The sequence below is a fragment of the Candidatus Pantoea persica genome (assembly GCF_013753875.1).
Taxonomy (GTDB): domain Bacteria; phylum Pseudomonadota; class Gammaproteobacteria; order Enterobacterales; family Enterobacteriaceae; genus Pantoea; species Pantoea persica.
This window is the reverse complement of the sequence record NZ_SMDS01000019.1, coordinates 1-115,343: the sequence shown is the minus strand read 5'-3', so window position 1 is coordinate 115,343 and position 115,343 is coordinate 1. Positions and strand designations below refer to the sequence as shown.

General features: G+C 59.4%; 66 protein-coding genes, 1 tRNA gene and 55 pseudogenes (1 of these 122 running past the window's edge). 47 read left to right on the top strand and 75 right to left on the bottom strand.

Going from position 1 to position 115,343, the window contains the following annotated elements:
• Positions 1-55, bottom strand: partial view of a 23S rRNA pseudouridine(955/2504/2580) synthase RluC gene (gene rluC, locus EIO60_RS11235; protein ID WP_258576842.1) — the beginning only. The gene continues 902 nt to the left of window position 1, outside the view; the window shows 55 of its 957 coding nt (coding positions 1-55); it begins with the start codon at positions 53-55; its stop codon lies off the left edge, out of view.
• A 574-nt stretch (positions 56-629) separates the two neighbouring features.
• On the opposite strand from rluC, the gene rne reads away from it, so the two are divergent.
• A complete protein-coding gene (gene rne, locus EIO60_RS11230; RefSeq protein ID WP_258576841.1) occupies positions 630-3,788 on the top strand; it encodes a ribonuclease E in 3,159 nt (1,052 codons plus the stop codon).
• Between the two features lie 99 nt (positions 3,789-3,887).
• The gene (locus EIO60_RS11225; protein ID WP_374058176.1) at positions 3,888-4,307 is read left to right on the top strand and encodes a GNAT family protein; all 420 of its coding nucleotides are present in this window, start codon (positions 3,888-3,890) and stop codon (positions 4,305-4,307) included.
• A gap of 150 nt (positions 4,308-4,457) precedes the next feature.
• On the opposite strand, the pseudogene flgL reads toward EIO60_RS11225, so the two are convergent.
• From flgL to flgB, 9 genes and pseudogenes are all read right to left on the bottom strand, one after another.
• A pseudogene (gene flgL / locus EIO60_RS11220) lies at positions 4,458-5,405 on the bottom strand (flagellar hook-associated protein FlgL).
• A gap of 16 nt (positions 5,406-5,421) precedes the next feature.
• Positions 5,422-5,955, bottom strand: a pseudogene (locus tag EIO60_RS11215) (FlgK family flagellar hook-associated protein); the annotation flags it as partial.
• 122 nt (positions 5,956-6,077) lie between these two features.
• Positions 6,078-7,007 carry a flagellar assembly peptidoglycan hydrolase FlgJ gene (gene flgJ / locus EIO60_RS11210; protein WP_445082598.1) on the bottom strand — a complete coding sequence of 310 codons (930 nt, stop codon included), beginning with the start codon at positions 7,005-7,007 and terminating at the stop codon, positions 6,078-6,080.
• Between the two features lie 2 nt (positions 7,008-7,009).
• A pseudogene (locus EIO60_RS11205) lies at positions 7,010-8,040 on the bottom strand (flagellar basal body P-ring protein FlgI).
• Positions 8,041-8,114: 74 nt separating this feature from the next.
• A pseudogene (locus tag EIO60_RS11200) lies at positions 8,115-8,823 on the bottom strand (flagellar basal body L-ring protein FlgH).
• Positions 8,824-8,885: 62 nt separating this feature from the next.
• Positions 8,886-9,654, bottom strand: a pseudogene (gene flgG / locus EIO60_RS11195) (flagellar basal-body rod protein FlgG).
• 15 nt (positions 9,655-9,669) lie between these two features.
• Positions 9,670-10,436 (bottom strand): annotated as a pseudogene (locus EIO60_RS11190) (flagellar basal body rod protein FlgF).
• 20 nt (positions 10,437-10,456) lie between these two features.
• Positions 10,457-11,369, bottom strand: a pseudogene (locus tag EIO60_RS11185) (flagellar hook protein FlgE); the annotation flags it as partial.
• 2 nt (positions 11,370-11,371) lie between these two features.
• Positions 11,372-11,587 (bottom strand): annotated as a pseudogene (gene flgB / locus EIO60_RS11180) (flagellar basal body rod protein FlgB); the annotation flags it as partial.
• A 153-nt stretch (positions 11,588-11,740) separates the two neighbouring features.
• Between flgB and flgA the strand changes: the two are divergent.
• Both flgA and EIO60_RS11170 read left to right on the top strand, forming a co-directional pair.
• Positions 11,741-12,373, top strand: a pseudogene (gene flgA, locus EIO60_RS11175) (flagellar basal body P-ring formation chaperone FlgA).
• Between the two features lie 156 nt (positions 12,374-12,529).
• Positions 12,530-12,637 (top strand): annotated as a pseudogene (locus EIO60_RS11170) (flagellar biosynthesis protein FlgN); the annotation flags it as partial.
• A gap of 43 nt (positions 12,638-12,680) precedes the next feature.
• On the opposite strand, the gene murJ reads toward EIO60_RS11170, so the two are convergent.
• The 4 genes and pseudogenes from murJ to rimJ all read right to left on the bottom strand — a co-directional run bounded on the left by murJ (position 12,681) and on the right by rimJ (position 15,920).
• Positions 12,681-14,219 (bottom strand): murein biosynthesis integral membrane protein MurJ, encoded by a 1,539-nt coding sequence (gene murJ / locus EIO60_RS11165; RefSeq protein ID WP_258576840.1) that lies wholly within the window; start codon positions 14,217-14,219, stop codon positions 12,681-12,683.
• 110 nt (positions 14,220-14,329) lie between these two features.
• Positions 14,330-14,737 carry a Gfo/Idh/MocA family oxidoreductase gene (locus tag EIO60_RS11160; RefSeq protein WP_258576839.1) on the bottom strand — a complete coding sequence of 136 codons (408 nt, stop codon included), beginning with the start codon at positions 14,735-14,737 and terminating at the stop codon, positions 14,330-14,332.
• A gap of 26 nt (positions 14,738-14,763) precedes the next feature.
• On the bottom strand, positions 14,764-15,369 hold the full coding sequence (locus tag EIO60_RS11155; protein ID WP_258576838.1) for a YceH family protein: 606 nt from the start codon (positions 15,367-15,369) through the stop codon (positions 14,764-14,766).
• A 13-nt stretch (positions 15,370-15,382) separates the two neighbouring features.
• Positions 15,383-15,920, bottom strand: a pseudogene (gene rimJ / locus EIO60_RS11150) (ribosomal protein S5-alanine N-acetyltransferase).
• Positions 15,921-16,156: 236 nt separating this feature from the next.
• Between rimJ and grxB the strand changes: the two are divergent.
• From grxB to EIO60_RS11115, 7 genes and pseudogenes are all read left to right on the top strand, one after another.
• Positions 16,157-16,752, top strand: a pseudogene (gene grxB, locus EIO60_RS11145) (glutaredoxin 2).
• A gap of 108 nt (positions 16,753-16,860) precedes the next feature.
• Positions 16,861-17,424 carry a lipoprotein gene (locus EIO60_RS11140; RefSeq protein WP_258576837.1) on the top strand — a complete coding sequence of 188 codons (564 nt, stop codon included), beginning with the start codon at positions 16,861-16,863 and terminating at the stop codon, positions 17,422-17,424.
• Between the two features lie 154 nt (positions 17,425-17,578).
• The gene (pyrC, locus tag EIO60_RS11135) at positions 17,579-18,625 is read left to right on the top strand and encodes a dihydroorotase (protein ID WP_258576836.1); all 1,047 of its coding nucleotides are present in this window, start codon (positions 17,579-17,581) and stop codon (positions 18,623-18,625) included.
• A 75-nt stretch (positions 18,626-18,700) separates the two neighbouring features.
• Complete coding sequence (locus tag EIO60_RS11130) at positions 18,701-18,913, top strand: DinI-like family protein (protein WP_258576835.1); 213 nt, start codon at positions 18,701-18,703, stop codon at positions 18,911-18,913.
• 178 nt (positions 18,914-19,091) lie between these two features.
• Complete coding sequence (locus EIO60_RS11125) at positions 19,092-19,361, top strand: hypothetical protein (RefSeq protein ID WP_258576834.1); 270 nt, start codon at positions 19,092-19,094, stop codon at positions 19,359-19,361.
• A 235-nt stretch (positions 19,362-19,596) separates the two neighbouring features.
• A pseudogene (bssS, locus tag EIO60_RS11120) lies at positions 19,597-19,850 on the top strand (biofilm formation regulator BssS).
• 97 nt (positions 19,851-19,947) lie between these two features.
• A pseudogene (locus tag EIO60_RS11115) lies at positions 19,948-20,443 on the top strand (FAD-dependent oxidoreductase); the annotation flags it as partial.
• 92 nt (positions 20,444-20,535) lie between these two features.
• Here the strand turns inward: EIO60_RS11115 and EIO60_RS11110 are convergent.
• The 4 genes and pseudogenes from EIO60_RS11110 to EIO60_RS11090 form a co-directional block, all read right to left on the bottom strand.
• Positions 20,536-20,709: pseudogene (locus EIO60_RS11110) on the bottom strand (helix-turn-helix domain-containing protein); the annotation flags it as partial.
• A 48-nt stretch (positions 20,710-20,757) separates the two neighbouring features.
• Entirely contained in the window at positions 20,758-21,081 is a 324-nt protein-coding gene (locus tag EIO60_RS11105; protein ID WP_258576833.1) for a phage tail assembly protein, read from the bottom strand.
• Positions 21,082-21,107: 26 nt separating this feature from the next.
• Positions 21,108-21,588, bottom strand: a pseudogene (locus tag EIO60_RS16790) (phage major tail tube protein).
• Between the two features lie 43 nt (positions 21,589-21,631).
• A pseudogene (locus EIO60_RS11090) lies at positions 21,632-23,041 on the bottom strand (phage tail sheath subtilisin-like domain-containing protein).
• A 44-nt stretch (positions 23,042-23,085) separates the two neighbouring features.
• Between EIO60_RS11090 and EIO60_RS11085 the strand changes: the two are divergent.
• The 7 genes and pseudogenes from EIO60_RS11085 (at position 23,086) to EIO60_RS11055 (ending at position 30,155) form a co-directional block, all read left to right on the top strand.
• Positions 23,086-23,232, top strand: a complete 147-nt coding sequence (locus EIO60_RS11085; RefSeq protein WP_258576971.1) for a hypothetical protein — start codon at positions 23,086-23,088, stop codon at positions 23,230-23,232.
• Between the two features lie 545 nt (positions 23,233-23,777).
• Complete coding sequence (gene mepS / locus EIO60_RS11080; RefSeq protein ID WP_258576830.1) at positions 23,778-24,347, top strand: bifunctional murein DD-endopeptidase/murein LD-carboxypeptidase; 570 nt, start codon at positions 23,778-23,780, stop codon at positions 24,345-24,347.
• Positions 24,348-24,573: 226 nt separating this feature from the next.
• Complete coding sequence (locus tag EIO60_RS11075) at positions 24,574-25,674, top strand: EAL domain-containing protein (protein WP_309484709.1); 1,101 nt, start codon at positions 24,574-24,576, stop codon at positions 25,672-25,674.
• A 108-nt stretch (positions 25,675-25,782) separates the two neighbouring features.
• Positions 25,783-27,127: pseudogene (locus EIO60_RS11070) on the top strand (extracellular solute-binding protein).
• Positions 27,128-27,137: 10 nt separating this feature from the next.
• A pseudogene (gene yejB / locus EIO60_RS11065) lies at positions 27,138-28,225 on the top strand (microcin C ABC transporter permease YejB).
• Positions 28,225-29,163: pseudogene (locus tag EIO60_RS11060) on the top strand (ABC transporter permease); the annotation flags it as partial. The pseudogenes yejB and EIO60_RS11060, both read left to right, overlap by 1 nt.
• Before the next feature lie 18 nt (positions 29,164-29,181).
• Positions 29,182-30,155, top strand: a pseudogene (locus tag EIO60_RS11055) (ATP-binding cassette domain-containing protein).
• Here EIO60_RS11055 and EIO60_RS11050 read toward each other — a convergent pair.
• Both EIO60_RS11050 and rsuA read right to left on the bottom strand, forming a co-directional pair.
• A pseudogene (locus EIO60_RS11050) lies at positions 30,116-30,340 on the bottom strand (YejG family protein); the annotation flags it as partial. The pseudogenes EIO60_RS11055 and EIO60_RS11050 overlap by 40 nt on opposite strands.
• A gap of 127 nt (positions 30,341-30,467) precedes the next feature.
• A pseudogene (rsuA, locus tag EIO60_RS11045) lies at positions 30,468-31,146 on the bottom strand (16S rRNA pseudouridine(516) synthase RsuA).
• A 193-nt stretch (positions 31,147-31,339) separates the two neighbouring features.
• Here rsuA and EIO60_RS17305 point away from each other — a divergent pair.
• The 4 genes from EIO60_RS17305 (at position 31,340) to rplY (ending at position 32,629) form a co-directional block, all read left to right on the top strand.
• Positions 31,340-31,693, top strand: a complete 354-nt coding sequence (locus tag EIO60_RS17305) for a DEAD/DEAH box helicase (RefSeq protein WP_508278750.1) — start codon at positions 31,340-31,342, stop codon at positions 31,691-31,693.
• 150 nt (positions 31,694-31,843) lie between these two features.
• A complete protein-coding gene (locus tag EIO60_RS17300; protein WP_508278751.1) occupies positions 31,844-31,996 on the top strand; it encodes a hypothetical protein in 153 nt (50 codons plus the stop codon).
• Between the two features lie 86 nt (positions 31,997-32,082).
• Positions 32,083-32,214 carry a hypothetical protein gene (locus EIO60_RS11035; protein ID WP_258576970.1) on the top strand — a complete coding sequence of 44 codons (132 nt, stop codon included), beginning with the start codon at positions 32,083-32,085 and terminating at the stop codon, positions 32,212-32,214.
• A 130-nt stretch (positions 32,215-32,344) separates the two neighbouring features.
• On the top strand, positions 32,345-32,629 hold the full coding sequence (gene rplY / locus EIO60_RS11030) for a 50S ribosomal protein L25 (protein ID WP_258576829.1): 285 nt from the start codon (positions 32,345-32,347) through the stop codon (positions 32,627-32,629).
• Between the two features lie 63 nt (positions 32,630-32,692).
• Here rplY and yejK read toward each other — a convergent pair.
• Positions 32,693-33,675 (bottom strand): annotated as a pseudogene (gene yejK / locus EIO60_RS11025) (nucleoid-associated protein YejK).
• 158 nt (positions 33,676-33,833) lie between these two features.
• Here yejK and EIO60_RS11020 point away from each other — a divergent pair.
• From EIO60_RS11020 to EIO60_RS11000, 5 genes and pseudogenes are all read left to right on the top strand, one after another.
• Complete coding sequence (locus EIO60_RS11020) at positions 33,834-34,061, top strand: YejL family protein (protein ID WP_258576828.1); 228 nt, start codon at positions 33,834-33,836, stop codon at positions 34,059-34,061.
• A gap of 22 nt (positions 34,062-34,083) precedes the next feature.
• A pseudogene (gene yejM, locus EIO60_RS11015) lies at positions 34,084-35,839 on the top strand (LPS biosynthesis-modulating metalloenzyme YejM).
• A gap of 71 nt (positions 35,840-35,910) precedes the next feature.
• Positions 35,911-35,987, top strand: a tRNA-Pro gene (locus EIO60_RS11010).
• A gap of 177 nt (positions 35,988-36,164) precedes the next feature.
• Positions 36,165-36,323 carry a hypothetical protein gene (locus tag EIO60_RS11005; protein WP_258576827.1) on the top strand — a complete coding sequence of 53 codons (159 nt, stop codon included), beginning with the start codon at positions 36,165-36,167 and terminating at the stop codon, positions 36,321-36,323.
• Between the two features lie 595 nt (positions 36,324-36,918).
• Entirely contained in the window at positions 36,919-37,377 is a 459-nt protein-coding gene (locus tag EIO60_RS11000) for a hypothetical protein (RefSeq protein WP_258576826.1), read from the top strand.
• Here EIO60_RS11000 and EIO60_RS10995 read toward each other — a convergent pair.
• The 3 genes and pseudogenes from EIO60_RS10995 to apbE all read right to left on the bottom strand — a co-directional run bounded on the left by EIO60_RS10995 (position 37,324) and on the right by apbE (position 40,719).
• Positions 37,324-38,956: pseudogene (locus EIO60_RS10995) on the bottom strand (multidrug ABC transporter permease/ATP-binding protein). The gene EIO60_RS11000 and the pseudogene EIO60_RS10995 sit on opposite strands and share 54 nt — an antisense overlap.
• An 83-nt stretch (positions 38,957-39,039) precedes the next feature.
• Positions 39,040-39,662 (bottom strand): annotated as a pseudogene (alkB, locus tag EIO60_RS10990) (DNA oxidative demethylase AlkB).
• A gap of 28 nt (positions 39,663-39,690) precedes the next feature.
• Complete coding sequence (gene apbE, locus EIO60_RS10985) at positions 39,691-40,719, bottom strand: FAD:protein FMN transferase ApbE (protein WP_258576825.1); 1,029 nt, start codon at positions 40,717-40,719, stop codon at positions 39,691-39,693.
• Positions 40,720-41,096: 377 nt separating this feature from the next.
• On the opposite strand from apbE, the gene EIO60_RS10980 reads away from it, so the two are divergent.
• Positions 41,097-41,240: a hypothetical protein gene (locus EIO60_RS10980; protein WP_258576824.1), complete on the top strand. Its 144-nt coding sequence runs from the start codon at positions 41,097-41,099 to the stop codon at positions 41,238-41,240.
• Between the two features lie 3 nt (positions 41,241-41,243).
• Here EIO60_RS10980 and EIO60_RS10975 read toward each other — a convergent pair.
• Positions 41,244-41,696: pseudogene (locus EIO60_RS10975) on the bottom strand (nuclear transport factor 2 family protein).
• A gap of 106 nt (positions 41,697-41,802) precedes the next feature.
• Between EIO60_RS10975 and EIO60_RS10970 the strand changes: the two are divergent.
• Positions 41,803-42,366: a TetR/AcrR family transcriptional regulator gene (locus EIO60_RS10970; protein ID WP_258576823.1), complete on the top strand. Its 564-nt coding sequence runs from the start codon at positions 41,803-41,805 to the stop codon at positions 42,364-42,366.
• Here EIO60_RS10970 and ompC read toward each other — a convergent pair.
• Positions 42,254-43,504 (bottom strand): annotated as a pseudogene (gene ompC / locus EIO60_RS10965) (porin OmpC). The gene EIO60_RS10970 and the pseudogene ompC sit on opposite strands and share 113 nt — an antisense overlap.
• Before the next feature lie 907 nt (positions 43,505-44,411).
• Here ompC and EIO60_RS10960 point away from each other — a divergent pair.
• The 3 genes and pseudogenes from EIO60_RS10960 to rcsB all read left to right on the top strand — a co-directional run bounded on the left by EIO60_RS10960 (position 44,412) and on the right by rcsB (position 48,430).
• Positions 44,412-45,225, top strand: a pseudogene (locus tag EIO60_RS10960) (MFS transporter).
• Between the two features lie 20 nt (positions 45,226-45,245).
• Positions 45,246-47,778 (top strand): annotated as a pseudogene (rcsD, locus tag EIO60_RS10955) (phosphotransferase RcsD).
• Position 47,779: 1 nt separating this feature from the next.
• Positions 47,780-48,430 carry a response regulator transcription factor RcsB gene (rcsB, locus tag EIO60_RS10950; protein WP_258576822.1) on the top strand — a complete coding sequence of 217 codons (651 nt, stop codon included), beginning with the start codon at positions 47,780-47,782 and terminating at the stop codon, positions 48,428-48,430.
• Positions 48,431-48,649: 219 nt separating this feature from the next.
• On the opposite strand, the pseudogene rcsC reads toward rcsB, so the two are convergent.
• Both rcsC and gyrA read right to left on the bottom strand, forming a co-directional pair.
• A pseudogene (rcsC, locus tag EIO60_RS10945) lies at positions 48,650-50,396 on the bottom strand (two-component system sensor histidine kinase RcsC); the annotation flags it as partial.
• A gap of 191 nt (positions 50,397-50,587) precedes the next feature.
• Positions 50,588-53,200: a DNA topoisomerase (ATP-hydrolyzing) subunit A gene (gene gyrA / locus EIO60_RS10940; RefSeq protein WP_258576821.1), complete on the bottom strand. Its 2,613-nt coding sequence runs from the start codon at positions 53,198-53,200 to the stop codon at positions 50,588-50,590.
• Between the two features lie 177 nt (positions 53,201-53,377).
• On the opposite strand from gyrA, the gene ubiG reads away from it, so the two are divergent.
• The 3 genes and pseudogenes from ubiG to nrdB all read left to right on the top strand — a co-directional run.
• Positions 53,378-54,106 carry a bifunctional 2-polyprenyl-6-hydroxyphenol methylase/3-demethylubiquinol 3-O-methyltransferase UbiG gene (gene ubiG, locus EIO60_RS10935; RefSeq protein WP_258576820.1) on the top strand — a complete coding sequence of 243 codons (729 nt, stop codon included), beginning with the start codon at positions 53,378-53,380 and terminating at the stop codon, positions 54,104-54,106.
• Between the two features lie 413 nt (positions 54,107-54,519).
• Positions 54,520-56,495: pseudogene (gene nrdA, locus EIO60_RS10930) on the top strand (class 1a ribonucleoside-diphosphate reductase subunit alpha).
• Positions 56,494-57,422 (top strand): annotated as a pseudogene (gene nrdB, locus EIO60_RS10925) (class Ia ribonucleoside-diphosphate reductase subunit beta); the annotation flags it as partial. The pseudogenes nrdA and nrdB, both read left to right, overlap by 2 nt.
• Here the strand turns inward: nrdB and EIO60_RS10920 are convergent.
• A pseudogene (locus EIO60_RS10920) lies at positions 57,413-57,625 on the bottom strand (molybdopterin-binding protein); the annotation flags it as partial. The pseudogenes nrdB and EIO60_RS10920 sit on opposite strands and share 10 nt — an antisense overlap.
• Before the next feature lie 261 nt (positions 57,626-57,886).
• Positions 57,887-58,198 (bottom strand): stress response protein ElaB, encoded by a 312-nt coding sequence (gene elaB / locus EIO60_RS10915; RefSeq protein WP_258576819.1) that lies wholly within the window; start codon positions 58,196-58,198, stop codon positions 57,887-57,889.
• A 277-nt stretch (positions 58,199-58,475) separates the two neighbouring features.
• Between elaB and EIO60_RS10910 the strand changes: the two genes are divergently transcribed.
• Positions 58,476-60,086 carry a glucan biosynthesis protein D gene (locus tag EIO60_RS10910; protein ID WP_258576818.1) on the top strand — a complete coding sequence of 537 codons (1,611 nt, stop codon included), beginning with the start codon at positions 58,476-58,478 and terminating at the stop codon, positions 60,084-60,086.
• A 111-nt stretch (positions 60,087-60,197) separates the two neighbouring features.
• Here the strand turns inward: EIO60_RS10910 and EIO60_RS10905 are convergent.
• The 15 genes and pseudogenes from EIO60_RS10905 to lrhA all read right to left on the bottom strand — a co-directional run bounded on the left by EIO60_RS10905 (position 60,198) and on the right by lrhA (position 77,422).
• A pseudogene (locus tag EIO60_RS10905) lies at positions 60,198-60,622 on the bottom strand (GNAT family N-acetyltransferase).
• 61 nt (positions 60,623-60,683) lie between these two features.
• Entirely contained in the window at positions 60,684-62,141 is a 1,458-nt protein-coding gene (gene nuoN, locus EIO60_RS10900; RefSeq protein ID WP_258576817.1) for an NADH-quinone oxidoreductase subunit NuoN, read from the bottom strand.
• Positions 62,142-62,146: 5 nt separating this feature from the next.
• Entirely contained in the window at positions 62,147-63,667 is a 1,521-nt protein-coding gene (gene nuoM / locus EIO60_RS10895) for an NADH-quinone oxidoreductase subunit M (protein WP_258576816.1), read from the bottom strand.
• 210 nt (positions 63,668-63,877) lie between these two features.
• On the bottom strand, positions 63,878-65,713 hold the full coding sequence (gene nuoL / locus EIO60_RS10890; protein ID WP_258576815.1) for an NADH-quinone oxidoreductase subunit L: 1,836 nt from the start codon (positions 65,711-65,713) through the stop codon (positions 63,878-63,880).
• Positions 65,710-66,012: an NADH-quinone oxidoreductase subunit NuoK gene (gene nuoK, locus EIO60_RS10885; protein WP_258576814.1), complete on the bottom strand. Its 303-nt coding sequence runs from the start codon at positions 66,010-66,012 to the stop codon at positions 65,710-65,712. Before nuoK ends, nuoL begins: the two co-directional genes overlap by 4 nt.
• A complete protein-coding gene (gene nuoJ, locus EIO60_RS10880) occupies positions 66,009-66,548 on the bottom strand; it encodes an NADH-quinone oxidoreductase subunit J (protein WP_258576813.1) in 540 nt (179 codons plus the stop codon). The genes nuoK and nuoJ overlap by 4 nt, the downstream gene beginning before the upstream one ends.
• 10 nt (positions 66,549-66,558) lie before the next feature.
• The gene (nuoI, locus tag EIO60_RS10875) at positions 66,559-67,101 is read right to left on the bottom strand and encodes an NADH-quinone oxidoreductase subunit NuoI (RefSeq protein WP_258576812.1); all 543 of its coding nucleotides are present in this window, start codon (positions 67,099-67,101) and stop codon (positions 66,559-66,561) included.
• Positions 67,102-67,112: 11 nt separating this feature from the next.
• A complete protein-coding gene (gene nuoH, locus EIO60_RS10870; protein ID WP_258576811.1) occupies positions 67,113-68,090 on the bottom strand; it encodes an NADH-quinone oxidoreductase subunit NuoH in 978 nt (325 codons plus the stop codon).
• Entirely contained in the window at positions 68,087-70,810 is a 2,724-nt protein-coding gene (gene nuoG, locus EIO60_RS10865) for an NADH-quinone oxidoreductase subunit NuoG (protein WP_258576810.1), read from the bottom strand. Before nuoG ends, nuoH begins: the two co-directional genes overlap by 4 nt.
• 106 nt (positions 70,811-70,916) lie before the next feature.
• Entirely contained in the window at positions 70,917-72,257 is a 1,341-nt protein-coding gene (nuoF, locus tag EIO60_RS10860; RefSeq protein ID WP_258576954.1) for an NADH-quinone oxidoreductase subunit NuoF, read from the bottom strand.
• A gap of 2 nt (positions 72,258-72,259) precedes the next feature.
• Entirely contained in the window at positions 72,260-72,775 is a 516-nt protein-coding gene (gene nuoE, locus EIO60_RS10855; RefSeq protein WP_258576809.1) for an NADH-quinone oxidoreductase subunit NuoE, read from the bottom strand.
• Between the two features lie 2 nt (positions 72,776-72,777).
• Positions 72,778-74,577: an NADH-quinone oxidoreductase subunit C/D gene (gene nuoC / locus EIO60_RS10850; RefSeq protein WP_258576808.1), complete on the bottom strand. Its 1,800-nt coding sequence runs from the start codon at positions 74,575-74,577 to the stop codon at positions 72,778-72,780.
• Positions 74,578-74,694: 117 nt separating this feature from the next.
• Positions 74,695-75,372 (bottom strand): NuoB/complex I 20 kDa subunit family protein, encoded by a 678-nt coding sequence (locus tag EIO60_RS10845; protein ID WP_258576807.1) that lies wholly within the window; start codon positions 75,370-75,372, stop codon positions 74,695-74,697.
• Positions 75,373-75,387: 15 nt separating this feature from the next.
• Positions 75,388-75,825 carry an NADH-quinone oxidoreductase subunit A gene (locus tag EIO60_RS10840; protein WP_258576806.1) on the bottom strand — a complete coding sequence of 146 codons (438 nt, stop codon included), beginning with the start codon at positions 75,823-75,825 and terminating at the stop codon, positions 75,388-75,390.
• A 674-nt stretch (positions 75,826-76,499) separates the two neighbouring features.
• A pseudogene (gene lrhA, locus EIO60_RS10835) lies at positions 76,500-77,422 on the bottom strand (transcriptional regulator LrhA).
• Between the two features lie 942 nt (positions 77,423-78,364).
• Here lrhA and EIO60_RS10830 point away from each other — a divergent pair.
• Both EIO60_RS10830 and yfbR read left to right on the top strand, forming a co-directional pair.
• A complete protein-coding gene (locus tag EIO60_RS10830) occupies positions 78,365-79,582 on the top strand; it encodes a pyridoxal phosphate-dependent aminotransferase (protein WP_258576805.1) in 1,218 nt (405 codons plus the stop codon).
• 68 nt (positions 79,583-79,650) lie between these two features.
• Positions 79,651-80,250 carry a 5'-deoxynucleotidase gene (gene yfbR, locus EIO60_RS10825; protein WP_258576804.1) on the top strand — a complete coding sequence of 200 codons (600 nt, stop codon included), beginning with the start codon at positions 79,651-79,653 and terminating at the stop codon, positions 80,248-80,250.
• 26 nt (positions 80,251-80,276) lie between these two features.
• On the opposite strand, the pseudogene EIO60_RS10820 reads toward yfbR, so the two are convergent.
• From EIO60_RS10820 to yfbV, 3 genes and pseudogenes are all read right to left on the bottom strand, one after another.
• Positions 80,277-80,946, bottom strand: a pseudogene (locus EIO60_RS10820) (sugar phosphatase).
• A gap of 12 nt (positions 80,947-80,958) precedes the next feature.
• Positions 80,959-81,461, bottom strand: a pseudogene (locus EIO60_RS10815) (YfbU family protein).
• Between the two features lie 144 nt (positions 81,462-81,605).
• Entirely contained in the window at positions 81,606-82,058 is a 453-nt protein-coding gene (gene yfbV, locus EIO60_RS10810) for a terminus macrodomain insulation protein YfbV (RefSeq protein WP_258576803.1), read from the bottom strand.
• Between the two features lie 333 nt (positions 82,059-82,391).
• Between yfbV and ackA the strand changes: the two genes are divergently transcribed.
• Positions 82,392-83,594 carry an acetate kinase gene (gene ackA, locus EIO60_RS10805; protein WP_258576802.1) on the top strand — a complete coding sequence of 401 codons (1,203 nt, stop codon included), beginning with the start codon at positions 82,392-82,394 and terminating at the stop codon, positions 83,592-83,594.
• 63 nt (positions 83,595-83,657) lie between these two features.
• Positions 83,658-85,799: a phosphate acetyltransferase gene (gene pta, locus EIO60_RS10800; RefSeq protein WP_258576801.1), complete on the top strand. Its 2,142-nt coding sequence runs from the start codon at positions 83,658-83,660 to the stop codon at positions 85,797-85,799.
• 97 nt (positions 85,800-85,896) lie between these two features.
• Here pta and yfcD read toward each other — a convergent pair whose 3' ends face one another.
• Together yfcD and yfcF are read right to left on the bottom strand one after the other, a co-directional pair.
• On the bottom strand, positions 85,897-86,415 hold the full coding sequence (gene yfcD / locus EIO60_RS10795; protein ID WP_258576800.1) for an NUDIX hydrolase YfcD: 519 nt from the start codon (positions 86,413-86,415) through the stop codon (positions 85,897-85,899).
• Positions 86,416-86,531: 116 nt separating this feature from the next.
• Positions 86,532-87,173, bottom strand: a pseudogene (gene yfcF, locus EIO60_RS10790) (glutathione transferase).
• Positions 87,174-87,347: 174 nt separating this feature from the next.
• Between yfcF and EIO60_RS10785 the strand changes: the two are divergent.
• A pseudogene (locus EIO60_RS10785) lies at positions 87,348-88,163 on the top strand (TIGR01777 family oxidoreductase); the annotation flags it as partial.
• Here EIO60_RS10785 and EIO60_RS10780 read toward each other — a convergent pair.
• From EIO60_RS10780 to EIO60_RS10725, 12 genes and pseudogenes are all read right to left on the bottom strand, one after another.
• Positions 88,053-88,627 (bottom strand): annotated as a pseudogene (locus EIO60_RS10780) (transporter substrate-binding domain-containing protein); the annotation flags it as partial. The pseudogenes EIO60_RS10785 and EIO60_RS10780 overlap by 111 nt on opposite strands.
• Before the next feature lie 239 nt (positions 88,628-88,866).
• Entirely contained in the window at positions 88,867-89,436 is a 570-nt protein-coding gene (locus EIO60_RS10775) for a UbiX family flavin prenyltransferase (protein ID WP_258576799.1), read from the bottom strand.
• Between the two features lie 114 nt (positions 89,437-89,550).
• Complete coding sequence (gene purF, locus EIO60_RS10770; protein ID WP_258576798.1) at positions 89,551-91,068, bottom strand: amidophosphoribosyltransferase; 1,518 nt, start codon at positions 91,066-91,068, stop codon at positions 89,551-89,553.
• Between the two features lie 36 nt (positions 91,069-91,104).
• On the bottom strand, positions 91,105-91,590 hold the full coding sequence (cvpA, locus tag EIO60_RS10765; protein WP_258576953.1) for a colicin V production protein: 486 nt from the start codon (positions 91,588-91,590) through the stop codon (positions 91,105-91,107).
• A 253-nt stretch (positions 91,591-91,843) separates the two neighbouring features.
• Positions 91,844-92,572 carry a cell division protein DedD gene (gene dedD / locus EIO60_RS10760; protein WP_258576797.1) on the bottom strand — a complete coding sequence of 243 codons (729 nt, stop codon included), beginning with the start codon at positions 92,570-92,572 and terminating at the stop codon, positions 91,844-91,846.
• Complete coding sequence (folC, locus tag EIO60_RS10755) at positions 92,562-93,836, bottom strand: bifunctional tetrahydrofolate synthase/dihydrofolate synthase (RefSeq protein ID WP_258576796.1); 1,275 nt, start codon at positions 93,834-93,836, stop codon at positions 92,562-92,564. The genes dedD and folC overlap by 11 nt, the downstream gene beginning before the upstream one ends.
• 88 nt (positions 93,837-93,924) lie before the next feature.
• Complete coding sequence (accD, locus tag EIO60_RS10750; RefSeq protein ID WP_258576795.1) at positions 93,925-94,830, bottom strand: acetyl-CoA carboxylase, carboxyltransferase subunit beta; 906 nt, start codon at positions 94,828-94,830, stop codon at positions 93,925-93,927.
• Positions 94,831-94,957: 127 nt separating this feature from the next.
• Positions 94,958-95,433 (bottom strand): annotated as a pseudogene (locus EIO60_RS10745) (DedA family protein); the annotation flags it as partial.
• 43 nt (positions 95,434-95,476) lie between these two features.
• The gene (gene truA / locus EIO60_RS10740) at positions 95,477-96,283 is read right to left on the bottom strand and encodes a tRNA pseudouridine(38-40) synthase TruA (protein WP_258576794.1); all 807 of its coding nucleotides are present in this window, start codon (positions 96,281-96,283) and stop codon (positions 95,477-95,479) included.
• Positions 96,283-97,293 (bottom strand): aspartate-semialdehyde dehydrogenase, encoded by a 1,011-nt coding sequence (locus EIO60_RS10735; protein ID WP_258576793.1) that lies wholly within the window; start codon positions 97,291-97,293, stop codon positions 96,283-96,285. The genes truA and EIO60_RS10735 overlap by 1 nt, the downstream gene beginning before the upstream one ends.
• A gap of 99 nt (positions 97,294-97,392) precedes the next feature.
• Positions 97,393-98,526 carry a 4-phosphoerythronate dehydrogenase PdxB gene (gene pdxB / locus EIO60_RS10730; RefSeq protein ID WP_258576792.1) on the bottom strand — a complete coding sequence of 378 codons (1,134 nt, stop codon included), beginning with the start codon at positions 98,524-98,526 and terminating at the stop codon, positions 97,393-97,395.
• A 58-nt stretch (positions 98,527-98,584) separates the two neighbouring features.
• A pseudogene (locus EIO60_RS10725) lies at positions 98,585-99,264 on the bottom strand (AraC family transcriptional regulator).
• Positions 99,265-99,402: 138 nt separating this feature from the next.
• Between EIO60_RS10725 and EIO60_RS10720 the strand changes: the two are divergent.
• Positions 99,403-100,211, top strand: a pseudogene (locus tag EIO60_RS10720) (DMT family transporter).
• On the opposite strand, the gene EIO60_RS16785 reads toward EIO60_RS10720, so the two are convergent.
• The 3 genes and pseudogenes from EIO60_RS16785 to tctD all read right to left on the bottom strand — a co-directional run bounded on the left by EIO60_RS16785 (position 100,171) and on the right by tctD (position 101,938).
• Positions 100,171-100,740 carry an ATP-binding protein gene (locus EIO60_RS16785; RefSeq protein WP_374058188.1) on the bottom strand — a complete coding sequence of 190 codons (570 nt, stop codon included), beginning with the start codon at positions 100,738-100,740 and terminating at the stop codon, positions 100,171-100,173. The pseudogene EIO60_RS10720 and the gene EIO60_RS16785 overlap by 41 nt on opposite strands.
• 12 nt (positions 100,741-100,752) lie before the next feature.
• Positions 100,753-101,289, bottom strand: a pseudogene (locus tag EIO60_RS16780) (sensor histidine kinase N-terminal domain-containing protein); the annotation flags it as partial.
• Positions 101,286-101,938: pseudogene (tctD, locus tag EIO60_RS10710) on the bottom strand (transcriptional regulator TctD). The pseudogenes tctD and EIO60_RS16780, both read right to left, overlap by 4 nt.
• A gap of 92 nt (positions 101,939-102,030) precedes the next feature.
• On the opposite strand from tctD, the pseudogene EIO60_RS10705 reads away from it, so the two are divergent.
• Together EIO60_RS10705 and EIO60_RS10700 are read left to right on the top strand one after the other, a co-directional pair.
• Positions 102,031-102,595 (top strand): annotated as a pseudogene (locus tag EIO60_RS10705) (tripartite tricarboxylate transporter permease); the annotation flags it as partial.
• A gap of 155 nt (positions 102,596-102,750) precedes the next feature.
• Positions 102,751-103,038: pseudogene (locus tag EIO60_RS10700) on the top strand (flagella biosynthesis regulator Flk); the annotation flags it as partial.
• A 106-nt stretch (positions 103,039-103,144) separates the two neighbouring features.
• Here EIO60_RS10700 and EIO60_RS10695 read toward each other — a convergent pair.
• A pseudogene (locus EIO60_RS10695) lies at positions 103,145-103,589 on the bottom strand (rhodanese-like domain-containing protein).
• An 87-nt stretch (positions 103,590-103,676) separates the two neighbouring features.
• Here EIO60_RS10695 and pdxR point away from each other — a divergent pair.
• Positions 103,677-105,081, top strand: a pseudogene (gene pdxR / locus EIO60_RS10690) (MocR-like pyridoxine biosynthesis transcription factor PdxR).
• On the opposite strand, the pseudogene EIO60_RS10685 reads toward pdxR, so the two are convergent.
• Positions 105,053-106,204: pseudogene (locus tag EIO60_RS10685) on the bottom strand (arabinose transporter). The pseudogenes pdxR and EIO60_RS10685 overlap by 29 nt on opposite strands.
• Before the next feature lie 218 nt (positions 106,205-106,422).
• Positions 106,423-107,643 (bottom strand): beta-ketoacyl-ACP synthase I, encoded by a 1,221-nt coding sequence (fabB, locus tag EIO60_RS10680; protein WP_258576790.1) that lies wholly within the window; start codon positions 107,641-107,643, stop codon positions 106,423-106,425.
• A gap of 154 nt (positions 107,644-107,797) precedes the next feature.
• On the opposite strand from fabB, the pseudogene mnmC2 reads away from it, so the two are divergent.
• Positions 107,798-109,125 (top strand): annotated as a pseudogene (gene mnmC2, locus EIO60_RS10675) (tRNA (5-methylaminomethyl-2-thiouridine)(34)-methyltransferase MnmC2).
• Positions 109,126-109,153: 28 nt separating this feature from the next.
• On the opposite strand, the pseudogene EIO60_RS10670 reads toward mnmC2, so the two are convergent.
• The 6 genes and pseudogenes from EIO60_RS10670 to prmB form a co-directional block, all read right to left on the bottom strand.
• Positions 109,154-109,435, bottom strand: a pseudogene (locus tag EIO60_RS10670) (YfcL family protein).
• A gap of 12 nt (positions 109,436-109,447) precedes the next feature.
• Positions 109,448-110,014, bottom strand: coding sequence for an elongation factor P hydroxylase (locus EIO60_RS10665; protein WP_258576789.1), 567 nt, complete (start codon positions 110,012-110,014; stop codon positions 109,448-109,450).
• A gap of 51 nt (positions 110,015-110,065) precedes the next feature.
• Positions 110,066-110,852: pseudogene (locus EIO60_RS10660) on the bottom strand (TSUP family transporter).
• Positions 110,853-110,860: 8 nt separating this feature from the next.
• Positions 110,861-111,685: a penicillin-insensitive murein endopeptidase gene (gene mepA / locus EIO60_RS10655; RefSeq protein ID WP_258576788.1), complete on the bottom strand. Its 825-nt coding sequence runs from the start codon at positions 111,683-111,685 to the stop codon at positions 110,861-110,863.
• A gap of 4 nt (positions 111,686-111,689) precedes the next feature.
• Complete coding sequence (gene aroC, locus EIO60_RS10650; RefSeq protein WP_258576787.1) at positions 111,690-112,775, bottom strand: chorismate synthase; 1,086 nt, start codon at positions 112,773-112,775, stop codon at positions 111,690-111,692.
• 27 nt (positions 112,776-112,802) lie between these two features.
• Positions 112,803-113,735 (bottom strand): 50S ribosomal protein L3 N(5)-glutamine methyltransferase, encoded by a 933-nt coding sequence (prmB, locus tag EIO60_RS10645; protein ID WP_258576786.1) that lies wholly within the window; start codon positions 113,733-113,735, stop codon positions 112,803-112,805.
• A 161-nt stretch (positions 113,736-113,896) separates the two neighbouring features.
• Here prmB and smrB point away from each other — a divergent pair, with 161 nt between their 5' ends.
• Positions 113,897-114,448, top strand: a complete 552-nt coding sequence (gene smrB, locus EIO60_RS10640) for an endonuclease SmrB (protein ID WP_258576785.1) — start codon at positions 113,897-113,899, stop codon at positions 114,446-114,448.
• 33 nt (positions 114,449-114,481) lie between these two features.
• Here smrB and sixA read toward each other — a convergent pair whose 3' ends face one another.
• On the bottom strand, positions 114,482-114,964 hold the full coding sequence (gene sixA / locus EIO60_RS10635; protein WP_258576784.1) for a phosphohistidine phosphatase SixA: 483 nt from the start codon (positions 114,962-114,964) through the stop codon (positions 114,482-114,484).
• Positions 114,965-115,343 lie beyond the last annotated feature (379 nt).

The following is a 115,343-nucleotide window of genomic DNA, read 5'->3' as shown; positions in this document are numbered from 1 at the left end:
CGGCATTTTCAGCCGAAATGGCGACAAGTTGTACGCCGGGATTCTCAGTTTTCATGGCGACGATTCTAAATAGTGTGCTGTGATAGCGCTACCCCTTTTTCTGTGCTTAACTCTCCTCTTGTTGTCGCGCGAGAAAGCGCAGCGTGCGCTGGCTTTTTCAGCAACCCGCTTAATCGTCCGACATATTAAGATGTTAAGCGTCACTAATCTTTATCAGGCGGTAAAAGTCGCCTTGCTATATGAAGGTTAGCGATGGAATAATGCTTGAGTTTCTTGTCTGCTGAATTTCAGGCCAGAAAAAGAGCGAATTAGTCATTTTGCCGGATGAAACGCACACGCAGCAATGGCGTAAGACGTAATGTAAATTCAGGCACTTAGCGGGCTGCGGGTTACGGCCTGGACGAAATGTTGGGATGTAGGAGTTTTAAATCTCTCTCAGGCATTTCAACGCAACGGCGCTGTTTTTCCTTATGAAAAACAGGCCACCGACGTTATTTGCGCCCCTCGCGCAGTCGACAACCGGGAGGTTGACGTAAAGCACTTAGTCACGGGGCCATCGGTCAATACTCGTCCAGGGTAACTATGCCCGCAGCTTTAATCACTCATGTGAGAATAACGAGTCAGATACGATGAAAAGAATGTTAATCAATGCAACTCAGCAGGAGGAGTTGCGCGTTGCCTTGGTTGATGGACAACGTCTGTACGATCTGGATATTGAAAGTCCCGGACACGAACAGAAAAAAGCCAACATCTATAAAGGTAAAATCACCCGCATTGAACCTAGCCTTGAAGCTGCGTTTGTCGATTACGGCGCTGAGCGCCACGGTTTTCTCCCTCTTAAAGAAATCTCCCGCGAATACTTTCCCGCCAGCTATAACGCACCAGGCCGTCCCAATATTAAAGACGTGCTGCGCGAAGGTCAGGAAGTTATCGTCCAGATCGATAAAGAAGAGCGCGGCAATAAAGGCGCAGCGCTGACCACCTTTATTTCGCTGGCGGGCAGCTATCTGGTACTGATGCCGAACAATCCGCGCGCCGGCGGCATTTCGCGCCGTATCGAAGGAGACGACCGCACCGAGCTGAAAGAGGCGCTCTCTTCGCTGGAGCTGCCGGACGGCATGGGACTGATCGTGCGCACCGCCGGAGTCGGCAAATCCGCCGAGGCGCTGCAGTGGGATCTCAGCTTCCGCATGAAGCACTGGGAAGCGATCAAGAAAGCGGCGGAAAACCGCCCTGCGCCCTTCCTGATCCATCAGGAAAGCAACGTTATCGTCCGCGCCTTCCGCGACTATCTGCGCCAGGACATCGGCGAGATCCTGATCGACAACCCGAAAGTGCTGGAGCTGGCGCGCCAGCATATCGCCGCACTGGGTCGTCCGGACTTCAGCAGCAAGATCAAGCTCTACACCGGCGAAATCCCGCTGTTCAGCCACTACCAGATTGAATCGCAGATCGAGTCCGCCTTCCAGCGCGAAGTGCGCCTGCCTTCTGGCGGCTCTATCGTTATCGACAGCACCGAGGCGCTGACCGCCATCGACATCAACTCGGCGCGCGCCACGCGCGGCGGCGATATCGAAGAGACGGCGTTCAACACCAACCTCGAAGCAGCCGATGAGATCGCGCGCCAGCTGCGCCTGCGCGACCTCGGCGGTCTGATCGTTATCGACTTCATCGACATGACGCCGGTACGTCACCAGCGTGCGGTGGAAAACCGCCTGCGCGAAGCGGTGCGTCAGGATCGCGCGCGCATTCAGATAAGCCATATCTCGCGCTTCGGCCTGCTGGAGATGTCGCGTCAGCGCCTCAGCCCGTCGCTGGGCGAGTCGAGCCATCACGTTTGTCCGCGCTGCAGCGGCACCGGCACCATCCGCGACAATGAATCGCTGTCGCTGTCAATTCTGCGCCTGATTGAAGAAGAGGCGCTGAAAGACAACACCAAAGAGGTGCAGGCCATCGTGCCGGTGCAGATCGCCTCCTACCTGCTGAACGAAAAACGCGAAGCGGTGAATGCGATTGAGAAGCGCCAGGGCGGTGTCCGCGCGATTATCGTGCCGGACGATCGTATGGAAACCCCGCACTACTCCGTGCTGCGCGTGCGCAAAGGCGAAGAGACGCAGACCCTCAGCTATCACCTGCCGAAGCTGCACGAAGCAGAAATGGCGATGCCGTCGGAAGAGGAGCACGCCGAGCGTCGTCGTCCGGAGCAGCCTGCGCTGGCCGCGTTTGTCATGCCTGACGCGCTGCCGATGCCGACCGAAACGCCGGTTGAGAAACCGGTGGCCGAGCCGCAGCCGGCAGCGAAGCCTGCGGCCTCTGCCGCACCTGCTGCCGCCAGCAGCGGTGGCTTCTTCAGCCGCCTGCTGAAAAAGCTGTTCGGCAGCAGCGAGACAGCGCCAGCGAAAGCCAAAGAAGTGACGCCACAGCAGCCAACCGTGAGCAGCGAAGAGAGCGAGAGTGGCGCGAAAGAGCGCGGCGATCGTCGCAGCAATAACCGCCGCAAGCGCACGCCGCGCAACGGTGAAGACCGCGAGCCGCGCGAAGAGCGCAGCGCCGTACTGAGCGACGAAGCGCGTCAACAGCGTGAAGAGCAGCAGCAGCGTCGCGAACAGCGCGCCGAGCGTCAGCGCCGTCGTCAGGAAGAGAAGCGCGCGCAGCTGGAAGTGGCGAAAGCGGTTGAGCAGCCGGTTGAAGAGGTAGCGGAAACACCGGAAGCGCAGGAAGAAGAGCGCGTTCAGGTTATGCCGCGTCGCAAGCCGCGTCAGCTGGCGCAGAAAGTGCGCATCGGCGGCGAGAGCGCGCCGTCGGACGCGGTCGAGCCGCAGCCAGAGGCCGAAAGCCGCGATAACGGCAGTATGCCGCGTCGTTCGCGCCGTTCGCCGCGCCACCTGCGCGTCAGCGGTCAGCGTCGCCGTCGCTACCGCGACGAACGCTACCCGACCGAGTCCGCAATGCCGCTGGCGGCCGCCGCGGCGTCCCCGGAAATGGCCTCAGGCAAAGTCTGGGTGCACTATCCGGTCGCCCAGCCGGTGGAAAGTCAGACCGCACTGAACGAGACGCAGGAAAAGACGCTGCCGGAAACCGCAGGCGCTATCGCTCTGCCGGTCGCCGCTGCGGAAGCTGCACCTCAGACAGCTGAGGTCGCACACAACGTTGATGCGCACGCCGCGCCAGCCACTAACGCGCCGGCTAAAACGGTGCACGAGGTTGAACCGCAGGCGGCTGACGCCGTGCACGACGCAGAGCCGCAGGCAGAAACGCCGGTGACGCTGGTTAACGTCGACGACACGACGCCGATCGACGCGCCGGTCAACCATGAGCCCGCCGTGATCCCGGCCGCCGACGAAGCAAAAGCGGAAGCGATCGCCGCGCAGGCGGTACCCGCCGCGCCCATCGTCGACGAGACGCCAGTGGCGCTAACCGAGGAAGCCCCTGTGGCCGCCAGCATCGCCGCTGAAGCCGTGCACGACGTGACGCCGGAAGCAGAAGCGCAGGTTGAAGAGGTGCTGAAGACGCCGGTTGCAGCGGAGAGCACGCCCTTGCTGACCAGCGAGCCGCATGCGCCGGTACCGGCACGCGACGTCGCGCCGCAGGAGATGGCCGCCGTGCGCTACACCCATCACGCCTCGGCGCCGATGACCAAAGCGCCAGCGCCGATCTGGCAGCCGGAGCCGGCACGCCACAGCGACTGGGTGCGTTCGCCGTTCGCCTTTAAGGGCAAAGGTGCTGCAGGCGGCCACAGCGCCAGCCATCAGGCCACCGCCCCGGCAACCCGCCCCGACAGTGTCTAAACGCGCGACTTAAGCCAGCAAAACCCCGGCGAACCGGGGTTTTTTTATGCCTGTTGCTCAGGCATGCTGCTGCGGATACCCGTGACGAAACAGGAGAGGATGATGCAGATCAGAGAGGCTCGCGCCGAAGAGGCGGAAAGATGCTCGGCGATCAGAAATCAGGCGATCCGCTATGGCTGCCGTAGCAGCTACAGCGAGACGGTTATTGCCACCCAGACGCCGAAGCAGATGCCCGCCAGCTACCGCCAGACAATCCTGGATAATCCTTTTTTTGTCGCCGTAGACGCGCAGGATTGCCCGGTGGCCACCGGCTTTCTGGTGCCGGCGTCCGGCAACGTGGAGGCGATCTTCACCCTGCCGGCGTGGAGCGCCCGAGACGCTGGCGGCCTGATTATCGCTGCGATCGTGCGCGAGACGCGCCGGCGCGGCCTGTCGCAGCTCAACCTATCCTCCACGCCCAAACGCGCAGCGGTTTTATCAGCGCCACGGCTTCAGCATGGTGCGCTACGCCGACTATAACTCCGCGCTGGCGCAGGCCAGGCTGCGCTGTGTCGAGATGCGTCTGACGCTCTAGCCCGAACGGCAGGTAAAAAAAATCCCACGAAGCCGGTCAGGATCGTGTGACAAAATAAGCATGTCCGGTTCAGGCATGCTCGAATAACGTTTCTGTTAGCTGTTGATCTGGAACAGCGACATCTGCGACATATCGCTAAAGGTCTTATAGGCCGCCTGCAGCGCCGTCTGCTGCATGGTGTAGCTGGAAATTGCCGAGGTGTGGTCGGCGTCGACCAGGTTGCTCATTTCGGTGCTGAGGATCACGTCGCGATCGTCGCCCTACCTGTCCAGCGTGCTAAGTTCGGAGAGCTGGGTGACGATCTCCGAGCGCACGGTCAGCACGTTGTTCAGAGAGTTGCCGAGGCCGCGGTTGGTTTTATCCACAGCGTCCTAAAACGCCTGTTTGGTGGCGTCATCAGCATCCGCCTGCGGCGTCTTCAGCGCGGCGATGGCGCTGTCGAGCATATTGAACAGGTTGGTTTCGCTGGCGCTGCCGTCCGGATCCTGCGTGGCGTTGCCGGTAATCGACATAAATATGTCGTCGCCGGTATGCCCTACGGTCACAGTGCGGCTGGTGTCCACCTTCTGCGTAATGGCATCCGTACCGCCCACATAGCTGACCGCGCCGCTGCCGTTATCTACAAACGGCGCGCTGTCGGTTTTATAGCCGGCAAAGATATAGCGTCCGTTGCCGTCCTTGCTGTTCGCCAGGTTGAGCAGCTGCGAGCGGATGCCCTCCAGCTGAGTGGCGATAGAGTTGCGGTCGTCATCGCTCAGCGTGCCGGTTGAACCGTAAACGATCAGCGTTTGCGCGTCCTGGATGGAGCTGGTGACGCTGGTCAGGGTGTTCTCTTCCGACTACAGTCCCTGGGTGGTGAAGGTGCGCGCCAGCGCGTACTAGCTGCTCTGCGCCTGGCTCTGCGCCACCACCACCGAACGCGACGCGGCGATCGGATCGTCTGACGGATTGTTGACGCGGCCGCCGCTGGAGAGCTGCTCGCCGACTTTCGGCCAGGAGGTTTGCGAATCGGTGATCCCGTGCACCTGCTGGTTAAAGATCATGTTGGTACTGAGTCGCCTGCTTGTTGAGATCGGCGATCTGGCTGGTGTAAGTATTGATCTGATCGACGCTGGAGGTGATGTCGGTATTCACGCTGCTCTACATATTGGTGAGATACTGCGCCGTAGTCTGGAACTGATTTACCAGACCCTGGGCGTAGCTCAGCATCGACTGGCGCGCCGACGGATCGTCCGCGTTGCTCACCACGTTCTGCAGGTTGGTGAAAAAGCTCTGAATCGAGGTGGACAGGCTGGTTGTCGAGGTCGAGAGCAGATCGTCAATGTTGGAAATCTGCGAATACTGGGTGTTTACCGCGCTGTAGGTAGCGCTGGAGTTGCGCAGCTGCGCCGTAATGAACTCGTAATACTCGCGCTGCACGCCGGTGACGTTGACGCCGTTGCCGTAGTAACTGCTGCCCTGCAGCGTGCTATTCGCCTACGACATCAGGATCGTCTGACGCGAATAGCCCGCCACCGTGTAGTTGCTGGTGGTGCTAAGCGCCGCCTGCGCGTCGCTCAGTCCACTCATCGCTGAATTTATTATGCTGGACATCTCGGTTCCTTTCTTTCCCGTTAACCGGGCTGGCAGTCATCGGTGCAGCCGCCAAGGATAACAGGCTTCTGGCATTTGACTCTGTTATCGGCGCGCTTAAGTGAAACTTGAGGTTATAAAAATCAGAAGAGATCGTTTAAATTTTTGCTATAGGCTTTAAAGACTTTTTCATTCATGCTTTTGAATTGCTGGATCATTCCCACCAGCTTTTGTGCATATTTCGAATCGGTGGCGTAGCCTGCTGCCTGCAGCGTGTGTGCCCCCAACTCGGCTCTCTGGGCGCTGGTCACAGCGGCGTAGCACGGGTTATTGGTAAGCAGCTGGACGTAGTCGTTCAGCGCCTCGAAATAGGAGTGGTAGACGCGGAAGCTGGCGTGTACCTTCTTCGCCTCACCCTGCTCATACTCCGAGGTCATGATCTCGGTGGTTTCGCTCTTCCAGTTGCCACTCGCCTTGATGCCAAAGACGTTGTAGCTCGGCTTGCCGTCGCGCGTCAGGATCTGACGCTGGCCCCAGCCCGACTCCAGCGCCGCCTGCGCCAGAATCAGATGGTGCGAAATGCCGCTGCCGGCGCAGGCCGCCAGCGTCAGCTGGACAATAAATTCGCTGCTGTCGGTTGGCATGTTCGCTGGCAAAACCGGCAGGCGCGGCAGTGCCTTACGCACCATCTGCTCCAGCTGGCTGGAGGCCGCCGCGCTGTAGATTAAGCTCTCGTCGAGCGGCATCGGCACGGTGCCGCGCGCTCGTCGGGCGCCTGCGCCGGCTGCATCTGCTTGAGGATCAGATCGGCCATGCCGAGCCCGCGCTTGCCGATCACCTGCGCAATCGGCTGATCGTACATCGAGGTGAACATTTTGTGTCGATTCGTTGCTGAAGATGCCGTCCTGCGGCAGCGCCTCGCGCATGCTTTTCAGCATCATCTGCACGAACATCCCCTCGACTTGTTTCGCCACCTGCAGCGCCTTGCCTTTCGGATCGGTGCTCGCCTCGCGCTTCAGGTCGTTTAAGGCGCGGCTGTCATAGGCCGCGTTCATCAGCGATTGCGTATCCATCGTCAGATAATTTCCAGCCTCGCGCGCAGGCAGCCCGCGCTCTCCATCGACTGCAGAATCGACATCAGCTCAATCGGCGAGGCGCCAAGCGCATTGAGCGCGCGCACCACATTATTGAGGTTGGCGTTGGCGCTGACGCGCTGCAGCGCGCCGCCGCTCTGGCGCAGACCGATCTGCGTTTGCGGTATCACCACCGTCTGACCGCCGCCAAACGGCATATTCGGCTGGCTGACGTTCTGCGATTGGTTGACGGTCACCGACAGGTTACCCTGCGCCACCGTACAGGTGCTGAGCGTCACTTCGCGGTTCATCACCACCGAACCGGTGCGCGAGTTAATGACCACTTTGGCGTCTTAGATCGGAATGGCGACGTCGATATCCTGAATCTGTGCCAGCAGGTGCACCTGCGAGCTGTTATTGGGCGAGACGCGCACCTGTACGGTACGCGCGTCGAGCGCCGTGTCTACGCCGTAGCCGCCGCGTCCGTTGTTGGCGTCGGCGATACGCTGCGCCATCGAGAAATCGTCCCGGCTCAGCTGCAGGTTAAGAATATTCTGGCTGCCGCAATTTCTCTGCAGCTCGCGCTTCACCGTAGCGCCGCCGGTAATGCGGCCGCCGTTAAGCTGATTGACCTGCACGCTGCTGCCACCCGCCGCGCCCGCGCCGCCGACGAGAATATTGCCCTGCGCCAGCACGTAGACCTGGTTATCGACCCCTTTCATCGGCGTCATGATCAGCGTGCCACCGCGCAGGCTTTTGGCGTTGCCGGGCGAGGAGACCACCACGTCGATGGTCTGTCCCTGGCGGGCGAAGGCGGGCAGCTGCGCCGTCACCATTACCGCCGCCACGTTTTTCAGCTGCATATTGGTGCCCTGCGGCACGGTGAGCCGATCTGGGAGAGCATATTGCTGACGGTCTGCGTGGTGAACGGTGTCTGGGTGGTCTGGTCGCCGGTGCCGTCCAGTCCTACCACCAGGCCGTAGCCGATCAGCTGGTTGTCGCGCACGCCCTGCACCGTAGTCAGGTCGCAAATGCGGTCCGAGGCACAGGCCGAACGTCAGGCTCAGGCCGAGCAGTAAACTTTTAATACTCTTCATCATGACCTCATTACATCGGCGCGATGTTCAGGAAGAAACGCTGGAACCAGCCCATGGTCTGCGCTTCGTTAATATAGCCGTTACCAACATACTCGATGCGCGCATCGGCCACCGCAGTCGACAGCACCGAGTTACTGGCACTGATGGTGTGCGGATTGACGACGCCGGAGAAGCGGATAAATTCCGTGCCCTGGTTGATCTCAATCTGCTTCTCGCCGACCACGCGCAGGTTGCCGTTCGACAGCACCTGGTTGGCGGGACGGTAATGGTACCGATGAAGGTATTGTTGGCGGTGGCGCCGTCTTTGCCAGCGAAATCGTTGTTGCCGTTGGCGCCGAGGTTGGCTTTCGCGCCGTCGGTGCCTACCAGGCCGGCCAGGACGGTAGGAATGGCGTCGAGGTCGAAGCTGGCGATGCCGTCGCGCGTGGCGTTGGCGGAAGAGCTCTTGCTGGCGCTGACGTTCTCCTGCAGCATAATAGTGAGTGTATCGCCGATATTGCGCGGAAGACAATCCTCGAACAGCGGCTGATAGCCGTAGTTCAGCGGCGCGACGCCCTAAAAAATAGAGCCGTTGACCACCGGCGGCGCGGAAGGCAGCGACTGTGCCATGGTTGCGTCTTACACCAGCGGCGTGCGCGGCACTAACGCACAACATTAAGGGTCAGCAGCAGAGACGCCACTAACCAATGTCCAAGCTTTAAATTCAGTTGCTTCGCCACGGAGTCACAACCTTATACATGTGTTGACTTCAGGCCAGCCTGCGCTGGCCCTGATGACCTGATTAAATCTGGGTTAACTTCTGCAACATCTGATCGGAGGTGCTGATCGCCTTGCTGTTGATCTCATAGGCGCGCTGCGTCTGGATCATGGTGACCAGCTCTTCCGCCACGTTAACGTTGGAGGTCTCCACATAGCCCTGATAGAGCAGGCCCGCGCCGTTCTGGCCCGGCGTGCTTGACGCCTGGGTTTCCTGGTAAAGGTTTTTGCCCATGCTGTCGAGGCCAGCGTCGTTTAATAAAGGTGCTGATGGTCAGCTGCCCCACTTGCGCCGGGTTGGTTTGTCCCTGTTGAGTCATGCTCACCACGCCGTCGCGCGAGATGGTGATGCTGGTGGCGTTAGCCGGAATTGTGATACCCGGCTGTACCGGATAGCCGGCGTTGTTCACCAGCTGGCCGTTCTGATCCCCCTAGAACGAACCGTCGCGGGTATAGGCGGAGGTACCGTCCAGTAGCTGCACTTCAAAATAGCCCTAGCCGTTGATCGCCACGTCTTTGGAGTTGCTGGTCTGCGACAGGTTGCCCTGGGTATGCAGACGCTCGGTGGTCACCGGACGCGCCGGTACCGATCTGCAGGCCCGACGGCAGCGTGGTCTGCTCGGAGGACTGGGGGCCGGGCTGGCGCAGCATCTGGTACAATCAGATCTTCAAATACCGCGCGCAAACGCTTAAAGCCGTTGGTGCTGACGTTCGCCAAGTTGTTAGAGTATGACGTCCATATTGGTTTGCTGGGCGTCAAGACCGGTCTTAGCGATCCATAGAGAACGAATCATCGGATTTCCTCGGCCTTAGCTGCTCATGTTGAGCAGCTGGTTGGCTTTTTGCTCGTTTTCATCGACGTTGGTGATGACTTTCACCTGCATCTCGAAACGTCGGGCGTTGACGATCATATCGACCATGGTTTCCACCGGCTTGACGTTGCTGCCCTCCAGCACGCCCGGCATCACCTGCACGGTCGCGTCGTTGCCCAGCGTCGCGTCGCGCGTCGCCTGCGCCTGCGCCTGCGCCTGCTGCGTCGGACGGAACATGCCGTCGTCATCGCGCTGCAGCTCTTTGCCGGTGGCTTTCACCAGCTTCAGCCTGCCGATCTGCACCGTGGCGTTCGGCGCGTCGCCCGCGTTGCGTGAGGTGATGGTGCCGTCGGTGGCAATTGTCAGCTCCGCGCCCTGCGGCACCGCGATGGGGCCGCCATCGCCCATGACGGGATTGCCCTAGATGGTCAGGATGCCAGTGGCGCTGATCTGCATTTTGCCGTTTCGGGTGTAGGCCTCGCTGCCTTCAGCGGTGCGCACCGCCAGCCATCTTCGCCCACCGCCACATCCAGCGTGCGCCCGGTGCTGTTCATCGCGCCCTGGCTCATATCCGCCCCCGGCGTGGAGGCGGCTACCAAGGTGCGCGTCGGCAGCGAGCAGCCGTTGACCGGCACCGCGCGCAGCGCTTTGAGCTGCGCGCGAAAGCCCGGCGTCTAGGCGTTGGCAAGGTTGCTGGCCGTGACGGCCTGCTGATCCAGCGTCTGGCTGGCCGAGCCCATCGCGGTATATATCGCGTGATCCATAAAGCAATCCCGTTAGTGAATTAATGCAGGTTAACCAGCGTGTTGAGGATCTGATCCTGGGTTTTGATGGTCTGGGCATTCGCCTGATAGTTGCGCTGCGCCACGATCATGTTCACCAGTTCCTGACTCATATCGACGTTCGACGCTTCCAGCGCGTCAGCGGTCAGCGGTCAGCGGTCAGCGAACCGTAGGTGCCGATGCCCGCAATGCCCACAGCCGCCTGGCCGGAGGAGCTGGTGGCAGACCAGACGTTGTCGCCTTCCGACTGCAGCCCTTCCGGGTTAGAGAAGCTAGCCAGCACGATCTGGCCCAGCAGCTGGGTTTGCTGGTTGCTGTAGGTGCCAGTAATGGTGCCGTCGTCGTTAATGGCGTATCTGGTCGGGTCGCCCGGCGCGTAGCCATCCTGGGTCGGGTTGCCGAAAGAGGTGGTGACGGTGTTCTGCTGCAGGCTGCCCAGCATGCTCAGCGTGATGGGCTGAGCCGCCGCCGCGCCGTTAGAGCCGTTGATGGTCAGGTTAATGCTGGTGTCCGCGGTGCCGTTGATGCCGACCAGGCTGCCGTCGCTGTTAAACGACATGGTAAAGTCGCCCGCGCTGGTGCCGGTGGTGGAGTCCATCGCATGCACCGTCCACTCATTGTCGGCGGTTTTGACGTAGTATATGTCGAGGGTGTGATCGTTACCCTGCGAGTCATACACCGTCATGGTGCTTTTCGTTGTAACTGTCGACATCGCTGGTGCATGAAGGTCTTGGCGGCGGAAATCGCGGTGCTGGTGGAGTTAAGGTTCGCCACCTGGGTCGCGGTGGTAGTGGCGCGCGCCGACATCTGGGTGGTCGGAATGCTCAGCGCTACCGGATTGGCGCCGGTCTGCACGGTCGGCGGCGTGCCGCTGAACGGATAGCCGGTCACTGTCAGCCCCTGGGTGTTCACCAAGTATGGCGCGGCGAGGTCACCTTCAGTGCCATGCCGCTGCCTTCAGCGCGGACGTTTTTCATTACCCGACAGAGCTCGTTGGCAAAGTCGATATATCGCGCCTGATAGCCTGGGGTATCGGCGTTGGCGATGTTTGACGCCAGGATCTCCTGGCGTTGCGCATGCAGATTGAGAGCTTCAGTGCCGAATTACAGCGCAGCATCCAGTTTGTCGAGCATGCTTCCTCCGCGAATGAGAATTTCGAGCGGACAGCTTAATTGGAGAAAAACAAGGGCTATCGTCTGAATAGCAGCAAAAATTGCGGCTATTTTCGTCTTGATTTTTGCGCGCCGGGAGAACACTCGTCGCCAACAGCAGCAAGGAGTCTTTTCATTACCAGAATTACAGCCCTGCTGGTCGGCCTGCTGGCGCTGGCCACCCTGCCCGCCAGCGCCGCCGATCTGCCTGCCCAGCTGACGCACTTTTTTCAGGCCTGTGACGCACAGCATGCGGCGGGGATGACGGTAGCGATCAAGACGCCGCAGGTGCAGTAGCCCAACTGCGAAGCACCGCAGTTTTCCCTGCCGGGCAACAGCCGCCTGTGGGGCCTGCTCAGCGTGGCCGCCAGCTGCGGCGATACGCGGCGCTTTCTGCAGGTGCAGGTGACCGGCCACTATCTGGTGGCGAAGCGCCTGCTGGCGCGCGGTGCCACCGTTAGCGCCGACGATTTTCGCCTGCAGAGCGGGCGCCTCGATACGCTGCCTGCCCGCGCGCGCTACCACGTAGAACTGGTCGCCGACGCAGTGGTGCTGTGCGATATTCCGCCGGGGCAGCCGGTGACGCTGTCGATGGTGCGCCAGCCGTGGCGCGTCAAGGCGGGTCAAAACGTGATGGTTATCGCCAGCGGCGAAGGCAAGGCGCTCAACAACGCCACGCACGCGCAGTCGGTGCGCGTGCGCATGGGCAACGGTCAGGTGGTAAGCGGTAAAGTCGATGCGGATGGGAATATTCTGATATCGCTATAAGGCGCTAAAGAACGCAGCTGTTCTGCCGATAGAGAAATCAATAAAGCGATTACACTATTCTGATTCAGGTGGCAGTTTCCCCTGACCTTACAGGAGCCCGAATATGAGCATCGACAGAACGCAACCTCTGAAGCCGGTCACAACCGTGCTAATCAACAGATTCGCTTTACCGAAGAGGCGCTGACGGTGCTTAAACCGCACCAGATGCAGGCGTTTTACAGCCCGGACGGGCTGGGCAAAGGCCAGGCGACGCTGAGCCGGAAGGTTTTAAAAAATCCCGCGTATCACGCGGGATTTTTTTGTGCTGTTACGCGTGCGCCCGGCGCGCGAAGTCGCGCGGACGGAAGCCGAGCACACCCAGCGTCAGGAAGTAAGCGACGCCGCCGACCGCACACACCGCCGCCAGACGCAGCAGCCGCCATAGCATATTGCCCTGTTCCCAGGCGGGCATCAGGTAAAGTATGCCGACCAGCGCCGCCGCCATCACCACCACCGCAATCAGCAGGCGCAGTAAAAAGCCCGCCCAGCCCGGCTGCGGCTGGAAAATCTGCTGTTTACGCAGCTGCCAGTAGAGCAGTGCGGCATTAAGGCAAGCCGCGAGGCCAATAGAGAGCGACAGGCCGGCGTGCTTCAGTGGGCCGATAAAGGCCAGGTTCATCAGCTGAGTCATCAGCAGGGTGATCATGGCGATCTTCACCGGCGTTTTAATGTCCTGACGCGAGTAGAAGCCCGGCGCCAGCACCTTGACAACAATCAACCCCATCAGTCCCACCGAGTAGGCAATCAGCGCACGCTGCGTCATCAGCGCGTCAAAGGCGCTGAACTTGCCGTACTGAAACAGGGCGATGGTCAGCGGGCCGGAGAGAATGCCCAGCGCCACCGCGCTCGGCAGCGCCAGCAAAAAGCAGAGGCGCAGTCCCCAGTTCATCAGGCGCGAGTATTCGTCGTGGTTACCGCTGGAAAAGCTCTTCGCCAGCGACGGCAGTAGGATGGTGCCCAGCGCCACGCCCAGTACGCCGGAGGGAAACTCCATCAGGCGATCGGCGTAGTACATCCAGGAAACCGAGCCGGAGACGAGAAACGAGGCGAAGATGGTGTTGATAATCAGCGAGATCTGGCTGACGGATACGCCGAGGATCGCCGGTCCCATCTGCCGCATCACGCGCCAGACGCCCGCATCCTTCAGGTTGATGCGCGGCAGCACCAGCATACCTATCTTCTTCAGGTGCGGCAGCTGATAAAACAGTTGTAGCACGCCGCCCGCCACCACCGACCAGGCCAGCGCCATCACCTGCGGATGAAAGTGCGGCGCGGCGAACAGCGCGAAGCCGATCATGCTGATATTGAGCAGCGTCGGCGCAAAGGCAGGCACCGAAAAGCGGTTCCAGGTGTTGAGGATGGCGCCCGCCAGCGACGCCAGCGAGATCAGCAGGATATAGGGAAAGGTGACGCGCAGCTGCGCGCTGGTCAGGGCGAACTTGTCGGCGGTGTCGGCGAAGCCGGGCGCGGTGACGAGGATTACCCAGGGAGCGGCGATCATGCCCGCCGCCGTTACCAGCGCCAGCGACAGCGTCAACAAGCCGGAGACATAGGCGACGAACAACCGGGTCGCCTCCTCGCTCTGCTTGCTTTTGTACTCGGCGAGGATCGGCACAAAGGCCTGGGAAAAGGCGCCATCGGCAAAGATACGCCGCAGCAGATTCGGCAGCTTGAAGGCAACGAAAAAGGCGTCCGTGGCCATCCCGGCGCCGAACACCCACGCCACAATGGTGTCACGGGCAAAACCCAATACGCGGGAAAACAGGGTCATGGAACTGACCGCTGCCAGCGATTTCAACAGATTCATAATTGGCGCGCGTCCTGAAAAGAGTCGGCAAAAGGCGCTACGTAGCGCGGGCGCCCGGCGATAGTCTACTGGCACGGCGGGAAATGACCAGCGCGGAATGTTACAAGGCGTTATTCCTTCTCCGCCTCACGCCACAGTTTTTCCACCACGCGCTGCGCCAGCAGCGCCTGTTCGCCACTGGTTTCAGGCATCGTCTTTTGCACGCACTGGATAAAATGGTGCGCCGCACCGCCAGCCAGCCAGCCAGCCAGCCACAGGGGGGTATCGATAACGTGCAGATAATCATCAAGCAGCGTAAAGCGCAGATCCTGCGGGCCGACGCTATCGCTGCGGTGCTTCTCCATTCGCAGGCTTTCGGCCTGCGGCATCGCCTGCCGCAGCTGCTGGTAGCGCGGCGCGAAGCGGCGGTTGAAGCCGACCATCAGCCGACGTCCGCGCTTCTCCGCCAGCGCCATTACCGGCAGCCAAGCTTTCTGCGCAATGCTGCCCAGCCCGACAACGCCAATGCGTAATGTCATCTTATCCTCCTTATATGCAGCAGCGTTTACACCAGCGCCTGTAGCGCAGAGAGCGACTGCTCAAGCACGGCGACGCGCGCGCTGAGATCGCTGTTATCCTCCAGCGGCGTCTCCGCCTCGGCGGCCGCTGACTCGTCGCCAAACTGATGGGTGTAGCGGCTCTCGCGTTTGCCAGGCTCGCGCGGCAGTCGCGCCACCCTTTCCCGCTCTGCCAGGTCAGCCCGCGTGGCTTCCACTTCCGCCACGTCAGCGAAGTCGTGCAGCCGGCCGCTGCGCGTGCGCAGCTCGCTTGGCTTTTGCGCGCCGCGCAGGAAGAGCAGCGTCAGCACCGCGACTTCGGTGCTGCTGAGCTGCAGGTTGCCAAATGCCGAATTGCAGTAGCGCTGCTCATATTTCACCACGCGCTGGCCGAAGCCGCTGCTGGCGGTAACCAGGTGCGCCTTTACCAGCCGATCCAGCTCGTTCTGCACCTCGCTCTCGGTGAGGTTCATCACTGGCTCGCGGTTCGACTTCTGGTTGCAGGCAACCACCACGGCATTAAGGGAAAGCGGATACTGCTCCGGGGTGGTAACCTGCTTTTCCAGCAGGCAGCCAAGAATACGCAACGCCAGCGGCGAAAGCGCCATTTTCATCACTTTCTTCCTGTTAGTTGCGCCGATCGGGCACCCACTCCTGGCTGGTCAGCGCGGTCAGCACGTGATCCTGCCAGCGACCGTCAATCAGTAAGTAATCTTTCGCATAACCCTCTTTCTCGAAGCCGAGGCGCGCCAGCTGAGCTGGTTATGCGGCATATAGCGGATCGCGCTCTGCAACGCCTCGAACATTAGTCCCTGCCCCTGCCACTTTTCCCCCAGCGAGTAGCCGAGATCGCAGGCGTGGAAAGAGCCGCGCAGCACGTTGCTGAAGTTCGCCACGCCGCGGATTTCGCTCTCTTCGGGAGCCATCACGACAAAGTAGTAGGCGGAGCCACTTTTGTGCATATCGGTGCTCAGCCCCAGCCCCAGCCGCGCCTGCCAGCCCTACGGGTAGCAGTGGCTTTCGTCGCGCACCGGCTCCCTGGGTTTGAGGAACGCGCGGTTTTCGGCGTAGTAATCCGCCAGGCGTCGCGTTCGTGAACCAGACGCACCACCAGCTGGTCGGTGGTTAATCGCACCCTGGGCGCGGCAGAACGATAGCCAAACATCATGACTCCTGAATTCAAAGGCTCTGAGAGCGCGGTGCCAACAACATGGCCTTCACTATAACCGCCGCCCCCGCATCGGTAAAATATTCGTTAACATATCGCCGCAAGCGCCTTAATTTCATTTCACATTCCGGCATAGGCCGCGCCGGTTTGCCTTGCTTGCCACTCTCTTCCATACTTTCGGCTCGTCCTCAACAGGATGACGCCCGTTGCCCTGACCCAACAAGGAGACCGGGATGAAACTCTACATCTACGACCACTGCCCCTTCTATGTGAAAGCGCGCATGATTTTCGGCCTGAAAAACCTGCCAGTAGAGCTTGTCGTCATGCTGAACGATGACGAAGCGACGCCGAAAAAGTTGATTGGCCAGAAGATGGCGCCTGTTCTGCAAAAGGATGACGGCAGCGCGATGGCGGAAAGCCTCAGTATCGTGCGCTTTATCGATAAAAGCGACGGCGAGCCCTTGCTGACCGGCAAGACCAATCCCGCAATCACCGACTGGCTGCGCCGCGTTAACGGCTATGTCAACAAGCTGCTGCCGCCGCGTATTGCCGACGCCGCGTTCGCGGAGTTTGCCACGCCGCAGGCGCGCGACTACTTTGCAGCAAAAAAGAGGCCGCTATCGGCGATTTCGCCGAGCTGAAGCGCCATGCGCCCGGCTTTATCAAAAATATTAGCGGCGAGCTGTCGGAAGATGATATTAACCTATTTCCGCTGCTGCACTCGCTGACGCTGGTGGCAGGCATCGGCTGGCCCAGCCGCGTCGCCGACTACCGCAACAACATGGCCAAGCAGACCCAGGTTAACCTGCACTCCTCGGTCGCCAGCTGACCGCCGCGATGAGAGGCGCGCAGCGTTTCTCATCGCCTTCTTAATGACACCTCCGCCGCATTCAGGCACCCTGTGTTCCGCGACAGCGCCATTCTGGATGAGGACACAATGAAGAAGGTATTTTTCGGGCTGACCGCCCTGTTTTTTGCCGTGCTAGTTAGCGGCTGCAGCAAACTGACGCAGTACACCATCAGCGAGCAGGAAGTGAATCAGGCGCTGGCGAAGCAAAACAATTATGAAAAAGATATCGGCGTGGCCGGCCTAGTTAACGCCCATATTCTGTTGACCAATCTCAGCAGCCAGATAGGCCGCGAGGAGCCGAGCAAGGTCACCCTGACCGGCAACGCGAAGATTAACGTCACCTCGCTGTTTGACCCGCAGGAAGCGGATATGCAGCTGAAAATGCGGGCGCAGCCGGTGTATGACGCGCAGCAGGGCGCGATTTTTCTGCGCGATCTGGAGATTGTCGATGCGCAGGTCCAGCCGGAGAAAACGGCGGCGCTGGTGAAAACCCTGACGCCCTATCTCAACCAGTCGCTGAAGAGCTACTTCAATCAGCGGCCCGCCTGGGTGCTGAGCACCGATCGCAGCAAGGCCGAGGCGCTGGCGAAGCGATTCGCTAAAGGGCTGGAAGTGAAGCCCGGCGAGCTGGTTATTCACTTTACGCAATAACGCCGCGGCGTTGCCTTCGCCTTTCTCTCTCCCTGCGCGTCACGCCCGTTGCCTGTCCTACAAGAAAAGAAGTGTAAACGGTTGCCCGACGCCTTATCCTTGGTACTCGGCCAAAACGCGCCTTTACGTTTCCTGACTAGCCGGAGCTTCACTGATGACTGCACACTCTCAGCAACTCACTATCCGCCGCCCTGACGACTGGCATATCCATCTGCGCGATGACGCCATGCTCAGCACCGTCCTGCCCTACACCAGCGCGGTCAACGGACGTGCTATCGTGATGCCCAACCTGGTGCCGCCGGTGACCAGCGTCGCCGCCGCCGTCGCCTACTGCGAGCGTATTCTGGCCGCGCTGCCCGCCGGGCACCGCTTTACCCCGTTGATGACCTGCTATCTTACCGATTCGCTCGACGCCGATGAGGTTGAGCGTGGCTTTAGCGCCGGCGTCTTTACCGCCGCCAAACTCTATCCGGCGCACGCCACCACCAACTCCAGCCACGGCGTGACCAATATTGCCTCCATCAGCGGCGTGCTGGCGCGCATGGAAGAGATGGGCATACCGCTGCTGATCCACGGCGAAGTGACCCACGCCGAGATCGACATTTTCGACCGCGAGGCGCGCTTTATCGACAGCGTGATGGAGCCGCTGCGCCGCCAGTATCCGGCATTGAAGGTGGTCTTTGAGCACATCACTACCCGCGAAGCGGCGCAGTACGTCGAGGCGGGTAATGAACTGCTGGGCGCCACCATTACGCCGCAGCATCTGATGTTCAACCGTAACCATATGCTGGCGGACGGTGTGCGGCCACACCTTTACTGCCTGCCGATCCTGAAGCGCAACGTGCATCAGGAGGCGCTGCGTCAGATCGTGGCCAGTGGCCATCCGCGCTTCTTCCTCGGCACCGACACCGCGCCGCACCTGCGTCATATCAAGGAGGCCAGCTGCGGCTGCGCCGGCGTGTTCAACGCGCCTACCTCGCTGCCCGCCTACGCCACCGTGTTCGAAGAGCTGGGGGCGCTAGCGTATCTGGAAGCCTTCTGCTCCGAGAACGGTCCGCGCTTCTACGGCCTGACGCTCAATGAGGATCGCATCACGCTGGTGCGTGAACCCTGGCAGGTTGAAGAGAGCATTAGCATGGGCGAGCACGCGCTGGTGCCGTTCCTCGCCGGCGAAACGCTAAACTGGCGCGTCAAAGCGTAACCGTCAACGACGCTTTCGCTTGCCTCCGGCCGCTTAATTCTGTAAATATACACAGTATCTAAACCGGAGGCCGCCATGCGTGTTGAAATTACCGTTGCCAAAACATCCCCACTGCCTTCGGGCGTGATGGAAGCGCTGACGGCGGAACTCTCCCACCGTATCGATGAAGAATTTCCCGACGGCCAGAACCACGTCAAGGTGCGCTATGCCACTGCAAACCAGCTCAGCGTGCTGGGCGGCGATAAAGAGACGCACGATCGCATCAGCGATATTCTGCAGGAAACCTAGGAAAGTGCTGACGACTGGTTTATTACCGATTAACCGCCACTGCGCAGTTTTTGCCGGGTGTCGCCATCCGGCTTTTTTCTCCTCTACTCCCCTCGCGATAACATTTTACTGCATCTAGACTCTGATCAATCAATCGCCGATTCTTGCGCGCGAGATCTTTTACAAGAGGTGCGACGAAATGATGACTGACAATCCGGAAGAGGCGATGAACTTTGGTGAATTGCTGGCGCTGATCGGCGAGCAGCAGCGTCGCCTGACGGTGCTGGAGAGCGCCTTTTCCAGCCTGACCTTTTGTCTCGACGAGCGCGCCGGCCAGCTGCTGGTGCACCATCTGACGCTGGAAGCGCAAAATCAAAACCATGACGAGCAGCTGCAACAGCACTTTGCCCGCCTGGCGCAGGCGCTGCAGAAGCCCGCAGCCGTGCCACCCGTCGAGCCTGCGTCCTGATATTTTTTCGCCCTAATATGCACCGCGCCGTTATTTCCTAAACTGCCTGACATCCTCAGGCATTTTATTTTCCCTGTATACGGGTTTTAACTGCGAATATATTGCTTGTTTTGCGCTCACCGCATTTTTTCGTCGGTGAGAACATAACTTTCTGTTATAATTGTCCCGCTACTGGATAAAAAAACCGCATTGAACTTTAATATGCACTTCGTTTAACGAGTAATAAGATGTTATAATAGACAGAAATAAAGACGTTATTCAGACCCATCCGCTGATGGGCCGGGATATCAGTACTGTAGACAGCTACGACGCCATGATGATCCGCTTTCATTCACTCTCATCGCAGGATTAAAAGAAGAAGAAGCCGATGTCGGACCAACCTGCTGACTGACAACAGACGTGGCGAGGCAATTTATCTCTATTCTCGAAGCTGGCATTGCCAAGAGCAAATCGGCTGAGCTGATTGAGCGTTATCAGTCAAAACATTAACCTCAGCCAGGCAAACGGGCACCCTCAGGGGTGCCTTTTTCATTTCTGATTCTGTTATGCTGCTGGGCGTGTAACGGCTTTCGGGAGTTCTGATTCAATGAGTTATGACCTGATAGTGGTGGGCTGCGGTTCCGTAGGCACCGCGGCGGGCTTTTACGCGACCCAGGCGGGCTTGTCGGTGCTGATGATCGACAGCGGCCATCCGCTGCACAGCGAGGGGACGCACCATGGCGAAACGCGTCTTATCCGTCACACCTATGGCGAGGGCGAGCGCATCATGCATTGCAGCGGCATTATTAACCTTGCACCGATGCAGTCGGACTTTTATCCACAACGTGATTGAAAGCGCGCAGGCCTGGAAGCTAAAGGTACAAATTCTGCAGACGGACGAGGTGCGCCAGCGCTGGCCGCAAATCAGCGTGCCTGACGGCTATATCGGCGTGTATGAACCGCAGTCGGGCTACCTGCGCTGCGAACAGGCGGTGCGCAGCTGGATCGTGCTGGCCGAGCGGGCGGGCCGCGCCCGGCTGTTTAACTGCGGCGTCTCGGAAATCGGCCGCAACGGCGAGCTGCAGCAGGTGGTGACGGCGGACAGCCGATGCGCAAGCTGATGCGGCGTGCGATATTTGAAGCCAAAACGTGCGATAAATGACGGGCTACTTTTGTTTCCATCAGTGCAAAGAAATTACACTGCCATTTTTTTATCGGAGGCACTTTGGCCTGTTCGAGTGGTACGATCAACTGGACAATATTTGTAGGTGCTGGTCAATGAAACGCCATACAGTAATGCCAGCTGTTTTCTATTATGGCCGGACTCAAGTGATTTTTTAACCTGTTCTTGCTGTGCAGAAGGTAATACGCAAGGTCTACCTAGTCCTCAAATTCCACCACTGTCAGCGCATTCAGCTCACTCGGCTGCCAGCGAAACCATCTCGCCAACAGGGCCTGCGCCTGACGCAGCGCCTTCGGCGATTGCATCCAGCCCCGCAAACTGGCGAAAGTGGCTTTGCGACTGTTGATAATCCACCAAATCCATATTGTCGATATCTTCCGGTATCAGGCCGGTCATGCGGGCAATCAGCAGGCTGTCCCAGTCATTGACGTTTTCACTTAAGCGGCGTACCGCCTTGATGTCACTGACCCTGAGCCGGCTTAAAGTGACTTGTGTCAGCATTTCACCGCTGCCCAGGGCATAAGGGTATTGCAAGGTGTAATGTAAAGACTGTGTCATGAGGGTTATTCCTTAACCTGTTACTGTCATGCGCCCAGATTGGCGCGGTAGTCGGTGAGCTCCGGCAGCACCTGGCCATCCATGACCTGCTTGATATAGCTGCAGGTAAAACTGCTGCTCATCTCTGGCACCTCATGCTGCTTGAAGCTGCCCAGGCTATTTTTGCTGAACATCACCGTCATAAACACCGCCACCGGCAGTTCAATCCTGGCGACCCTGTGCCGGGTTATAGCGCTGCAGGCTGCCGCGACATTGCAGCGGATACGCCTTGAAAGGATTGATGGTGCGCAGCGCCACCTCTTCATACAGGCTGGTCCAGTGAATTTCCCCTTCCAGCTTGTCAAACCCCGCCGATAACTGAATTTTGCCTATCATCCCCAGCGCCTGATGCTCCTGCTGCACCACGTTGATTTCCGGTAGTTTGATTTCTTTTGCCCGACCCAGCAGGCTATTGCCGTCCAGGCAGACGTTGGCATTGGTCATAAAATGCAGTGCATTACCCGCCATGATGTGCTCCTTATCGTTGTCTTATTGACCCTGTGCGTCACGCTCATACGGAGACCCCACTTTTCAGGAAGGTGAGATAGTCATCGGTGATTTCCGTCTCAAAGGTCAGGTGCTCCATCGGCGGGGGGGGGGGGGGATATTTGTAATTCAGTTTCAACTGCCCCAGACTGAGCGCGTCTTTGGTGTTGTTCGCAGGGTCATACCAGCAGTGAAAGCCAAGCAACGCAACATCGGCAATCAACCGCCTCGGTCAGCGCATCAATCAGCCCCTGATTAATGGGGCGATCAATATATTGCAGACTGAAATGGCGGATAGACTCATTAATCATGTCCCCGGTCGCCGCACATTTTCAAAATTCTTCAGGTGCGTCGGTCGGCCAGGCCGCCGTGCTATTGCCCCACAGGCGTAATCCGCTACCAAAGCGGTTAAACACCGTGGTATACTGTTCTGGTTAAGCAGATTGACTCGCATTGGCGTCATTAATGCGCGCACTTAACGGGCGCTCAATGCCGACAATGCCCATCAGTGCCTGATTGGAAGACGACCACCAGAACCCTTTTTCCCTATCCACTTTTGCCCGCAGACCCGCCGACAGCGGCTCCAGGCGAGTCTGGATTGTTGCCTTGTCATAGACCTTGACCTGCGGATAACACAGGCGTACCCGGTCACCCGGTCAGAGGAGGTATTAAAAATTAATGGTGCCTTGTGGCCCGCGTCTGGCTATCGCCTGGGCAAACGTCATCCCCGCCGGGGCAATAGGCAATGCCTTCACAGTGGTAGGCCAGGGCAATCATGGCGCTGGCCACGGCATTCTGGTGCGAGAAGCCGAGAGCAATCAGCAGTCTGGGGCGAAAGCCAAACAGGCTGTCGGCATTTTCCAGCGCTTTCATCCCGGTACGCTGGTCGGCAGCATTGGTGGTGCCCAGAATGTCAGAGCGGCGGTGATTTTTGAGACATCCGGGGTGTTATAGGTGACACTGACGGTGGCCCCCTGGGCAATACCGCCGGTGGTGACGCGGGTCACCTTGCCGGTAGCGTATGCGACTGCATAGTCGGTCGCCGCCTGAAACAAGGTCTGCCCATCGACGCTTTTCACCACTATATCGCCCACAGGTAATTGAGTCAGGGTGGCACTGTGGTGCATACTATCCAAAGTTACACGTTCCGCGGTTATCGTTTTCTGATGTTTTCGGGGGTCAAACACATTGACCACCAGAACGGTACCGACACCGTGGTCATAGATAGCGCGCAAGGCCTGTGGCAGGGTAAATCCACTTGCCTCATCGCTAAACTGAGCCGCGTTTTTTCCGACAGGCACCCGGTCAGGGTATTGACCGGGCCTTTCGGCGCGGTACCGACCAGCCCAATTACCGACGATTTTTCCGTTTTGACCGGACGTGGCCCTCGCTCGATTTCCAGCGTATCGACGCCGTGATGTTTTTCTCTGCTCATGGAGTGACCTCGTTACTTTATTATGTCTGATGGCTTGTCGTCTGATGGCGGGCGCGCACTGGTTTACCGATATCGCGGCAGGCTCGCTTTCGGTGCTGCTGGTGGGCCTGAGCTGGGTGCTGCTGACGCCTCTGAGCGACGCGGTGGTCAATGCGATTTATCGTAAACTGACGGGCAAATATAAGCCCTGACGATTGCTAAAGGCCGATCGAACAGAAAGCGCCCGACGCTTATTGATAAGCGCAAATAAAAGAATGGCATTATTCTTATCCCTCTCTGCTTTAAAACCCCGCCAGTATTATTAGCAGGCTAATGATAAAGAAAAGCCTATGACGTTTTCCCTTTTTAATTCTCTTTCCCGCCCCCTTGTCCAGTGAGAAAAGGCTTAAAAGCTTATCTAACCGCGGAATTGCCCCTGTTTGTCGCATTTATTTTAAGAGTAATTTTTTAAAATTGAGGGTAAAGTAACCAGTGTGTTACAGACTGATTTCAAATCAAAAAAAGCTATTAGAAATTACGTAAAAGCCCTCGCTACGGCGTCTGTAATCGGTTAATCTCCATGGCGTAGAGGCATCAGAAGCAGAAAATTCGGTTCTTTTTTAAGCAAAAAAGTGTTCGTTAACACATTTTAGTAATTAAGGAATTGTCTTAGGCTGTCACGCTTATTAATCTCAATCCGTTTTATCACCTGGCTAGCGACATCCTGTCGTAAGGACTTCGAAGGAATATACGAACAATGGTCAAATCTCAACCAATACTGAGATATATCTGGTGGATTTTGCCTGCAGTGGCGCTGGCAACTCTCCTCTCAGCATGTAGCAGTACCGGTCAGCACGCGAAAAACGAGAATCATGAAGTTAACAACCAGAATGGTTTTTTACTTCAGGCGTCTCAGGATGAATTTGAAGAGATGGTGCAGAATGTGGATGTTAAATCCCGTATCATGGAACAATATGCCGACTGGAAAGGCGTGCGTTACCGCCTCGGCGGCGACACCAAACGCGGCATCGACTGTTCTGCCTTTGTGCAGCGTACCTTTCGCGACCAGTTTGGCTTAGAGCTGCCGCGCTCCACCTCGGAGCAGCAGGACTCCGGCAAAGAGATTTCGCGCACCAAGATGCGTCCCGGCGATCTGGTGCTGTTCCGCGCTGGCTCGACTGGCCGCCACGTGGGCATCTATCTCGGCAACGACAACTTTGTACATGCCTCCACCAGCAGCGGCGTGATGATCTCCAGCCTGAATGACCGCTACTGGAAAAAGCGCTATCGCGAAGGCCGTCGGGTATTAAGCCGTAATCCCAGCTAGCTTCTGAACCTGTTCGTTTCTCAGCAAGAGAAAACATAAAACGCTGCTCAGCAGCGTTTTTTTTTCGTCTTTATCCTGGATAATTTACGTAGCCATAGCGTAAAAGTGATTGTTTATCAGAAGCATATCGATACATTCCCTGCCGTCTCGTTATATTCTCATCACTTTCGCCAGAGCAGTCGTGCAGAGTCAATAATGAAAGATAAGACAAGGGGAAAGCACCTCCATGCCACTGCCCAGGGCGCTAACGCGCCAGGCCTCCTATCCTCGTCGCATCGCCTGGAGCAGCGCGATCTTCGGCAGCCTGTTCTTTATCCTCTTTACGCTGCTGCTGACCTTTACCTGGCATCAGCATCTGCTGAACGACAGCCGCGCCAGCCTGCAACGCGCCCTAGATACGCTTGTCGCCAATACCCTGAATCCCCTGGTCTCTTTTACCCAGCATGACTGCCACGCTATCAGCCAGGAGCTGACCTCCCGCTCCGCCTTCGCCAGCGACCTGCGCGCGATTTTGCTGGTGCGCGAGGGCTACGCCTTTTGCTCATCGGCCGCCGGCGCCTTCTACCTACCGCTCAACGCCATCTCGGAGCAGACCGATCTCGGCCGCAACCTGGATCTGCGCCTGCTGAGCGGCACGCCGCTGCAGCCCGGCAAGCCCGTTTTCGCTCTCTGGCTGCGCAATCCGCAAAGCGCGCAGTCCGGCGTGCTGGCGACGGTTAACCTTAACCTGACGCCCTATCAGCTGCTGGCCTCATACCATCCGGAGATCACAGGTATGGCGCTGGTGGCGCAGAATACGGCGCTGACCAGCTGGCGGCAAAGCGTGGTCGAGAACCGCGCGCTGCCGCCGCAGCCGCTCAGAGTCTACCCGCTGCAGTTCGTGCTCTATGGCAGTACGCTGTCGCTGCTGGTCGGCGGCAGTTGCTGGCTACTGCTGTCGGTAAACCAGCGGCCCGGCAAAGAGATCCTGCTTGGCATCAAGCACGGCGAATTTCACGTGGAATATCAGCGGCTAATCAGCACCCTGAGCGGTCGCACCTACGGCCTGGAGGCGCTGCTGCACTGGACCCATCCCAGCGAAGGGATGATCCCGCCCGATATGTTTATCAGCTACGCTGAGTCACTGAACCTGATTATTCCGCTGACGCGCCACCTGTTTGAGCTGGTGGCGCGCGATGCGCACCGCATGAATCCCTGTGTGCCTGCCGGCACCCATATGAGCCTGAACCTGTCGCCACCGGCGAGCAGGCGGCCTGACTGGTCAAACACGGCGTCAGCCATATGCAGGGTTATCTGTTCAGCCGCCCGCTGCGGCCAGATAAGCTGATCGACTATTACCGCAGCCGCAGCCTGGCGACGCTGGCCGGATAGCTGGTTGCGACGCCGCCGGAAGTGCTAAGCTCGTCGGCGAAAAAAACAGGAGACCGCCATCCCTATGCTGTTGCGCCTGATAAGCCTGCTGCTCGCCACGCTCTGCGCCCCGCTGCGCGGCGAGATGATCCAGCAAAGCCGAGCCTTCGCCACGCTGGGCGAGCCGAAATACGCGCCCGGCTTCCGCCACTTTGACTATGTGGATCCCGCCTCGCCAAAGAGCGGCAGGCTCACCATGGCGGTGGTCGGTACCTTTGGCAACTTCAACCGCTACGCCTCGCGCGGCAATCCCGGCGCAGGCACGGAAACGCTCTACGACCGGCTGTTTACCAGTTCAGACGACGAGCCGGACAGCTACTATCCGCTGATCGCTGAATCGGCGCGCTACGCCAGCGATTTCCGCTGGATGGAGATCCGCCTTAATCCGCGCGCAGGACGTTGCCTTTACCTTCGACAAATTTATGCGCGAAGGCGTGCCGCAGTTTCGCATGTTTTACCGCGGCGTTAGCGTCACCGCACTCAGCCGCCAGACAGTGCGCATCCAGCTGCCAAAGGCCGACAAGGATATGATGCTGGGGCTGCTGACGCTGCCGGTGCTGTCGCAGGCGTTCTGGCAGACAAGGCCGTTCAACGAGCCACTCAGCGCGCCGCCGCTCTCCAGTGGCCCTTACCGCATCAGCCGCTACAAGCTGGGCCAGTAGCCAGTATATTGAGTACAGCCGGGTAAAAGATTACTGGGCGGCGGACCTGCCGGTAAACTGCGGCCGCTTTAATTTCGATACCCTGCGCTACGACTACTACCTGGACGATAACGTCGCCTTTGAGGCGTTCAACGCGGGCGCCTTTGACCTGCGCGAAGAGGGCTCCGCTAAAACGCGCAAAGCGGCCAGCCGCTGCGCATCGAGCTGCTGCTGCGCAGCGGCGCCAGCAATGACTGGGCGCTGCCCGACCAGCACAACCTGTCACGGCTCGGCATCCGCCTGACGCTGCGCGTGGTGGACGCCTCCCAGTATCTGCGGCGGCTGCGCGAGGGCGACTACGATATGATCGCCTCGCTCTATCTGGCGATGCCTGCGCCCGGCTCCGATCTGCAGACCTGCTGGCAATCGGACTATATCGATTCCTCATGGAACAGCGCGCGGCTGAAGGATCCGCTGGTGGACCATTTCGTCAAGGCGATAGTGGCGCACCAGAGCGACAAGGCGGCGCTGCTGCCGCTTGGCCAGGTGCTGGATCGCATCCTGCTGTGGAATGCCTATATGATCCCTATGTGGTACAACGCGGAAGATCGCATCGCCCTCTGGAATAAGTTCGCCCATCCGGCAGCAAAGCCCGCTTACGCCAGCGGGCTGGAAAACTGGTGGTATGACCCCGATAAAACCGCGCGTTTGCCGGCGGAACGACGCTGAGGAGCCGACATTGTCCGCCTATTTTTTGCGCAGAATGTTGCTGGTGATCCCTACGCTGTGGGCCATTATTACTCTCAACTTTTTTATTGTGCAGATCGCGCCCGGTGGACCGGTTAATCAGGCGCTGGCCAATATTGAGTTCGGCCAGAGCAGCGGCCTGCCGGGCGGCGGCGGCGATGGCGGCGCGCGGGAAGCGCTGAATCGCGCGACGCCCGGCGACAGCTAGTATCGCGGCGCGCGCGGCCTCGACCTGGAGGTGATCGCCGAAATCAAGCGGCGCTACGGCTTCGATAAGCGGATGTGGCAGCGCTATGTCGAGATGCTGTGGAACTATCTGTGCTTCGATTTCGGCGACAGCCTGTTTCGCAGCGCCTCGGTGGTGCAGCTGATCAAAGAGAGCCTGCCGGTTTCCATCAGCCTGGGGCTGTGGAGCACGCTGATTATCTATCTGATTTCTATCCTGCTGGGCATTAAAAAGGCGGTGCGCAACGGCAGCGCCTTTGACGTCTGGAGCAGCACCTTTATCATCATCGGCTACTCCGTGCCCGCCTTCTTGTTCGGCATCATGCTGATCGTGCTGTTCGCCGGCGGCAGCTATCTCGACTGCTTTCCGCTGCGCGGCCCCACCTCGCCGTAGTTCGATTCACTGCCCTGGTATGGCAAGGTGGCCGATTATCTGTGGCATATCAGCCTGCCGGTTCTGGCGACGGTTATCGGCGGTTTCGCCACTCTGACCATGCTCACCAAAAACAGCTTTCTGGATGAGATCCGCAAGCAGTACGTGGTGACGGTGCGCGCGAAGGGTCTCGGTGAGCGGCGTATTCTCTACCATCACGTTTCCGCAACGCCATGCTGCTGGTGATCGCCAGCTTTCCCGCCACCTTTATCAGCATGTTTTTCACCAGCTCGGTGCTGATCGAGGTGATGTTCTCGCTGAACGGCCTTGGCCTGCTGGGCTATGACGCCACTATTCAGCGCGACTATCCGGTGATGTTCAGCACGCTCTATATTTTCACCCTGATCGGCCTGCTGCTGAATATCGTCAGCGACCTGACCTATATGCTGGTCGATCCCCGCATTGATTTTGAGGGCCGCTGATGCGCTTGTCTCCGATCAATCAGCAGTGCTGGCTGCGTTTTCACCACAACCGACGCGGCTACTGGTCGCTGTGGATTTTCCTGATTATCTTTGCGCTCTCGCTCGGCGCCGATCTGCTGGCGAATGATAAGCCGCTGCTGGTGAGCTACAGCGAAAGCGACTTCGGCGGCGCGCTGCCGACCGCCACCGACTATCAGGATCCCTGGCTGCAAAACCGGCTGAACCAGCACGGCTAGGCGCTGTAGGCGCCGATCCGCTTCAGCGACGGCACCATCAACTTCGCCACTCAAACGCCCTTCCCTTCGCCACCGTCGACGCAAAACTGGCTGGGCACCGACGCCAACGGCGACGACGTGCTGGCGCACCTGCTGTACGGCACGCGCATTTCGCTGCTGTTTGGCCTGCTGCTGACCTTTTTTCCAGCGTTATCGGCATTGTGGTCGGCACGGTGCAGGGCTACTTCGGCGGACGGGTCGATTTGATCGGCCAGCGCGTTATCGAAGTCTGGTCCGGCATGCCCGCGCTGTTTTTGCTGGTGCTGCTCTCCAGCGTCATCCAGCCGGGCTTCTGGTGGCTGCTGCTGGTTACGGTGATTTTCGGCTGGATGGGGCTGGTAAGCGTGGTGCGCGCCGAGTTTCTGCGCACGCGCAACTTCGACTATATCCGCGCGGCGCAGGCGCTGGGCGTCAGCGACGCGCATTATGCTGCCGAATGCGATGGTGGCCACCCTCACCTTTTTACCGTTTATCCTCTGCGGCTCGATCGCCATGCTGACCTCACTCGATTTTCTCGGCTTCGGTCTGCTGGTGAGATCGCCGTCGCTCGGCGAGCTGCTGTTGCAAGGCAAGAATAATCTACAAGCACCGTGGCTGGGGCTGGCGGGCTTCTTTACGCTGGCGATCCTGCTGTCGCTGCTGACTATCGATGGTCTTTGCGTCGCGCTGCAGCGCGGCGGCGTGACGAGCAACCTGGTGAAAGAGGTCTCTCTCAGCGTTGAGGCGGGCGAAACCCTGGCGCTGGTGGGCGAATCCGGCTCCGGCAAAAGCGTCACCGCGCTGTCGGTAATGCAGCTGCTGCCCGCGCTGCCGGTGAGCTATCCTCGTGGCAGGATCCTGTTTAACGGCAGCGATCTGCTGCGCGGCAATCAGATCGCGATGATCTTTCAGGAGCAGATGGTGTCGCTTAATCTGCTGTACACCGTCGAGAAGTAGCTGTATGAGGTGCTCTCCCTGCATCGCGGCATGCAGCGTGAGGCGGCGCGCGGCGAGATCCTCAGCGCGCTCGACCGCGTCGGCATCCGCCAGGCCGCCGCGCGGCGCTGTTTAGCCAGCCACAGTACGCCTATACCCGCCAGTTGCTGGCGGTCAAACAGCTGCGCGTCACCTTTCCGGTGCGGCGTGGCCTGCTCAGGCGGCAGGTCGATGAAAAGGTAGCGGTGCGCGACCTCAGCTTTACCCTGAGGCGCGACGAGAGCCTGGGGCTGGTCGGGGAATCCGGCTCCGGCAAAAGCACCACCGGGCTGGCGGTACACCGGCCCGATCTCGACGCCGCGCAGCAGGAGGCGCGCGTCATCGCGGCGATGGAGGAAGTGGGATTAGCGGCAGAGAGCCGCCATCATCGCTATGCAGCGGAGTTTTCCGGCGGCCAGCGGCAGCGCATCGCCATTGCGCGCGCGCTGGTGGTGGAGCCGCAGCTCATCGTGCTGGATGAACCGACCTCCTCGCTGGACCGCTCGATGCAGAAGCAGACCCTGACGCTGTTGTGCCAGCTACAGCAGCATCAGCTGACCTATATCTTTATCAGCCACAATTTGCAGGTGGTACGCGCCTTGTGTCACCAGCTGATTGCACTGCGCCAGGGCGAGGTGTTGGAGCAAGGCGGCTGCGCGCCTCAGTGGCCGTTAAACGTCTCTGCAATCGCCACGCCCTGATTTTTCAGGCAGCAGTTGTTGGCGCTTTCGTCGCTGTGCAGGATAATAAACAGGCAGGGCGTCCCTTCGCACTCCGCCACTTTGCACTCGACCTGAATCGTCGCCAGCGCATCCTGCAGCTGGTGCAAAATTTCCCATGAGGGATGGCCGTCGTGGCTGATCAGGCGCAGCGCAATGAGATCTTGCTAATTGGCTACACCCTCCTCTACCACGATGCCGCTGTGAATGGAGAGCGGCATCAGCATCGCCAGCAACCCCAGAATCACCACCAGTCCCGCAGCTGAATTTTTTTCCTTGCGCACGGTCGCTTCGCTATTTCTGCTTTAACTCGTCGGGCAGCCCGACGCTGTTAATTTCATCTTCCGTCATATCGCCCGGTGCCAGATCCGCATCCAGCACAATGCCGCCGATATGCTCGCGCTGAAGCCCGACCACGCGGTTGCCGACGGCGGCGAACATGCGCTTCACCTGGTGATGGCGCCCTTCGCTGATCGTCAGCAGCACTTCGGTCGGGGTAATCGTCTCCAGCTGCGCCGGTTGGGTCAGCGACTTTTCGCCGTGCAGCTGAATACCCGCGGCGAACTGCTGCGCCATCTCTTCCGCAACGGGATGCTCCAGCGTTACGCAGTAGGTTTTCTCGCAGTGGTGGCGCGGCGAGGTGATGCGGTGCGACCACTGGCCGTCGTCGGTAAGCAGCACCAGGCCGGTGGTGTCGATATCGAGACGGCCGGCGGCGTGCAGCTTCCACGCGGTCAGCTCTTCGATAAAGAACAGGATGGGCAGTAATCGGGAGCGTCGTGGAGCAGACGTAGCCCTGCGGCTTGTTCAGCATAAAGTAGCGCGGCCCGACCTGCAGCTGCAGCGAGTTGCCGTCATACTCTACCTCATACTCGGGCAGAATTTTGAAGGCGGTGTCGCGCACCACTTCGCCATTAACGGTGACTTTTTGCCCCCGGATTTCGCGATCGGCGATAGCCCGGCGGACTTCCAGTTGCTAAGAGATGAATTTGTCGAGTCGCTTGAATTCGCTTTGCCTGTTACTGCGGAGGGAAACTGAAACGGGTTTTACCCGTTGAAAAAATGCGGGAAGTATAGCTCGAACCCGCGACGCCGTACAGAGCCGTTCCCGCGTTTCCGCCAATTTCATGGCATAATTTTGCCTGATTTCGCAAAAGTGATCGGCAATGGCTTTTACTCTACATCCCTATAAGCAAGACGTGGTTAACGCGACCCTCAACCATTTTCGACATCACGCCGAACCGGCGGTGATCGTGCTGCCAACCGGCGCAGGCAAAAGCCTGGTGATCGCCGAGCTGGCACGGCTGGCGCGCGGACGCGTGCTGGTGCTGGCGCACGTCAAAGAGCTGGTGGAGCAGAACCACGGCAAATATCAGGCCTACGGCCTAGAGGCGGATATCTTCGCCGCCGGCCTGCAGCGCAAAGAGAGCCAGCGCAAGGTGGTGTTAGGCAGCGTACAGTCGGTAGCGCGCAACCTCGCGCAGTTCGACAGCGCCTTTTCGCTGGTGATCGTCGACTAGTGCCACCGCATCAGCGATGACGACAACAGTCAGTATCAGCAGATTTTTAGCCATCTGCGCCAGCGCAATCCTTAGCTGCGGCTGCTGGGGCTGACCGCCAACCCCTTCCGCCTCGGCAAAAGGTGGATTTATCATTTCCACTACCACGGCATGGTGCGCGGCGACGAAAAAGCGCTGTTCCGCGATTGCATCTACGAGCTGCCGCTGCGCTATCATGATCAAGCACGGCTTTCTGGTGGAGCCGGAGCGGCTCGACATGCCGGTGGTGAAGTACGATTTCAGCCGCCTGACGGCGCAGGCTAACGGGCTGTTCAGCGAGGCGGATCTCAACCGCGAACTGAAGCAGCAGCAGCGCGTCAAGCCGCACATTATCAGAGACCGCCGCCGACGTGGTGGCGTTGCAGCCGCGGCTGCGCCATCCCGATGTTGTGGTAGCGTGCGCCAAAGGGCAGTTCTGGCAGGTACGCGAGAAGCTGTTCGACTATCAGGAACGCTTCCGCCGCGCCAACGAACTGCGCTAAACGGCGGAATCATTTGCCCGCCTCGCTCATTACCGCTATACTGCCGCCCGCTTTTGCATTCGCATGAGCCTTTGAACAACTCTCCTGCGGCTGGGTCGCCTGTATCAGGAATTACTTAAGAGGCATTACGATGTTCACTATCAACGCAGAAGTACGTAAAGAGCAGGGTAAGGGTGCGAGCCGCCGCCTGCGCACAGCGAACAAATTCCCGGCCATCATATATGGTGGTAATGAAGCCGCTGTTTCCATCGAACTGGACCAAGACGCAGTGATGAACCAGCAGGCGAAGCCTGGATTCTACACTGAGGTTCTGACCCTGGTTGTCGACGGTAAAGAAACCAAAGTTAAAGTGCAGGCTGTTCAGCGTCACCCGTTCAAGCCAAAACTGCACCACATCGACTTCGTACGCGCGTAAGCGTCTGCGAATCGAAATAAAAAAAAGCCGCGTATGCGGCGTTTTTTGGGGCTGGCGGAAGGCTTACTTGCCGCTGGTGCGGCGCTGCAGTTGATCGCGCAGGTTCGGCGGCATGCCCTTGATGGTCAGTGTGTCGGTGGCTAGATCCCAGAAGATGCGCTCGCCGAGCAGCGTGGCGTCGAAGTTGAGCGTCAGACCGCGGCCGCTGCCGGAAAATTTGGTCAGCTGGCGCATTGCACTGCGATCCGCCGGAAAGTACTCTTCCAGCTCATAGCCCTGCTCTTGAGTAAAGGCCTGGAACGACTTATCGCCGAGCGTCGGCAGCTCTTTCGACAGCTCTTCCAGCTCGATCTTCTCCCCCGCCTGCAGCTGCTCATTGCAGTAGCTGTAGACCTGCTGGCGGTAGTTCTGCCGCTCTATCTAGCTCTGACTCCGCGCAGTAGTCGTCCACCGCCAGCAACAGCCCGCGGTTCTGCGCTTTGGCGTCGAGGAAATCCATAAAAGAAGTCGGCGACCTTACGCCCTACCCGGCCGCGCAGAAAGGTCAGATAGCGCGTCGAGTCGGGCGTCAGCTTCCATTCGGTGAGATCGATACGCTGCACGGTATCCGCATGGTTGATATCAAGATTGTGGTTGCTGCTGATATTGAGCTGCTCGTTGACGCGCATGCTGCTCTGACTGTTGAGCACCGCCACCAGCAGATACTCCATCGCCAGATAGCGGTAGTGGACAAACAGCACCACGCCGCCTTCGGCAAAAGGATATTTGGCCAGCTCGTCGCGCAGGCGACCGGTGGCCGCGCGGCTGAACGCTAGGAAGTCATCGTTGCCCTTGCGGCAGTTGCGCAGCGCGTCCGCCAGTTCGCTGTCGTCGTTAAACAGACCATAGGCTTTGTTTTTGGTGCTGTAGACGCGGTGCAACTCTTCCACCATCGCCTCCACGGTGGTGTTGGCGGGCAGCAGCGTATCGCGCAGCCCCAGTTCAAGCTGATTCTCGTCGCGTTTGATTAGCTGGTGCAGGGCAATCTGGTCGATATCCAGACTCATGGTAGACTCTCCTTTTAGTTTAGGCGCGTATTCAAACACCGCCCGCACCGGCTTTCAACTCCATGCGCGAGGCGATCGATGCGCTTTCGATAAAATTGCGGTAAAAACCCTGTTGTTACGGTACTATATCGCCTTTTGAAACGAGATTAGTCGACGATATGCCACAATCATCCCGCTACAGCGACGAACGCGTAGAGAAACTCCTTGCGCAACTGGCTCAGGTGCTGCAGAAAGACAACGCGCCCACAGACCTTCCCCTGATGGTGCTAGGGAATATGGTGACCAACGTGATCAACAGCGATGTAGCGCCGGCGCAGCGCCGCTCGCTCGCCCGATCTTTTGCGGAAGCCCTGCAGGTCTCCGTTCGCGACGACAATGCCCATTAATCAGCTGATTTGACCGCATACTATGGTAACCAACCGGCAGCGCTACCGCGAAAAAGTGTCCCAGATGATCAGTTGGGGGCACTGGTTTGCTCTGTTTAATATTTTCTTCGCGTTGATTTTAGGCAGCCGCTATCTGTTGGTCGCCGACTGGCCCGCCTCGCTGACTGGACGCATTTACGCCTTCAGCAGCTGGCTCGGCCACTTCAGCTTTATTGTGTTCGCCGTTTATCTGCTGGCGATCTTTCCGCTAACCTTTGTGGTGATGTCGCAGCGGCTGCTGCGCGTGCTGTCGGCGATTATCGCCACCGCCGGGCTGACGCTGATTATGGTGGACAGTGCGGTGTTCAACCGCTTCCATCTGCACCTGAACCCGGTGGTGTGGGAGCTGGTGATCAACCCCGATCAAAGCGAGATGGCGCGCGACTGGCAGCTGATGTTTATCAGCGTGCCGCTGATTTTTCTGGTGGAGATGCTGTTTGCCACCTGGAGCTGGCAGAAGCTGCGCAGCCTGAACCGGCGCTCGTTCGGCAAACCGCTGGCGGCGCTGTTTATCAGCGCCTTTTTCGCCAGCCATCTGCTCTATATCTGGGCCGACGCCAACTTCTATCGCCCCATTACCATGCAGCGCGCTAACCTGCCGCTCTCTTATCCGATGACCGCGCGGCGCTTCCTTGAGCGCCACGGCCTGCTGGACGCGCAGGCCTACAAGCAGCGGTTGATCCAGCAGGGCGATCCGGAAACGCTCTCGGTGCAGTATCCGCTTAGCGACATCACCTTCCGCGACGGCGGCACACGCAACAACCTGCTGGTGATTACGGTTAAAGGGCTGAACGGCGGCAATATGGCGCAACCCCTGCCGAAGCTTAACAAGTTCGCCATCGACAACGTGCGCTTTACATAGCACTTCAGCACGGGCGACATGGCGGAAAAAGGGCCGTTCGGCCTGTTTCTACGGCATTTCCGCCAGCTATATGGATGGCGTGCTGTCGGCGCGTATGCCATCGGTGCAGCTGGGGGCACTGAGCACGCAGGGCTATCAGTTCGGGCTCTTCTCTTCCGAGGGCTTTAACCAGCCGCTCTATCGTCAGGCGCTGTTGGCGGACTATACGCTGACGGCGACCGATCGCCAGAACAACGCCAGCACGGTGACGCAGTGGCAAAACTGGCTCAGCAGCCAGAAAGGCGACGGCACTCCGTGGTTCTCATGGCAGGCGCTGGACGGCGTCGATCTCAGCGGCGCGACGGCGAAAACACGTTAGCGCAGCTATCAGCGTCAGGCCGCGGCGATCGATGAGCAGATCCATAACGCGCTCGCCGCCCTGCAGCAGCGCGACCTGCTGAAAAATACCGAGGTGGTGATCACCGCGCAGCAGGGAGTGGCGTTGGAAGGCAACGTCGAAAGCGCAGGCAACCGCGCCAACCTGCAGATGCCGCTGGTGATCCACTAGCCCGATACGCCGGCTCAGACCATCGAACGCCTAACCGATCATCAGGACGTGATGGCGACGCTGATGCAGCGCCTGCTGCACGTGCGCACCAGCCCGGTGAACTATTCGCAGGGAGAGGATCTCTTTGCCGCGCAGCGCCGCCACAACTGGGTGGCCAGCAGCGAAGATAACCGCCTGGTAGTGACGCCGCCGCAGGTGACGCTGATGCTCAACAATAACGACAGCTATCACGCCTATGATGCGCAGGGAAATCGCCTGCAGGAGCACCGGCCGCAGCTGGCGTTACTGCTGCAGGTGCTGACGGAAGAGAAGCGCTTTATCGCTAACTGATTAATTATGAGGCAGTTAGACGCCAGCTGCTTGCATTCCGCCGAAGAAACAGTAGACTAAACTCCACTGTTCGGCACGTAGCGCAGCCTGGTAGCGCACTGTCATGGGGTGTCAGGGGGCGGAGGTTCAAATCCTCTCGTGCCGACCAAAATTCTCAACTAAAGCAGCCTGTTAAGGCTGTTTTTTTTTATGCCTGCGCTCTGCCGCCGCGCCTTTCTGCCCGCCCGTTCAGACCCTGAAGCTTTGCCGGCGCGATAGCGATGTGTGTTCCCTTTCGCGCAGATTGAAGCTGTACGCACCCTTCGCGCCCCGCTTTACCGAAAAAATGATGGATGTTTTTATCCTGCTGGCACTTCCCATGCTGTTCGCCGGGATCCTCGCGCTGATGTATGCCGCGGGCAGCCAACGGCGCGCCTTTCTGTATGCCGGTTACGGCTTATCTTTTTTTGCGTCGATACTGTGCGCTCAGACGCGCATGCTGTAACCTGAACGCTTTTCGGGGAGAGGTTTGATGCTGACCTTTTCGCTGCTGGCGCTGTCGCGGCTAACTGCCGGTCTGATACTACGGGTGCTGGGGGGGGCGGCGGGAAGCAGAATAGGGGCTTTCTGCTTCCCGGCTCTGTTCTGCTGGCGGCCGGTTTCGTTAATGCGCCCTACCGGGCGTGGCCCTGGGATGGCGCCTTGCGCCTGCGCGTCGGCAATATGGTCTATACTGATGTTTACCTAGGCAAAAGGAAAAGGAGGAAAGTTTATGCATTACATCGAAAAAAACGATCCCAATAACACACCGGAATCGGGCGACAAACGTCCGGAGCCAGATCAGAAAAAGCAATGAGCAGGGCCGCCGATGGGCGGCCTTTTTCCTGCCGTGCCGCTGGCGGCCTCGTCAGACCCCTTCCCGACTCTTAGCCGCGCCGCCTGAACCGATCCCCTGACTCATCCGCTACCGCCCCGCCACCCAAACGTTCGTCCGGAAAACACGTCGCTGCTCCACTGATATACACGCGTCTGACTGACCCGCCGCTGTTCCGCCGCCTTCTGCCTGCCCAACTAACCTGCTGCTGTTCAGCGCTATCTCTATGCCTGCCCGACGGCCCGCCGCCGCACCGCTGCTGTTTTCTCTGAAAGAGAGCCTGTATAAGACGCTGTGGCCGGCAGCTGCATCAGCCGATGGATTGTCATCAGGCGGCGCTGGTGTGGCGATCGATCTGTCGGCGCAAAAGGCGTCCCTCAGCCTGACGCATCCCTTCAGCGAGGCGTTCAGCGTCGGCACGCGGCTGGAGGCACGGTTTCAGTTCTGCGACGAGCGGGTGCTGACGCTGCTGACGCACCCGCTTCCCGACAATAAAAAAACCGGCGCAGCAAAGGGGCTGAGCCGGTATAAACACAAGACGACAGAAAATAGTCCAGGGAGGCAAAAAACGCTGTTTTTGCTGCAGGCTAGCTTAAGCCGGGCCGCCGAGGCGGGCCACTGCTTCTTTCCGCTAAGCTTTTTCGTTCATCGGATAAGCGCTCTCCGTGCGCTGCACCGCATCTAGCGTCGCCATTTCGCGCTCGCGGCCGGTCAGCTCTCTCAGCTTGCCGTCGCACATATCCAGCAGGCGATCACATGGATAAAGTAGTGGTCATCATGACTGATGGCGAAAACGGTTTTGCCCGACGCCTGCAGCCACGGCAGCAGCTCGCGGTAGAAGACACAGCGGATGTGGGGATCCTGATCCGCCTCCCACTCGTCCAGCAGCAGCATGTCACGCTCCTCCGCCGCCAGCAGCATCACCAGCCACCTGCTCTGCCCTTTCGACAGCTGCAGGTTGAGGATTTTATTGCCCTCGATTTTCAGCTTTTCCTGCATTTTCAGCCGTTCCAGCCACGCCTGCACCAGCTTCAGATTAACGGGCACGCCCTCGCGGCCAATCAAGCGCTCGAACAGGTGCACGTCGGTGAACACCGCGGAGAAATGTTTGCGCCAGTGATCAAGCGCGTCTGCGCCAACGGGCTTGCCGTCGAGCAGCAGCGTACCGCTTTGCGTCTGGTAGAGGCCAGTTAACAGCATCGCCAGCGTCGATTTGCCCCTGCCGTTGCCACCGATAAGAAACACTAGCTCGCCGCGCCGCAGCGTCAGGTTGATCGGGCCCACCGTAAAGCCGTTTTGCCCGTAGTGAAAGCAGACGTCGCGCAGCTCCAGCGTTTACCACTCCGCCAGCGGCGGGAGCATATGAAATCCCTCCGGCCAGGGCGCGAGGTCGAAGGTTTTGAGCTTGCGGAACGCCACCTGGGCGCTGAGCAGTGTCGGCAGCGCGCTGACCGCCAAGAGCAGCGGCGTGCGCAGGAACAGCAGCGTCAGCGAGAAAGTCGCCGCTACGGAGGTGTTGGCCCAGCCGCGAGGCTGTTCGCCATAAAGAACACCATGCCGATAGCGCCGAGCGTCATAATATTCGACCAGTTCACCGCGCTGAGGTGGTCGGTATCAGCGAGCACGATATGGTGGCGATACGCTTTCGCATCCTCCTGATAGACGGTTTCGTAGATCAGCTGGGCGCGCTCGCGGTTAAGGTGCAGCTCTTTGCGACCTTCAGTGATGCTCTGAAAGTCGCGGTAGAGATCGTCCTCTACCTCGCGCAGCTTCGCCATATGGAGATAAACGCGCGACACCAGTAACCAGCCGCCCACCAGCGTCACCGCCATCCACAGGCTGGAAACCAGCAGCATTTTCGGCGACAGTCAAGCGAGATAGAGGGCGCTGCCCAGCGTAATGATGATGCCCTGAATCAGCTCCGGCAGGCGAACGAAGGCGATGGTGATGGCGCGAACGTCGCTGGTCAGCCCGGCCAGCAGCTGCACGTTGCCGATCTGCTCCAGCCGCTCGACGCGGGTGTCGAGAATGCGCTTGATAAACTCCCCGCACAGCCGCCAGACAAACTGATGTCACAGCATTGTCAGCGCCAGCTGCAGCAGAAAGCCTGGCAGAACCGCATAGGAGGTATTGATGGCCGCGAGCATTTCACTGTTGGTGTAGGCGATCATGGCGATGCCGAGCACGGCGCTAAGCAGCGTTAGCAGCAGGACGCCGATAAAAGGCCAGCAAAACTGGCGAAAAACAACGTTAAGCAACGCCATAACGGTTCCAGAAGTCAGAAAAGCAGCCAGCAGTGTAAAGCGATTCGGAATGATAGCAATAGTTATTCGCAGTCGCGCCGTCCCTAAAAGGCGCGGCGAAAGGTGAGGTTATAGCGAAACGCGCCCACCTGCGGATAAACGCCGGGCTTGAGCGGCAGAATGCCGTGGTAGCGCAGGCGCGACGGGCCGCCCCATACCACTAAGTCGCCGTGCTCCAGCAGCACGCGCTGCGTGGCGTCGCCGCGCGCAAAGCAGCCGAACTGAAACACCGCAGGCAGCCCCAACGACACGGAGAAGATGGGCTGGCGCAGATCTTTCTCATCTTTGTCCTGATGCAGCGTCAGCTTCGCGCCCGGCTCGTAGCGATTGATTAAGCAGGCGTCGGGCTGGAAGCCTGGAAAGCCCGCCTCGCGCGCGCAGTCGAGCGCCAGCTGGCGAAACAGCGGCGGCCGTTTTCCGCATCCTGCTCGGTATACTGATAGCCTCGTGCGTCGCTCGACCAGCCGAAATCCCCGCAGTTGGTCATCGCCACAGACATGCGGTGGCCACATGGCGTGATGCGATGGTGAAACGGATTCTGCTGCGCCACCGCCGCAATCGCCTCCAGCAGCGCGGGCGCCGCCTCGCGCGCGCGACGGCGCAGAATCGCTGCGCCGTCGGCCAGCGGTTCCTGCCAAGGCGCCTCATCGCCAAACAGATCGAGCATAACTCCCCCCTTGCGTGGTTACTTGCTGTCAATCAAAAAGCAAAAAGGCGGCGAACTGTGGCGACATCCAGCTGATGAACCTGTCACCCTCTTTGCTGATCAGGTAGACCGCCAGATGTTGCTTCAGCGCCAGCGCCTTCGCCTTGTCGCTGCCTAGCACCATCAGCCCCGTATCCCAGCCGTCCGCCTCCAGCGCCGTGGTAGCGATCACCGTAGCGGAGACCAGCTTATGCTCAATCGGCCGGCCGGTAACGGGATCGATCACGTGCGAAATGCGTTTGCCGTCCAGTTCATAATAGTTGCGATAGCTGCCTGAGGTGCTGATGCCGTGTCCCTGCAGGTCGACGCGCGCCTGCACGGCGTTTTCGCGGTCGGTCGGTTTCTGGATTGCCACGCGCCAAGGGTTGCCCTGCGCATTCTGGCCGCGGCTCAGCACGGCGCCGCCCACAGAAACCAGATAGTTATTGATCCCCTCGCGCTCCATCAGGCGCGCCAGATGGTCAGTGGCGTAACCTTCGCCCATGGTGGAGAGATCGACATAGAGGCCGGGCAGATCTTTTTGCAGCCACTGCCCTTGCGCCGTTTCGATCACGCGCAGATGCTGCAGGCCGGTCTGCGCCTTCGCCGCCGCGATCTGCGCCACCGTCGGCGTCTGTGCTGGCTGCTTTGTCGGACCGAACCCCCACAGGTTCACCAGCGGGCCGACGGTGATATCCATCGCGCCGCCGGTTTGCGCGCCGATGTGCAGCGCTGCGGTGACGATATCCGCCATATCGGCGCTGATCGGCTGCGGCGCCTCGCCCTGATAGCGGTTGAACTGCGACAGCATCGAGTCAGGTTTCCAGGTCGACAGCGTACCATCGTCGGCGTCTAGCTGCTGCTGGATCGCCTGCTGCAGGGCGTAGCGGCGCGTGGCGTCGACGCCGGCCAGTGTCACGCGCCATACCGTGCCCATGGTTTTGCCTTCCAGCACCATTGCCTGCGGCACGGGCGAGAGATCGCAGGCGCTCAGCGCGCAGGCCGCTGTTATCAGTAGCGGAATGTTCCGATATCGCATTCTTGCCTCATCTGTAACGCTTTATTCCTGGCAGAAACAAAGCATAAATAATCAGTAAAGTAACAAAAAGCAGGTTGTTTTCTCGCCCTGATTTCTATCAAACTGGCGCGCTACCGGCTGCTAACAGGAGGCCTTTAATGATTTATGTCACTCTCGCCGTTATTACCGCACTGTTCCCTTTTCAGCCTCGGCAAGGTGGTGCAGCATCGACGTCACAAGGCGCTGGGCTACAGCCGCACGCGCCAGCATTGAGCACCCCTGCACAAAAATGCCGCAACAGTGTAGCAAAACGGGAGCAAACGCCGTGGCTGTGAGAGCGATCGGACTGGCATGAATAGTGCACCGTTTAAACCCGGTTAACTTTCGGGAGGTACGCTATGAAAAAGTCATCGTCACAGATGAGCCAGTGGCAATACTGGCTCAGTTTTTCCGCCTTCACCCTCGCCGAGACAGGCTTTGAAGGAAGCATGCCGCCACTGCAGGCGAAGTGCGAGGCCAGACGCAAACGCACGCTGCGCTGACAGCTACAGTCCCAGCTCACTCAGCCCCGGATGATCGTCCGGGCGTTGCCCAAGCGGCCAGTGAAACTGGCGTTCGCTGGCCGCTATCGGCAGATCGTTGATGCAGGCGAAGCGCTCAATCATCAGGCCATCCGCGCCGAAGCGCCAGTTCTCATTGCCGAAGCTGCGAAACCAGTTGCCGCTGTCATCCACTCATAAGCAAAGCGCACCGCTAGCCGGTCGTCGTGCCGCGCCCACAGCTCTTTAATCAGCCGATAGTCCAGGCTCTTTCGCCCATTTGCGGCGCAGAAAAGCCACCACCGCGTCGCGGCCCTGCACGAATTCACTGCGGTTGCGCCAGCGCGTCTCCTGCGCGTAAACCTGCGACACCCGCAGCGGGTCACGGCTGTTCCAGGCGTCTTCCGCCATACGCACTTTTTGTTTTGCGCTTTGCGTGTCAAAGGGGGATAGCAGCATCGTTATCTCCTGTGGATCCGCTCAGCAGGATAGACAGAGTTGTCTACCTGCTTTACTCTGCTGCAGGTAGACCATTCTGTCTACAAAAAAATTAACAGGCCACGCTATGCTCACTCCGCTCTACTTCAATCCCGATGCCGCCGCCCGCGACCGTGTCCTTACCGCGGCGCAGCATCTGTTCTACCAGCACGGCATACGCGCTACCGGTATCGACAGCGTGATTGCCGCGGCGGGCGTCACTAAAGTCACCTTTTACCGCCACTTCCCAGCGAAAAATCAGCTGATTCTGGCGGTGCTGGCTCAGAGCCATCAGCGCTGGATGGCGGGATTTCGCCAGGCGATGGCGGAACCGGCGCCGCTGCTGGAGACGCTGCCGGCCGCGCTACACAGCTGGTTTGCTGAGGCGGACTATCGCGGCTGCGCCTTTATCAACGCCAGCGCCGAGCTGGGCGACAGCCAGCCGGAGGTCAGCGCGCAGGCGCGTGAGCACAAGCGGGAGATGGCGCAGGCGATTGCCGACAGACTGGCAGCGGACGAGCGGGCGAAAACGGGTCAGATTATGCTGCTGGCGGAAGGCGCGATAGTGCAGGTACAGCTGGGGGAAGCGCGTGAAGCGGTGATAGCAGATTTACGCGCCGCGCTGGCGGCAGTATTGCAGAGGGGAGCGTAGCCCGCAGGCTACGCTCCTGACAGCACCAGAACTGGTAAACCAGACCCAGCGCCACGGTATCGTCGGTGTTAATGCCGGCCGCGTCGGTAAAGTCATTGTCGTCCATAAGGTTGATCTGGTAGTCAACATAGGTAGACATGTTTTTGTTAAAGTTATAGCTTGCGCCGACGTCGACATATTTTTCAGGTTCTGTTTGCCTCAGTTCTGCACTTCAGTGCCGCGAGTGCCGCGAGTGCCGCACGAGGTCACAAACGCCAGCGACGAACGCAGGCTGAAGTCGAACTGGTACTGCGCCCACTAGCTCCCAGTTATCCGCTTTATCGGCGAAGCAGTAAACGTCACTATCGCTGGAACCAAAGCGGGTCGCGTTAGCGTTAAAGGAGCGGCTGTACATCGCGGCCAGGTAGATGTTGTTGGCGTTATATTTCAGGCCGCCGGTGTAAACTTCCGCCTTGTCGCCGCGGCCCAGGATGCCCGGTGAAGCGCCGTTCTGATTGTTGGTGCGGTCAGACTAGAACATCGCCGCGCCAATGCCGAAGCTAGAGCCAAGATCGTAGGTGGTGCTCAGGCCCCAGCTGTCGCCGCTCTCACCCAGCAAGTCGCGACCAGAGGTTTCGCGGCTCGGGTTGTCGTTTTTGCCCTGATACTGAACGGCGAAGTTCCAGCCATCCACCAGACCAAAGAAGTTGTTGTTACGATAGGTCGCCAGGCCGTTGCTGCGCTGGAACATAAAGTTGTCCGCGCCGTAGGTGTCGCCGCCGAACTCCTGCAGGACGTCGGTCCATGCGCCGATATCGTAGACGACGCCGTAGTTGCGGCCATAGTCGAACGAGCCTACATCGCCAAATTTCACACCGGTAAAGCCAACGCGGGTGTAGCTGTTAGCGGTGCCTTCGCTTTCCGCTGTGTTCAGCGCCGCCTATTATTCCCACTGGCCGTAACCGGTCAGCTGCTCGGAAATCTGGGTTTCGCCTTTGAATCCGAAGCGCAGGTAAGACTGATCGCCATAATTACCGCCGTTATCTGAGAAATAGTGCAGACCGTCAACTTTACTGAACAAGTCTAATTTGTTGCCGTCTTTGTTGTAAATTTCCGCTGCGCTTGCTGAACCCGCTGCAACCAGCAGCGCAGGGATCACCAGGAAGAGAACGCGACGTTTCATTTATTTTATTATGCCACTGCGAACTGAATGCTTAAAAATTCAGCCGACACGCCATTGTCATTTTATAAAGGGCAATAAGCTATCACGAAAATACTAAGAAATCTCCAAAACTATTTCATACTGCGAAATGTTTATTTCCATCTGTAAATTTTGCGGGACTAATAAGCAGCAAGCATTGGTGAAATTATTACACAAAATAACAAACTATTTTACATCATATTTTTTCATCAGATTACGATCAGCCCCACCTCAGCACTGAATGATAAAACATATGAGCCATCTGAGAATACAATAGATCCCGCTGTCATCATTTATTTCATTATTACTTTCATTCACCCCGAATGTGATGTTTACCCTATTTACCGCCGAACCTGTTAGTTTGGCATTTTTTATCAATGTTGTCCTTACCACACCTTTAATTGCTACCGTTTACGCGCGCGCGTAAAATAAGCCTTTTTTGACAACCGGCCCACCCGGCTTTTATTGCATGCAGGGTTAATTCAATTATTGAATAATACGCTAGCTGATTTATCACGGTAATAAATCACCTCGTTTAAAACGCGTTCATCCTGTTTTATCTACGACCTGTTTGGTGCTAAGCGGCTATTAATCAATGGATCGGTCGGCGCAAAACGGGTCTGCTTAGGCGGCCGCGCGGCGGCGGGCAATTGTCTCGACCGGCAAATATCTGACCACCCCTTCTGTAAGGCGACGCATTTTCAGATAACAGCCAGGAAAGTTCTGAAAAGCGGATAACGCCAGCGAAAAATCGGTAAAATATGCGCCTGACCAGCGATTTATCGTCGGCAAAAGCGGTTCAGCTGCGCGTGCGGCTGCGGCTTTAATGCTACACTTCGTCGCTTTGACACTCACGAATAACACTATGACCGCACTGGATGCCGCATCACCCAGGAAACTTCACATCCGTGGCAGTCTAGGGACACGTATCGTTTTTCTTATCGCTGGCCTCGGCATCGGTTCGCTGGCGGCGATGCCGGTGACCGGCACGCTGGTGGGCCGTTTCGGCTGTTGTCGCGTGATGTTCTGCTCCACGCTGGTGCTCCTGGCGACACTGCCGCTGCTGGCGGTGCTCGATACGATGTGGATGATGGCGGCGACGCTGATGCGCGATCGGCTGTATCAGCCCGATCAGCCCTGGCTGGTGATGCCGCGCGGCTTCGTCGCCTTTCTCGGCTTTATCCTGTTTCTCGCCGAGGGCTCCGTGCTCGATTGGGGCGCGCTGCTGCTGCTGCAAAGCCCTTCGATGTCGACGGCGCACTCCGGGTCTGGGCTACGTGCTCTTTTCCGTGGCGATGACGGTGGGTCGCCTGACCGGCGATAAAATTATTGATCGTTTCGGCCGCTTTCCGGTAATGCTGACCGGCGCGCTGACGACGTCGGCCGGCTTGGCGCTGGCGGTCTTTCTGCCCTAGCCGCAAATGGCCCTGCTCGCTTTTCTGCTGGTGGGCTTCGGCTTGTCGAATACGGTGCCGATGTTATTCAATGCCGTCGGGAATCAACAGGATATGCCCTCGAACCTAGCGATTTCCGCTATGACAACGCTGGGGTATACAGGTATTCTCTCAGGTCCGGCTTTAATCGGATTTATTTCTCAATGGCTGAGCCTCAGCGGCGCCTTTCTGCTCATCGCGCTGCTGCTGGCCGTGGCCGCCAGTGCCCGACTGGTCGCGCGATGATTTCAGATGCCTGAGACACTATGTTGTATAAGTTCCCGCTGACATCCGGCAATGTCACTCGCTTCTTTGTTATTTTAATCTGGTGCTGCTGCTGGCGCTGGGCTTTATGGTGCACAACTCGGTCAACGCCCGGCTTATCGAGAAGCGCTACGCCATGACTGACCTGGCGCGGGCGACGCAAAAGCGCATCGACGCCTACCGCTTCGCCACCTAGCAAATTTACGAGAATCTCGCCACCAGCGCCGCGGGCAGCACTCCGAACAGCAACCTGCAGGGGACGCGGCTGCATCCCGACGTCTACTATCTGGAAAAAACCGGCGCAAAACCAAGGCGCTGATTTTCGGCTCGCACGACAGCAGCACGCTCGATATGACGATGCGCATGTCGAACTATCTCGACACGCTTTGGAGCGCGGAGAATCCGACCTGGTCGATGTATTTTCTCAATGGCCAGGATAACAGCCTGATCATGATCTCCACGCTGTCGCTGAAGGATATGGCGACGCGCTATAAAGAGAGCGCCATCAGCTCGCGGGTGAATGGCCGCCGCGCAGAGATGCTGCAGCAGGCCAACGCGCTGGATGAGCGCGAAAGCTTCTCGCCGCTGCGCCATTTCGCCTTGCAGAACGACCACTACTTTACCGTTTACACCACCTTTAACCAGCCGGGCCATCTGTCGACGGTGGTGGCGTTCAATCTGCCGGTCAATGAGCTGATTCCGCAGAACATGCCGATGAGAACTTCCAGCTGCGTCAGGATGCCACGCTGCCCGCCGCCAGCGATCAGGAAGCGGGCGAAAGCACGCAGCTCATCTTCGTCAATCCCAACGTGGAGATCGCCGCCACGTTGCCGAGCAAGCCGCTGCAGCTGGTCTATCGCGTGACGCTTACCAGCCTGCTGGTGGATACGCTGCATAATCTGCTGTGGCCGCTGCTAATCAATCTGTTGCTGTTCCTGCTCTCGTTCGCCGGTATGACACTGCTGCGCCAGCAGTCGCTGCGGCCCAGCGAAAACCAGAGCGCAGAGCTGGACTCGCTGCGCGTGCTGAACGAGGAGCTCGTTAGCAGCCTGCCGGTGGGCCTGCTGGTGTATGACTTCGCCAGCAACCGCACCATTCTCAGCAATAAAATAGCAGAACATCTTTTTGCCGCATCTCAACCTGCAAAAGATCATTAATATGTCCGACCAGCATCAGGGCGTGCTGCAGGCCACCATCAACAACGAAGGGTATGAAATCCGCCACGCGCGCAGCCTGCTGTCGCCGCATATGCAGATTTTCCTGATGCGCGATCAGGATCGCGAGCTGCTGGTGAACAAAAAGCTGCTAGAAGGCGCAGCAGGTGCTGGATCGCAACCATCAGATGCGGCAGCAGCTGTTACAGAATCTCGGCAACGCGCTTAATCTCCCGCTGGAAAAGGTGGTAGCGCAGCTTGGTGCAACTCAGCCAGCTTGACGAAGATGAAACCGTGCAAGATCTGCTGGACGAAATTGCCCTTGAAAGCCTGCCGCTGATGCGGCGCAAAGGGCTGTCGCTGGTGGTCAACAATCAGCAGCCCAAAGACGAGCAGCGCTTCGGCGACCGCCGTGCGCTGCGCAAGGTGCTGGCGACGCTGACGCACGATGTGCTGACCACCACGTGCTGGGGCAAGATCTCCCTGACGGTCAGCGCCGATGAGGCACGCCCGGATCGGCTGCACATCGAGCTGGCGGACACCGGCGCCAGACTGACCGTCGATGAGCTGGCGAACGCCGACTTCCCCGTTCCTTGGTGAAACCAGCCAGGATCGCTACGGCCAGGCCTCCGGCATGGCCCTCTTCCTCTGCAAGCAGATGGGCGGCAGCCTGGAGATTATCGCCAGGCCGGAGATCGGCATGCACTATAATATCCAGCTGCCGCTGGCGCTGGAGCAGCAGCCGGAAGAGGAAGAGGAAAAGCTGCTGGACGGCGTGACGGTGCTGATCGAAATTGACGTAGAGGATGTGCACAAAATCGTGTGCCGCCATCTGGAAAACTGGCGCGCGCGCTGCCTAACGCCGGAAGAACGGCTGTCGGGTCAGGAACATGACGTACTGGTGACCGACGATCCCGCCAGGCTCAGCGGCTGGGCGCTGATGCTGGCCGGAGACGAGCTGGGCCACCATGCGCTTAACGATCGGTAATACCGGGTCAATTTCAATCTTAGCAATGCGCTGCCTGACGCGCTGCTGGCGCTGATTGAGAAACAACTGGCCCATGATTCGATGGAGGAGAATACAGAAGACGAGGAGTTAACCCCGCTGCTCAACGGCGGTTATTTCCAGCTGTTTACCGAGACAGTACCGCCTGATGTAAAGAGACTATATACTAAGTTGGCAGAAAAGGACTACGCCATGCTTGCTCAGACAGCGCATCGCCTGAAAGGCGTGTTTGCCATGCTCAACCCGACACCGGGTAAACAGCTTTGTGAAGAGTTAGAACTGCACATCAAAGCATATGACAATTCAAAAATTACAAATACCACCAGTGACATTGACGCTTACGTCAACGACCTGCTGCAGCAAGGTAACCAATAAGATGAATAAGTTAAACGTAATTATTGCCGATGACCATCCAATTGTTCTTTTCGGTATCCGAAAGTCACTGGAGCAAATTGAATGGGTTAACGTTGTAGGTGAGTTCGAAGACTCAACAACACTGATTAATAACTTGTCCAAACTCGACGCCAACGTCCTGCTCACCGCTCTTTCCATGCCGGGCGAGAAATATGGTGACGGCATCACCCTGATCAAATATATCAAGCGCCACTATCCTGACCTGTCGATTATCGTTCTTACCATGAACAACAACCCGGCTATTCTTAGCGCCGTGCTGGATCTTGATATTGAAGGCATCGTGCTGAAACAGGGCGCGCCAACCGATCTGCCCAAGGCACTGGCCGCGCTGCAGAAAGGCAAAAAGTATACGCCGGAAAGCGTGGCGAAACTGCTGGAGAAGATCAGCGCCGGCGGCTATGGCGACAAGCGCCTGTCGCCAAAAGAGAGCGAAGTGCTGCGCCTGTTCGCCGAAGGCTTCCTGGTGACGGAAATTGCCAAAAAGCTTAACCGCAGCATCAAAACCATCAGCAGCCAGAAAAAATCGGCGATGATGAAGCTGGGCGTTGATAACGACATCGCCCTGCTGAACTACCTCTCCTCGGTCAGCGCGATGCAGATCGACAAAGAGTAACGCCTTATCCAGGTGGCGCGCCGTCGCCGCCTGTTCTCTGCACTGTCCGACTCTCTAGCCGGCTGGCAACGTTGCCCCCGGCCTTTTCACGCTGTGATGCCCCCCTGCCCTTTTCTGGCCGGTCGCTGCGCGCCCGCGGACCCGCTCCACGTATACCGCCAGCGTGGTTTTCAGCACGTCGAGCGTCACCGGTTTCGACAGGCAGTTGTCCATGCTGGCGTCCATACAGCACTGCTTCTCTTCCGCCAGAAAGCAGTAGAGCGTCAGCCGCTTTTTCACCACCAGCGACAGGTAGTTGCCGGCGATATGGGTAATGACCTCGCGCGGCAAGAACGGACGCGGCTCGATCTTCAGCTGCTCCGATTCGATTTTGGAGAAGTTAAGGATATCGCTGATGATTTTCAGCAGCAGACTCGACGAGTTGTTCATCGCCGTCACCAGCGAATCGACCTCTTTCGGCAGCTGTTTGGTCTGTATTAGGTCGAGGTTGCCGATAATGCTGTAGAGCGGCGTGCGCAGCTCATGGCTGACGGTGGCGAGGAACATCGATTTCGACTGGCTCGCCTGCTCCGCCGCCTGCGCTATATCCTGCAGCGACTGCTCCATACGCGCGCGCGGAGACGTCCACCAGCACGCAGATCGCCACGTTCTCGTTGCGGTAGCGCGAATGCACGAAGCTGATCTGCAGGTTGGTGTTGCTGCCGCGGTGGGTGAGCACGTCGACGAAATTCACCTGCTGGCCGCCGATTATTTCGTTCAGCCGCTGGAGATCTTCCTGCGTCAGCAGCGTCAGATAGTTGTGCGCCAGCTCGTTGCTGAGAATATTGGTGCCGTCGCTGGTGCGCAGAATACAGATGCCCACCGGCGCCGAGGCGACGATTTTACGGTTGAACTGCTCATGCTCCTCCAGCCGGTGCGCGTTCTCCTCGGCAGGCAGGAACATGCGGCGCTCAAACAGCTGGGCGAGGCTGAACAGCACGATAGCGCTGAAGATATTAAGCAACAGCGCGTTGATGATCATCAGCTTCAGCTCATCCACCAGCACACTGGTGGAGGCCGACCACACCACGCTGAGATCGGAAGGCGGCAGCGGCTTTTTCAGCACCAGCTGGCGATAGCTGTCAAGGTAGCCGAACCAGGTTTTGTCGTCTGGCAGATCTTCCAGCGCAAAGCTGTTGCCGCCGCGGCGCGAGGTGAGCAGCGGGCACGCGTTCTCATCCGTGAGGGTCGCCACCACCGGCAGGCTGCCGAGCTGGATAAACTCATCCAGGCGAATGTTTTGCTCGACGCCCAGCAGCGCCTGCAGTTTGTTTGCGACGTAGACCGGCATCATCATATAGAAGGTGCCGACGCCCAGAGGGGGGTAGCGTTAACCCAGTAGATCGGGTTGCGGCGCTCTTCATCATTGCCGTTGCGGTAGCGCAGCACGCGTTCGCGCAGCGCCTTCAGGCTGCGTTCGCGGTCGACGTTGCTGCTTCTGATGGTGAAGTCCGCCAGGCACTGGCTTTCGCCACCGATAAAAAAGACGCGGTTTAGCTCATAGGCAGAGGCGAAGTTGCTTTTCCATTAGTTGATGTAGTCGCTGAGGGAATCGAGCGAGTTGCGCCAGGTGTTGCTCATCGACGAGCAGTCGCCGTCGGAGAAAGAGCGGCGTAAACTGCGGCAGCGTGGTTTTGCCCAGCAGCGCGCCGTTCAGCACGTCCAGGCCGTTGCTGGCGCTGGTAAGCCGGTTTTCTGTGATGTACTTCAACTCGCGCATCACGTCGGCGGAGTGGCGCACATACCATTCCGCCTGGCTGTAGTTGCTGGCGAACTCCTGTCGCACGCTGCTCTCTTTGTCGTGCAATACGCTGATGATAAAGAAGGTGGGCAGCACCGCGCCCAGCGTCCACAGCAGCAGCGCCAGCGCACGGAACAGATAGCGTGAGATACGCAGCGTGGTTCGAAAAGAGACCAGATATTTCAAAGGAAACTCACTACGGCAAGGTTATCGACGGGCTGGTTTCAGGATGCTCATTACACTAGCTGTATCAGGTGAGAAAAGCCAGTCGGCATCCGCGCAGAGCGAAGCGCGCCGCAAAAAGCAACGGTAGGTCGGGTTGCCCTTTCCTGCAGTTAAGATCGTGCCGCCCTCCCTGGCGGCGTCAGCGCGAAGCGTTACTCCTCTTCGTCTGCTTCCGGCGCGATATCCTCTTCGCCTTCCGCTACGCTGCCGTCGATGGCGTCCAGCTCTTCCTCTTCCACCGGCTCGGCCACACGCTGCAGGCCGACGACATTCTCATATTCCGCGGTACGGATCAGGATCACGCCCTGCGTATTACGACCAACGACGCTGACCTCGGAGACGCGGGTGCGCACCAGGGTACCGGCGTCGGTGATCATCATGATCTGATCGCCGTCCACCACTTGCACCGCACCGATCACTGGGCCGTTACGCTCGGTCACCTTGATGGAGATCACGCCCTGCGTCGCACGCGACTTGGTGGGATACTCGCTGTTGGCGGTGCGCTTGCCGTAGCCGTTTTGCGTCACGGTGAGGATAGCGCCCTCTTCACGCGGCACGATCAGCGACACCACGCGATCCCCTTCCGCCAGCTTGATGCCGCGCACGCCCGAGGCTGTTCGGGCCATGGCGCGCACCGCGCTTTCGGCGAAGCGCACCACTTTACCGGCGGCAGAGAAGAGCATCGCTTCGTCGTTACCGTTAGTCAGCGCCACGCCGATCAGCTCGTCATCCTCGCGCAGGTTCACCGCGATGATGCCCGCGCTGCGCGGACGGCTGAACTCCTGCAGGGCTGTTTTCTTCACGGTACCGCTGGCGGTTGCCATAAAGATGTTGAAGCCCTCGGTGTACTCGCGCACCGGCAGAATGGCGGTGATGCGCTCGTCAGGCTGCAGCGGCAGCAGGTTGACGATCGGACGGCCGCGCGCGCCGCGGCTCGCTTCCGGCAGCTGATAAACCTTCATCCAGTAGAGACGGCCGCGGCTGGAGAAGCAGAGGATGGTGTCGTGGGTATTGGCCACCAGCAGACGGTCGATAAAATCCTCTTCCTTGATGCGCGCCGCCGACTTGCCTTTGCCGCCGCGACGCTGCGCTTCGTAATCCGACAGCGGCTGGTACTTGACGTAGCCTTGATGGGACAGCGTCACTACCACATCTTCCTGATTGATCAGGTCTTCGATGTTGATGTCGGCGCTGTTGGCGGTGATCTCGGTGCGACGTTCGTCGCCGAACTGGTCGCGTATGGCGATCAGCTCTTCGCGGATCACTTCCATCAGACGCTCGGCGTTCATCAGGATGTTAAGCAGCTCGGCGATCTGATCCAGCAGCTCTTTGTACTCGTCAAGCAGCTTTTCATGCTCAAGGCCGGTGAGCTTCTGCAAACGCAGATCGAGGATTGCCTGCGCCTGCTGTTCGGTCAGGTAGTAGTGACCGTCGCGGATGCCGAACGCGTCGTCCAGCCACTCCGGACGCGCAGCGTCGTTTCCCGCGCGCTCCAGCATGGCAGCGACGTTGCCCAGCTTCCATGGCTGCGCGATCAGGCCCGCTTTCGCTTCGGCCGGGCTTGGCGCGCGGCGGATCAGCTCGATAATCGGATCGATGTTGGCCAACGCGATCGCCAGACCTTCAAGGATATGGGCGCGATCGCGCGCTTTGCGCAGTTCGAAAATGGTGCGGCGCGTTACGACTTCGCGACGGTGCCGAACGAAGGCTTCGAGGATCTCCTTCAGCGTCATGATCTTCGGCTGGCCCTGATACAGCGCCACCATGTTGATGCCGAATGAGACCTGCAGCTGGGTCAGCGAGTAGAGGTTGTTGAGCACCACTTCGCCTACCGCGTCGCGCTTCACTTCGATCACGATGCGCATACCGTCTTTATCGGACTCGTCGCGCAGCGCGCTGATGCCTTCGACGCGCTTCTCTTTCACCAGCTCGGCGATTTTCTCAATCAGGCGCGCTTTGTTGACCTGATAAGGGATCTCATGCACCACGATGGTTTCGCGGCCGGTTTTGGCGTCAGTCTCCACTTCACCGCGCGCGCGGATGTAGATCTTGCCGCGGCCGGTGCGGTACGCCTCTTCGATGCCGCGACGGCCGTTGATGATGGCCGCGGTCGGGAAGTCAGGTCCCGGAATATACTCCATCAGCCCCTCGACGCTGATATCTTCGTCGTCGATATAGGCGAAGCAGCCGTTGATCACTTCCGTCAGGTTGTGCGGCGGAATGTTGGTTGCCATGCCGACGGCGATACCGGAGGAGCCGTTGACCAGCAGGTTAGGAATTTTGGTCGGCAGAACTTCAGGGATCTGCTCGGTGCCGTCGTAGTTCGGGACGAAATCGACAGTCTCTTTTTCTAGATCAGCCAGCAGATCGTGGGCGATACGCGACATGCGCACTTCGGTATAACGCATCGCCGCGGCGGAGTCGCCGTCGACGGAGCCGAAGTTGCCCTGTCCGTCCACCAGCATGTAACGCAGGGAGAAAGGCTGAGCCATGCGGACGATGGTGTCGTAAACAGCAGAATCCCCGTGCGGGTGATATTTACCGATAACGTCACCGACCACACGGGCGGATTTCTTATAGGGTTTGTTCCAGTCGTTACCCAATTCGCTCATCGCGTAGAGCACGCGGCGGTGGACAGGCTTCAGGCCGTCACGCACATCGGGTAAGGCTCGGCCAACGATGACCGACATGGCGTAATCGAGATAGGAGCTCTTTAACTCTTCTTCGATATTGACCGGTGTAATTTCTCTTGCAAGGTCGCTCATGGAGCCGCTTTCCCTCTACATATGCCCGGATTTTAAAGATGCGAAAGTATATCACATACCAGTCCGCTGGTGAACGTTAACCACCGTTTTGCCGCGCTTTTCCTTGCGCAGGAAAGGTGCGTCTTGGCGCAATAAGCGTTTATACTCAGTCAACATTTTGTCTGGAGTAATGATTCAATGAATGCACAACCGCAGGAAACGCAGCCCAACGTCGATGCGCAGGAGATCGCCAAGTTTGAGGCGGTTGCTTCGCGCTGGTGGGATCTGGAAGGCGAGTTCAAGCCGCTGCACCGCATCAACCCGCTGCGTCTGGGCTATATCGCGCAGCACAGCAACGGTCTGTTCGGCAAAAAAGTGCTGGACGTCGGCTGCGGCGGCGGCATTCTGGCGGAAAGCATGGCGCGTGAAGGCGCGCAGGTCACCGGCCTCGACATGGGCGCCGAGCCGCTGCAGGTGGCGCGGCTGCACTCGATGGAAAACGGCTTGACGCTCAATTACGTGCAGCAGACGGTGGAGGATCACGCCGAGGCGTTCGCCGGTCAGTATGACGTGGTGACCTGCATGGAGATGCTGGAGCACGTGCCAGATCCGCGCTCGGTGGTGCACGCCTGCGCGCAGCTGGTGAAGCTAAGCGGCGAGGTATTCTTCTCCACCATCAACCGCAACCCGAAAGCCTGGTTGATGGCGGTGTTTGGCGCGGAGTATGTGCTGCATATGTTGCCGCGCGGCACCCACGACGTGAAGAAGTTTATCCGCCCTTCCGAGCTGCTGGGCTGGGTCGACGAAACGCCGCTGCGCGAGCAGCACATCATCGGCCTGCACTACAACCCGCTGACCAATAAATTCCGTCTGGGCCGCGGCGTCGACGTGAATTACATGGTGCATACCCGCCACGTCAAGAAGTAACGCGCCGGCGCGCAACCCCGCTTTGCGTGCCTGTCATCGCCTCGTCACAGTGCTGATTTAGGCTCTTCGCGCCAGCCCACTGCGTCGGTGCGCTAGCCGGTTGTCGCGAAAAAGCACAGCGATGCGCGAAAAATCAGCGGTAGATCAAAATCTGGAATTTTTTACCACGCTGGTTGACCAGCTATTGGGCCTTATAAATCGCGAGATTTAGAAATTCGCAAAAAATACAAGCCCCACAGCCACCATTTTTCCGTCTTGTTATCTGGCGTCAGGACACTAGAATAACCTCCATATTGTTACTCATTCTCTCCCAACCCCCTATATAATAGGGTTTATCCACAGAATCATTCACATTGAATAACCCTGTGAATAAACGGGGGACTATTTATCACTTACGGATGGTATAACGTGACATGAATCAAAGTCTGCTTGTTACTAAACGCGATGGCCGCCAGGAACGCATTGATCTCATAAAATTCACCGGGTCCTCGACTGGGCGGCGGAAGGACTGAACAATGTCTCCGCCTAGCAGGTCGAACTGCGCTCCCATATTCAGTTTTATGATAGCATCAGGACGTCCGATATCCATGAAACCATCATCATCAAGGCCGCAGCAGACCTGATCTCGCGCGATGCGCCAGACTACCAGTATATCGTCGCCCGCCAGGCGATCTTCCACATGCGTAAAAAAACCTACGGCCAGTTTGAGCCGCTGGAGATGGGCAAATATGACCGCCACCTGCTGGAAGATTACAGCGTTGAAGATTTAAAGCAGATGGACAGCTTTATCGACCACTGGCGCAACATAAACTTCTACCTAGCGCAGAACCGCGTCACCGGCGATATCTACGAGAGCGCGCAGTTCCTCTACATTCTGGTGGCCGCCTGCCTGTTCTCCGGCTATCCGCGCGACACGTACATGGACTATATCAAGCGCTTCTACGACGCCATCTCCACCTTCAAGATTTTGCTGCCGACGCCGATCATGTACGGCGTGCACCCCCCGACGCGCCAGTTCAGCTCCTGCATGCTGATCGAGTGCGGCGACAGCCTCGACTCCATTAACGCTACCTCCAGCGCCATCGTGAAGTACGTGTCGCAGCGCGCGGGCATCGGCATCAACGCTGGCCGCATTCGCGCGCTGGGCAGCCCGATCCGCGGCGGCGAAGCGTTTCACACCGGCTGTAGTATTCCGTTCTACAAGCATTTCCAGACAGCGGTGAAGTCCTGCTCGCAGGGCGGCGTGCACGGCGGTGCGGCGACGCTGTTCTACCCGATGTGGCATCTGGAAGTGGAAAGCCTGCTGGTGCTGAAGAACAACCGCGGCGTAGAAGCGAACCGCGTGCGTCATATGGACTACGGCGTGCAGATCAACAAGCTGATGTATCAGCACCTGCCGAAAGGCGAAGATATCACCCTGTTCAGCCCCTCAGACGTGCTGGGCCTCTATGACGCCTTCTTCGCCAATCAGGACGAATTCGAGCGTCTCTACACCAAATATGAGCAGGACGACAGCATCCGCAAACAGCGCGTGAAAGCGATCGATCTCTTCTCGCTGATGATGCAGGAGCGCACCTCCACTGGCCACATCTACATTCAGAACATCGACCACTGCAACACCCACAGCCCGTTCGACGCCAGCATCGCGCCGGTGCGCCAGTCCAACCTCTGCCTGGAGATTACGCTGCCGACCAAGCCGCTGGAAGACGTCAACGACGAAAACGGCGAAATCGCGCTCTGTACGCTGTCGGCGTTCAACCTCGGCGCTATTGAGAGCCTAGATGACCTTGACCTAGAAGAGCTGGCGAAAGAGCAAGGCGCCTGCCCGTAGTTTAACGAAACCACCGATGCGCAGGGCATTATGCCGATCGACACCTATAAAAAGGATCTCGACGACATCTGCAATGAGCCGCTGCACCTGGGCTGGGACAGCCTGCGCAACTCAACGCTGTCGGCGCTGATGCCGTCTGAAACCTTGTCGCAGATCTCCAACGCCACTAACGGCATTGAACCGCCGCGCGGCCATATCAGCATTAAGGCGTCGAAAGATGGCATTCTGCGTCAGGTGGTGCCGGAGTATGAGCGTCTGAAGGATCAGTACGAGCTGCTGTGGGAAATGCCGTCCAACGACGGCTATCTGCAGCTGGCGGGCCTGATGCAGAAGTTTATCGATCAGGCGATCTCCTCCAACACAAACTATGACCCGTCGCGCTTCGCCAACGGCAAGGTGCCGATGAAGCAGCTGCTGAAAGATCTGCTGACGGCGTACAAGTTCGGCGTCAAAACGCTCTACTATCAGAACACCCGCGACGGTGCGGAAGACGCGCAGGACGATCTGGCGCCTTCCATTCAGCATGACGGTTGCGAAAGCGGCGCTTGTAAGATTTGAGGTGGACGTCTCGCGCGATCGCATCATTAGGCGCTGCCGGACCATGAAAAGCATATTTTCATCAGCAACCTGAAGTATCAGACGCTGCTCGACTCCATTCAGGGCCGAAGCCCGAACGTGGCGCTGCCGCCGCCGATCTCTATTCCGGAACTGGAAACCTGGGAGTTCACCGAGACCATTCACTCGCGCTCGTACACCCATATCATCCGCAATATCGTCACCAATGAGCAGATCCTCGCGCGCACGCAGGATATCTCTAAGTACTACGACGATCTGATCGATATGACCAACTACTGGCATCTGCTGGGCGAAGGCACCCATCAGGTCAACGGAAAAGGCGTCACCGTCAGCGTGCACGCGCTGAAAAAGCAGCTCTATATCTGCCTGATGAGCGTCAACGTGCTGGAAGCGATCCGCTTCTACGTCAGCTTCGCCTGCTCGTTCGCCTTCGCTGAGCGCGAGCTGATAGAGGGCAACACCATGATTATTCGCCTAATCGTGCGCGACGAAGCGCTGCACCTCACCGGCACGCAGCATATGCTGAACCTGATGCGTACCGGCGAAGACGATCCAGAGATGAAAGAGATCGCCGCCGAGTGCCGCGACGAATGTTTCGATCTGTTCAAGAAGGCAGCCGAGCAAGATAAAGAGTGGGCGGAGTATCTGTTTAGCGGCGGTTCGATGGTCCGCCTGAACAAAGATATCCTGTTGTGCCAATACATCGAGTACATCACCAACATCCGCATGCAGGCGGTGGGCCTCGATCTGCCGTTCCAGACGCGCTCTAACCTGATTCCGTGGATCAACTCTTGGCTGGTGTCGGACAACGTGCAGGTGGCGCCGCAGGAAGTGGAAGTCAGCTCCTATCTGGTGGGTCAGATCGACTCGGAAGTGGGCGAAGACGACTTTAACGACTTCCAGCTGTAAAAATGAACCGTGCCATTGTTATTCTGCGCAGCTCTGGCCAGCGGCTGGAGATCGTCGCTGGTCGGGCCGAGGCCGCCGTTGACGATCAGCACATCCGCCAGCTGGCTGCGCGCCTGCAGCGTATCCACCAGCGAGGAGAGCAAATCCCCCGCCGAGCTGCGATAGGTCATCGGCAAACCCTGTTGAAACAGCAGATCCGCCAGTCAGGCGGCGTTGATATCGACGATTTGGCCGTGCAACACCTCATCCCCTGTAGACAGCATCTCGACTCTGATCACGTGTTCATCTCCTTTGGTCCGTTGCCTTACTGTAGGAAGCGCGCGGGTGAAACTCAATAGCCTATTGCGCCAAGCAGGCGCGTTTAGCTGCAGGCGATGCAGGCAAGAGCAGGAAAAAGCGGAGCAAGTGGCAAGCGGGATGGGAAAAACGGCGGAAAAGATTCCGCCGTCGAAGTCAGCCTGAGATTAACGGCGCGCCAGCAGTAGACCGAGCATCAGGCCTGCAGCGGCGCCGATGCCGATGCCCTGCCAAGGCTTCTCATGAACGTAGTCGTCCGCACGGTAGGCTGCCTGTTTCGCGCGATAGTAGTAGTGATCGGACGTATGGCTGACGTGCGATTTCACGTCTTCCAGCACCTGTTCCGCTTTGGATTTTAATTCAATGTATTTCTGATCGGTCGGATCGCCTGAGGATTTCAGCACTTCTTCCAGGGTTTCCGTTAACAGCGCCAGATCATCGTCCAGATTGGGGTCAAAAGCTTCTGTCTCTTTAACCATCGTTTCCTCCGTGTCATTGCAAAGCAGTCTTTTTAACTATAGCGGCAAAATCGCCGTTTGCAGGCGGCAGTTGCCAGGATTCGCCTGAGTTTTCCGCGCGCGAATTTCGCCAGCCTTTTTGATAAATCTGATAAATTTAAGGCGAACTGAATTTTCCCCATACCGGGCTGTCGTACACTGCTGTTATCTGCGTTTTTCACTCTTGAGCGCAGAGCAGGACAGTCACAAAACACTCGAACGCTAAGCAATAATTTCTGGCATAAATCGAAGAATATTTATGAAAGCGTCAATGGCCTTTTCCGCCGTCATCGGCATGACCGCCCTCTCTACGCTGTTTGCGCAATCAGCCTGGGCAGAAGATGGCATTGCAGACGGTACCGCCGTGCGCTTCGATTTAGAGGTTTTGAAAAAGAAAGCCGCCGCGCTGGCAAAGCAGCCCTGGGGCGGCGCGCCGGGTGCGCTGCCGGAGACGCTGGCCACCCTGACGCCGCAGGCCTATAACGAAATTCAGTACGATGCCGGCCACTCGCTGCGGAATAACATTCCCAACCGCGAACTGGACGTGCAGTTCTTCCACGTCGGCATGGGCTTCAAGCGCCGTATGCGCATGTTTTCCGTGGACGCCGACAGCCGCGAGGCGCGCGAAATCCACTTCCGCCTGGAGCTGTTCAACTACAACAACGCAAAGGTCGACACCCGCAGCTGGTGGGCAAAACCGATCTCGGCTTCGCCGGCTTCCGCGCCTTTAAAAAAACCGGAGCTGGCGCGCCGCGATATTGTCTATTTCCTCGGCGCCAGCTACTTCCACGCCGTCGACGAGACCTACCAGTACGGCCTCTCCGCACGCAGCATAGCGGTGAACACCTTCAGCAGCGGCAGCGAAGAGTTCCCCGACTTCACCGCCTTATGGTTCGAAACGCCTAAGGCGGAAGACACCACCTTCGTGGCTTACGCCCTGCTCGACGGTGCCAGCCTTACCGGTGCCGACAAGTTCACCATCCATTGCGAGGTGAAGCACGTGGTGATGGAGGTGGAAAACCATCTCTACGCGTGCAAAGAGATTCGGCAGTTGAGCATTGCGCCGATGACCAGCATGTTCAGCTGCGGCACCTACGAGCACCGCATGTGCAACACCTACCATCCGCAGATCCACGACTCCGATCGCCTGGCTATGTGGAGCGGCAGCGGCGAATGGATCGCTCGTCCGCTGAATAACCCGCAGAAGCTGCAGTTCAACGCCTACGAGGATAAGAATCCGCGCGGCTTCGGCCTGCTGCAGCTGAATCACGACGTCAAAGATTACCAGGACGTTATCGGCAGGTACGACAAGCGCCCCAGCCTGTGGGTCGAGCCGGTAGGCAAATGGGGCAAAGGCGTCATTAACCTGATGGAGATCCCCACTACCAGGGAAACGCTGGATAATATCGTCTGCTTCTGGCAGCCGGCCGAGCCGGTGAAAGTGGGCAGCGAGCTCAGCTTCGCCTACAAGCTCTACTGGAGCGGCCTGCCGCCGGTACGCCGTGGCCTAGCACGTGTCGACGCCACCCGCACCAGCATCGGCTGCTTCCCGGAGCAGTGGTGCCGTCGCTTCGCCATCGACTTTATCGGCGACGACCTGAAGGCCGCTGTGCCGAAGGTCATCGAGCCGGTGATCACACTCTCTTCTGGCACCTTCAAGCAGGTTGAGATCCTCTACGTCGAGCCGATTAACGGCTACCGCATCCTGTTTGACTGGTATCCCAACAGCGACGCCACGAAGACGGTGGATATGCGCCTGTTCCTGCGCACCAAAGAGGAAACCCTGAGCGAAACCTGGCTCTATCAGTATTTCCCGCCGCCAGCGGATCAGCGTAAATATGTCGATGACCGCCAGATGACGCCGGGCTGACAGAGAAACGGCGAGCCTGCAGGCTCGCCGTAGCCAACCACTACCAGGCCATGTAACACGCGTGGCTCAGTATCTGCGACCAAAAACGGCGAGCTTTTAGCTCGCCGTTTATTATTTGCGCATATCAATATGGGGAATATTGTCTTCCAGATAGACATCGCCGACCGTCTGAAAGCCGAGGCGTCCATAGAACGCCTGCAGGTGCGCCTGCGCCGGCCAGTGCTGTTCGCAGCTGCGCAGCGCCTGCTCCATCAGCTGGTTGCCGAGATTCATCCCATGCGCGCGGGCGGATACGATAACCCTCCCAATCGCCACTGGCGCTACCGCGTCCGCTGGCGTCAGAATACGCGTACAGGCCCACCAGCTCGTCGCCGCGCATCCCCAGAATATCGCGGTTATCCGCCACCAGCTCCTAGCCGTCAACGTCCTGATAGGCATAGCTTTGTTCAACGATAAACACGGCGCAGCGCCAGCTCGGCGTACAGCTGCCGCGCGCTCAGTTTTCGGTGGTGAAGGTCCTGCCAGTCGATCTCCATAAACTCTCCTGAAGGAAAAAAATCAGGCCCGTGGGCCTGATTTCACAAGGGTAAACGCAGTTTACATCAGCGGCTGCGCCATCTGCACCAGCGTAATCAGCGGCTGCGGATAGACACCGAGCAGCAGCACCAGAATGGCGGAGATCAGCACCACCATGCCGCCAGTGGTAAACGGCCAGTTGGCTGGCGTGTCGCGCATATGCAGCTCCGGCGGGCTGAGATAGAGGCTCACCGTAACGCGCAGATAGTAGTAGAGGCCGATGGCGCTGCCGACGACGACCGCGCCAGTCAGCCACCAGAGGCTGGCATTGACGCCGGAGGCGATCACGTAGAACTTACCGATAAAGCCGAGCGTCATCGGAATGCCCGCCAGCGACAGCATCATCACCGTCATCACCGCCGACAGGACCGGACGATGCCAGAACAGGCCGCGATAGGAGTAGAGCGAGTCCGCGTCCGGGCCGCGATAGGGGCTAGACATCAGGCTCACCACGCCGAACGCGCCGAGGCTGCTGAACAGGTAGCCTGCCAGGTAGACGCCGGCGGTCTCCAGCGACAGCTGATGGGTTTTCACCGCGATCAGCGCCACCAGCAGGTAGCCGAGGTGCGCGATAGAGGAGTAGCCCAGCAGACGCTTGATGTTGCTCTGCGAAATCGCCATGAGGTTACCGAACAAAATCGACACAAAGGCGATCAGGCCGAGCACAGTGCGCACCGCCTCGCTGTCGGTCAGCGGCGCGTACATAAACAGACGCATAATCACGCCGAAGATGGCGATCTTGCTGGCGGTGGCGAGGAAGGTCGACACCGGCGCCGGCGCGCCCTGATAGACATCTGGCGTCCAGAGATGGAACGGCACCAGCGATAGCTTAAAGCCAAGGCCGATAATCATCATTCCCAGACCCACCAGCAGCAGCGGCTGCTGGATCATGACGTCGTTCAGGCTCTCGCCCAGCTTCACGAAGCTCAGAATGCCGGAGTCGGCATAGACCAGCGCAATGCCGAACAACAGGAAGGAAGAGGCAGCCGCCGACAGAATGGTGTACTTCAGCGCCGCTTCCAGCGAGCGCTTCTGGCGGAAGGCGTAGCCGATCAGACCGAACAACGGCAGTGACAGCAGTTCGACGCTGATAAACAGCGACGCCAGATGGTTGGCGCTCGCCAGTACGATGCCGCCCAGCGCGGCAATCAGTACCAGCAGATAGAACTCATCCTTGTTGTCCGGGAAGCCAGCCAGCCAGGGATAGGCGAAGGTACAGGTCGCCAGGCTCGCCAGCAGCACCAGCGCGGTATAGAACATGGAGTAGGAATCGACGCGCATCAGCGGCGTCACGTCCATCGCGCCCGCTTGTGCCACAAACCAGAGTGAGACCAGTGCCAGGTTCAGCCCAACCACCGTCAGCGTAGCGTTGACAAAGTGATTGCGTCGCCAGGCAATGGACAGCATCACCACCACCACCGTCAATCCGACGATCAACAGCGGCAGTAACGCGATCAGTTGTTGCAGGGTTATTGTCATGCGAATTACGGCCTTGTAGTTGAAATTGAAGCGGTAAACCATTGCTGAATATTGCTCATGGCAGCATGGGAGGTATCCAGAATCGGCTGCGGATAAACGCCCAGCAGCACTAGCAGTACCACTAGCACCATGATCATTAAGAACTCGCGCGCCGACATGCCCGGCAGCGGCGTGGTTGATTTCGCCTCGCCGTAGTAGGCGCGCTGCATCATGATCAGCGAGTAAACCGAGGCGAACACCAGGCCGAAGGTGGCGATAACGATAATCACTGGCACCACCTGGAAACTGCCCGTCAGGATCATAAACTCGCCGGCGAAGTTGCCGGTGCCCGGCATACCGAGGTTGGCCACCGCAAAGAACAGTGACAGGCCCGGCATCCACTTGATGCGCGACCAGAGGCCGCCCATCTGACACATATCACGCGTGTGCAGGCGCTCATAGAGCTGGCCGCATAGGATAAACAGCGCCGCAGTGGAGAGACCGTGGGCGATCATCTGCACCACCGCGCCCTGGAAAGCGAGCTGGCTGCCGGTGTAGATGGCGATCAGCACGAAGCCCATGTGCGAAATCGAGGTGTAGGCGATCAGGCGTTTGATGTCGGTCTGCGAGAAGGCCATCCAGGCGCCGTAGAAGATGCCGATAATGCCCAGCCACATGGAGATCGGCGCGAACTCCGCCGAGGCGTTGGGGAACAGCGGCAGGCTGAAGCGCAGCAGGCCGTAGGCCGCCGTTTTCAGCAGGATGCCAGCGAGGTCCACCGAACCAGCGGTCGGCGCCTGGCCGTGCGCGTCCGGCAGCCAGCCGTGCAGCGGCACCACCGGCATTTTTACCGCGAAGGCGATAAAGAAGCCTAGCATCAGCATATATTCCACCGTGTGCGACATCGGCGTTTTCAGCAGCTGCTTGTAGTTAAAGGTCCAGACGCCGGTGGCGTTATAGTGGACGAACACCAGCGCCAGAATCGCAATCAGCATCACCAAGCCCGACGCCTGCGTGTAGATGAAGAACTTGGTCGCTGCGGTGATGCGGGTTTTCCCGTCGGATGCCTTATGTCCCCAGAGCGCGATGAGGAAGTACATCGGCACTAGCATCATCTCCCAGAAGAAGAAGAACAGGAACATGTCGATAGAGAGGAACACGCCGATGACGCCGCCCAGGATCCACATCAGGTTGAGGTGGAAAAAGCCCCGATATTTTTCGATTTCGTTCCAGGAGCAGAGCACCGCCATCAGGCCGAGCAGGCCGGTCAGCACCACCATCAGCAGCGACAGGCCATCCAGCGCCAAATGGAAATTGATGCCGAAGCGCGGGATCCAGGATACAGCAAACTCCGACTGCCACTGCGGCATACCGGCCGCCAGCGTCAGTGAATAGCCGCCCTGCAGCCAGAGCTGCAGCGAGAGCGCCAGCGTCAGGCCCATGGTGATCAGAGCAATCCAGCGCAGCGTTTTCGCGCCGAGGCGCTCAGCCAGCCAGCAAAGCAGGCCGCCGACGAAGGGGATAACTATTAGCCAAGGTAATAACACGGGGTTCTTCCCTTTTTGTTGCCTGTAGAGGGGCTATCATGCTGACCATCTTTTCTCTGGCAGCGCGCGCAATCTTCACGTATTTCCGTACGATCCGGCTGCGATACGCAGGCGGCGACAAAACGGGCTGCGCCGATAGCGCCCTTATAGCAGGCATTTTTTTACATTCTTGACCTGGGGCGGCTCGGCGAGCCGCCCCGCTCATCAACCTTAAACAACCAGCATCAGCGCCAGCACCACCACGGCACCCACGCTCATTGAAGTGACGTACCAGCGCAGGTAGCCATTCTCGCTGACCACCAGGCATTTGTTAGCGATACGCGACACTAGCGCCAGCAGGTTCATCACCGCATTCAGCGGATCGCGCTGCAACAGCCAGGCAATGCCGAGATAGGGCTTCACGAACACCTTGTCATACAGCCAGTCGAAGCCCCATGCGGCGAACCACCAAGTGCCGAAGAAGCGACCCGGCGTGCTGTTGGCGACGCGGCTCACCAGCTCACGTTTGCCCAGCCAGAGCGCGGCGGCGATCAGAATGCCGACCACGGCCACGACGCCAGAGGCGATCTCCAGACCAACCTTGCCCGCTTCGCCCGTTTCGCTGTGCGGCAGCACCGTTGCCAGCGGCGGTGTAATCAGTGCGCCAACAAAGGTCGAGAGCACCAACAGTACAATCAGCGGCAGGTGATGAGTGATGCCTTTGCCCGCATGCGCATGGATCTGCTCTTTACCGTGAAACACGATAAAGATCATGCGGAAGGTATAGATTGAGGTCAGGAAGGTGCCTACCAGGCCCGCCACCATCAGATTGATATGGCCGCTCGCCAGCGCGCCAAACAGAATCTCATCTTTACTGTAGAAGCCCGCCGTCACCAGTGGCAACGCCGCCAGCGCTGCGCCGCCCACCAGGAAGCAGGCGTAAACCAGCGGAATGCTCTTGCGCAGGCCGCCCATTTTGAAGATGTTCTGTTCGTGGTGGCAGGCGAGGATCACCGAACCAGACGAGAGGAACAGCAGCGCTTTAAAGAAGGCGTGCGTCATCAGATGGAAAATCGCCGCATCCCACGCCTGAACGCCAAGCGCCAGGAACATGTAGCCGATCTGGCTCATGGTCGAGTAGGCGAGCACACGCTTGATGTTGGTCTGCACCAGCGCGGCGAAGCCCGCCAGCACCAGCGTGACTGCGCCGATGATGCCCGCTAGGCGCAGCACTTCCGGCGTCAGCAGGAACAGGCCGTGGCTGCAGGCTATCAGGTAGACGCCTGCCGTTACCATGGTCGCGGCGTGGATCAGAGCCGACACCGGCGTCGGACCCGCCATCGCGTCTGCCAGCCAGGTCTGCAACGGCAGCTGCGCCGATTTACCGACCGCGCCGCCCAGCAGCATCAGCGTCGCCCACTGCAGCATATGGTTGTCCGCCGCAAAGTGCTGTGGCGCCAGCTCCATCATCTCGCGGAAGTTAAGCGTGCCCAGTTCGTTGTAGAGGATAAACAGCGCAAAGGCGAGGAAGACGTCGCCGACGCGGGTGATGATAAAGGCCTTCATCGCCGCTTTGCCGTTGTCCGGATTGCTGTAGTAGAAGCCGATCAGCAGATAGGAGCACAGCCCTACCCCTTCCCAGCCGAGATACATCAGTATCAGGTTATCCGCCAGCACCAGCACCACCATGCTTGCGATAAACAGGTTGGTATAGGCAAAGAAGCGGGAGTAGCCCTCTTCGCCGCGCATATACCAGGAGGCGAACATGTGAATAAAGAAGCCTACCCCGGTAACCACCGACAGCATGGTCAACGATAGGCCGTCAAGCGCCAGGTTGACCTTGATATCGAAGTTGCCGACCTGCATCCAAGTCCAGAGCGCTTGGGTAAAGGGCTGCTGACCGCTGGCGAAAAAGTCGATGCTGACGTAAAGCGTCACCAGCGCCGCCAGGCCTACCGAGCCCATGCCGATCGCGGCCGACAGGTTCTCAGACCAGCGGCCACGGGAAAACGCTAACAGCAGAAAGCCGATAAGCGAGAACAGAATGGTTAAATAGAGAAGAGTCATCCGCGCATCTCGCTCACAGTATCAATGTTAAGCGTCTGACGACGACGATAGAGCTGGAGCAGCAGCGCCAGGCAGATGCTGGCTTCGGCGGCCGCCAGGCTGATTGCCAGGATATACATCACCTGTCCATCCGCCTGGCCCCAGTAGCTGCCCGCCACGACCAGCGCCAGCGTGGCCGCGTTGATCATGATCTCAAGGCCGATCAGCATAAACAGCAGGTTGCGGCGCAACACCAGTGATGTCAGTCCAAGGACAAACAGCACGGCTGCCAGAATTAAGCCGTGTTGTAACGGTATCATGCGAGCTCCTCCTTATTCGCGTCGCGATTGCTCAGCACTTCGCCCTGACGATCTTCGCGTCCGACGTGGAATGCGACCACCAGACCGGCCAGCAGCAGCATCGACGCCAGCTCAACCGCCAGCACGTAAGGGCCAAACAGGCTGATGCCCACCGCTTTCGCATCGATGACATTGCCGTCGATGCCCTGGTCGTTGGCGGTCAGGATGGCGTAGACCATCACTACCAGCAGCAGCAGCGACACGATGCCCGGGCCGATCCACAGCGACGGCTGCAGCCACTCGCGCTCCTGTTTCATGGTGGCGTTGCCCATGTTGAGCATCATCACCACAAAGACGAACAGCACCATAATGGCGCCGGCGTAGACGATGATCTCCAGCGCGCCGGCGAAGTAGGCACCCAAGGAGAAAAAGACGCCTGCAACCGACAGCAGCAACACGATAAGGTACAGCAGCGCATGCACCGGGTTGATGTGGGTGATAACGCGCAGCGTCGTCACTATCGCCACCAGTCCGCAAAGATAAAACGCAAATTCCATGCTTGGCTCCTTAAGGTAACAAGCTTTTGACGTCGATAGGTTTGGCTTCGTTTTCCGCGTCGCCCTTCTCTTTCCCGTTGATCGCCATACCTGCCATGCGGTAGAAGTTATATTCCGGGTATTTGCCCGGCCCGGAGATCAGTAGATCCTCTTTCTCATACACAAGATCCTGACGCTTGAACTCGCCCAGCTCAAAGTCGGGTGTCAGCTGGATCGCAGTGGTCGGGCACGCCTCTTCGCACATGCCGCAAAAGATGCAGCGCGAGAAGTTAATGCGGAAAAATTCCGGATACCAGCGGCCATCTTTCATCTCCGCCTTCTGCAGCGAAATGCAGCCGACCGGACAAGCGACGGCGCAGAGGTTGCAGGCGACGCAGCGCTCTTCGCCGTCTGGATCGCGCGTCAGCACAATGCGACCGCGATAGCGTGGCGGCAGGTAGACCGGCTCTTCCGGGTACATCTGGGTTTCGCGCTTGGCGAAGGCGTGCATGCCTATCATCCAGATACTGCGCACTGTCGTGCCGAAGCCAACGACAATATCTTTTAACGTCATTTCACAACCCCTTACTGCGCGTTGTACAGAATCACTGCGGCGGTAGCCAGCAGGTTCAACAGCGTCAACGGCAGACAAACTTTCCAGCCGAACGACAGCACTTGGTCATAGCGCGGACGCGGAAGCGCAGCGCGAATCAGGATAAACATCACCATAAAGAACGCCGTTTTCAGGGCGAACCAGATAAACGGCGGCAGGAACTGGCCGTGCCAGCCACCGAAAAACAGCGTCACGATCAGCGCCGACACCGTGGTGATGGCCACATATTCGCCTACGAAGAACAGGCCGAACTTCATCCCGGCATATTCGATATGGTAGCCGTCCGCCAGCTCCTGCTCCGCTTCCGGCTGGTCAAACGGGTGGCGGTGACAAACCGCTACGCCCGCGATGCAGAAGGTGAGAAAGCCGAAGAACTGCGGGATGATGTTCCACAGGTGCGCCTGGCTCTCGACGATGGCGTTCATGTTGAACGAGCCCGCCTGCGCCACCACGCCCATCAGCGACAGACCGAGAAAAACTTCGTAGCTCAGCGTCTGCGCCGAGGCGCGCATTGCGCCCAGCAGCGAGTATTTGTTGTTGCTCGACCAGCCGGCGAACAGCACGGCGTAAACCGCCAGGCCCGCCATCATCAGGAAAAAGAGCACCCCGATGTTGAGATCTGTCACCATCCAGGTCGGTGAAACCGGCACGATGGCGAACGCCAGCAGCAGCGACACAAAGGCGATAACCGGCGCCAGGATAAAGATAAAGCGGTCGGTAAACGGCGGGACCCAGTCCTCTTTAAAGAACATTTTGATCATGTCCGCCGCCAGCTGCAGCGAGCCGCCCCAGCCTACGCGGTTCGGCCCGTAGCGGTTCTGCCACAGGCTGAGCAAGCGGCGTTCGGCGAAGCTCATAAAGGCGCCGCAGGCCACCACGACCAGCAGAATGACGATCGCCTTCACCACGGTCAGGATGATGTCGATAACGTCCGGTGTCAGCCAGCTCATTGCGCCGCCTCCTGCAGTTTGTCAATGTGCGCGCCCGCGAGGAACGGCGGAATGCCCGGCATACCCAGCGGCAGGCCAATCTGCCCCGGCTGCAGCGCGCTGGAGAAGCGCACCGGCAGACGCAGGATTTCGCCCGAGCAGGTGAACTCCACGGCGGCGCCTTCTTTAACGCCCAGCTTCGCCGCATCCTGCTGGCTGATCACCAGCATCGGCTGCGCCATGTGTTTCTGGAACACCGGCGAACGCTGCGTCATCTCTTCGCTGCCGAACAGCTGGTAGTAAGGCGCTACGCGCCACTGCTCGCCACCGACAAAGGCGGTCGGCACCTGCGTGAACCACGGCAGCGCCGCGTCGCCCGCTTCGAACAGGCGCACGCCCGGGTCGCCGTTGCGCAGCTTGCCGCCCACTTCGGCTTGGAATTTGTTCCACGCCTGCGGGGAGTTCCAGCCTGGCGCCCAGGCAAAAGGGATCTGCGAACGCGGCGCGCTCGGCTGGTTGTTGCCCTCCATGGAGAAGGCGAACATGGTGTCCTGGTCCTGCGGCTGACGCGGCTCGTGCACGCTGATATTGGCACGCGCGGCGGTGCGTCCGCTGGAGCGGTTCGGCGAACGCGCCAGTTTTTGCCCGCGGATGCGGAAGCTGGCGTCCGGCGCGGCGTCCTTGATGCCTTTCAGCTGCGGCAGCTTCGCCACCACGGCGTCGATAACGTGATCCAGCTGCGTCCAGTCGATGTGACGGCTCTCCAGCGTACTGTGCAGCGAGTGCAGCCAGCGCCAGCTCTCCAGCATCACGATGCTGTTGTCATAGTAGGCGGGATCGTAAACTTGGAAGAAGCGCTGCGCGCGGCCTTCGTGGTTGATCGAGGTGCCGTTGCTTTCGGCGAAGCTGGCGGTGGAGAGCACCAAGCCCGCCTTTTCCAGGGTCGCAGTGCGCTGATGATCGACCACAATCACGCCGGAGGTGTTAGCCAGCGCGGCATCCACCTGCGCCTTCGGCGCGTGACGGTAAAGGTCGTTCTCCAGCACCACCACGGCATCCGCTTCGCCGCGGCCCAGCTGCTCCAGCGCACTGTCGAGCGTATTGCCGCCCATCAGGCCCAGACCCATGCTATTTGCCGCGCCCGCCAGCAGCGTAATGCCGACGTCGGCGCCGCGCGCCTTCAGCGCTTTGGCGACGTTGGCCGCCGCTTCGATCATCGCCGTGCTGCCCGAGTGGGTGCCGGAAATAATCAGCGGCTTTTTCGCGCCGGCCAGCGCCTGCACCACCACGTCCAGCTTGCCACGCAGGCTGCTGTCGAAGTCGCTGACCGCAGGCGCGGCGTTATCCAGCGTGCTGGCGATGGCGAAGCCGAGACGCGCCTGATCTTCGACCGGTGCGCGGTAGCTCCAGGCGGCGATATCGTCGAGGCGGGTTTCGTCGATGTTGGTGACGAACAGCGGATGTTTGGCGTGCTGGCCAATGTTCATTATTGCCGCAATCTGCCAGTCGGCAACTTTCTGCGCCGCGGCCATATCACGCGCTTTGCCTTTCACCGCCTGACGCACAGAGAGCGCCACGCGCGCGCCGATCTGGGTGAGGTCTTCGCCCAGCACCAGCACCGCGTCGTAGCTTTCCATCTCGCGCAGCGACGGCGTGTAGAGGTTGCTTTCGCGCAGCACCTTCAGCATCAGCTCGAGACGCTGCTGCTCGCCCATCGGCATGCCGGTAGAAAAGTTTTCCGCCCCGACCAGTTCGCGCAGCGCGAAGTTGCTTTCAATGCTGGCGCGCGGCGAGCCGATGCCGATGACGCGCTTCGCCTGACGCAGCGTGTCGGCGGCGGCGTTGACCGCCTGTCCCGCATTCAGCTGCACCCAGTCGTTGCCGCGCAGCTGCAGCGGGTGACGTGGACGATCTTTGCGGTTGACGTAGCCGTAGCCGAAGCGTCCGCGGTCGCAGAGGAAATAGTGGTTGACCGTGCCGTTATAGCGGTTCTCGATACGGCGCAGTTCGCCATAGCGCTCGCCGGGGCTGGTGTTACAGCCGACGCTGCACTGCTGGCAGATGCTCGGCGCAAACTGCATATCCCATTTACGGTTATAGCGCTCGGAGTGGGTTTTGTCGGTAAAGACGCCGGTCGGGCAGATCTCCACCAGGTTGCCGGAGAATTCGCTCTCCAGCGTGCCCTCTTCCGGACGGCCGAAATAGACGTTGTCGTGCGCGCCGTAGACGCCCAGATCTTTGCCGTCGGCATAATCTTTGTAGTAGCGCACGCAGCGATAGCAGGCGATACAGCGGTTCATCTCGTGGGAGATAAAGGGGCCGAGATCCTGATTCTGGTGGGTACGCTTGGTGAAGCGGTAGCGGCGGAAGCTATGGCCGGTCATCACCGTCATATCCTGCAGGTGGCAGTTGCCGCCCTCTTCGCACACCGGACAGTCGTGCGGGTGGTTGGTCATCAGCCACTCCACCACGCTTTCGCGAAACTCTTTCGCTTCGCCATCGTCGATAGAGATAAAGGTGCCGTCGGAGGCCGGCGTCATGCAGGACATGACGAGACGGCCGCGGGTATCTTCGGCATTCTGGAATTGCTTCACCGCGCACTGGCGGCAAGCCCCGACGCTGCCCAGCGCCGGATGCCAGCAAAAATAAGGAATATCAAGGCCCAGAGAGAGACACGCCTGCAGCAGGTTGTCCGCTCCGTTCACATCATATTCTTTACCGTCTACATGGATTGTAGCCATATTGAACATACTTCCGTAAGGCTCGTCGAGGACGAACGTTAATCATATTCTTGCCCCGCGCAGCGCGGGGCAGCGGCGCAGGGCCGGTTCCGTGTGCTGCGGCGAATTACCAGCGCGCCTTCAGCAGGTTAGGCTGAATACCACCAATCGCGCGGGTATTGCCAAAGACCTGCGGTGCCATGCCGGCTTCAAACTCTTCACGGAAATATTTAATTGCACTCTGCAGCGACTCCACCGCGCCAGGCGCGTGGGCGCAGAAGGTTTTGCCTGGGCCGAGCTGGCGGCAAAGCTGTAGCAGGGTTTCGATATCCCCCGGTTGTCCTTTTCTCTGCTCCAGCGCGCGCAGGATCTTCACGCTCCACGGCAGGCCGTCGCGGCACGGCGTACACCAGCCGCACGACTCGCGCGCGAAAAACTCTTCCAGGTTGCGCACCAGCGACACCATATTGATCTTGTGGTCGACCGCCATCGCCAGCGCGGTGCCGAGACGGCTGCCCGCTTTGCCGATGCTGGCGAACTCCATCGGCAGGTCGAGGTGCTGCTCGATGAGGAAGTCGGTGCCCGCGCCGCCCGGCTGCCAGGCTTTGAAGCGCAGCCCGTCGCGCATGCCGCCAGCGTAGTCTTCCAGGATCTCGCGCGCGGTGATGCCGAACGGCAGCTCCCACACACCCGGATTTTTCACCCGGCCGGAGAAGCCCATCATCTTAGTGCCGGCGTCTTCGCTTTTCGACAGCCCCTTGTACCACTCGACGCCGTTGGCGAGGATCGCCGGCACGTTGGAGAGGGTTTCCGCATTGTTAACGCAGGTCGGCTTGCCCCAGGCGCCGGCGCTCGCCGGGAACGGCGGCTTGGAGCGCGGGTTAGCGCGACGCCCTTCCAGCGAGTTGATCAGCGCCGTCTCTTCGCCGCAAATGTATCGGCCCGCGCCGGTGTGCACGATCAGCTCGAAGTCGAAGCCGGTACCGAGAATGTTTTTGCCGAGAAAGCCCGCTTCGGTCGCCTCGACGATAGCGCGGCGCAGGTGCACCGCCGCTTCGATATACTCGCCTCGCAGGAAGATGTAGCCGCGATAGGCTTTCAGGGCGAAGGCGCTGATCAGCATACCTTCCACCAGCTGGTGCGGCATCTGCTCCATCAGCAGACGGTCTTTATAGGTGCCCGGCTCCATCTCATCGGCGTTGCACAGCAGGTAGCGAATGTTCATAGATTCGTCTTTCGGCATCAGGCTCCACTTCAGTCCGGTGGAGAAGCCCGCGCCGCCGCGCCCTTTCAGGCCGGAGTCTTTTACCAGCGCCACGATCTCATCAGGCGCCATGCCGTTAAGCGCTTTCTCCGCGCCGGCGTAGCCGTTTTTGCTGCGATACTCCTCAAACCACACCGGCTGCTGGTCGTCGCGCATGCGCCAGGTGAGCGGATGGGTTTCCGCAGTACGAATGATCTGCTTGATGGTCATTGATACTGCTCCAGTAGCGAGGCAATGCCTTCCGGCGTCAGATGAACGTGGGTGTCTTCATCCACCATCATGGTCGGCCCTTTGTCGCAGTTGCCCAGGCAGCAGGTCGGCAGCAGCGTAAAGCGTCCGTCCGCCGTGGTCTGGCCCGGATTAATGTTCAGGTTCTGCTCCAGCGCCGCCTGAATGCCCTGATAGCCGGTGATGTGGCACACCACGCTGTCGCAATAACGGATCACGTGGCGGCCAACCGGCTGGCGGAAAATCTGGCTGTAAAAGGTGGCGACCCCTTCGACGTCGCTGGCCGGAATGCCCAGCACCTTGGCGATGGCGTTGATGGCACCGTCCGGCACCCAGCCGCGCTGCTTCTGCACGATCTTCAGCGCCTCAATCGACGCCGCGCGCACATCTTCATAGTGGTGTTTTTCGTGCTCGATAGCGTGGTGCTCTTCCGCGCTCAGCACGAAGACCTCGTTGGGGTCGATCGTACGAATGGCAATTTTTTGATCGTGCATAATTAGCGGTCCACGTCTGACATAACAAAATCGATACTACCGAGGTAAACGATCAGGTCGGATACCAGGCTGCCGCGGATCACCGACGGGATCTGCTGCAGGTGCGGGAAGCTCGGCGTACGCACGCGGGTGCGGTAGCTCATGGTGCTGCCGTCGCTGGTCAGGTAGTAGCTGTTGATCCCTTTGGTCGCCTCAATCATCTGGAACGATTCGTTAGCCGGCATCACCGGCCCCCAAGACACCTGCAGGAAGTGGGTGATCAGAGTTTCGATGTGCTGCAGCGTGCGTTCTTTCGGCGGCGGCGTGGTCAGCAGATGATCCGCTTTAAACGGCCCTTCCGGCATATTTTTCAGGCACTGCTCCAGAATGTGCAGCGACTGCCACATCTCTTCCATCTTCAGCTGTACGCGGGTGTAGGCGTCGCTAATGCCGGCGCCTACCGGGATCTCAAAGTCGAAGTTTTCATAGCCTGAGTAAGGACGCCATTTGCGCACGTCAAAATCAAGACCGGTGGCGCGCAGCGCGGCACCGGTGGTTCCCCAAGTCAGCGCTTCATCCATATTATAGGCGGCGACACCTTTGGAACGGCCCACCAACACGCTGTTGCGCAGCGCGGCTTTGTCATACTCTTTCAGGCGCTTCGGCATCCAGTCGAGGAACTCGCGCAGCAGGCGCTCCCAGCCCTTCGGCAGGTCGTGCGCCACGCCGCCGATGCGGAACCAAGCCGGATGCATGCGGAAGCCGGTGATGGCTTCCACCACGTCGTAGATCTTCTGACGGTCGGTAAAGGCAAAGAACACCGGCGTCATCGCGCCGACGTCCTGAATAAAGGTCGAGATATAGAGCAGGTGGCTGTTGATGCGGAACAGCTCAGAGAGCATCACGCGGATAACGTTAACGCGGTCCGGCACCACGATGCCCGCCAGCTTTTCTACCGCCAGCACGTAGGGCATCTCATTCACGCAGCCGCCTAGGTACTCCACGCGGTCGGTATAGGGAATGTAGCTGTGCCAGGACTGGCGCTCGCCCATCTTTTCCGCGCCGCGGTGGTGGTAGCCGATATCCGGCACGCAGTCGACGATCTCTTCGCCGTCCAGCTGCAGGATAATGCGGAACGCACCGTGCGCCGACGGGTGGTTCGGCCCCAGGTTAAGGAACATAAAGTCCTCGCTGTTGGTGCTGCGCTTCATGCCCCAGTCTTCCGGCTTGAAGGTCAGCGCCTCCATCTCCAGATCTTCTTTCTGCTTGGTCAGCGTGAAGGGGTCGAATTCGGTGGCGCGCGCCGGGTAATCCTTGCGCAGCGGATGCCCTTCCCAAGTCTGCGGCATCATGATGCGCGTCAGGTGCGGGTGTCCGTCGAAGGTGACGCCGAACATCTCCCAGGTTTCACGCTCGTACCAGTTGGCGTTCTGGAAAATTTTCGTCAGCGTCGGCAGATGCAGGTCGTTTTCCGACAGCGCCACTTTCAGCATGATGTCGCGGTTACGCTCGATCGACAGAAAGTGGTAGAAAACGGAAAAATCCGCGGCGGGCAGACCGGCGCGGTGGGTACGCAAACGCTCGTCCATGCCATGCAGGTCATAGAGCATTACGTAGGGCTTTGGCAGCTTACGCAGGAAGGTCACGATTTCCAGCAGCTGTTCGCGCTTTACCCAGACTACGGGAACGCCCGTGCGGGTTGGCTGAACGGTAAAGACATCCGGCCCAAAACGGTTATGCAGCTCGCCGATCACCGGGTCATCCAGGTGATCCCGGGCTTGCCATACAGGCTGAGCGAGATCGTGCGTGGTTAAATCTGTCATACGTTACTCACCATTCCGGCCTGTCGCCAGGCATTCAAAAGAAGGCGTCAGGATGGGGCCGCGCATTAAATTGTGATGTTTTGCTGCGGGCGTAAAATCCATCCATATACGGTGTTCTTACACTTCGTCAGGCGTGCGAAGGTTAGTTACGGCAATGCGCTCGCCGCGTTTTCTTTTACGTTCCGACTGCATATTGGCGCGGTAAACGCCCTGATCGCCAACCACCCACGACAGCGGGCGACGCTCTTTGCCTATGGATTCGCGCAGCAGCAGCAGCGCCTGCATATAGGCTTCCGGGCGCGGCGGGCAGCCGGGAATGTAGACGTCAACCGGCAGGAACTTGTCTACGCCCTGCACCACAGAGTAGATGTCGTACATGCCGCCGGAGTTGGCACAGGCGCCCATTGAGATCACCCACTTCGGCTCCAGCATCTGGTCATAGAGACGCTGAATCACCGGTGCCATTTTGGTAAAGGGGGTGCCGGCGATCACCATAAAGTCCGCCTGACGCGGCGAGGCGCGCATAACTTCCGCGCCGAAACGCGCCACGTCATGCACAGCGGTGAAAGAGGTGGTCATCTCTACGTAGCAGCAGGACAAACCAAAGTTGTAAGGCCACAGGGAGTTCTTGCGGCCCCAGTTCACCATGTCGTGCAGGGCATGCTCAAGCTTGCCCATGTAGACACTGCGATGGACGTGCTGATCAAGGGGATCGGCGACGATCTCCTGCTTTTGCAGAGGATAACGGTCGTTCTCACCACCGTTCGGGTCTATGCGGGTGAGCGTATAGTCCATCAGATTGCCTCGCTTTTACTGCTTATGAGGGTTGGAGTGACTGATCGGTTTGGATTTGACCACCACGCGACGACGTGCGGGCGCCCAGTCCAGCGCGCCAATACGTACCAGATAGACCAGCCCCGCCAGAAGCACCAAAATGAAAATTGCGGCTTCCACAAAGCCGACCCAGCCGCTTTCTCTAATAGAGGTCGCCCATGCGTATAAAAAGAGCGCTTCCACGTCAAAGATGACGAAGAACATCGCGACGAGGTAGAACTTTGCCGACAGGCGGATATGGGTGTCGCCAACGGATTCAATACCGGATTCAAACTGTGTCTCTTTATGACGGGCGCGGGCGCGACCACCTAAAAGCCATCCTCCGGTCAGCATAAAGGCGCAAAGGCCGAAAGCGATAATGACAAATATGATAAACGCCCAGTGATGAGCGACGACTTCGGTGGCTGTTGACATACTCTTTTTTGCTTACTCATCAAAAGTGGCGATGACATCCTGCGCGGGTCACTTGCAGCAAACGCACCACATCGATTCAAGGGAAGGATAAAAACCGTATAAATTATGCTGTCATTATCAATTAGGCAGCAATTTTATAGGGTTTTTACCCCTTTCTATAACCTTTTGTCAACTTTGACAAAAGTATCCAAAGATTATTTTACACAAGCATCAAAATTTTAACATATGATGCGCGCGACACCAGCTAAATCGCTTCAGTCTGTATGGTCTTTTAAAGTGTAGCGTGATTTAAAATGCATGGATCGTGCATTTAGCCAATATATTTTGACAGGCTTTACTGGGTTTTCCTTCCCCTTAGCAGGGGTATTTTTTTGATCCAGAACACAAAATGGGCCTTTTTGTCCCTTTTTTCAGCAGACGGCAAAATGATCCGGAACGAAATTTCCAGCTTTATAAAATAAAAAGAGAAAGCTTCAATTTATGACAAAAAGAAATAATATTTCATTCACCGCAGGCAGCTCTACTTTTCTGGCGGTCAGCGCGGAGATTTGGCAGGTTTAAACGCATAAAAAAGGCCCTTCGCGGCGTAAGCATCGAGAATGGCCTTTTTATTACGGTTTTAACAATTAACAATCGCGTTAAAATAAAACACAGACAGCTCCGTTAAGAGCGAATTACTCTTCGTCATCCAGCAGCAGCGTCCCGTCCGGGTTTGCGCTCAGGTTGTCGGGATCGTTAGTGGACTGCATGGCATTGAAGATCGTCAGCGCCAGTTCGTTATCGCTATCAGGATTGCGGCACAGCAGGTACTGTGTGTCCGGCAGCACCGGCAGACCTTCCGCCGCACCCATTACGCGCAGTTCAGGACTCATCATCTCCACGGGACGCGCGGTGACGACCAGACCCACTTTAACGGCGGCACACGGCAAGCCAGTGTTGACGCGACGTAAGAGATGCGCCACGGAATGCCCGCCTCGTTGAGATGGTCGATCGCCATATCGCGATAGGGGCTCGGCTCATCGAGTAGCACCAGCGGAATAGCTTCCCCGCACTGAAAGATGTAGTCCGCCGCACAGTACCAGAGCGTCGGCGACGTACGCAGGGCCTGATGGGTAAAGCTGCCGACGCTGGAGGTAGTGACGACCAGATCCACTTCGCCCTGATTCAGCATCTCCATCATGGAAGGATTGCGTTTGACGCGAACGTCAATCGCTAGCTTCGGATAAACCGAGGTGACGTGGTTAAGCAAAAACGGCAGGATGGTGTCGGACGTATCATCCGAGGCGCCAGTGGTCAGTACGCCATGGATATTGCTGTACATCAGCGACGTGCAGGCCTCGTCGTTGAAGCGCAGGATTTTCCGAGCATAGCCTAATAGCTGAATACCATGCTCGGTCAATAACTTATTACGTCCATGTCTGGCAAACAGCTCTTTACCTACCAATTGCTCCAGACGCTGCATCTGCTGGCTGACGGCAGACTGAGTTCGGCACAAGGCGGCAGCGGCGGCCGCAAAAGTGTTCAGGTCCGCAACAGCAACAAATGTTCTCAGCAGCTCGAGGTCGAGATTCAGTATCGGACGATTTGCATTAGTCATGTTTTCTTCACTTATAAGATTTTTAAAAACTACTACCCTAGTGTTATTCTGTGTTGTTATGCGACTTATCAATGCGATAAGCGGTAATGATACTCATTGCTGGCCCTGTGTGAGACCGACAGAGAAATTCATATCATACGAATATCGACAACTGCTAATCCCGACACAGCGGGAAGGCAGCGTTAAGTAGGTAGACAGAAACAACTTCTGGGCTGACAGCGCGGGTGCACAAATGCAGAAAGCTGCGTTGTTGTCTAAAGCACCGTCCGCTTCAAGGACGGGGAAGCCAGCTACAGGATTATGGAATGTGTAGCAGTTAAATACGACAAATAATCATTTGAGTCCAAAATGGAAATGATTTTGTGAAAAGCATCGTAATTTTTGACCTGATCGCATTTCAGGGTTATTCTGACACATCCCTGCTAAGTTTTTAACCGCCCTGTTTCTGAAAGTCGAGATAAAGTGTAAAGATGCGCCATAAATGCCTTTTATCAGGCAGTAGTTGGCTCTTTCTGACAGGGAACTATTCTGGTGATTTCATGCCCACATTGCTCCCATACTGGCGCAGCCGCCAGCGGGTTGGCTTATCCGTTTTTTTTTGAACATTCATGTAAAATACCTTAACTACTTTGCATTCATCTACCCGCTTTTTCCTGCCGTTTCCAAGCCAGAATTTCTTGATTAACCCGTCAGGCGACGGACAGCGATCTTTACAGGCGAACAGGCACATTACAGTCGAATATATTGCTGGAAACCCTACCGACAGTGCGAGTAACCAGTTAATGCCAAAGAAATTATGCTTTCCGCCACGCTTAAGGTAAAAAAATGACTAACACGCCAAAACCTACCGCTGCCCTTCTTTTGTGACGATGAGGAGAGTACATTGTGCTGGTTTGATTTCTGAGGCAGTAAAAAGATGCTGCCCATTAAGGCGGTTAAAAAATGACTTTTCAAATTGATAAATCCGGCAAGCTGGAAAATGTTTGTTACGACATCCGCGGGCCGGTACTTAAAGAGGCTAAACGTCTCGAAGAAGAAGGCAACAAGGTCCTCAAGCTGAACATCGGCAACCCGGCGCCTTTTGGTTTCGAAGCGCCCGATGAAATTCTGGTGGACGTTATCCGCAACTTGCCGAGCGCGCAGGGCTACTGCGACTCCAAAGGCCTCTACTCCGCGCGTAAAGCGATTATGCAGCACTATCAGGCGCGCGAGATGCGCGACGTCACGGTTGAAGATATCTATATCGGCAACGGCGTGTCGGAGCTGATCGTGCAAGCGATGCAGGCGCTGCTCAACAGCGGCGACGAAATGCTGGTGCCGGCGCCAGACTACCCACTCTGGACCGCGGCGGTATCGCTCTCCAGCGGTAAGGCCGTTCACTACCTGTGCGACGAATCCTCCGACTGGTTCCCCGATCTTGACGACATCCGCAGCAAAGTTACGCCGCGCACACGCGGTATCGTCATTATCAACCCTAACAACCCGACGGGCGCGGTCTACAGCAAAGCGCTGCTGCTGGAGATCGTCGAGATCGCGCGTCAGCATAACCTGATCATCTTCGCTGACGAGATCTACGACAAGATCCTTTACGACTCGTCACAGCACCATTCGATCGCCGCGCTGGCGCCGGATCTGCTGACCGTGACCTTCAACGGTCTTTCCAAAACCTACCGCGTGGCGGGCTTTCGCCAGGGCTGGATGGTGCTTAACGGGCCTGAGAAGCATGCTAAAGGTTACATCGAAGGGCTGGAAATGCTGGTCTCGATGCGCCTGTGCGCCAACGTGCCGGCGCAGCACGCCATTCAGACCGCGCTGGGCGGCTACCAGAGCATCAGCGAGTTTATCACGCCGGGCGGCCGCCTCTATGAGCAGCGCCAGCGCGCCTGGGAGCTGATCAATGACATCCCCGGCGTCAGCTGCGTCAAGCCCAACGGCGCGCTCTACATGTTCCCGCGCATCGACGCGAAGAAGTTCAACATCCACGACGACCAGAAAATGGTGCTGGATTTCCTGCTGCAGGAAAAAGTGCTGCTGGTTCAGGGCACCGCCTTTAACTGGCCATGGCCGGATCACGTGCGCATCGTTACCCTACCGCGCGTCGACGATCTGGAGATGGCGATCGGCAAATTCGACCGCTTCCTGCAAGGCTATCGCCAGTAAAACCTGCCGCGTATACTGACAGCATTTGGGGAAGCGCCGCGCTTCCCCGCTTGTTGACAGGATAACGCATGACCCGAAGCCATTTTTTCGCGCATCTTTCCCGCCTCAAACTGATCAACCGCTGGCCGCTGATGCGCAACGTGCGCACCGAGAACGTCTCGGAGCACAGCCTGCAGGTCGCGATGGTCGCCCATGCGCTCGCGGTAATCAAAAACAAGAAATTCAACGGCACTCTGAACGCCGATCGCGTCGCGATGCTGGCACTCTATCACGACGCCAGCGAAGTGCTGACCGGCGACCTGCCAACGCCGGTCAAGTACTACAACGCGCAGATTGCGCATGAATATAAGAAGATTGAGAAGATCGCCCAGCAGAAGCTGATCGAGATGCTGCCAGAAGAGCTGCGGGAGGCGTATCGTCCGCTGCTAGATGAGCATCAGCACAGCGCAGAGGAGCAGTCGGTGGTGAAGCAGGCGGACGCGCTGTGCGCCTATCTGAAATGTCTGGAAGAGCTGTCGGCGGGAAACAATGAATTTTTGCTGGCCAAGTCGCGCCTGGAAAAAACGCTGCAGCAGCGCCGCTCGCCCGAGATGGATTACTTTGTCGAAATCTTTATTCCCAGCTTCAACCTGTCGCTGGATGAGATTTCGCAGGATTCGCCGCTGTAATCGTCATGCGGCGCCGCCGGTTGCGCTTACGCCTGCTGGCTGAGAGAGAAGCCACCCTGCGCATCGGGCGTCACCACCAGCGCGTCGAGTGTAGTGAGCTGCATCAGGGTGTCTGCCCGCCGCGGCGTCGCGGCGGGCGCATCGACGGCGATCACCGCGCAGCGCGCGTTGAGCCCAGATAGGATCCCGGCGGGCGCGTCTTCCACCATCACGCAGCTTTCCGCCGTAAGCCCCAGCTTTTTGGCGCCGAGCAGATAGGTATCCGGCTCAGGCTTGCCCTTCTCCACCTGCTCCGCCGTAATAAAAACCGCCGGCTGTGGCAGCCCGGCGGCAGTATGGCGCGCCCGCGCCACCGGCACCGGCACCGGCACCGAGCCGGAGGTGACGATGGCCCACGGAATGCGCAGCGCGTCGAGCCTTGTCAGCAGGGCATGCGCGCCCGGCAGCGCCTGCACCCCTGCGATATCTTGCGCTTCGTTTTGCTCCAGCGCGCGAAACTTCGCCTGTATTGCGGCTTCCGGCTGGCCCGCCATAAAATGGCGCAGCGAGGTGATCGCCTGCTTGCCATGTATAATAGATTTCGTCTGCCGCTATGCCGTGGCGCGCGCCCCAGTTGCGGCGCCACGCGCGCTCCACCGCAGGCAGCGAATCCACCAGCGTGCCATCCATATCAAATAAAAAACCGCTGTAGGTCACATCGCGCTCCCGTTAAGCATTAATGATTTGCGCGATCTTGGTCGCGCACAGGTAATACTGTCGCGGACAAGTGTGCCATACCACGAGCATGCGTTGGTATTTTTCCCACATCGGCGTATGGGCGTTGAAGCCGTGCGTGCCTGAGTCAAAGTGGGTGTAGCGCCCTTCGGTATTCACTCACCATAAAGCGCACGTAGCCGAGAAAACGTGCTTCGGTTTCTGCATCGAAGCCCAGAAAGGCGAGGCGACGTTTATCCAGCGTCTCTTTATCTTCCAGATTCGACCAGGAGACGTGCATCGCATGGTGCATCTCCATTATGTCGATAGATAATAGTGCGGCAGGTCTCTTCCGACAGCTCGCCGAACTCTTTGTCCAGCTCGCGCATCTTCAGCCCGTAGCCGCGCTCGATAATGGTCTGATAGCGGCGGTAGCGCTCGGCGTTATCCGGCTCCAGCATCGCCATCATTTTGTACTGGTTGGAGAGAATCAACCGCTGCGCGTGGGTCATTTCCATCGTAAGCTCCTGGGCCGACAGGCCGTCAAGAAAGGGGATTGAAACGATTGCACAAGGCGCGTGATGCGGATACGCCCGCATCACTTTTCTTTGATTTAATCCCGGCTCAGGCACAAATTCTCTCAGCGCCAAAGCGGCAGTCGATCAAAGATCGTCGAGAAAGGTGCGATCCAGCTGCCGGAACGCCCGCTTGAGCAGATCGGCCAGCGCCTGATAGGTGGGTTTGCCTTCCACCGGCGCGATAGCCTGTCCCGCCTCTTCCTGCCGGGCGCGCACCTCGTGGAACCAGTGAAGCAGAATAGGCGGCAGCGGCGTCACCGAGCGTTTGCCCAGCCACCACAGCCCCTGCATCGGCAGGCTGCAGGCGAACAGCGCGGTGGCGACAGCGGGACCGAGCTGTCCGCCCAGCGCGATTTGCCAGCTCAGCATAAATATCGCCAGCGGCGGCATAAAGCGAATCGCAAAGCGGGTAATGTGGGTGACGCGATTTTCAGGAAAGATCGGCGCGAGGCGTTTGTCATTCGGCCAGGTCTTCATATAGTGCTGGCCATTTTGAAAAATACGGAACCAGCCAGTATTGCCAGAATCACTCGCCATGGCGGACCTCTAATACAGCAAATAATAAAAAAATTTTATAATTACACAACTTTACGTAACATCCTTCAAAATTTTTTGTCTTTAGCAGGGACTCTCGCTATCCTGATGCAGCTAAATAACACACTGGAAACGGGCAAAGACGTAAATGACAAACGCAACGGCCAGCACAGGCGCGAAAAAACTCAAAAAATTGCGCAAAAGTTCTGATTTTTTTACGGAGAAGTAATATTTTGACTACCGCATGGGGTTTATGATTAATATCCCCGCTTTCATGAGCTACGCAGATAGTCTGATTGCCTCTTTTTTAGCCGCTTTTAACAAATAGGTACTTCCATGTCGAGTAAGTTAGTACTGGTTCTGAACTGCGGCAGCTCTTCACTGAAGTTCGCCATTCTGAACGCCGCCAGCGGAGAAGAACACCTTTCCGGCCTGGCTGAATGCTTCCACCTGCCTGAAGCGCGCATTAAATGGAAACAGGACGGAGAAAAACACGAGGCACCTCTTAGCGCCTTCGCCGCGCACAGCGAAGCCCTGAATTTCATTGTTAAAACTATTCTGGCACAAAAATCGACGCTGTCGGCACAAATTGTAGCAATTGGCCACCGCATCGTCCATGGTGGCGAACAGCTGACAGAATCCGTCATTATCACCGACGCGGTCATCAGAGGCATTAAAGACAACGCCTCGTTCGCGCCGCTGCATAACCCAGCGCACCTGTTCGGCATCGAAGAGGCGATGAAAAACTTCCCGCACCTTTCCGATAAAAATGTGGCCGTTTTTGACACGGCGTTCCATCAGACGATGCCGGAAGAGTCCTATCTCTACGCTCTGCCCTACAAACTCTATAAAGAGCACGGCGTTCGCCGCTACGGCGCGCACGGTATCAGCCACTACTATGTCACCCACGAAGCGGCGGAGTTCCTGAACAAACAGGTCGACGAGCTGAATATTATCACCTGCCATCTCGGCAACGGCGCCTCTGTGGCGGCAGTGCGCAACGGCAAATGCGTCGACACCTCGATGGGGCTAACGCCGCTGGAAGGTCTGGTCATGGGCACGCGCAGCGGCGACATCGACCCGGCGATCGTCTTCTATCTGCATGACACGCTGGGCATGAGCGTCGACGCCATCAACAAGCTGCTGACCAAAGAGTCAGGACTGCTGGGCCTGACCGAGGTTACCAGCGACTGCCGCTACGTGGAAGACAACTACGAAACCAAAGAGGACGCGAAGCGCGCGATGGATGTCTTCTGCCATCGCCTAGCGAAATATATCGGCAGCTATACCGCAATGATGGAAGGCCGCCTGGACGCGGTGATCTTTACCGGCGGCATCGGCGAAAATGCCGCCATGGTGCGCGAGCTGTCGCTGAAGAAGCTCGGCCTGCTCGGCTTTGAGGTCGATCACGAGCGTAACCTAGCGGCGCGCTTCGGCAAATCGGGCTTTATCAATAAAGAGGGCACCTGCCCGGCAATTGTTATCCCCACCAATGAAGAACTGGTGATCGCTCAAGACGCCGCGCGTCTGACCGCCTGATGTTTTACCGCCAGCTTCGGCTGGCGGTGTTGTTTTTGACACAGCCTAAAGCGAGGTTCAAACGTGTCACGTACAATTATGCTTATTCCGACCAGCACTAGCGTCGGCCTGACAAGCGTCAGCCTCGGCGTCATCCGCGCCATGGAACGTAAAGGCGTTCGTCTCAGCGTCTTTAAGACTATCGCCCAGCCGCGTGCTGGCAGCGATACGCCCGATCAAACCACCCTGATCATCCGCAAAAACTCGTCGATTCCCGCCGCCGACCCGTTGAAAATGTCGCGCGTGGAGTCGCTGCTGGGCGCTAATCAGCAGGACGTGTTGATGGAAGAGATTATCGCCCGCTATCACGCCAACACCAAAGATGCGGAAGTTGTGCTGGTGGAGGGCCTGGTGCCGACGCGTAAACACCAGTTCGCCAACGCGCTGAACTATGAGATTGCCAAAACGCTGAACGCGGAAATCGTGTTTGTTATGGCGCTCGGCAACGACTCTCCGGCGCAGCTGAAAGAGCGCATTGAGCTGACGCAGAGCAGCTTCGGCGGCAGCAGAAACAAAAACATCACCGGCATTATCATCAACAAACTCAACGCGCCGGTTGACGAGCAGGGCCGCACGCGCCCCGATCTGTCGGAAATCTTCGACGACTCCACCAAAGCGAGCGTGGCAAATATCGATCCAAAACAGCTGTTTGCCGACAGCCCGCTGCCGGTGCTGGGCTGTATACCCTGGAGTTTCGATCTGATCGCCACGCGCGCCATCGATATGTGCCGCCACCTCAACGCCGAGGTAGTTAACGAAGGGGAAATCGCCACGCGCCGCGTGAAGTCGGTAACCTTCTGCGCCCACAGCCTGCCGCATATGCTGGAGCATTTCCGCCCAGGCTCGCTGCTGGTTACCTCCGCGGATCGCCCGGACGTGCTGGTCGCCGCCTGTCTCGCCGCGATGAACGGCATCGAAATCGGCACCATCCTGCTGACCGGCGGCTACGAAATGGACAGCCGCATCGCGAAACTGTGCGAGCGCGCTTTCCAGACCGGCCTACCGGTGTTTATGGTGAAAACCAACACCTGGCAAACCTCGCTCAGCCTGCAGAGCTTTAACCTGGAAGTGCCCAGCGACGATACCCAGCGCGTGGAAAAGGTCCAGGAGTATGTTGCCAGCTATATCAACGCCGACTGGATCGAGTCGCTAACCGCTACCTCTAAGCGCAGCCGCCGCCTGTCGCCGCCGGCGTTCCGCTATCAGCTGACCGAACTGGCGCGCAAAGCGGGCAAACGCATCGTGCTGCCGGAAGGCGACGAGCCGCGTACCGTGAAGGCCGCGGCCATCTGCGCCGAACGCGGCATCGCCACCTGTGTGCTGCTGGGCAACCCGGATGAAATCCAGCGCGTCGCCGCTGCTCAGGGCGTCGAGCTGGGAAAAGGCATCGAAATCGTCGATCCAGAAGTGGTGCGCGACAACTATGTGCCGCGCCTGGTAGAGCTGCGCAAAAACAAAGGCATGACCGAAGTGGTGGCACAGGAGCAGCTGAAAGACAACGTGGTGCTCGGCACCATGATGCTGGAGCGCGGCGAAGTGGACGGCCTGGTTTCCGGCGCCGTGCACACCACTGCCAACACTATTCGTCCGCCGCTGCAGCTGATCAAAACCGCGCCGAACAGCTCGCTGGTCTCCTCGGTGTTCTTTATGCTGCTGCCGGAGCAGGTGCTGGTCTACGGCGACTGCGCCATCAACCCGGACCCGACCGCCGAACAGCTGGCGGAAATCGCGATTCAGTCGGCCGATTCCGCGCAGGCCTTCGGCATTGAGCCGCGCGTGGCGATGATCTCCTACTCCACCGGCAACTCCGGCGCGGGCAGCGACGTGGAGAAAGTGCGTGAAGCAACGCGCATTGCGCAGGAGAAACGTCCGGATCTGGTGATTGACGGTCCGCTGCAGTATGACGCGGCGGTTATGGAGGATGTGGCGAAGTCCAAGGCGCCGAACTCTGCGGTCGCCGGCCGCGCCACGGTGTTTATCTTCCCGGATCTCAACACCGGCAACACCACCTACAAAGCGGTTCAGCGCTCGGCAGATCTGATCTCTATCGGACCGATGCTGCAGGGCATGCGCAAGCCGGTTAACGACCTGTCGCGCGGCGCGCTGGTGGACGATATAGTCTATACTATCGCCCTGACGGCGATCCAGCAGCAGGCGGAAGGCTAACAGGCCCGCCTGCCGCTGGCGCGACGCTCAGGCGCGAATGCCTGACGCACCGCGCGCAACCTAAAAAAACGGCCCGCACAGTGCGGGCCGTTTTTCGTCAGGCGTCGCCGTTGCGCGACAGCCATAGCGACAGCGCTTTCAGCGAATCGTCGGTAAACTCATCGCAGCGCGCGGTAATCTCATCCGGCGTAATCCAGAACACCTCGTCCACTTCCTCTTCCTGCATGGCGAACGGACCGTGATACACGCAGCTGAACAGGCCGCCCCAGACGCAGACATGTTCATCTTCGAAGTAGAATTTGCCCTGCTCCGCGAACGGCACATCCGCGATGCCCAGCTCCTCTTCCGCCTCACGGCGCGCCGACTCCAGCAGATCTTCGCCGCTCTGCACCACGCCGCCCGCGGTGGCGTCCAGCATGCCGGGCATGAAGTCTTTGGTCTCGGTGCGGCGCTGCACCAGGATTTTGCCTGCACCGTCATGCACCACGATATAGGTCGCGCGATGACGCATGCGCTGCGCGCGCATCTGCACACGGGTTGCCTGCGCAATCACTTCATTCTCTTCGTTGACGATATCGACCAACTCGATGCCGTCGCCTGCGGTTTGATCCACCATCCGGAAACCCTTTTCTGTTCTGGCGTGCCGTGCGACACGCGCCTGATTGCCAAGTCGTTGTTGTTATAGTGTGCTGTAAGGTAATCACTTCCGCTCGCCTGAGCAAGCGGCGCAACCTATCGTTGTTTGCCGCTTTCCGCTAGCCAGAGCTGCACCGAGGCGCGCTGCCACTGAAATTCAGTATATTCCCGCACTCTGCCCGGCAGCGCGTCGCCATGCAGCGCCAAGCGGTTAAGCATCACCGCCAGATTAGTATCGGCCAGCGACCATTCGCCGAACAGGTTTTGCTGCTTATCTAGCAGCAGACGCAGGCAGGCCGCCACCAGTTTCTCCGCCGCCTGCTGTGCCGCCGCGCTCATCGGCGCAAAGCGTTCCCCGGCAAAAAGCACCTCGGTCGGCCGCTCCTGGCGGATCGGCAGCAGATCGCTGCGCAGCCATGCCTGAATCTCCCGCGCCCGGGCACGCTTTTCGCTGTCGCGCGGATAGAGCCGTTCGAACGCCGGCGCCGGAAAGCGCTCCTCCAGATACTCTGCGATGGCGGAAGATTCGCCCAGCGCGAATTCATCAAGCTACAGCGTCGGCACGCGGCAGGTCAGCGACAGCGCGCGGTAGTCGCTGGAGAGCTGTTGATGTTGCGCAAGATCGATGCGTTTCAGCGTGAAGGGAATGCCTTTTTCCGTCAGGGCAACGTAAACCGACATCGCGTAGGGGCTAAAAAACGATGAATCAGACCACAGGGTGATAGACAGGTAATTCATCTGTTACCTCAAAAAGCTTATCAGGGTTGCCTGATTTTTACCGGCTTTCTGGCAGCAAAGCAATCACCTGCTAGTCGGATCTTTGCAAACCGCTACGTAGCTCTGCGGCGCGCTGGCGCGCTTCTTCCTACGCTGAAAAGCGTGCGTATCAGAAAAAAGATAAGGAGACTCAACATGCATATTCTCGTTACCGGCGGTACCGGACTGATCGGCCGCCATCTTATTCCGCGCCTGCAGTTGCTCGGACATCAGGTCAGTGTGGTAACGCGCGACGTTGCTGCGGCGCGCGCGTGTCGCTCTGGTCCAGACTGGCGCAGCAGCAGAACCTCGATAGCGTGGATGCGGTGATCAACCTCGCTGGCGAGCCGATTGCCGATAAGCGCTGGACCGAGCAGTAGAAGCAGTGGCTGTGCGAAAGCCGCTGGCAGATCACCGAGCGCATCACCTCGCTCATCAACGCCAGCCAGAATCCGCCGCGTGTGCTGATCTCCGGCTCGGCAACCGGCTATTATGGCGAGACGGGCGATGTGGTGCTGACCGAGGAGGATCAAGTTTCCCCATATGCTGTGCGCCCGCTGGGAGCAGCTGACGCTGAGCGCGCAAAGCGAATGCACCCGCGTCTGCCTGCTGCGCACCGGCGTGTTGCTGGCCAGCGAAGGCGGCGCGTTAAGCAAGATGAAGCTGCCGTTCAAACTCGGCGTCGGCGGGCCGATCGGCAGCGGCAAGCAGTACCTGCCGTGGATCCATATCGACGATATAGTGAATGCTATGCTCTGGTTGCTGGATCACGATGCGCTAAGCGGTCCGTTCAATATGGTGTCACCCTATGCGGTGCGCAACGAGCAGTTCGCCGCCACGCTCGGCCACGTTATGCACCGACCCTTCGCTCGCCTGCACCTCATCCTGAAACGCGGCGTCGATGCGGCCCGCGTTCAGATCCTGATAAACCAGGTCCTGGTTGGCGTAAGGCGTCACGTTGACCCCTTTAGGCCGCCAGTTTTCGTTGGTGTAGGTCTCCTGGGTGGTGCCCTGAAGCAGGCCGATGTTTTTGCCCTTCAGCGACTCGATGGTCGGCTGGATCGGCGAGCCTTTTGCCGCAACCAGGCGCGCGTTGGCGGCGTAGAGCTTATCGGAGAAGGCGGATCTATTCCTGACGTTTGGCGGTAATGTAATGGAGAGCGAAGAGATGATAGCGTCGATTTTCTTCGCCTTCAGCTATGGGATCACGCATCGAAGTCGCTTTCAACTAGGTGCATTTTGCGTTGATGCGTTTGCAAATTTCGTTAGCGAGATCGATATCGAAGCCCACTAGCTGTCCCCTGCGCGTTTTGGGATTCAAACGGCGGGTAAGTCGGGTCAGTGCCGATGCGAATTGATGACGGCACCGCGGCGAACACGCTGGCGGCGCTGGTCAGGCCCAGCATGAGAGAAAGAGCCAGAACTCGCTTCTTCATAGATTACCCTCAGTGAAGTGCTTTTTGTTATGGGGGCGTGATGTGTTTGCGCTTGTTAAGCTTGCATATTTCATACCAGCAATGCACGCCGCCGGAAAGGCGAAAACGCCAGCGTTGTGAAGGGAATATATTAGCGATGTCAGGGGGAAAAAGCGACCTTGTTAACTTTTGGTGCACAAAATGCACGAAGAGTGATCGCTCACGCGCATTTACACTTTTAAGGTGCAAGTGCGCTGCTTTTATACACCATCCCAGCGCGTAAAGAGATCCTGCGGCAGGCTGATGTCGAACTGATCGATCACGCGATTTACCGTTTGATCCACCAGCTCCATAATGCTCTGCGGCCAATGATAAAAGGCGGGAACCGGCGGCAGGATCACCGCGCCCAGCTCGGCGGCGGTGGTCATCATGCGCAGATGGCCGACGTGCAGCGGCGTTTCGCGCACCCCCAGCACCAGCTTGCGCTGCTCCTTCAGCACCACGTCGGCGGCGCGCGTCAGCAGGCTGTCGCTATAGCTGTGGACAATGCCGGAGAGGGTTTTCATCGAGCACGGCAGAATCGCCATGCCGATCGTTTTAAAGGAGCCGGATGAGATGCTGGCGGCGATATCGCGCACGTCATGCACCACATCCGCCAGCGCTTGCACCTCGCGCAGCGTGTAGTCGGTCTCGAGGCTCAGAGTTTGTCGCGCCGACGGACTCATTACCAGATGGGTTTCCACCTCGCTGACCTGTTGCAGCACCTGCAGCAACCGCATGCCGTAAATCGCGCCGCTTGCGCCCGAGATGCCCACGATGAGTCGTTTCATACTTCTTCCTTGCCCGTTCAGTAAGCGCTCATGATAACCCGTCGTGCGCGCTGAAAACAAACGGGGCGGATTTCTCCGCCCCGTTCAGGTGATCATGATCAGGCAGCGAGGCGCTTAGCCTTCGTTGTGCAGTTCGAGGTTTTCGACCTCGTTCTGACGCAGCATCGCCTTGGCGTCGTCGTTGCGCAGCGACTGGAGGTACTCCAGATACTGCTGGTCGACATCTTTGGTGACGTAGACGCCGTTGAACACCGAGCACTCAAACTGCGCGATATCCGGATTCTCTTCACGCACCGCTTCGATCAAGTCATTAAGATTCTGGAAAATCAGCACGTCCGCCTTGATCAGCTGACAGATTTCATCCACTTCGCGGCCATGAGCGATCAGCTCGTTGGCGCTCGGCATATCGATGCCGTAAACGTTCGGGAAACGAATTTCCGGCGCCGCAGAGGCGAGGTAAACGTGTTTCGCACCCGCTTCGCGCGCCATCTCGATAATCTGCTCCGAGGTGGTACCGCGCACGATAGAGTCATCCACCAGCAGCACGTTCTTGCCGCGGAATTCGGCGCGGTTGGCGTTCAGCTTGCGGCGTACCGCGCTGCGGCGCAGCTGCTGGCCCGGCATGATAAAGGTGCGGCCCACGTAGCGGTTCTTCACAAAGCCCTGGCTATAGGGTTTGTTAAGGATGCGAGCAATCTCCAGCGCGATATCGGTAGAGGTTTCCGGTATCGGGATCACCACGTCGATATCGAGAGCTTCCCACTCGCGCGCAATCTTCTCGCCCAGCTTGGTACCCATGCGCACGCGCGCGCTGTAGACGGAAATCTTGTCGAGGAACGAGTCAGGACGCGCAAAGTAGACGTACTCGAACAGGCACGGGTTGCTTTTCGGGTTCTCAGCGCACTGGCGTGTAAACAGCTGGCCCGCTTCGGTAATGTAGACTCCTTCGCCCGGCGCGACGTCGCGCAGGAATTCAAAGCCCAGGGTATCGAGCGCCACGCTTTCAGAGGCGACCATATACTCCACGCGGCTGTCCGGCAGCACGCGCTTGCCCAGCACCAGCGGACGAATGCCGTTGGGATCGCGGAACGCGACCATGCCGTGGCCGATAATAATAGCGACCACCGCGTAAGCGCCGCGCACATGCTGATGCACCGCCGCGACCGCCGCGAAGATGTTATCCGCTTCCAGCGGATAGTGCTGAAAGCGATCCAGCTCCTGCGCAAAGATGTTGAGCAGGATTTCGGAATCGGAAGTGGTGTTGACGTGACGACGACCTTTTTCGAACAGATGCTTGCGCAGCTCGTGCGCGTTGGTCAGGTTGCCGTTATGCGCCAGGGTAATGCCGTACGGCGAGTTAACATAGAACGGCTGCGCTTCAGAGGCGCTGGAGCTGCCTGCGGTCGGGTAGCGAACGTGGCCGATCCCCATATTGCCCTGCAGGCGCTGCATGTGGCGCGCTTCAAAGACATCGCTGACGAGGCCGTTCGCCTTACGCAGACGGAAGCAGTTCAGCGCATCGATGGTGCAAATGCCTGCGGCATCCTGACCGCGGTGCTGAAGCACCGTTAACGCATCATAGATCGACTGGTTGACCGGGATAAAACCGGTGATACCAACAATACCGCACATGTTGTCATTTCCTCATTAGCCGCACTCCCGGTGGCATCACCGGGGTAAAAAACTCGACGTGCTTTTCAGATAGTCGAAGAACCATCTGATTATGTAACTGAACTGGGGAATGAGTTGGGACTGCTGCCAGTCCGGGCTTTTGGAAAAGCCAGTGAATGTATCGAGGAGGAAAAGCATCGCACTCACGATCAGCATGCCACGAAACGCCCCGAAACAGACCCCCAACACCCTGTCGGTTCCCGACAGGCCGGTCTTTTCAACCAGCGAGCCGATCACATAGTTGACTATCGCACCGACAATCAGTGTCGCGACGAACAGCACCGCAATGGTGACACTGTTCCGCACCAGTTCATCGTCAAAACCTGTAAACCAGACTGCAAGGTGGGCATAATAGTAACTGGCGACAAAAAACGCGCATCCCCAGGTAACGAGAGATAAGGCTTCGCGAACAAATCCTCGAATCAGGCTGACCAAAGCCGAAAAACCAACTACCGCAATAATGACGTAATCAATCCAGATCATGAACTCTTCCAGCACCAGTGCGTCTGCACCCCTGTATCCAGTTCGGGGCGCATTCTAACAGAAAAAGAAAACGTTTGCGTAGCGCTTTTCCCTTTCCACATTCATAAAAAGGGCGATGAAAAAAACTTTCCTCGCCCGATGAAAATGTAGGGTTTAAAGCCCTTGAATTAAATAAAATTTTAGTGCGCACGCATCGCTTTAACCCTGCGTGCGGCGCCGCCTTTTTATGCTATCGGCGGCGCCAATCGATCCCTTAGCGCGCGCTGTAGGGCTTCACCACGCCGCCGAGGCCGGAAACGCTCTGCAGCTCCGCCAGTGAACTCTGCAGCTTCGCTTTCGAGGCGTCCGGACCGACGTAAAGGCGGGTAATCTGCCCCTGAACCGGCGTTGACGGCACGGTAAAGGCGCGATAGCCCGACAGGCGTAGCTTAGTGACGATTTCGTTCACCTTGGCGGCGTTCTTCAGCGCGCCGAGCTGCACCACATAGGCCTGACCGGCCGGGGCGTTCTGCTCCGCTGGCTTCGCCGCCTCCGCTGTTTCCGCCGATTCGCTCGGTTTCGGCTCAACTGGTTTGGGCTGCTCGACCGGCTTCGGCTGCTCTGCCGCTTTCGCTTTCGGCTGCTCAGTCTGGCGCGGCTTGGCAGCTTCGCTCTGGTGCACCGGCGGCGGCGTCACCACGCTCGGCTCGCTGTTGCTACGCAGCGCAGCGTTGCCCTGTTCGGCACCGCTGCTGTTGTCGGCGCTGTTGCCGCTGCTTACCGCGCTGCCGGCACCCTGCGGTGGCTGTGCTGGCAAGGGCTGCGTCACCGGCGGCACCATCTCGCTGTCCTGCTGATCGTCGGGCTTCGGCACCAGCGGGATCGCCGCGAACTCCTCTTTATAGTGCTTCTTTTTACCGTCGAGCAGGCCCGGCAGTACAATTACACCCACCGCCACCAGAATAATGGTGCCGACCAGGCGGTTCTGAAACTTACTCGCCACGACCTTTCTCCATCGCTGTCAATTCCATGACCTGCGCCACGGTGTGGAAGGATCCGCACACTAGCACAATGTCCTGCGCCTCCGCCTGCTGGCGCGCCACCTGCCAGGCGTGCGCCACGTCGGCAAAGGCGGCCGCCGCGTAGGCGGGCAGATATACCATCAGCTCCTCGGCGCGGGCGCCGCGCGGGCCGCCCAGCGGCGCACAGTACCAGCGATCTATGTGTGGCGCCAGCGCCGTCAGGGTGCCGGCGATATCCTTGTCGTGCAGCATGCCCACCACCGCATGCACGCGGCCCGTGTTCGGCAGCTGCGCCAGACGCGACGCCAGATAGCCCGCAGCGTGCGGATTATGCGCCACGTCGAGGATTACGCGCGGCGATTCGCTGATGGTCTGAAAACGGCCGGGCAGGATCGCCAGCGGCAGATATTCCCGGATAACTGCTTCGCTGACCGTCAGGCCGGAGGCGCGCAGCGCTGCCAGCGTAGTGGCCGCGTTCGGCAGCGGCACCTGCGGCAGCGGCAGATCGTTCAGCTCGCCCTGCGCGTCGCGAAATGCCCAGCTTTCCGGCTGCTGGCTATAGTACCAGTCGCGGTTGCGCTGCATCAGCCACGCGCCCTTCTCCGCCGCCATGACGGCGATGCTGGCAGGCATCTCCGGCTCGCCCACTACCGCGGGCTTGCCGCTGCGGAACACGCCTGCTTTCTCGCGGCCGATGCTTTCGCGATCCGGGCCGAGCCAGTCGGTATGATCCAGCGCGATGCTGGTCACCACCACCACGTCGGCGTCGACGATATTGGTGGCGTCCAGCCGGCCGCCCAGCCCGACTTCGAGGATCACTACGTCCAGCTGCGCCTGTTGAAACAGGTTCAGCGCGGAAAGGGTGCCGAATTCGAAATAGGTAAGAGAGACGTCGCCGCGACCGGCTTCGATTCTGGCGAAGCTGGCGCTGTGCAGCGAGGCGTCAAGCTCTAGGCCCTGCACCCGCACGCGCTCGGTATAGCGTACCAGATGCGGCGAGCTGTAGACGCCAACGCGGTAGCCCGCCGCGAGCAGCAGCGTCTCCAGCGTGCGGCAGGTGGTGCCCTTGCCGTTGGTGCCGGCAACGGTGAAAACAAAGGGGGCGGGTTTGGTCAGATCGAGGCGCTGCGCTACGCAGCAAATGCGATCCAGGCCCAGCGCGATGGTCTGTGTATGCAGATGCTCAAGATAATAAAGCCACGTAGCCAAAGGCGACGTGGCTTGAGGAAAGTGAAGAGTGTCCATATGTCCCGTTTAACTCATTTTGAGCCGGTTCAGCCGGTTCGACGGTGCATTGGTGAAAGGCGCGGCGCGCGCCTCTCTCCTGTCAGGCCTAGTTGCTCTCCGGCTCTTCCGCAGGCGCGGTCGGTTCGCCATCGTGCAGCGGCGCGGGAAGATTCATCATCTTCGCCAGCAGGCTTGCCAGTTTGTAACGCATTTCCGGGCGACGGATGATCATGTCGATCGCGCCCTTTTCGATCAGGAATTCGCTGCGCTGGAAGCCCGGCGGCAGTTTCTCGCGCACGGTTTGCTCGATAACGCGCGGGCCGGCAAAGCCGATCAGCGCTTTCGGCTCGGCGACGTTAAGGTCGCCCAGCATCGCGAAGCTGGCGGAGACGCCGCCCATGGTCGGGTCGGTCAGCACGGAGATATAGGGCAGACCGCGCTCCTGCATTTTGGCCAGCGCGGCGCTGGTTTTCGCCATCTGCATCAGCGACATCAGTGCTTCCTGCATACGCGCGCCGCCGCTGGCGGAGAAGCAGATCAGCGGGCAGTTGTCTTCCAGCGCCTGCTCTACCGCACGCACGAAGCGCGCACCAACTACCGAGCCCATAGAACCACCCATAAAAGCGAACTCAAAAGCGGCCGCCACAACCGGCATACCGTGCAGCTGACCTTTCATTACGATCAGAGCGTCTTTCTCTTCCGTCTCTTTCTGCGCGGCGGCGAGGCGATCTTTGTACTTCTTGGAATCGCGGAACTTCAGGATATCCTTCGGCTCCAGCTCGCTGCCCAGCTCGGTCTGCGTGCTCTGATCGAGCAGGCTGTTGAGGCGCTCACGGGCGTGCATGCGCATGTGATGGTCGCACTTCGGGCAAACCTCAAGATTACGCTCCAGCTCGGCGCGGTACAGTACCTGACCGCAGCTGTCGCACTTGGTCCAGACCCCTTCCGGGATGCTGGCACGACGTGCAGGCGTAACGTTGCTTTTATTAAGAATGCGTTCAATCCAGCTCATTGAAGACCTTTATGTTTAAAACTGACCTGGTCCAGTCATCTTATTTGCCGCTGAAAATCGCTTCAGCAGACATGAAATGTCGCTCATTAAACCACAACCACTCTGGACTGTGGATAAAAATCTGGTCTATGATACCGACGATCAGCAGCTTGAGATTTCCCTGTACCACCGGCAAATCGCCGAACAGGTAGCCCGCGTAGGCAAACAGCAGCACCCACGCTAGCGCGCCGGCAACGTTGAACAGCGCGAAGTGGCGATAGGACATATGCCCCGCCGGCGACAAAAGGCGCAAAGGTGCGCGCAATAGGCACGAAACGTGCAAGGATAATGGTTTTTCCGCCGTGGTGCGCGTAAAACGCATGAGTTTTATCAAGGTAGCTGTGACGGGGAAATGCGCGAGTTCGGATTGCTGAACAGCCGCTCGCCAAACAGGCGGCCGATAGTATAGTTCACCGCATCGCCCAGCACCGCCACCACCAGCAGTAGCGCCATCGCATGGATGTTGAGATCGTTGCCCGGCAGCGCAGCCAGCGCGTCCGCCACGAACAGCAGCGAGTCGCCCGGCAAGAAAGGCGTGACCACAAGGCCGGTTTCACAACAACCAAAAAGTGGACGAACTCCATAACGCCTCTCTGAAAACGACCTGCTAATAATCCGCCAGGAACAACGGCCCCATCGGCGGCTCGGGTAACGCAAAATGCGATGGATAGTCCACCGCGACTAAATAGAGTCCTTCCGCGCGGGCGGTCGCCGCCGCCAGCGTGCGATCTTTCGCCGCCAGCAGCGTCGCCATCCACGTTTCCGGCTGGTTACCGCAGCCGATCTCCATCAGGCTGCCGACGATATTGCGTACCATGTGATGCACAAAGGCGTTGGCCTTGATATCGACAATCACGAACGCGCCCTGCCGCGTCACGTTCAGGTGTATCAGGTTGCGCCACGGCGTGCGCGACTGACACTGGACGGCGCGGAACGAAGTGAAATCGTTCTCCCCCAGCAGCACCTGCCCGGCGCGATGCATCTTCTCCGCATCCAGCGGGTGATAGAAGTGCGTCACGCCGCGCCCCAGAATCGCCGGGCGCAGCCGCTGGTTGTAGATCAGGTAGTGGTAGCGGCGCGCGGTGGCGCTGAAGCGCGCGTGAAATTCATCCGGCACCGCCTTGACCCAGCGCACCGCGATATCTTCCGGCAGGTTGGCGTTGACGCCCAGCGTCCAGGCGCCGTCGGCGCGCTGCGAGGTGGTTTCGAAATGCACCACCTGGCCGGTGCTGTGCACTCTGGCGTCGGTGCGCCCGGCGCAAAACACGCTGACTGGGTGGTTCGCCACCTTCGACAGCGCCTTTTCCAGCTTCTCCTGCACGCTGTGTACTTCCTGCTGACGCTGCCAGCCGTAGTAGCGGCTGCCGTCATACTCGATGCCGAGCGCCAGCTTGTGTGTCTGACCTTTTGACATTAATAGAAGTACTCCTGCACCAGCTTCTCGGCGGTTTTCACCGCCATCAGCGCGCCGCCGAAGCGAATGTTGTCCGCCACCGACCAAAACTGCAGCAGTTCAGGAATGCCGTAGTCGTTGCGCACGCAGCCGATGCTCAGCTGCTCATTGCCAGAGGCGTCGCCGACCTGCGTCGGATAATCCTCTTCATCGCTCAGATTGATATCGGCGGCCTGCGCCAGCTCGGCGCGCGCCTCCTCCGCCGACAGCGGACGCAGGCTCTCCAGATGTACGATCTGCGCGTTGCCGTAGAACACCGGCACCTGCACGCTGCTGACCGCAATCGGCAGGCCGTCATCCTGCAGCACTTTGCGCACCTGCTCAACTAAACGACGCTCGCTGGCGACGCTGCCTTCGGCGTCTGCCAGCTGCGGCAGCAGGTTGAACGCCAGCTGGCGGCCGAAATAGTGATCCTCCGCCGGCACGCCGTTCAGCAGGCGTGCGCTCTCGCCCGCCAAGCCGTCCACCGCGCTTTTGCCATGGCTAGAGGCGGAGAGCAGGTTCGTCACCTGCAGACGGCCTAAGCCGGCCGCATCCACCAGCGGCTTGATGGCGCTCAGCAGCTGGCTGGTCAGGCTGTCGGCGACGCTCACCAAGTTGCGGTTGCGGTAGTCCGCCATCACGTGCGGATTGACGTCCGGCACCACCAGCGGCACATCCGGCGACAGCGCGAAGAGATCGCTGCTGTCGATCACCAGGCAGCCGGCGTTGACGGCCTCCTCGGTGTAGTGCGCCGACGCGTCGCGCCCGGCGACGAAAAAGGCGAGCTGCACCTGCGACCAGTCGAAATATTCCGCGTTGCCGACGCGCAGCGAGCGCCCCTCGAAACGCAGGGGTTCGCCGACGCTGTTTTCGCTGGCCAGCAGATACAACTCACCAACCGGGAACTGGCGTTCCGCCAGCAGTTCTAGTAAAGCGTTCCCTACTGCGCCTGTCGCGCCCAGTAGCGCAATATTCCAGCCGTCAGACATGTTGGTTTACTCCAGACAATGACATAAAACAGAAGGCAGTGATATTCACCGCCTAGGTTTCGGAACTATCCCCCGCCGCATGCGGCACGGGAAGCAATGTTAGCTGTTGCCGAGACGCGCGCTGAAGCCCAGTGCCGTCAGCAGGCTGGCGGTCTCGGCGTTATCGCAGATCACCTCAAGCGAGGACCACTCGCGGCGCTCCTGATAGGTTTTGCGCAGGCGATCAAATTCGCCCGGCTGCGCGGCCACTTTACGCAGCGGCGTGTCGTCGTGGCGCACATCATACACCAGATGCGCCAGACGTTTCAGTGTTGCCTGATCGAGCACGCCGTTGAGGGTGACGCGGCTGAATTCCGGCGTCGGCAGCAGCGCAGAGAGCGGCACCTGCTGCGGCTGGCCGAGAAAGTCACACCAGGCCTCGAACACCTGGGTGGTACCGCGCGCCTTGCCCTCCAGCGTATAGCCGGCGATATGGGCAGTGCCAATATCCACTCTATCGAGCAGATCGAGCGACAGCGCCGGCTCCGACTGCCAGACGTCGAGCACCACGCTGAGATCGCGCCGCTTCTTCAGCACCTCCAGCAGCGCGGCGTTATCCACCACCGGCCCGCGGCAGGTGTTGATCAAAATGGCATTGGGCTTCAGCGCCATCAGCAGCGCAGCGTCGGCCAGGTGCCAGCTTTTATAGGGGCCTTCTTTGAACAGCGGCGTGTGGAAGGTGAGAATATCCGCCTCCGCCACCAGCGCGTCGAGCGAGCGGAAGTCGCCGTCGTCGCCGCGATCAGCGCACGGCGGATCGCACAGCAGGGTTTTCACGCCCCAGGCCTCCAGCCGCTTTTGCAGCCGTCCGCCGACGTTGCCGACGCCGACAATGCCGACGGTGCGGTCGCGCAACGCAAAGCCGTCGCGCTCTGCCAGCAGCAGCAGCGCGGAGAAAACGTACTCCACCACGGCGATGGCGTTGCAGCCCGGCGCGGCGGAGAAGGCGATGCCTGCCTGCTGCAGCCAGGCCTCGTCAACGTGGTCGGTGCCCGCCGTGGCGGTGCCGACGAACTTCACCGGCTTGCCCGCCAGCAGCGCCTCATTCACCTGCGTCACCGAACGCACCATCAGGCCGTCGGCATCCTCCAGTTCTTGCTGCGGCAGCGGCCGACCCGGCACCGCCAGCACCGTGCCGGTCCGGCTGAACAACTCGCGCGCATAGGGCATATTTTCATCTACCAGGATCTTCACAATCGCTTTCCTGCTGTTGGCCAGATAAGTAGGCGCTATTCTGGCACAAACGGAAAAATTAGCCCAGGCGCGCGCGGTAGCGCTCCGGCGTAGTGCCCGCCTGCTGCTGAAACATCACGATCAGCGCCAACGCCGAGCCATAGCCGAGATCGTGCGCGATCGCCTGCACGCTTTTGCCCTGCCCCAGCAGCGCGACGGCGTGCAGAAAGCGCAGCCGCTGGCGCCATTCGTTGAAGGACATCTGCAGATCCTGGCGGCAGCGCCGCGCCAGGGTGCGCTCGGTGGTGAAAACGCGCGCCGCCCACTGCGCTAGCGTGGTGTTGTCGCCGGGATTCGCCTCCAGCGCGCGTAGCACCGGCGCCAGCCGCAGCCGATCGCGCAGCACCTTGCACAGCCGCCACTGCTCAGCGCTCTCCGGCTGCGCCAGCCCGGTGCGCGAACTCATCCATAATGGCATGCACGATGGCGTCGACGCTGAGCAGGCAGGCGCGCGGCGGCAGCCCGTCGCACAGCGGCGCGGTAATATTAAAGCTGCGGAACTGCGCCTGCAGGCGGTTGTAGCTGGCGTGGCGGGATCCTGATGGGAATGGTGGCGGGCGTCAGCAGCCGCTCGCCCTCGACGAGTATCTCCAGCTCTTGGCGCGTGACAAAAATAACCTGCCCCCACTCATGGGCGTGCGGCAGATATTCTGTTTAGCGTTGGCGTGCTCATAGCGCATAAAGCATAAAGTAGTGCAGGCGCTGCGCATCCTCAGGGGGCTGATATTCGACGCTAAAGTCATTCTGTCCGGTCAGCAACGTATTTTATCCGATTATCACTATCTCCTTAAAATCGGTCAAACGTAAACTGGGCGAATTCTTTTCCAGGAGCTCACCATGAATCTACTTTTTCCGCTGCTGGCGGTGCTAATCTGGTCGGTGAATACCATCGTCAGCAAGCTCTCTGCAGGCAGTATCGATCCCGCCGCCATCTCCTTCTACCGCTGGCTGCTGGCTGCTGGCGCTGGCGATGTTGACCTCCATTCGCGCTGCCGGGCGTCTGGCGTCATCGCCAGACGATCCTGGCAAATCTCTGACGCCTGCTGATCCTCTGCCTGCTCAGCATAGTGCGTGCTCTATCAGAGCCTCGCCTACTACGCCGCGCACCGCGTCTCGGCGGTGTGATGGGCATTCTCGGCGCGACCATTCCGCTGCTGACCATTCTGCTCAGTCTGGTGGTGCTGCGGCTGGCGCCGACGCGCGGGATTCTGATCGGCGGCCAGCTTTCCTTTGCCGAGCTGGTGTGGCTGGTGAGCACGGGCGATCCCGCTGCCTACCTGGCAGAGCCTCTACGTGCAGGTCTTTTTCGGCGTGCTGCTGCTGCCGGGCTTTCTGCACGCGCCCGACGTCGCGCTCAACGCGCGCAATATTCCGCTAGTGCTGTTTGCCGGGCTGTTCGCCTAAATTATCGCGCCGTTTTTGTGGATCCTGGGCGTACAGCGCCTGGGCGCCAGCACCGCCAGTTTGTTTATGAATTTCGTGCCGGTGTTTACCGCGATTATAGCCGTGCTGTTCCTGCATGAACAGCTGCACGCCTATCACTTGATCGGCGGCGGCATAACGCTGGCCGGCGTGTGGTGGTCGCCCAGCGTCTGAAAACGCCGCTCAGCCGTCGTAAGGCGGCGCCGTGCGATACGGCGGCCTGAAGCGCACCGTAACGCGCAGTCCGCCCAGCTGCGGGCTGCGTCTCAGAGTGAGCGTAGCGCCGTGCCAGGCGCAGATATCCTGCACCAGCGCCAGCCCGATACCGGCGCCGGGCTGCGCGCTCTCCAGCCGGCCAAAGGGTTGTAGCGCCTTCTCCTGCGTCGCGTCGTCGATGCCCGGCCCGCTAATCTCCAGCACACCGTTTAGCAGACGCGCGCCGTCAGCTTCTCTTCGCCGTGGCGCGCCTTGATGCGCGCCGGCTGGTCGCTGTCGAGCGCCACGCCGACCTGAGTTTTCAGAATGGTCAGCGGCGTGCGCAGCCGCGCCAGATAGCGATTGAACGCGACTATCAGCGGCTCCATCTCCGACCAGGGCAGCGACGGCAGCGGCGTCAGTTCGCCCGCGCCGCAGCAGCAGTCCCGCTAGCAGCAGCGTGATCAGCACCAGCAAGCTCTGGCTGAGCAGCGCGGTGCGCAGCAGCCCCTCGGCGAAAGCCTGGCATGAGTTCAGCGTCTCCGCCACCAGCACCATACCCTGTACGCCAGCGTCGCTGACCGGCTGCCACAGCGCGGCGATGCGAATCGGCTGCTGGTGATAGCGCGCGTCGTAAAAGTGCACCAGCGCGGACCAGTCGGTGGAGAGCTTATGGTTGGCGGGAATAGGCGGCAGATAGTCATAGCCGGAGAGCGTGCGGCCCTGCGGCGAAATCACTTGATAGAACAGCTGGTTGTTCATATTTCGCTCAAAGCTGTCGCCCCCCCCCCCCCCCCCGCCCCCCCCCCCCCCCCCCCCCCCCCCCCCCCCCCCCCCCCCCCCCCCCCCCCCCCCCCCCCCCCCCCCCCCCCCCCCCCCCCCCCCCCCCCCCCCCCCCCCCCCCCAGGGGACATCTACCTCCAGCTGCTGATGGCGCACCACCAGCCGTTCGGCCACGGTGCGCGCCGAGGCGAGCAGCGAACGACCGTACGCCTGATTGGCCGCCAGTGCGCTCTGATAATGGGTATAGACCGACACGCCCCATAGCAGCAGCGGCAGCCCGAGCCACGCCAGCAGCTCACCGCGCAGCGAATGGATCAGCCTCACGACACTGCTTCCAGGCTGTAGCCGAGGCCGCGCAGCGTGACGATGGTGACGTTGCTGCCCGCCAGCTTTTTCCGCACGCGGTGAATATAGAGCTCGATGCTCTCCGGGCTGGCCTCGTCCGCCAGCGTAAAAGTCTATTCATAGAGATGCTGGCGCGACAACGGCCTGCCGCGCCGCTGCATCAGGGTGGTGAAAATGCTCGCCTCGCGCGGCGTCGCGCCAGCGGCTTGTCCGCCAGCAGAAAGTAGCCTTCGCTGTCGAGCGTAAGTGTGCCGATCGCCTGCGTCTGCAGCGTCTGGCCGTGGCTGCGGCGCAGCAGAGCCTCCAGCTCGTCCAGCTCAAAGGGTTTGGCGAGGTAGTCATCTGCACCGAGCTTCAGCCCGCGCACCCGATCGTCCAGCGCGGTGCGTGCGGTCAGCAGCAGCACCGGCACGTTCTGCCCGCGCCTGCGCAGGCGCGACAGCACTTCCAGCCAGTCGAGACACGGCAGCGACACGTCGAGCATCACCAGCGCGTACTCTTCCGTCTGCAGCACATGCTCGGCCACCAGCCCGTCCGCCACCCAGTCGACGGCGAAGCCTTTTTGCGTCAGCACCTTTTCCAGCCAGCACGTCAGCCCAACCGTATCTTCCACCAGTAATAGACGCATATCACATCCTGTAGTTATTCCCGGATAGTGAAAGGTTATTGTTTTAACAATTCAGCAACCCCGAATAGTCGGCGGCAATCACACTCTGGGTGGTGGTGGTGGTGGTGGTGGTGATCGGCCTCTTCTTGGTCAGCGAAATATTGCTGATGCTGGAATCGACCAGCGGCGGGCAAAAAGTGGTGCGTGCCAGCGGTCGCATGATATTCAATATGAAAGAGGCGGCCATGTCGACCGGTGCAACGCTGCGATCCTCTTTTATCGGATTTTTCGTCGGCGCGGGTGCCACCATCGCCTACATGACCAAGAAGAAGATCAGTAGCAACGATCGGTTCGGCAAAGGCGATCTCCGCGGTGGGCGTCTATGCGGTGCACAGCACCACCTTCGACCTGCTGCTGATGGTGGCGCTCGGCATTTTCGGCTATATCCTGTGCAAGATGGATTTTCCGAGGTCGCCGCTGATCCTCGGGTTTGTGCTGGGCAAAATGCTGGAGCAGAACCTGCGGCGCGCGCTGTCGATCAGCAACGGCAGCATGGGCATTCTGTGGGAAAGCCCTATAAGTAAAATCCTGCTGGTGCTGGCGATTGCGGTGCTGCTGGTGCCGCCGCTGTGGAAACGCTGGCGTCGCAAACGCGTCACCCTCGCGGCAGCAGAATAAGCGTATGGCCCCCGTGGATTTTCCGGGGGCTTTTGCTATCATGGCGCATCTTTTTTCCGGCGCACCCAACGCTGTTCTGTTTTCCAAGGATTCCGCCATGCAACCTCTTAACGACCCCGGTGCGCCGATGGGCGATCGTTCTTCCGTCACGCCGTCCGCAGCCGCAGCAGTCGCAGCAGTCGCGCGTCACCGGACATACGCTGCTGCCCGCCGAGCATCAGTCGCTGAATCAGCAAATCGCCCGTCTGGCCGCTGCCACCGGCGAGCCGACCGGCAAAATCTGGGGCGCGGCGCTGAAGCTGGTAAATCTCACCAGCGGCGATCCGATCCCGGCGTGCCACTTTTCGCTACTGACGTAATATTTGCAGGTGCGTCAGACCCTGAGCCAGCACAGCGCAACGACGCTGCTGGTGCTGGAAGCCTCTCTCAAGCAGCCGATCGACCACGGACGACTACACCCTGCCGCGCCCGCTAACGCAGCGTCCCATCCTAGGCGCGGGATGCTGCTTATCGTGGTTTTCCTGCTGCTGCTGTGGCTGGTGCTCTGAGCTAACAGCCGCACTGCGCGCCGGGCGCAACTTCAGGCCATTCAGCCCGGCGCGTCGCCCCAGCTGACAGGATGGTTATCCCGCCGCTGGAAATCAAGCCCGCCGATCAGCTCCTTGACCTGAAATCCCAGCGCTGCCAGCTTCCACGCCGCCCTGGTCGAGCCGTTGCAGCCGATGCCATCGCAGTGGGTGACGTAGACTTTGCTGCGATCCAGCCGCGCCGTGCTTGTGGCGTCCATGGTGCGGTGCGGAAAATTCACGGCGCCGCAAATATGCCCGGCGCGGTAGGCGTCCGGCGAACGCGCGTCAATCACGACGATCGCCGTGATCTGTTGGGCGAGATCCTCCACGACGTCCCAGGCGTCGGCGTAGTACGCCAGTTTGTGTTGCAGATAGTCGAGGCTGTGCTGCGGCGACGGCGGCGGAAAGCGTAAAACCAGTGACATAGCCATTCTCCTGTTGTGGTGTGCCGCCAGTTTACAGCAAAGTAGACTGCTCCTTCAGACCCATATTCGCCATGAGATAAGACCATTATGCGCGCTCCGCTGCTTACGCTGTTCAGCCATCACTCCCAGGGCGGGCTGCGCGAACGCCTGTGCGCCACGCTGCGCCAGGCGATTGCCTGCGGCCACCTCAGCTTTGGGCAAAAGGTACCGTTAACGCGCCAGCTGGCGGGCGATCTCGGCCTGTCGCGCGTCACGGTAGAGGCCGCCTACGCACAGCTGGAAAGCGAAGGCTACCTCAGCCGCGAGGTCGGCCGTGGCACCCTCGTCGCCATCGTGATGCCGTCGCGGGCGACAGGCGTCGCCGCGTCGTCGACGCCGCACTTTTCCGCGCGCGGCCAGGCGGCGATTGCCACCGGTGGCTGCTAGGACCTCCCTTTCCGCACGCCTTCACCGCCGGATCGCCGGAGCTGCGCGCCTTTCCCCACCGCCTCTAGCGGCGACTGAGCGCCAACGTGCAGCGCCTGCATGGCAGCCAGTTGATGGGCTATGGCGATCCGCCAGGCTACGGGCCGCTGCGCAGCGCGGTGGCGGACTATCTGGCGATGTCGCGTGGCCTGCGCTGCCGCCTGGAGCAGGTGATTATCCTGACCAGCTCGCGGCAGGCGCTGCAGCTGCTGGCGATGCTTTTTCTCGATCCCGGCGACGAGGTGTGGCTGGAGACGCCGGGCTACCCCGGCGCGCGCAACGCCTTTCTCACCGCCGGGGCGCGATGCCGCGGCGTACCGCTGGACAGCGAAGGCGCGCAAACGCAGCCCGGCGCGGCGAAGCTGCTCTACCTGACGCCGTAGCACCACTACCCCACGGTATGGCGATGAGCCTGCCCCGCCGGCTGGCATGGCTGGCGTGGGCGCAGCGCCACGACAGCTGGATTATCGAGGACGACTACGACAGCGAGTTTCACTATGACGATCGCCCACCGCCCGCCATGCAGGGGCTGGATCGCCACGGCCGCGTCATTACGCTGGGCACCTTTTCCAAGTCGCTCTTTCCCTCTCTGCGGCTGGCGTGGATGGTGGTGCCGCCTGCGCTGGTCGAACCGCTCGGCCAGGCGCGCAGCGTAATGGACGGACACAGCGCGCTGCAGCAGCAGGGACACTTCGCCAGCCATTTACGCCTGATGCGTCAGCTCTACCGCAGCCGCCCGCGATCTGCTGCTGGCGCAGCTGCAACCTATCTCGCACTGGCTGACGCCGGCGGCCACGCCCGGCGGCCTGCAGCTGACGGTGCTGCTGAAAGCGGGTGAGGAAGTGGCGCTGACCGCGCAGGCGGCGGCGAACGGAGTGACGCTGCAGCACCTCAGCACGCTTGTGTGGATATGCACGCGCAGGCGGGCTGGATTCTGGGATTTTCCACGCTGTCGCCCGGCGAAATCCGCGCGGGCTGCGCGAAGCTCGCCGCCTTGTTCATACGCGGCGGGCAAAACGCCAGGTGACGACGATGCCCAGCAGCGCGCAGCAGGCGCCGGCCAGATAGACCGAGCCCGTAGCCCAGCGCGGTTGCGAGCAGCCCCGCCAGCGGCCCGCTGGCGCCGTAGGCGATATCCTGAAAGGCGGAGAAGCCTCCCAGCGCCGTGCCGCGCACCTGCGGCGAGACGCGCTTCGCCACCTCGACGCCGAACGCCAGGAAGATCAGCGAACACCGAGCAGCGCCACCCCACTCTGCGGCGCCAGCGCCAGCAGCAGGCCTGCCGCCTCAACCAGCAGCGAGATCAGCGCGACGCGAATGCCGCCGTGGCGATCCTGCGCGCCGCCGAACAGCAGGCGCACCAGCACAAAGGCGACGCCAAACGCCGTCAGGGTGAAACCGGCATGGCCCCACTGCTGCGCGGTGAAATAGAGCGAGGTAAAGGTGCCGACCACCGCAAAGCCGACGCCCTGCAGCGCCAGCGCGAGGCCGGGCCGGGCCGGGCCGGGCCGGAAAATGGTACGGATAACGCTCGTCAGCGAGGGGCGTTCGCCACCCACCACCGGCACCGGGCGGATGGCGCTGTTCAGCGCCAGCGCCTTCGCCACCGCGCCCAACAGCACAAAGCCGCCGTGCTGGTGCAGCAGCAGACCAAGCGGCGCGCCCACGGCCAGCGCGCCGTAGATCGCCATACCGTTCCACTACATCACCAGCCCGGATCGCTTCGCGCCCACCAGCCCGAGGCCCCACGTCAGGTTGCCGGTGAGCAGCAGGCTTTCGCCGAAGCTGAGCAGAAAGCGCCCCAGCGCCAGCAGCGCGAACTTCACCAGCGGCGGTGCCGGCAGCAGCACAGCCGCCAGATAGGCGACGCCCACCAGCGCAATCGCCAGCATGCCCTGCTGCGTGGTGCGCTTCGCGCCACGCCGATCGGCGCGGCGTCCGGCGAAACCGCGCGTCAGCAGCGTAGCGAAAAACTGCATGCCCACCGTTGTGCCGACCATTACGTTGTTCAGGCTCAGCTCGTGGTGCACATAGAGCGGAATAACCGGCAGCACCAGACCGGCGGTAAGATAGGTGATAAAGATTGCCAGCGATGCGCAGGCCAGCGGCAGGGTCGAGGCGGCCTGGGTGTCGGTCGCGGATTGGGTCATAACGCTTGTCGCTCCTTGTTCAGCACGACGCCGCACGGACACAGCGCGCCTTGGCCATGCGTTACCCCTCTGGGCGCGCCTTGATTAACATTTATACTCAGGTGACGGGGGATCGTCAGGGAAGAGATTGCGTGGCTAATTCCAGCAAGGCGGGATGGGGGATGTCAAAAAAAAGGGGGCCGGTTAAACTGGCCCCTGAAGGTAAGCGTTATCAGCAATTACGCCTGATATTTGCGCATGGTCAGGGTGGCATTGGTGCCGCCGAAACCGAAGCTGTTGGACATCACGGTGGTCAGCGCTTTTTCGGACGGCTGGGTGACGATATTCATCCCTTCCGCCACCGGATCGAGCGATTCGATGTTGATGCTCGGCGCGATAAAGCCGTGCTCCAGCATCAGCAGCGTATAGATCGCTTCCTGCACGCCTGCGGCACCCAGCGAGTGGCCAGTCATCGCTTTCGTCGCGGAGATCGCCGGGGTGTTGTCGCCAAACACTTCGCGGATGGCACCCAGCTCTTTCACGTCGCCGACCGGGGTCGAGGTGCCGTGGCTGTTGAGGTAGTCGATTGGCGTATCGACGCCCTGCATCGCCATCTTCATGCAGCGCACTGCGCCTTCGCCTGACGGGGCAACCATGTCCGCGCCGTCAGAGGTCGCACAGTAACCAACGATCTCAGCATAGATGTGCGCGCCGCGCGCCAGCGCGTGCTCCAGCTCTTCCACCACTACCATGCCGCCGCCGCCGGCAATAACAAAGCCGTCGCGCTCGCTGTCATAGGTACGGGAGGCCTTTTCCGGGGTCTCGTTGTATTTGGTGGAGAGCGCGCCCATAGCATCGAACTCACACGCCATCTCCCAGCAGAGCTCTTCGCCGCCGCCGGCGAACACGATATCCTGTTTGCCCAGCTGGATCTGCTCGACCGCGTTGCCGATGCAGTGCGCGGAGGTGGCGCAGGCGGAGCTGATAGAGTAGTTCACGCCGTGGATTTTAAACGGCGTCGCTAGGCAGGCGGAGACACCGGAGCCCATCGCCTTGGTTACCACATACGGGCCCACCGCTTTCAGGCCGCGCGGGCTGCGCATGGCGTCAGCACCGAACACCTGGAAACGCGGCGAACCGCCGCCTGAGCCGGCAATCAGCCCAACGCGCGGGTTGTTCTGATACTGCTCGTCGGCCAGGCCGGCATCTTTGATCGCTTCTTCCATTGAAAGGTAGGCATAGACAGACGCATCACTCATAAAACGCACAATCTTGCGGTCGATCAGGCCGGTGGTATCCAGTTTGACGTTGCCCCAGACGTGGCTGCGCATGCCGGAATCCTTCAGCTCCTGAGAGAAAGTAATGCCGGAACGGCCTTCACGCAGAGAAGCCAGCACTTCCTGCTGGTTATTACCAATGCTGGAAACGATCCCCAGACCAGTGATCACTGCACGTTTCATTCAGTTGTCCTCATTGCCCATCTTTTGGATGACGTGCACTCTAGCTTACACTTGTAAGCCGAACAAGTCCTATCAGCAATTTCCTTTTGTAAATTTGCGTCATGTGACCCTGGTCGCTAAAATCGCGCCACTGCCTGAAAAACGAGCCTTTGCCGTGAAATTATCGCCGGTTGAACACGCCCAGCTGAGCTGGAGTGAACAGGGTACACTTGTTTCCCGAGCCTTTGATGACGTTTACTTTTCCAATGACAACGGTCTGGAAGAGACGCGCTACGTCTTTCTCGGCGGCAACGATCTGTTGCAGCGTTTCGCGCAGCACGGGCGCAATCTGTTTGTCGTCGCCGAAAGCGGTTTCGGCACCGGCCTGAACTTTCTTACACTGTGGCAGGCGTTTGACACCTTTCCAGCAGGCATAGCCTGAGGCGCCGCTGCGTCGTCTGCACTTCATCAGCTTTGAAAAATTCCCGCTGACCCAAGCGGATCTCGCGGCGGCGCATCAGTGCTGGCCGGAACTGCGCCCCTAGGCGGAGCAGCTGCAACAACAGTGGCCCGTCGCCCGGCTGCCAGCGGCTGCTGTTCGACGGAGGACGCGTCACGCTCGACCTCTGGCTGGGCGATATTAATAACCTTATTGAAAGCTTTGATGACAGCCTGCGCATTCAGGTCGACGCCTGGTTTCTGGACGGCTTCGCCCCGGCGAAAAATCCCGATATGTGGACGCCGCGGCTGTTTACCGCCATGGCGCAGCTGGCACGGCCGGGCGCCAACTTCGCCACCTTTACCGCCGCGGGCTTCGTACGCAGTGGCCTGCAGCAGACGGGTTTCGCGGTGGCGCGGCGCAAGGGGTTCGGCCACAAGCGCGAGATGCTGTGCGGCACTCTTGCCGACGCGCCGCCGCTGCCCGCCGAGCAGCCCTGGTATGCGTGCCCCGCCGCGCGCGCCGCTGAGGCGGCGATTGTCGGCGGCGGCATCGCCAGCGCGATCCTGGCGCTGGCGATGCCGCGGCGCGTCTGGTGGGTCACGCTCTACTGCGCCGACGGCGGCGAGGCGCGGCATGAAAATGTGGTGCTGGCGACCGGCCACAGCCTGACCGCGCTGGCGCAAAACGCGCAGCTGCCCGCCTATGCGGTCGCCGGTCAGGTCAGCCATGTGCCGAGCATGCCGGGACTGGCCGCGCTGAAGAGCGTGCTCTGCTATGACGGCTATCTGACGCCGGTCAGCCCGCAGTTCGGCACGCACTGCATCGGTGCCAACTACCATCGCGGCGAAACCGCCACGGACTATCGCGAAGCGGATCAGCAGCAGAACCGCGCCCAGCTTCTACACTGTGTGCCTGACTGCGGCTGGCCGGAGGCGGTGGACGTCAACGCCGGCGAGGCGCGCGGCGAGCCGCAGCCGCTGGATAGCACGACGCTGGCCGTGCTCGGCCCGAACCGCTACTGGGTGAGAAGGCTGCTGAAAGGGAAAAAGGCGGGAAAATAGCGAGCAGGCGGCGCGCCGCCCGACGCCGTCAGGCGATCTGACGCGCCTGCAGGAAAAGGTTGTCCCACATGCCGACCACCAGCGCCTGGTCGCGCGGCGACAGATTGCCCGCGGCGATGGCATTTTGCAAGCTGTTGGCGACCTAGATCTGCAACGCTTCCGGCGTGTGCTCGCCCGACGGTTCGATTTCCGCAACCACAAGCGTCAGGTGACCGCGCAGATAGCCGCAGGCAAACAGCTCGTCATCGCTGGCGTGATCGACCATATCATCAATCAGGGCCAGAATACGGGCTTCAAATTCTGCGATCATCTTAATTCCTCTTTAATAATGTCTGCATTGGTTACACAGGTCTTCCGGCCACGGAAAACGATCTGGTGTCAGCACCGGCGTACCATAGAACGCCGCCAGCGCGGCAATAAAGCGCACGGGTCGCGCAGGGATGCCTTTCTCCAGCCAGAGCATCACCTGAGCATGGACCTTGCGCTGGAACGCGATGCGATCTGGCTCACAATCTCCGTCGAGATTGTCACAACTGACGTTAAAGGGGAAGCCCGCCGCGACGCAGAACATCCACTCCAGCGCCTGCGGCTCGATCTCCACCGACTCAAACTGGCTTTGCGTCTGCGCGTCGCGTCCGTCCGGGCAGTACCAGTAGCCGAAGTCCACCAGCTTGCGCCGCACCTCGCCGGCGATGCACCAGTGGGAGATCTCGTGCAGCGCGCTGGCGTAAAAGCCGTGCGCGAACACCACCCGATGCCAGGGCGAACTCTCGTCTGCCGGAAGATAGATGGGTTCGTCTTCGCCTTTAATTAGACGGGTCTGAAACTCATCGCGGAAGCAGTCATCAAAAATGGTAATCAGCTGTTGGTAGTGGTGCGTCGTGGTCATAATGTCATCGTCAACAAGGCGTCGTTACGACGCCGAAACACAGAAGAAAGTTTACAGGGCAGCCATCCAGGCCAGTAGCGCGCTGCCGTGGACGTCCCACAGCAGCTTCGCGCTCATTACCGCAGAGACGATCACCACCATCGGGCGGATCAGCTTCTGACCGCGGCTCAGCACCAAGCGCGCCCCGATCCGCGCGCCGCAGAAGGCACCGAGCATCATAATCAGGCTGGTGCCCTAGCTCACTTTGCCACCGAACATAAATAACAGCAGGCTGGCGAAGTTGGAGGTGAAGTTCCGCACCTTGGCGTGGACGGTGGCTTTGGCAAGGTTAAAGCCGCACAGCGTCACGAAGGCCAGCGCGTAGAACGAGCCGGCGCTAGGGCCGAAAAAGCCGTCGTAAAAGCCGACGCAGCCGCCGCCCACCAGCGCATAGGGCAAGCCGTGCAGACGGCGGGCGCGATCCTCTTCGCCCAGCCGCTGCATCAGCAAAAACCACAGGTCGATGGCGATCAGCGGCAGCACCTGACGCAGCGCCTCGGCGTTGAGGTGCTGGATCAGAATCGTGCCGAGCACCGCGCCGAGAAAGGTCATGGCGATATTAAGCCGCTGTTCGCGCAGGTTGACCGCGCCGCACAAAGTAGAGGCTGGCGGAGAACGAACCACCCACCGATTGCAGCTTGTTGGTTGCCAGCGCCTGAGCGGGCGACAGCCCGGCGGCCAGCAGCGACGGCAAGGTCAGCAACCCGCCGCCGCCGGCGATGGAGTCAATAAACGCCGCCAGCACGGCGACCAGAAACAGCACTCCAAGAACCATCGGGCTGACGACAAACCACTCCATGGGGATCCCTATAACAGATGTTTATCCAGCAGCGCCTGACACGCCTGTGGCAACGGCGGCGGTTCGCGCTTCACCGGCGCGCCGCCGCCCGGTTTCTTCGGCAGGAACCAGCTTTCCAGCTCGGCGCCGCAGCCGTCGCCCGGCGGCGGTGCCGGCTGATCTTCGCAGTCGACGCTGTTGGCCGGACAGCGCAGGCGCACGTGCATATGGGCGCGATGGGCGAACCACGGACGTACCTTGCGCAGCCAGTCGCGATCGGCACCAGCATCGGCGCACAGCTGCTTTTTAATCGCCGGATTGACGAAGATACGTGTGACATCATCGTCTTTCGCTGCCAGTTTGATCAGGCTGTCGATCTCCGGCCGCCAGTGGCGCGCTACCACCCTTTTGTCATCCGCCGTCACCAGATCGAGCGGCTGCGGCTTCAGCAGCTGCTGTGCGCTCCAGCGGGTTTTCGGCAACTGCAGCCAGATATCGACGTCGAGGCCGGTCTGGTGGCTGGCGTGGCCGCTACTGAAGCGCCCGCCCGCCGCCATGCCCATATCGCCGATCAGCACGTTGCCGAGTCGCAGATCGTGCGCCTGAGTGCTGAGGCGCTGAATAAACTGGCTCAGATCGGGATGGCCAAAGTAGCGGCGCTGATCCTGACGCGTCACCTGATAGTTCGGGGCGTTGAGCGGCAGCGCCTGCGCGCCGACGATGCAGCCGTTTGCAAAGGCGCCGATAGACTTCGGCGCGCCTGGAATCGGCTGCTGAATACGCTGCCACGGCGTCGCCGCCAGGCTGGCGGCACTGATGGTCAGCGCCGCTAACGCGATTAACAAGCGTTTCATGGCGTCACCAGCACGGTACGCTGCTGTGGACGTCCCCATTCTGCGCGCGCTGGCGCAGCAGATGGTCCATCAGCACGATCGCCATCATCGCCTCGGCGATCGGCACGGCGCGAATGCCCACGCAGGGATCGTGGCGCCCTTTGGTGATCATCTCTACCTCTTCGCCGCTGCGGGTAATGGTGTTGCCCGGCACGGTGATGCTGGAGGTCGGCTTCATCGCCAGGCTGGCGCTGATGGTCTGGCCGCTGCTAATGCCGCCGAGGATGCCGCCGGCATGGTTGCTCTGAAAGCCGCTGGCGCGGATCTCGTCGCGGTGCTGGCTGCCGCGCTGGTTGACGACCGCGAAACCGTCGCCGATCTCTACCCCTTTCACCGCGTTAATGCTCATCAGCGCATGTGCCAGGTCGGCGTCAAGGCGATCGAATACCGGCTCGCCGAGGCCCGGCGGCACGTTTTCCGCCATCACCGTGACCCTAGCACCGATGGAGTCGCCCTCTTTCTTCAGGGCGCGCATCAGCTCGTCCAGCGCCTCCAGCTTGCTGGCGTCGGGGCAGAAGAAGGGGTTCTCTTCAACGATGCTCCAGTCCTTCAGCTCGCACGCCACGTCGCCGATCTGTGCCAGATAGCCGCGCACGACTACGCTGTGCTGCATCTGCAGATATTTTTTGGCGATAGCGCCCGCCGCCACGCGCATCGCGGTTTCGCGCGCTGAGGAGCGACCGCCGCCGCGATAGTCGCGCAGACCGTATTTCTGCTCGTAGGTGTAGTCGGCGTGGCCGGGACGGAACAGATCTTTAATGGCGCTGTAATCCTGCGAACGCTGGTCGGTGTTTTCAACCAGCAGGCCGATCGAGGTGCCGGTGGTGACGCCCTCAAAGACGCCAGACAAAATTTTCACCTGATCCGGCTCGCGGCGCTGCGTGGTGTAGCGTGAGGTGCCGGGACGACGGCGGTCGAGATCGTGCTGGATATCCGCTTCGGTCAACGGAATACCGGGCGGCACGCCGTCAACGATGCAGCCCAGCGCGATGCCGTGAGACTCGCCAAAAGTGGTTACGCGAAAAAATTGTCCGATACTGTTTCCGGCCATGGTGGTTCCTTGTTACGTAGCGTTCGCTCAGTCTTTATAAATAGAGAAGTGATGTTGTGCGTCGACGATCTGCTGGCGTGTCAGCATAAAGACACCGTCGCTGCCGTTGTCGAACTCCAGCCAAGTAAAGGGCACGTCGGGATACTGCTCGATCATATGCACCATGCTGTTGCCCACTTCGCAGATCAGCACGCCGTTGTCGTTCAGGTAGTTAGGCGCGCAGGCGAGAATGCGGCGTACCAGTTTCAGGCCGTCACTGCCCGCCGCCAGCCCCAGCTCCGGCTCGTGGCGATATTCACTGGGCAGATCGTCCATATCTTCCGTGTCCACGTAGGGCGGATTGGTGACGATCAGATCGTATTTCACCGACGGCAGCTCGCGGAACAGATCGGCGCGGATCGGCGTCACGTGGTGGATCAGACCGTGCTCTTCGATATTCTGCTCGGCGACCGCCAGCACGTCATAGGAAATATCCACCGCGTCCACTTCTGCTTCCGGGAAGGCGTAGGCGCAGGCGATCGCGATGCAGCCGCTGCCGGTGCACATATCGAGAATATGGCGCGGCGCGTCCGTCACCAGACCAGCGAAGCGGTTTTTGATCAGCTCGCCGATGGGGGAGCGCGGTACCAGCACGCGCTCGTCGACGTAGAATTCGTGGCCGCAGAACCAGGCTTTATTGGTGAGATAGGCAACGGGAATGCGTTCGTTGACGCGACGGATGACGCGCTCGACGATGCGGTGGCGCTCGCTGGCGGTCAGGCACGCGCTGCGCATATCTTTCGGAGTATCCAGTGGCAGCCAGAGCGTGGGCAGGACTAGTTGCACCGCTTCGTCCCAAGGGTTGTCGGTGCCGTGACCGTACCAGATCCCGGCGGCGGAAAAACGGCTGACCGCCCAGCGCAACATATCCTGAATGGTGTGCAGCTCATTGACTGCCTCATCAACGAAAATTTTGTCCACGTAGCCCTCCGCAGGCCCAATTGCTAAATCGGCCGATATAGTGTGCCACGAAGCCGGGGAGAATTCAGCGCAGCGAGGTGAAAAAGCTGACATTTACTGATGCGGACGTTAAGGTAACGCCATTCGCTGTTTTTCGCCCTTTTTAACCAAGATTCGCTGCCATGAGAAAAAAAACATATCTCAACGATGACGACAAGGCGCTGTTTCGCCAGCTGATGAGCGGCACGCGCAAGATAAAGCAGGACACCGTGGTGCATTATAAGCCCGCGGTGAAAAGCCGCAAGCTGCCGCTAAAGCGGTTAATTTCCGAACAGGTGGACAACAGCCACTACTTCTCCGACGAGTTCCAGCCGCTGCTGGCCACCGAGGGCGCCACGCGCTACGTGCGCGCCGACATCAGCCATTTCGAACTGAAAAAGCTGCGGCGCGGCGACTATATGCCGGAGATTTTTCTCGACCTGCACGGCCTGACGCAGCAGCAGGCGAAGCAAGAGTTGGGGGCGCTGATCGCCGCCTGCCGCCGCAGGCATCTGTTCTGCGCCAACGTGATGACCGGTCACGGCAAACATATTCTCAAGCAGCAGACGCCGCTCTGGCTGGCGCAGCATCCCTGGGTGATGGCCTTCCATCAGGCGCAAAAAATGTTTGGCGGCGACGCGGCGCTGCTGGTGCTGATTGAGGTAGAGGAGTGGCAACCGCCCGAGCTGTTTTAAGCGGGGATGGGCCGTCTGAGCGGCCCGCGGACGTTACATGGCTTTCGCCAGTTTAGAGGGACTGACCTGCCACAGCAGTTTGCCTTCGCAGCTGGCGGAATCGAAATCCACGCAGGCGATGGCGGAGGTGGCGAACATCGGCGGCGCTTCCTGCGGACAGAGTTCCGACACCAGATAGCCGACCAGCGGCAGGTGCGAAATCACGATAGCCGACTTCACGCCCTCTTTTCCCAGCGCCTGCAGATAGCAGGCCACCAGGCCGGGATCGCCGCCGGGCGTCAGCTCCGGCAACGTCTCCTGCCCTTCCGGCAGATGTAACGCTTCGCGTACCGTCGCCAGCGTCTGCTGTGCGCGAAGATAGGGACTGACCAGCACACGTTCTACGTCCACCGTCTGGCCGTTAAGCCAGTTAGCCATTTGACGCGATTCATCACAGCCGCAATGGGTCAGAGGTCGGACCGAATCACTGGCGGCTTCAAGAGCAGCATCGCCGTGACGCATGATAAAAACTTGCATAAAGCACCGCTGTTGTTTGTCGATATAGCCCGACGTGAAGGCGCCTGACTCTTCATTCTGCGAATGAACGCTGTATTGTACCCTAATGGTTTGAGTATAGTCAATCTGTTGTTTATTAAATAAGCGCTTCTCAGAATCGTGCCGCGCCGCCTGTTCTGACGGCGCTTTTCTAACCCGCTGAATCGAAGCGGTTATTCGATTTAGTCAGGAAATGTAAAACTTTTTCTCATGCTGTTGCACCGCTGTCAGCACCTCACAGTGGGCAAATCGCTTGCCGTCCTGGTCCATATAGCGGAACGGGCCATCGAGAAAAGACGGAAAGCCGATGCCGAACACCGCGCCGACGTCGCCCTCGCGCGCGCTGCGGATCCCCCCCCCC

Bases quoted from the DNA above. Each gene is read 5' to 3' on its own strand.
- rne (WP_258576841.1), top strand. From the start codon at position 630: ATGAAAAGAATGTTAATCAATGCAACTCAGCAGGAGGAGTTGCGCGTT.
- EIO60_RS11225 (WP_374058176.1), top strand. From the start codon at position 3,888: ATGATGCAGATCAGAGAGGCTCGCGCCGAAGAGGCGGAAAGATGCTCG.
- flgJ (WP_445082598.1), bottom strand. From the start codon at position 7,007: ATGGATACGCAATCGCTGATGAACGCGGCCTATGACAGCCGCGCCTTA.
- murJ (WP_258576840.1), bottom strand. From the start codon at position 14,219: ATGAATCTGTTGAAATCGCTGGCAGCGGTCAGTTCCATGACCCTGTTT.
- EIO60_RS11160 (WP_258576839.1), bottom strand. From the start codon at position 14,737: ATGACATTACGCATTGGCGTTGTCGGGCTGGGCAGCATTGCGCAGAAA.
- EIO60_RS11155 (WP_258576838.1), bottom strand. From the start codon at position 15,369: ATGAAAATGGCGCTTTCGCCGCTGGCGTTGCGTATTCTTGGCTGCCTG.
- EIO60_RS11140 (WP_258576837.1), top strand. From the start codon at position 16,861: ATGAAGAAGGTATTTTTCGGGCTGACCGCCCTGTTTTTTGCCGTGCTA.
- pyrC (WP_258576836.1), top strand. From the start codon at position 17,579: ATGACTGCACACTCTCAGCAACTCACTATCCGCCGCCCTGACGACTGG.
- EIO60_RS11130 (WP_258576835.1), top strand. From the start codon at position 18,701: ATGCGTGTTGAAATTACCGTTGCCAAAACATCCCCACTGCCTTCGGGC.
- EIO60_RS11125 (WP_258576834.1), top strand. From the start codon at position 19,092: ATGATGACTGACAATCCGGAAGAGGCGATGAACTTTGGTGAATTGCTG.
- EIO60_RS11105 (WP_258576833.1), bottom strand. From the start codon at position 21,081: ATGACACAGTCTTTACATTACACCTTGCAATACCCTTATGCCCTGGGC.
- EIO60_RS11085 (WP_258576971.1), top strand. From the start codon at position 23,086: ATGGCGGGCGCGCACTGGTTTACCGATATCGCGGCAGGCTCGCTTTCG.
- mepS (WP_258576830.1), top strand. From the start codon at position 23,778: ATGGTCAAATCTCAACCAATACTGAGATATATCTGGTGGATTTTGCCT.
- EIO60_RS11075 (WP_309484709.1), top strand. From the start codon at position 24,574: ATGCCACTGCCCAGGGCGCTAACGCGCCAGGCCTCCTATCCTCGTCGC.
- EIO60_RS17305 (WP_508278750.1), top strand. From the start codon at position 31,340: ATGGCTTTTACTCTACATCCCTATAAGCAAGACGTGGTTAACGCGACC.
- EIO60_RS17300 (WP_508278751.1), top strand. From the start codon at position 31,844: ATGGTGCGCGGCGACGAAAAAGCGCTGTTCCGCGATTGCATCTACGAG.
- rplY (WP_258576829.1), top strand. From the start codon at position 32,345: ATGTTCACTATCAACGCAGAAGTACGTAAAGAGCAGGGTAAGGGTGCG.
- EIO60_RS11020 (WP_258576828.1), top strand. From the start codon at position 33,834: ATGCCACAATCATCCCGCTACAGCGACGAACGCGTAGAGAAACTCCTT.
- EIO60_RS11005 (WP_258576827.1), top strand. From the start codon at position 36,165: ATGATGGATGTTTTTATCCTGCTGGCACTTCCCATGCTGTTCGCCGGG.
- EIO60_RS11000 (WP_258576826.1), top strand. From the start codon at position 36,919: ATGCCTGCCCGACGGCCCGCCGCCGCACCGCTGCTGTTTTCTCTGAAA.
- apbE (WP_258576825.1), bottom strand. From the start codon at position 40,719: ATGCGATATCGGAACATTCCGCTACTGATAACAGCGGCCTGCGCGCTG.
- EIO60_RS10980 (WP_258576824.1), top strand. From the start codon at position 41,097: ATGAAAAAGTCATCGTCACAGATGAGCCAGTGGCAATACTGGCTCAGT.
- EIO60_RS10970 (WP_258576823.1), top strand. From the start codon at position 41,803: ATGCTCACTCCGCTCTACTTCAATCCCGATGCCGCCGCCCGCGACCGT.
- rcsB (WP_258576822.1), top strand. From the start codon at position 47,780: ATGAATAAGTTAAACGTAATTATTGCCGATGACCATCCAATTGTTCTT.
- gyrA (WP_258576821.1), bottom strand. From the start codon at position 53,200: ATGAGCGACCTTGCAAGAGAAATTACACCGGTCAATATCGAAGAAGAG.
- ubiG (WP_258576820.1), top strand. From the start codon at position 53,378: ATGAATGCACAACCGCAGGAAACGCAGCCCAACGTCGATGCGCAGGAG.
- elaB (WP_258576819.1), bottom strand. From the start codon at position 58,198: ATGGTTAAAGAGACAGAAGCTTTTGACCCCAATCTGGACGATGATCTG.
- EIO60_RS10910 (WP_258576818.1), top strand. From the start codon at position 58,476: ATGAAAGCGTCAATGGCCTTTTCCGCCGTCATCGGCATGACCGCCCTC.
- nuoN (WP_258576817.1), bottom strand. From the start codon at position 62,141: ATGACAATAACCCTGCAACAACTGATCGCGTTACTGCCGCTGTTGATC.
- nuoL (WP_258576815.1), bottom strand. From the start codon at position 65,713: ATGACTCTTCTCTATTTAACCATTCTGTTCTCGCTTATCGGCTTTCTG.
- nuoK (WP_258576814.1), bottom strand. From the start codon at position 66,012: ATGATACCGTTACAACACGGCTTAATTCTGGCAGCCGTGCTGTTTGTC.
- nuoJ (WP_258576813.1), bottom strand. From the start codon at position 66,548: ATGGAATTTGCGTTTTATCTTTGCGGACTGGTGGCGATAGTGACGACG.
- nuoI (WP_258576812.1), bottom strand. From the start codon at position 67,101: ATGACGTTAAAAGATATTGTCGTTGGCTTCGGCACGACAGTGCGCAGT.
- nuoH (WP_258576811.1), bottom strand. From the start codon at position 68,090: ATGAGCTGGCTGACACCGGACGTTATCGACATCATCCTGACCGTGGTG.
- nuoG (WP_258576810.1), bottom strand. From the start codon at position 70,810: ATGGCTACAATCCATGTAGACGGTAAAGAATATGATGTGAACGGAGCG.
- nuoE (WP_258576809.1), bottom strand. From the start codon at position 72,775: ATGCACGATCAAAAAATTGCCATTCGTACGATCGACCCCAACGAGGTC.
- nuoC (WP_258576808.1), bottom strand. From the start codon at position 74,577: ATGACAGATTTAACCACGCACGATCTCGCTCAGCCTGTATGGCAAGCC.
- EIO60_RS10845 (WP_258576807.1), bottom strand. From the start codon at position 75,372: ATGGACTATACGCTCACCCGCATAGACCCGAACGGTGGTGAGAACGAC.
- EIO60_RS10840 (WP_258576806.1), bottom strand. From the start codon at position 75,825: ATGTCAACAGCCACCGAAGTCGTCGCTCATCACTGGGCGTTTATCATA.
- EIO60_RS10830 (WP_258576805.1), top strand. From the start codon at position 78,365: ATGACTTTTCAAATTGATAAATCCGGCAAGCTGGAAAATGTTTGTTAC.
- yfbR (WP_258576804.1), top strand. From the start codon at position 79,651: ATGACCCGAAGCCATTTTTTCGCGCATCTTTCCCGCCTCAAACTGATC.
- yfbV (WP_258576803.1), bottom strand. From the start codon at position 82,058: ATGGCGAGTGATTCTGGCAATACTGGCTGGTTCCGTATTTTTCAAAAT.
- ackA (WP_258576802.1), top strand. From the start codon at position 82,392: ATGTCGAGTAAGTTAGTACTGGTTCTGAACTGCGGCAGCTCTTCACTG.
- yfcD (WP_258576800.1), bottom strand. From the start codon at position 86,415: ATGGTGGATCAAACCGCAGGCGACGGCATCGAGTTGGTCGATATCGTC.
- EIO60_RS10775 (WP_258576799.1), bottom strand. From the start codon at position 89,436: ATGAAACGACTCATCGTGGGCATCTCGGGCGCAAGCGGCGCGATTTAC.
- purF (WP_258576798.1), bottom strand. From the start codon at position 91,068: ATGTGCGGTATTGTTGGTATCACCGGTTTTATCCCGGTCAACCAGTCG.
- cvpA (WP_258576953.1), bottom strand. From the start codon at position 91,590: ATGATCTGGATTGATTACGTCATTATTGCGGTAGTTGGTTTTTCGGCT.
- folC (WP_258576796.1), bottom strand. From the start codon at position 93,836: ATGGACACTCTTCACTTTCCTCAAGCCACGTCGCCTTTGGCTACGTGG.
- accD (WP_258576795.1), bottom strand. From the start codon at position 94,830: ATGAGCTGGATTGAACGCATTCTTAATAAAAGCAACGTTACGCCTGCA.
- truA (WP_258576794.1), bottom strand. From the start codon at position 96,283: ATGTCAAAAGGTCAGACACACAAGCTGGCGCTCGGCATCGAGTATGAC.
- EIO60_RS10735 (WP_258576793.1), bottom strand. From the start codon at position 97,293: ATGTCTGACGGCTGGAATATTGCGCTACTGGGCGCGACAGGCGCAGTA.
- EIO60_RS16785 (WP_374058188.1), bottom strand. From the start codon at position 100,740: ATGGTGCTGGTGGCGGAGACGCTGAACTCATGCCAGGCTTTCGCCGAG.
- fabB (WP_258576790.1), bottom strand. From the start codon at position 107,643: ATGAAACGTGCAGTGATCACTGGTCTGGGGATCGTTTCCAGCATTGGT.
- EIO60_RS10665 (WP_258576789.1), bottom strand. From the start codon at position 110,014: ATGACCACGACGCACCACTACCAACAGCTGATTACCATTTTTGATGAC.
- mepA (WP_258576788.1), bottom strand. From the start codon at position 111,685: ATGAAACGCTTGTTAATCGCGTTAGCGGCGCTGACCATCAGTGCCGCC.
- aroC (WP_258576787.1), bottom strand. From the start codon at position 112,775: ATGGCCGGAAACAGTATCGGACAATTTTTTCGCGTAACCACTTTTGGC.
- smrB (WP_258576785.1), top strand. From the start codon at position 113,897: ATGAGAAAAAAAACATATCTCAACGATGACGACAAGGCGCTGTTTCGC.
- sixA (WP_258576784.1), bottom strand. From the start codon at position 114,964: ATGCAAGTTTTTATCATGCGTCACGGCGATGCTGCTCTTGAAGCCGCC.